The organism is Micromonospora sp. ATCC 39149 (assembly GCF_000158815.1).
Classification (GTDB): Bacteria; Actinomycetota; Actinomycetes; order Mycobacteriales; family Micromonosporaceae; genus Micromonospora.
On record NZ_GG657738.1, the window covers coordinates 2,749,866 to 2,835,662 of the forward strand.

81 protein-coding genes and 2 pseudogenes are annotated in these 85,797 nt (G+C 72.5%); 31 read left to right on the forward strand and 52 right to left on the reverse strand.

The annotated features are described in order from the left end of the window. Positions 1-283, forward strand: a 283-nt coding sequence (locus tag MCAG_RS11590) for a response regulator transcription factor (protein WP_036373140.1), incomplete at its 5' end; no start/stop codon positions are given. 57 nt (positions 284-340) lie between these two features. Here the strand turns inward: MCAG_RS11590 and MCAG_RS11595 are convergent. Further along, positions 341-991, reverse strand: a complete 651-nt coding sequence (locus MCAG_RS11595; RefSeq protein ID WP_007073159.1) for an HAD family hydrolase — start codon at positions 989-991, stop codon at positions 341-343. 85 nt (positions 992-1,076) lie between these two features. Continuing rightward, the gene (locus tag MCAG_RS11600; RefSeq protein WP_007073160.1) at positions 1,077-1,331 is read right to left on the reverse strand and encodes a glutaredoxin family protein; all 255 of its coding nucleotides are present in this window, start codon (positions 1,329-1,331) and stop codon (positions 1,077-1,079) included. A gap of 16 nt (positions 1,332-1,347) precedes the next feature. On the opposite strand from MCAG_RS11600, the gene MCAG_RS33630 reads away from it, so the two are divergent. The 4 genes from MCAG_RS33630 (at position 1,348) to MCAG_RS11620 (ending at position 5,265) form a co-directional block, all read left to right on the forward strand. Further along, entirely contained in the window at positions 1,348-1,587 is a 240-nt protein-coding gene (locus tag MCAG_RS33630) for a hypothetical protein (protein ID WP_036373142.1), read from the forward strand. 552 nt (positions 1,588-2,139) lie between these two features. Further along, positions 2,140-2,994 (forward strand): ECF subfamily RNA polymerase sigma factor, BldN family, encoded by an 855-nt coding sequence (locus MCAG_RS11610; protein WP_007073161.1) that lies wholly within the window; start codon positions 2,140-2,142, stop codon positions 2,992-2,994. A 348-nt stretch (positions 2,995-3,342) separates the two neighbouring features. Beyond that, positions 3,343-4,236: a DUF5667 domain-containing protein gene (locus MCAG_RS11615; RefSeq protein WP_007073162.1), complete on the forward strand. Its 894-nt coding sequence runs from the start codon at positions 3,343-3,345 to the stop codon at positions 4,234-4,236. A 171-nt stretch (positions 4,237-4,407) separates the two neighbouring features. Then, the gene (locus MCAG_RS11620; RefSeq protein ID WP_083802424.1) at positions 4,408-5,265 is read left to right on the forward strand and encodes an HAD family phosphatase; all 858 of its coding nucleotides are present in this window, start codon (positions 4,408-4,410) and stop codon (positions 5,263-5,265) included. Between the two features lie 46 nt (positions 5,266-5,311). Here the strand turns inward: MCAG_RS11620 and MCAG_RS11625 are convergent, their stop codons facing one another. From MCAG_RS11625 to MCAG_RS11640, 6 genes are all read right to left on the reverse strand, one after another. Next, entirely contained in the window at positions 5,312-6,403 is a 1,092-nt protein-coding gene (locus MCAG_RS11625; protein ID WP_369751315.1) for a lysophospholipid acyltransferase family protein, read from the reverse strand. Then, positions 6,400-7,473 carry an NAD-dependent epimerase/dehydratase family protein gene (locus tag MCAG_RS11630; RefSeq protein ID WP_036376904.1) on the reverse strand — a complete coding sequence of 358 codons (1,074 nt, stop codon included), beginning with the start codon at positions 7,471-7,473 and terminating at the stop codon, positions 6,400-6,402. The genes MCAG_RS11625 and MCAG_RS11630 overlap by 4 nt, the downstream gene beginning before the upstream one ends. 123 nt (positions 7,474-7,596) lie before the next feature. Further along, positions 7,597-7,698, reverse strand: a complete 102-nt coding sequence (locus tag MCAG_RS30625) for a 30S ribosomal protein bS22 (protein WP_007465623.1) — start codon at positions 7,696-7,698, stop codon at positions 7,597-7,599. A 300-nt stretch (positions 7,699-7,998) separates the two neighbouring features. After that, a complete protein-coding gene (locus MCAG_RS11635; RefSeq protein WP_007073166.1) occupies positions 7,999-8,208 on the reverse strand; it encodes a helix-turn-helix domain-containing protein in 210 nt (69 codons plus the stop codon). 844 nt (positions 8,209-9,052) lie between these two features. Next, positions 9,053-9,568, reverse strand: coding sequence for a hypothetical protein (locus MCAG_RS32435; protein WP_157548000.1), 516 nt, complete (start codon positions 9,566-9,568; stop codon positions 9,053-9,055). A gap of 29 nt (positions 9,569-9,597) precedes the next feature. After that, complete coding sequence (locus tag MCAG_RS11640) at positions 9,598-16,332, reverse strand: polymorphic toxin-type HINT domain-containing protein (RefSeq protein ID WP_198141538.1); 6,735 nt, start codon at positions 16,330-16,332, stop codon at positions 9,598-9,600. 455 nt (positions 16,333-16,787) lie between these two features. Here MCAG_RS11640 and MCAG_RS35910 point away from each other — a divergent pair, with 455 nt between their 5' ends. Then, entirely contained in the window at positions 16,788-21,380 is a 4,593-nt protein-coding gene (locus MCAG_RS35910; protein ID WP_157548004.1) for an FG-GAP-like repeat-containing protein, read from the forward strand. A gap of 75 nt (positions 21,381-21,455) precedes the next feature. On the opposite strand, the gene MCAG_RS11650 is transcribed toward MCAG_RS35910, so the two are convergent. From MCAG_RS11650 to MCAG_RS11665, 4 genes are all read right to left on the reverse strand, one after another. Next, complete coding sequence (locus MCAG_RS11650) at positions 21,456-22,769, reverse strand: hypothetical protein (RefSeq protein WP_050777935.1); 1,314 nt, start codon at positions 22,767-22,769, stop codon at positions 21,456-21,458. Positions 22,770-22,852: 83 nt separating this feature from the next. Beyond that, positions 22,853-23,425, reverse strand: coding sequence for a TetR/AcrR family transcriptional regulator (locus tag MCAG_RS11655; RefSeq protein ID WP_007073171.1), 573 nt, complete (start codon positions 23,423-23,425; stop codon positions 22,853-22,855). After that, positions 23,418-24,218 (reverse strand): alpha/beta fold hydrolase, encoded by an 801-nt coding sequence (locus MCAG_RS11660; protein ID WP_007073172.1) that lies wholly within the window; start codon positions 24,216-24,218, stop codon positions 23,418-23,420. Before MCAG_RS11660 ends, MCAG_RS11655 begins: the two co-directional genes overlap by 8 nt. Before the next feature lie 66 nt (positions 24,219-24,284). Further along, positions 24,285-25,205 (reverse strand): proline dehydrogenase family protein, encoded by a 921-nt coding sequence (locus tag MCAG_RS11665; RefSeq protein ID WP_007073173.1) that lies wholly within the window; start codon positions 25,203-25,205, stop codon positions 24,285-24,287. Between the two features lie 97 nt (positions 25,206-25,302). Between MCAG_RS11665 and MCAG_RS11670 the strand changes: the two genes are divergently transcribed. Genes MCAG_RS11670 through MCAG_RS11680 form a run of 3 tightly spaced genes read left to right on the forward strand, consistent with a single transcriptional unit; the run spans position 25,303 to position 27,349 of the window. Further along, the gene (locus tag MCAG_RS11670; protein WP_232290137.1) at positions 25,303-25,590 is read left to right on the forward strand and encodes a hypothetical protein; all 288 of its coding nucleotides are present in this window, start codon (positions 25,303-25,305) and stop codon (positions 25,588-25,590) included. 1 nt (position 25,591) lies between these two features. Beyond that, positions 25,592-26,758, forward strand: coding sequence for a glutathionylspermidine synthase family protein (locus MCAG_RS11675; RefSeq protein ID WP_007073175.1), 1,167 nt, complete (start codon positions 25,592-25,594; stop codon positions 26,756-26,758). 18 nt (positions 26,759-26,776) lie between these two features. Beyond that, positions 26,777-27,349: a CGNR zinc finger domain-containing protein gene (locus tag MCAG_RS11680; RefSeq protein WP_007073176.1), complete on the forward strand. Its 573-nt coding sequence runs from the start codon at positions 26,777-26,779 to the stop codon at positions 27,347-27,349. A 57-nt stretch (positions 27,350-27,406) separates the two neighbouring features. Here the strand turns inward: MCAG_RS11680 and MCAG_RS11685 are convergent, their stop codons facing one another. Together MCAG_RS11685 and MCAG_RS11690 are read right to left on the reverse strand one after the other, a co-directional pair. After that, the gene (locus tag MCAG_RS11685) at positions 27,407-28,213 is read right to left on the reverse strand and encodes a sugar phosphate isomerase/epimerase (protein ID WP_198141539.1); all 807 of its coding nucleotides are present in this window, start codon (positions 28,211-28,213) and stop codon (positions 27,407-27,409) included. A gap of 107 nt (positions 28,214-28,320) precedes the next feature. Further along, positions 28,321-29,265, reverse strand: a complete 945-nt coding sequence (locus MCAG_RS11690) for a Ppx/GppA phosphatase family protein (protein ID WP_007073178.1) — start codon at positions 29,263-29,265, stop codon at positions 28,321-28,323. Between the two features lie 75 nt (positions 29,266-29,340). Between MCAG_RS11690 and MCAG_RS11695 the strand changes: the two genes are divergently transcribed. Beyond that, a complete protein-coding gene (locus tag MCAG_RS11695; RefSeq protein WP_007073179.1) occupies positions 29,341-30,147 on the forward strand; it encodes a hypothetical protein in 807 nt (268 codons plus the stop codon). 18 nt (positions 30,148-30,165) lie between these two features. Here the strand turns inward: MCAG_RS11695 and MCAG_RS11700 are convergent, their stop codons facing one another. The 4 genes from MCAG_RS11700 to MCAG_RS11715 are packed head-to-tail and all read right to left on the reverse strand — an operon-like array spanning position 30,166 to position 33,679. Beyond that, positions 30,166-30,558, reverse strand: coding sequence for a universal stress protein (locus MCAG_RS11700; RefSeq protein ID WP_007073180.1), 393 nt, complete (start codon positions 30,556-30,558; stop codon positions 30,166-30,168). Then, a complete protein-coding gene (locus MCAG_RS11705) occupies positions 30,555-32,057 on the reverse strand; it encodes a tripartite tricarboxylate transporter permease (RefSeq protein WP_007073181.1) in 1,503 nt (500 codons plus the stop codon). Before MCAG_RS11705 ends, MCAG_RS11700 begins: the two co-directional genes overlap by 4 nt. Continuing rightward, positions 32,058-32,675: a tripartite tricarboxylate transporter TctB family protein gene (locus MCAG_RS11710; protein WP_007073182.1), complete on the reverse strand. Its 618-nt coding sequence runs from the start codon at positions 32,673-32,675 to the stop codon at positions 32,058-32,060. Then, positions 32,672-33,679 carry a tripartite tricarboxylate transporter substrate binding protein gene (locus MCAG_RS11715; RefSeq protein WP_036373150.1) on the reverse strand — a complete coding sequence of 336 codons (1,008 nt, stop codon included), beginning with the start codon at positions 33,677-33,679 and terminating at the stop codon, positions 32,672-32,674. The genes MCAG_RS11710 and MCAG_RS11715 overlap by 4 nt, the downstream gene beginning before the upstream one ends. Positions 33,680-33,784: 105 nt before the next feature. On the opposite strand from MCAG_RS11715, the gene MCAG_RS11720 reads away from it, so the two are divergent. Together MCAG_RS11720 and MCAG_RS11725 are read left to right on the forward strand one after the other, a co-directional pair. Further along, complete coding sequence (locus MCAG_RS11720; RefSeq protein ID WP_036376915.1) at positions 33,785-35,416, forward strand: ATP-binding protein; 1,632 nt, start codon at positions 33,785-33,787, stop codon at positions 35,414-35,416. Next, entirely contained in the window at positions 35,413-36,087 is a 675-nt protein-coding gene (locus tag MCAG_RS11725; RefSeq protein WP_036373152.1) for a response regulator, read from the forward strand. Before MCAG_RS11720 ends, MCAG_RS11725 begins: the two co-directional genes overlap by 4 nt. 57 nt (positions 36,088-36,144) lie before the next feature. On the opposite strand, the gene MCAG_RS11730 is transcribed toward MCAG_RS11725, so the two are convergent. Together MCAG_RS11730 and MCAG_RS11735 are read right to left on the reverse strand one after the other, a co-directional pair. After that, positions 36,145-36,828 carry a response regulator transcription factor gene (locus MCAG_RS11730; protein ID WP_007073186.1) on the reverse strand — a complete coding sequence of 228 codons (684 nt, stop codon included), beginning with the start codon at positions 36,826-36,828 and terminating at the stop codon, positions 36,145-36,147. Between the two features lie 13 nt (positions 36,829-36,841). Continuing rightward, complete coding sequence (locus MCAG_RS11735) at positions 36,842-38,152, reverse strand: cell wall metabolism sensor histidine kinase WalK (protein WP_036373155.1); 1,311 nt, start codon at positions 38,150-38,152, stop codon at positions 36,842-36,844. 214 nt (positions 38,153-38,366) lie between these two features. Between MCAG_RS11735 and phoU the strand changes: the two genes are divergently transcribed. Continuing rightward, positions 38,367-39,020, forward strand: a complete 654-nt coding sequence (phoU, locus tag MCAG_RS11740; RefSeq protein WP_036376918.1) for a phosphate signaling complex protein PhoU — start codon at positions 38,367-38,369, stop codon at positions 39,018-39,020. Between the two features lie 106 nt (positions 39,021-39,126). Here phoU and MCAG_RS11745 read toward each other — a convergent pair whose 3' ends face one another. After that, a complete protein-coding gene (locus MCAG_RS11745; protein WP_007073189.1) occupies positions 39,127-39,894 on the reverse strand; it encodes a phosphoglyceromutase in 768 nt (255 codons plus the stop codon). Between the two features lie 160 nt (positions 39,895-40,054). Between MCAG_RS11745 and MCAG_RS11750 the strand changes: the two genes are divergently transcribed. After that, the gene (locus MCAG_RS11750) at positions 40,055-41,398 is read left to right on the forward strand and encodes an MFS transporter (RefSeq protein ID WP_304412190.1); all 1,344 of its coding nucleotides are present in this window, start codon (positions 40,055-40,057) and stop codon (positions 41,396-41,398) included. A gap of 531 nt (positions 41,399-41,929) precedes the next feature. Here MCAG_RS11750 and MCAG_RS11755 read toward each other — a convergent pair. The 3 genes from MCAG_RS11755 to mshA all read right to left on the reverse strand — a co-directional run bounded on the left by MCAG_RS11755 (position 41,930) and on the right by mshA (position 44,969). Then, positions 41,930-42,859, reverse strand: coding sequence for a hypothetical protein (locus MCAG_RS11755; protein WP_007073191.1), 930 nt, complete (start codon positions 42,857-42,859; stop codon positions 41,930-41,932). Positions 42,860-42,975: 116 nt separating this feature from the next. Continuing rightward, complete coding sequence (locus MCAG_RS11760) at positions 42,976-43,509, reverse strand: YbjN domain-containing protein (protein ID WP_036373157.1); 534 nt, start codon at positions 43,507-43,509, stop codon at positions 42,976-42,978. Positions 43,510-43,604: 95 nt separating this feature from the next. Continuing rightward, entirely contained in the window at positions 43,605-44,969 is a 1,365-nt protein-coding gene (gene mshA / locus MCAG_RS11765) for a D-inositol-3-phosphate glycosyltransferase (protein WP_036373158.1), read from the reverse strand. Between the two features lie 226 nt (positions 44,970-45,195). Between mshA and MCAG_RS11770 the strand changes: the two genes are divergently transcribed. After that, positions 45,196-45,960: an SDR family NAD(P)-dependent oxidoreductase gene (locus MCAG_RS11770; RefSeq protein WP_007073194.1), complete on the forward strand. Its 765-nt coding sequence runs from the start codon at positions 45,196-45,198 to the stop codon at positions 45,958-45,960. A gap of 82 nt (positions 45,961-46,042) precedes the next feature. Next, positions 46,043-46,822: a hypothetical protein gene (locus MCAG_RS11775; protein WP_036373160.1), complete on the forward strand. Its 780-nt coding sequence runs from the start codon at positions 46,043-46,045 to the stop codon at positions 46,820-46,822. A gap of 39 nt (positions 46,823-46,861) precedes the next feature. Here MCAG_RS11775 and hpxZ read toward each other — a convergent pair whose 3' ends face one another. The 7 genes from hpxZ to MCAG_RS11810 all read right to left on the reverse strand — a co-directional run bounded on the left by hpxZ (position 46,862) and on the right by MCAG_RS11810 (position 54,300). Further along, entirely contained in the window at positions 46,862-47,272 is a 411-nt protein-coding gene (gene hpxZ, locus MCAG_RS11780) for an oxalurate catabolism protein HpxZ (protein WP_007073196.1), read from the reverse strand. An 85-nt stretch (positions 47,273-47,357) separates the two neighbouring features. Then, positions 47,358-49,073 (reverse strand): hypothetical protein, encoded by a 1,716-nt coding sequence (locus tag MCAG_RS11785; protein ID WP_007073197.1) that lies wholly within the window; start codon positions 49,071-49,073, stop codon positions 47,358-47,360. Positions 49,074-49,086: 13 nt separating this feature from the next. Next, complete coding sequence (locus tag MCAG_RS11790; RefSeq protein WP_036373162.1) at positions 49,087-49,779, reverse strand: cysteine hydrolase family protein; 693 nt, start codon at positions 49,777-49,779, stop codon at positions 49,087-49,089. A gap of 8 nt (positions 49,780-49,787) precedes the next feature. Next, on the reverse strand, positions 49,788-50,477 hold the full coding sequence (locus tag MCAG_RS11795) for a cysteine hydrolase family protein (protein ID WP_036373164.1): 690 nt from the start codon (positions 50,475-50,477) through the stop codon (positions 49,788-49,790). Between the two features lie 49 nt (positions 50,478-50,526). Next, positions 50,527-52,335 carry an allophanate hydrolase gene (atzF, locus tag MCAG_RS11800; protein WP_007073200.1) on the reverse strand — a complete coding sequence of 603 codons (1,809 nt, stop codon included), beginning with the start codon at positions 52,333-52,335 and terminating at the stop codon, positions 50,527-50,529. A 147-nt stretch (positions 52,336-52,482) separates the two neighbouring features. Then, on the reverse strand, positions 52,483-53,148 hold the full coding sequence (locus tag MCAG_RS11805; RefSeq protein WP_007073201.1) for a GntR family transcriptional regulator: 666 nt from the start codon (positions 53,146-53,148) through the stop codon (positions 52,483-52,485). 60 nt (positions 53,149-53,208) lie between these two features. Beyond that, positions 53,209-54,300 carry a UDP-N-acetylmuramate dehydrogenase gene (locus MCAG_RS11810; RefSeq protein WP_036373168.1) on the reverse strand — a complete coding sequence of 364 codons (1,092 nt, stop codon included), beginning with the start codon at positions 54,298-54,300 and terminating at the stop codon, positions 53,209-53,211. A gap of 68 nt (positions 54,301-54,368) precedes the next feature. Between MCAG_RS11810 and MCAG_RS11815 the strand changes: the two genes are divergently transcribed. From MCAG_RS11815 to MCAG_RS11840, 6 genes are all read left to right on the forward strand, one after another. Next, positions 54,369-55,127 (forward strand): maleylpyruvate isomerase family mycothiol-dependent enzyme, encoded by a 759-nt coding sequence (locus MCAG_RS11815; protein WP_036373170.1) that lies wholly within the window; start codon positions 54,369-54,371, stop codon positions 55,125-55,127. A 294-nt stretch (positions 55,128-55,421) separates the two neighbouring features. Next, positions 55,422-56,726, forward strand: coding sequence for an extracellular solute-binding protein (locus MCAG_RS11820; RefSeq protein ID WP_007073204.1), 1,305 nt, complete (start codon positions 55,422-55,424; stop codon positions 56,724-56,726). 83 nt (positions 56,727-56,809) lie between these two features. Continuing rightward, positions 56,810-57,826 (forward strand): carbohydrate ABC transporter permease, encoded by a 1,017-nt coding sequence (locus MCAG_RS11825; RefSeq protein ID WP_036373172.1) that lies wholly within the window; start codon positions 56,810-56,812, stop codon positions 57,824-57,826. Beyond that, a complete protein-coding gene (locus MCAG_RS11830; RefSeq protein WP_007073206.1) occupies positions 57,823-58,656 on the forward strand; it encodes a carbohydrate ABC transporter permease in 834 nt (277 codons plus the stop codon). Before MCAG_RS11825 ends, MCAG_RS11830 begins: the two co-directional genes overlap by 4 nt. A gap of 58 nt (positions 58,657-58,714) precedes the next feature. Beyond that, the gene (locus MCAG_RS11835; RefSeq protein WP_007073207.1) at positions 58,715-60,094 is read left to right on the forward strand and encodes a GH1 family beta-glucosidase; all 1,380 of its coding nucleotides are present in this window, start codon (positions 58,715-58,717) and stop codon (positions 60,092-60,094) included. Between the two features lie 19 nt (positions 60,095-60,113). Beyond that, positions 60,114-61,121, forward strand: a complete 1,008-nt coding sequence (locus MCAG_RS11840) for a LacI family DNA-binding transcriptional regulator (RefSeq protein ID WP_007073208.1) — start codon at positions 60,114-60,116, stop codon at positions 61,119-61,121. Positions 61,122-61,226: 105 nt separating this feature from the next. On the opposite strand, the gene MCAG_RS11845 is transcribed toward MCAG_RS11840, so the two are convergent. Then, on the reverse strand, positions 61,227-61,757 hold the full coding sequence (locus MCAG_RS11845) for a hypothetical protein (RefSeq protein WP_036373174.1): 531 nt from the start codon (positions 61,755-61,757) through the stop codon (positions 61,227-61,229). Positions 61,758-61,855: 98 nt separating this feature from the next. Next, the gene (locus MCAG_RS11850) at positions 61,856-62,725 is read right to left on the reverse strand and encodes an EI24 domain-containing protein (protein WP_007073210.1); all 870 of its coding nucleotides are present in this window, start codon (positions 62,723-62,725) and stop codon (positions 61,856-61,858) included. Between the two features lie 119 nt (positions 62,726-62,844). Between MCAG_RS11850 and MCAG_RS11855 the strand changes: the two genes are divergently transcribed. Further along, positions 62,845-63,867, forward strand: a complete 1,023-nt coding sequence (locus tag MCAG_RS11855; protein WP_050777936.1) for a YafY family protein — start codon at positions 62,845-62,847, stop codon at positions 63,865-63,867. Here the strand turns inward: MCAG_RS11855 and MCAG_RS11860 are convergent. After that, a complete protein-coding gene (locus MCAG_RS11860; RefSeq protein WP_007073212.1) occupies positions 63,858-64,778 on the reverse strand; it encodes an SDR family oxidoreductase in 921 nt (306 codons plus the stop codon). The two genes, MCAG_RS11855 and MCAG_RS11860, sit on opposite strands and share 10 nt — an antisense overlap. 75 nt (positions 64,779-64,853) lie before the next feature. Between MCAG_RS11860 and MCAG_RS11865 the strand changes: the two genes are divergently transcribed. Continuing rightward, on the forward strand, positions 64,854-65,564 hold the full coding sequence (locus tag MCAG_RS11865) for a DNA polymerase beta superfamily protein (protein ID WP_007073213.1): 711 nt from the start codon (positions 64,854-64,856) through the stop codon (positions 65,562-65,564). An 18-nt stretch (positions 65,565-65,582) separates the two neighbouring features. On the opposite strand, the gene MCAG_RS11870 is transcribed toward MCAG_RS11865, so the two are convergent. The 4 genes and pseudogenes from MCAG_RS11870 to MCAG_RS36205 all read right to left on the reverse strand — a co-directional run bounded on the left by MCAG_RS11870 (position 65,583) and on the right by MCAG_RS36205 (position 68,312). Then, positions 65,583-66,470 carry an alpha/beta fold hydrolase gene (locus MCAG_RS11870; protein WP_036373176.1) on the reverse strand — a complete coding sequence of 296 codons (888 nt, stop codon included), beginning with the start codon at positions 66,468-66,470 and terminating at the stop codon, positions 65,583-65,585. Next, entirely contained in the window at positions 66,467-66,784 is a 318-nt protein-coding gene (locus MCAG_RS11875) for a DUF2516 family protein (protein WP_007073215.1), read from the reverse strand. The genes MCAG_RS11870 and MCAG_RS11875 overlap by 4 nt, the downstream gene beginning before the upstream one ends. Positions 66,785-66,866: 82 nt before the next feature. Then, positions 66,867-67,676 carry a hypothetical protein gene (locus MCAG_RS11880; protein ID WP_036373179.1) on the reverse strand — a complete coding sequence of 270 codons (810 nt, stop codon included), beginning with the start codon at positions 67,674-67,676 and terminating at the stop codon, positions 66,867-66,869. After that, positions 67,673-68,312, reverse strand: a pseudogene (locus MCAG_RS36205) (helix-turn-helix domain-containing protein). Before MCAG_RS36205 ends, MCAG_RS11880 begins: the two are co-directional and overlap by 4 nt. 133 nt (positions 68,313-68,445) lie before the next feature. On the opposite strand from MCAG_RS36205, the gene MCAG_RS11890 reads away from it, so the two are divergent. Then, positions 68,446-69,243: an alpha/beta fold hydrolase gene (locus tag MCAG_RS11890; protein WP_198141540.1), complete on the forward strand. Its 798-nt coding sequence runs from the start codon at positions 68,446-68,448 to the stop codon at positions 69,241-69,243. Positions 69,244-69,305: 62 nt separating this feature from the next. Here MCAG_RS11890 and MCAG_RS11895 read toward each other — a convergent pair whose 3' ends face one another. From MCAG_RS11895 to MCAG_RS11910, 4 genes are all read right to left on the reverse strand, one after another. Then, positions 69,306-70,265, reverse strand: coding sequence for an asparaginase (locus tag MCAG_RS11895; RefSeq protein WP_007073218.1), 960 nt, complete (start codon positions 70,263-70,265; stop codon positions 69,306-69,308). A 167-nt stretch (positions 70,266-70,432) separates the two neighbouring features. After that, the gene (locus tag MCAG_RS11900; RefSeq protein WP_007073219.1) at positions 70,433-71,278 is read right to left on the reverse strand and encodes a 3-keto-5-aminohexanoate cleavage protein; all 846 of its coding nucleotides are present in this window, start codon (positions 71,276-71,278) and stop codon (positions 70,433-70,435) included. Between the two features lie 240 nt (positions 71,279-71,518). Then, positions 71,519-72,631, reverse strand: a complete 1,113-nt coding sequence (locus tag MCAG_RS11905) for a folate-binding protein YgfZ (protein WP_007073220.1) — start codon at positions 72,629-72,631, stop codon at positions 71,519-71,521. Between the two features lie 15 nt (positions 72,632-72,646). Next, entirely contained in the window at positions 72,647-73,111 is a 465-nt protein-coding gene (locus MCAG_RS11910) for a Fur family transcriptional regulator (protein ID WP_007073221.1), read from the reverse strand. A gap of 69 nt (positions 73,112-73,180) precedes the next feature. Between MCAG_RS11910 and MCAG_RS11915 the strand changes: the two genes are divergently transcribed. Next, a complete protein-coding gene (locus MCAG_RS11915) occupies positions 73,181-74,023 on the forward strand; it encodes an aminotransferase class IV (RefSeq protein WP_007073222.1) in 843 nt (280 codons plus the stop codon). Positions 74,024-74,045: 22 nt separating this feature from the next. Here the strand turns inward: MCAG_RS11915 and MCAG_RS11920 are convergent, their stop codons facing one another. Next, positions 74,046-74,636, reverse strand: coding sequence for an FABP family protein (locus tag MCAG_RS11920; protein WP_007073223.1), 591 nt, complete (start codon positions 74,634-74,636; stop codon positions 74,046-74,048). A 114-nt stretch (positions 74,637-74,750) separates the two neighbouring features. Further along, positions 74,751-74,855, reverse strand: coding sequence for a small membrane protein MtfM (gene mtfM / locus MCAG_RS35915; protein ID WP_036376929.1), 105 nt, complete (start codon positions 74,853-74,855; stop codon positions 74,751-74,753). Positions 74,856-74,867: 12 nt separating this feature from the next. Here mtfM and MCAG_RS11930 point away from each other — a divergent pair, with 12 nt between their 5' ends. The 3 genes from MCAG_RS11930 to MCAG_RS11940 are packed head-to-tail and all read left to right on the forward strand — an operon-like array spanning position 74,868 to position 77,723. Then, positions 74,868-75,242, forward strand: coding sequence for a DsrE family protein (locus tag MCAG_RS11930; RefSeq protein ID WP_007073224.1), 375 nt, complete (start codon positions 74,868-74,870; stop codon positions 75,240-75,242). A 49-nt stretch (positions 75,243-75,291) separates the two neighbouring features. Beyond that, a complete protein-coding gene (locus MCAG_RS11935; protein WP_007073225.1) occupies positions 75,292-75,672 on the forward strand; it encodes a hypothetical protein in 381 nt (126 codons plus the stop codon). Further along, positions 75,669-77,723, forward strand: coding sequence for a glycogen debranching N-terminal domain-containing protein (locus tag MCAG_RS11940; protein WP_007073226.1), 2,055 nt, complete (start codon positions 75,669-75,671; stop codon positions 77,721-77,723). The genes MCAG_RS11935 and MCAG_RS11940 overlap by 4 nt, the downstream gene beginning before the upstream one ends. 57 nt (positions 77,724-77,780) lie before the next feature. On the opposite strand, the gene MCAG_RS11945 is transcribed toward MCAG_RS11940, so the two are convergent. Together MCAG_RS11945 and MCAG_RS11950 are read right to left on the reverse strand one after the other, a co-directional pair. Further along, the gene (locus MCAG_RS11945; protein ID WP_007073227.1) at positions 77,781-78,626 is read right to left on the reverse strand and encodes a hypothetical protein; all 846 of its coding nucleotides are present in this window, start codon (positions 78,624-78,626) and stop codon (positions 77,781-77,783) included. A gap of 299 nt (positions 78,627-78,925) precedes the next feature. Next, complete coding sequence (locus MCAG_RS11950) at positions 78,926-80,116, reverse strand: RCC1 domain-containing protein (RefSeq protein WP_036373184.1); 1,191 nt, start codon at positions 80,114-80,116, stop codon at positions 78,926-78,928. Positions 80,117-80,907: 791 nt separating this feature from the next. Between MCAG_RS11950 and MCAG_RS30630 the strand changes: the two genes are divergently transcribed. After that, positions 80,908-81,015 (forward strand): DivIVA domain-containing protein, encoded by a 108-nt coding sequence (locus MCAG_RS30630; RefSeq protein ID WP_083802249.1) that lies wholly within the window; start codon positions 80,908-80,910, stop codon positions 81,013-81,015. Positions 81,016-81,128: 113 nt separating this feature from the next. On the opposite strand, the gene MCAG_RS11960 is transcribed toward MCAG_RS30630, so the two are convergent. Further along, positions 81,129-81,425 (reverse strand): hypothetical protein, encoded by a 297-nt coding sequence (locus MCAG_RS11960; protein WP_007073230.1) that lies wholly within the window; start codon positions 81,423-81,425, stop codon positions 81,129-81,131. A 397-nt stretch (positions 81,426-81,822) separates the two neighbouring features. On the opposite strand from MCAG_RS11960, the gene MCAG_RS11965 reads away from it, so the two are divergent. Next, entirely contained in the window at positions 81,823-82,809 is a 987-nt protein-coding gene (locus MCAG_RS11965; protein ID WP_007073232.1) for a hypothetical protein, read from the forward strand. A gap of 148 nt (positions 82,810-82,957) precedes the next feature. Here MCAG_RS11965 and MCAG_RS11970 read toward each other — a convergent pair whose 3' ends face one another. The 5 genes and pseudogenes from MCAG_RS11970 to MCAG_RS11985 form a co-directional block, all read right to left on the reverse strand. Beyond that, on the reverse strand, positions 82,958-83,281 hold the full coding sequence (locus MCAG_RS11970; protein ID WP_007073233.1) for a DUF1416 domain-containing protein: 324 nt from the start codon (positions 83,279-83,281) through the stop codon (positions 82,958-82,960). A gap of 3 nt (positions 83,282-83,284) precedes the next feature. Next, the gene (locus MCAG_RS11975; RefSeq protein WP_007073234.1) at positions 83,285-84,133 is read right to left on the reverse strand and encodes a sulfurtransferase; all 849 of its coding nucleotides are present in this window, start codon (positions 84,131-84,133) and stop codon (positions 83,285-83,287) included. 207 nt (positions 84,134-84,340) lie between these two features. Next, the gene (locus tag MCAG_RS36210; protein ID WP_311202345.1) at positions 84,341-84,418 is read right to left on the reverse strand and encodes an Ms5788A family Cys-rich leader peptide; all 78 of its coding nucleotides are present in this window, start codon (positions 84,416-84,418) and stop codon (positions 84,341-84,343) included. Positions 84,419-84,546: 128 nt separating this feature from the next. Continuing rightward, complete coding sequence (locus MCAG_RS11980; RefSeq protein WP_007073235.1) at positions 84,547-85,335, reverse strand: DUF2993 domain-containing protein; 789 nt, start codon at positions 85,333-85,335, stop codon at positions 84,547-84,549. A 154-nt stretch (positions 85,336-85,489) separates the two neighbouring features. Next, positions 85,490-85,797: pseudogene (locus MCAG_RS11985) on the reverse strand (hypothetical protein); the annotation flags it as partial.

Below are 85,797 nucleotides of genomic sequence, written 5' to 3' on the forward strand. Positions count from 1 at the left end.
CCGGGTGGCCGCCGGGGGCACCGTGCTCGACCCGGAGGTGGTCGGCCAGTTGCTGGTCCGCCGACGGCGCGACGACCCGCTGCGGGAGCTGACCCCGCGCGAGCGCGAGGTGCTGGCCCTGATGGCCGAGGGGCACTCCAACACAGCCATCGCCCGCGCCCTGGTGGTCACCGACGGCGCGGTGGAGAAGCACGTGCGCAACATCTTCACCAAGCTCGGCCTTCCCCCGGACACCGCCCAGCACCGGCGGGTCCTGGCCGTCCTCGCCTACCTGCGCACCTGACCGACGCTCCCGCCGGGCCGCGCCGGATGGGGGCGGGGCCGGGCGAGGGCGGGGCGGTCAGGGCAGGGTGGCGGCGAGGGCGACAGCCTCGGTGAGGGTGTCGGCCACCGGGTGGCCGGAGGCCCGCAGCCGGGACCGGTCGGTGAAGCCGCCCGTGTAGAGCACGGCCCGGCCGCCCACCGACTCGGCGGCGTCGGCGTCGTCGATCGAGTCCCCGATCAGCACCACCGCGCGGCCGTCCAGCCCCAGCTCGGACAGGTGCTTGCCCAGCGACTCGGCCTTGCGGCCACCGCCGATCGTGGCGCGCAACCCGTCCACCCGGGCGAAGCGCCCGGTCAGCCCGTAGGAGTGCACGGCGGGCACCAGCTCGTCGTGGAACCACATGGACAGCAGGGACTGGCTACCCGGCCAGGCCGCCATCGCCGCCGCCGCGTCGTCCGCGAGCGCGCAGGTGGTCAACCCCCTGCGGTACGCGTCGTGGAAGATCCGGTCCAGCTCGCCGAACGCCTCGTCGTCGATGGCCCGGCCGAGCACCCCGGCGTAGTAGTCGGCGATCGGACGGCGGAACCGCACCCGGTGTTCGTCCGCGGTGACCGCCGGCCCGCCCACGCTGGCGAACGCGGCGTTGGTGGCGGCCACCACCAGGTCGAGGTCGTTGAGCAGGGTGCCGTTCCAGTCCCAGACGAGGTGGGGGCGCGCAGAGGTCATCCGAGCACGATAGGCGGCGGGCGGCCGACGTGGGGATTTGGCCGCGACGGCGGGCGGTGAAAAGCCGGGCACGGCGGGCGGCCGGTCAGAGCTGCGGGGTGGTCAGGTCCCGCAGCAGGCGCTCCTCCTCCACCCGCCAGTACCCGTGCTCCTTGCCGTCGAGCAGCACCACCGGCAGCCGGTCGCCGTACTCGCGCTCCAGCTCGACGTCGCCGGTCACGTCCTTCTCGATCCAACGGTCGCCGGTGACCGCGACCACCCGGCCGAGCGCCGCCTTGGCGTCCTCGCAGAGGTGGCAGCCGGGGCGGGTGATCAGGGCGAGCCGGGCGTCACTGGACATCGGAACCTCCGTGCGGATGTCGGGCGGGGCCGCCTGCGACGGCACCGGCCTGAGCTGGGTCTTGCGCACCTTGCCGACCGCAGACCTCGCGGTCGAGCCGTACCCGACGCGCACCGCGCGCCCGGTGACCTCGGTGGACCGCCACCCGGCCCGCCGCTGTCAGCGCATCCCGGCCGCCGTGGTCGACCGCCACCCGGCGGAGCCGGCCAGCGAGGTTCGGCGCGAGGCTGTCGGCTGCGTCCTGCACGGTCGCTGAGTCTGACACAGCGTCCGGCCGTCGGTCATGCCCGAACCGCGCTCGTCGCTCCCGCGCGACACGGCGCCGACGGCGGCGCAGTGCGGTCGATCCCGGCGCTGAGCTGGGGTTATCCCTAACCAGCCCGCCGCCCGAAAGTCAACCGCCCCCGACGGACAACCGGTCCGCCGCTGGTGCGACGGGCGAGCAAATACTTCTGCTCTGTGTAACGGACTTGCCACGCGCGGGTGACGTTGGCCCTATTATCACTCGGGTCGACTCACCCCATTTGCCGTGAGTCGACACCCCTCAGCCCGAGGAGGCCCCCGTGCCTGTGAGCGCATTGGACCCGCACCTCAAGGGGATCTGCCGCCCGTCGGCACCTCCCCGACGAACACTGCCCGACGGCCGTGGCCACGCCCGTACCGGGGTGCCCCGGCAGCCGGCGGCGGCCCTGATCGGGGAGGCACGGTGACCAGCTTTGGCTACGAGCAGCGACCGTTCGGGCTGGCCGCCGCGGCCCGGGCGGTCCTGAACGAACGGCTGGGCGCCGACCAGGAACCCGTGGACGACCTGGCCAGCCTCGCGGTACGCGGCGACGGGGCGTCCAGACGGTTGCGCAACCGGCCCCATCACAACGAGGCGCCGCCCCGTCCCGCCACGCCCGGCGGCAACGGCGGCCGGATCGCGTCACCGGCCCGGCCGACCATGCCGGCGCAGAGCCGGCGCGGTGGCGACACCCCGCCGGTGGCCGATCCGTCGACCACCGAGACGGCGGTGCTGCCGGCGGTGCCGGCCGACCCGCCGACCGGCGCCACGGGCGACGCGCCGACGGGATTCCCGAGCCGGCCCGATCCGTCCGACCCGGCCACCGAGGTCTGGACGCTGGTCGAGCGCGCCCAGGCCGGCGAGGCCGAGGCGTTCGGGCTGATCTACGACCGGTACGTAGACACCGTCTTCCGCTTCGTCTACTTCCGGGTCGGCAACCGGCAGCTCGCCGAGGACCTCACCTCCGACACGTTCCTGCGTGCCCTCAAGCGGATCGGCAGCTTCACCTGGCAGGGCCGGGACCTCGGCGCGTGGTTGGTCACCATCGCCCGGAACCTGGTCGCCGACCACTTCAAGTCCGGCCGGTACCGGTTGGAGGTCACCACCGGCGACGTGCTGGACGCCGACCGGGAAGACCGCGGCCCGGAGGGCAGCCCGGAGGCGGCGGTCGTCGAGCACATCACCAACGTCGCACTGCTCACCGCCGTCAAGCAGCTCAATCCGGAGCAGCAGGAGTGCATCGTGCTGCGGTTCCTCCAGGGCTTCTCGGTGGCGGAGACAGCCCGGGCGATGGGCAAGAACGAGGGTGCGATCAAGGCGTTGCAGTACCGCGCGGTCCGCGCCCTGGCCCGACTGCTGCCGGACGGCTTCCAACCCTGACGGCCACCGTCGCCGCACCGCCCGTCCGGCGGCGTCCGCGCGCCGGACGCCCCGATCCCGGCAGCGTTCCGCGCCGGCACGCCGGCCCGGGACACGGCCCAGACGTGACCGACGACCACCGGCACGTGACGACCATCACTCTTCGTGATTTCGCTCCCGCCGGCCCCGTAACCCGTGCACGGCGCCGAGCGTTTCTTCCGGTGCGACCGGTGGTTTCTCCGGCATCCCCGGGCCCCACGGTCCGGACAGCGCAGCCCGTCACGAGCTTCGTCCCGGGTGGACTCTGCCGCCGGTCGCTCGTGTCGACAGCGGCCAACTGGCCGTGACCAGCGAGAGGAGGTGCCTGCGGTGACCAGCGACCTCTTCTCCCGCCGGCGCGCCGAGCGCTTCGCGCAGCTTCTCGACGAAGCCAACGGCGGCCGACGTCACCACGTCCGGTCCCGGGCCGACGACCATCTCGCCGCGCTCGTCGCGGTCGGTCGACAGCTCAGCGCCGGCTCTCCGCCCGCCGCGGTGGATCCCGACTTCCGCTCCGGACTGCGGGCGATGCTCGTCGCCACCGCCGAACGGGAGGGCATCGGGGCCGCAGCCACCGCGCCGGCCGAGGCCGGGCAGACCGGCCCGCGCGGCACAGTCGCCACCGGTCAACGCGGCTCGTTCCTGCCGTCTGCGACCGCCCGCCGGGCCCGAGCCCGGGGTGCCATCCTCATCGGGGTGGCCGCGGGCGCGATCGCCGTCTCCGGCATCTCCGCCGCCAGTGAGAACGCCGTCCCCGGCGACGCCCTTTACGGGATGAAGCGCTCCACGGAGCGGGCCCAGCTCGCCCTGGCCAGCTCGGACCTCAGCCGTGGCCAGCTCTTCCTCGACTTCGCCCGCACCCGGCTCGGCGAGGCCGCCGCGCTGCGCGGGGACCAGCTCGGCTTCGAAGCGGTCCTCGACGACATGGACGCGGACACCCGCCAGGGCGTACGCCTGCTCACCACCACGGCCGCACAGCGCTCCGACCCGGCCGGTCTGGACGCGGTGAACACCTTCGTCGTCGGGCAACGGCGTGCGGTCGGCGACCTGCTCACCGGGGCCAGCCGGGCGGAGCGGGACCGGGTCCGCCAGTCGATCGCCCTGCTCGACGCGACCCGCAAGCGCTCCGACGCGCTGCGCGCGGCCATCGAGTGCGAGCTGCCCGCCCCAGCCGGCAGCGACACGCTCGGCCCGATCCCGACGGCCTGCCCCGGCGGGCGCTGACCCCCTGCGCTTCCCGCACGGTTCTTAGCACCACACCTGCAGCCGCCGACGAGCAGTGCGCGCCACAGTTCTCGCGGCAGTGGGCAGGGCGGCCCTCGCCCCCGGCTAGGCTCACGGAGGCACTGGTCGGGGTAATTGAGCGAGGGAGGTCGCGTGGCCCGCAACGGCAGGATGACGGTCAGCACCGACCGGCGCGGTCACACGGCCGGCTGGGCGGAGACCGAGGCGGCCCCCGCCACCCCGATCGCCCCCGATCCACGTGCCGCAGCCTTCTTCGACGTGGACAACACGATGATGCAGGGTGCCTCGATCTACTGGTTCGCCCGCGGCCTCGCCGCCCGCAACTACTTCACCACCACGGACCTGGCCCGGTTCGCCTGGCAGCAGCTTCGCTTCAGGGTGCTCGCCACCGAGCACGCCGGGGACATGTCGCAGGCCAAGGAGGCGGCGCTCGCGTTCATCGAGGGCTGGCAGGTGGACGACGTGGAGCGGCTCGCCGAGGAGATCTTCGACGAGCTGATGGCGCCCCGGATCTGGGCCGGCACCCGCCGGCTGGCACAGCGCCACCTCGACGCCGGGGAGCGGGTCTGGCTGGTCAGCGCCGCGCCGGTCGAGATCGGCCGGGTGATCGCCGCCCGGCTGGGGCTGACCGGGGCGATTGGCACCGTCGCCGAGGTGATCGACAGGGCGTACACCGGGCGGTTGGTGGGCGACCTGATGCACGGGCCGGCCAAGGCCGAGGCGGTGACCCAGCTCGCCGCCGTCGAAGGGCTGGACCTGGTCCGTTGCTCCGCCTACAGCGACTCCGCCAACGACCTGCCGATGCTGTCGGCCGTGGGGCGGGCGGTGGCGATCAACCCGGACGGCACCCTGCTGCGGCAGGCACGGCAGCGCGGCTGGGAGGTACGGGACTTCCGCACCGGCCGACGGGCCGTCAAGATCGCCGTCCCGTCGACGGCGGCGGCCGGGCTCCTCGCCGGTGCGGTCGGTGCCGGGCTGGCGTTGCAGAAGCGCCGCCGCGACCGCTGACGGAACCCCGCACCGACTCGACCGGCCGACGGCACGGATCGGCGACTCAGGGGCCGAACGGGTCGGGGCGGCGTTCCAACAGGCTGTGCAGGGTCTGCTGGATGGTCTCCCGCACCTGGTCGGCAAGGTTGAACACGACCAGCGGGTCGTCGGCCGAGTCGGTCAGGTGCGCGGTCGGGATCGGCGGGCAGAACTCGATCAGCCACTTGCTGGGCAGTGGCACCATCCCGAGCGGCCCCAGCCACGGGAACGTCGGCGTGACCGGGAAGTACGGCAGCTTGAGCAGCCGGGCCAGGGGCTTGATGTCGGCGAGCATCGGGTAGATCTCCTCGCCGCCGACGATCGCCACCGGCACGATCGGGGTGCCGGTGCGCAGCGCCGCCGAGACGAACCCGCCCCGGCCGAAGCGTTGCAGCTTGTACCGGTCGGAGTAGAGCTTGCCGACCCCCTTGAACCCCTCCGGGAAGACGCCGACCACCTCGCCGGAGCGGAGCAGCCGCTCGGCGTCCGGGTTGCAGGCGACGGTGCCGCCGGTCTTGCGGGCGATCTCGGACACCACCGGCATCCGGAACACCAGGTCGGCACCGAGCAGCCGCAGGTAGCGGTGGGCCGGGTGCTGGTCGTGCAGGGCGGCGGAGAGGATCAGTGCGTCCAGCGCCACCGTGCCGGAGTGGTTGCCGACCACCAGGCCGGCCCCGTCCGCCGGCACGTGCTCCAGCCCGGAGACCTCGGTGCGGAACCAGTCCCGGTAGAGCAGCCGCAGCATCGGGTGGAAGACGGACTCGGTCAGCTCCGGGTCGAACCCGAACTCGTCCACCTGGTAGTCGCCGGAGAGCCGCCGACGCAGGAACGCCAGCCCGGACGCGACCCGCCGGTCCCACACGTCGCCGGGGCCGTCCGGCACCGCCGCCGCACGTGGCGCGTGCGCGGCCGCCTCCGGCAGCTCCCGCTCCGCCGGCAGCTCCCGCTGCCCCGGCTGCGGGACCGCCGGGCCGCCGTTCAGCTCCGCGACGGGCTCCGGGGCGGGGTGATGGCCGTTGTGCCGGGCCGGCTCCGCTCCCGGGCCGGCCACCATCAGCGGTACGTCGTACCGGCCGTTGGCCCCGGCGCGCCCGCGCTCCTCGCCCGGGCGGCTCACGACCGCTCCCGTACGGCCGCGCGCACCTGGCGGATGCCGTCGAGGACGGCCCGCTCGGCGGCGGCGAGCTGCTCCCGGGTGACCACCACGCCGCCCTGGTGGGCGCGGACGAAGTCGTCGAACGCGGCGGCGGTCGAGCGGGGGGTGAAGCCGTACTCGCGTTCCAGCGCGGAGGTGTCCACGACCCGGCCGTGCACGAAGAGGTCGACCTGGTCCAGGCCGTACCGGCCGAAGCCGAGGCTGCGGGCCAGCGCGACGGCCCCGGACAGGCCCGGTTCGAGCACCGGGACGCCGACCCGCCCGGCCCGCCTGATCGCCTGGGAAAGGGAGAGCACGCCCGGCCCGGCGACGTTGAACGTGCCCGGGTGCTCCTCGGCGACCGACCGGTGCAGCACCTCCAGCGCGTCGTCGAAGTGCACGAACTGCAACCGGGGGTCGCGCCCGAAGACGGTGGGGACGAAGGGCTGGGAGAAGTACCGGGTCAGCGTGGTGTCGGCGGTCGAGCCGATGAACGGCGCGAAGCGCAGCACCGTGGCGGTGACGTCGGGTCGGCGCCGGCGGAAGCCGCGCACGTACCCCTCGATGTCGAGGATGTCGCGGCCGAAACCGCCGCGCGGCACCTCGCGCGGCTCGGTCTCCTCGGTGAACACGGCCGGGTCCCGGAACGACGCCCCGTACGCGGCGGTCGACGAGCGGACCACGAGCTGACGCAGCCGGGGCGCCCGCTGGCAGGCGGCGAGTAGCTGCATGGTGCCGATGACGTTCTGTTCCTTCATCGCCGACCGACCGCCCTGCTGGGAGTCGGGGGCGGTGACCAGGGCGAGGTGCACCACCACGTCGACGTCGAGGTCGGCGAAAAGACCCCCGAGCGAGCCCAGGTCGAGCCGGATGCGCTCGACCCGGTCGAGCAGCCGGGCCACCTCCGGGTTGGGGGTGCTCGGATCGACGCCGATCACCCGCTCGATCCGGGGGTCGGCGGCGAGGCGGGCGGCGACGTGGGCACCGAGGTAACGGCTGACCCCGGTGACGACGACCACCCCCGGGGCACCTGGGGTGCCACCGGGGGTCACGTCGTGCACCTACCCCGGCAGGTGCGATCGAGCCGGGGTATCCGCGGCCTGATCACCTGAGCCTCCGGGGGTCGACTTTGGCAAGCGACACGGGACGCCGGGCCGGTGTGGGCCCGGCTCCGGTCACTTGCCGAGACGGCGACGCTGGACGCGGGTCTTGCGCAGCAGCTTGCGGTGCTTCTTCTTAGCCATGCGCTTGCGGCGCTTCTTGACCACCGAGCCCATACGACGACAGCCTTTCGATGCAACGTGCGGGGCGGACCGGATGACACCACACGGTGGCGTCGACGACCGCTTGCGGACAACGGACCGGACCAGCTGGCGGGCGGCGGGCGCACCGATGTGCGGTCACGATCCGGTCCAGGGTAACTGGAGAGCGTCAGCAGGACCAACGCGCCCCCGTCGATGCCCGTTACGTCGCACTCGGTGCCCTTACGGGGCACTCGACGCACGCCAAAGTGGCGTACGCAGCTGAGGAAGGCGCTCGGCGGAGTCGCCGGGCCCGGATGCGCCACAAGTGGTTGGTCAGGCGGTTTCCTGGAACGCGCCCCGGAGATACTCGTGCACCGCGTGCTCGGGCACCCGGAACGACCGGCCGACCCGCACGGCGGTCAGCTCGCCGCTGTGCACCAGCCGGTACACCGTCATCTTCGACACCCGCATCACCGTCGCCACCTCGGCGACCGTGAGGAACCTGACCTCCGACAGCCTGCCGTCGGACTGCGAACCGGTCATGGCCCACCGCCCATCCCATGCCCCGGCGCGTGCCGCCGGACGGGATCCTCCCGCCAGGACGGGCTACGCGCGTGTTACCAGTACGGTAGCGGGACGGCTGTGACCGGCGCGATCCCTTCGTGCATGTTGATCACGCACAACGCCGGGTTTCCTCCGCCCGTGGCCAGCCGTTTCGCCCCGTCCGGGCACGCCTGCACCCGGTGTCCTGTTGGGGCCTGGGCCTGTCCGGTTGGGGCCTGGGCCCGGCGTCCGGTTGGGCTGCTGGCGCTGGGCGGAGTGGACGGGCGGGGTGGGCGGGGTGGACGGGGTGGGGTGGGCTGCGGCCATGTCGGCGACATTGCGGTATCCGGGCACCTCTGACCCCGCTATGTCGGCGACATGGTGTCGATCAAGGCACCCGGTGGCTCCGGCGGCGCCACCGGAGCCACCGGGCGGGCGCCCCGGGCCGCTTCCGGACGCGGACCGGGACTCCGCACTGGGAGCGCCCCAGTGTCGCAGGTGCCCGTCGAGCCCGAACAGCCAGTCGCACGGGACAGTCCCACCGCAACGAGTGACGCATCCTCGAACTCCAGATCAATTCCGAGCGACAGCCGCCAAGAATACGGGCTCCACGCTTCTTCTTGCCCTCCGCAGCCCTTCTCGCTCCGCTTCACGGAAACCACGGCGGCAACGCCAGCACATCGCAGCGTCCGGAGCACCCAGACGCCTGCCGGGTGGTCAACTGACATCAACCCCGGTAAACAACCACGCCCATGAGCGCACAGCGGCATGGCGCAGCGACAGGCGCCAGAATGGATCTATACCGATTCGAAGCACGCGAACCGTCAGGGAAGCCATGACCTGACTAGTCAAGATCGAATACGCAGTCCTTGGTAAAAATCGCAGCCACGATCTCGTCATTGACGAGCTCTTGAGCAATGTACGGCCTTTCACCATAACGCATGGCACAGAACGTCACATTTCCGGTGAAATAGTCGGGATCAAAGAGCGTTGGAGAAATCGAGACATAGGCAGAAACTTCAATATCAGGAAATTGACTATGTTGCATGCGAAGAGCGCTCCAGGCGAAAGCCATGCCCCGCCGCAACAGTCTGGGTACGCGTACGTAACGGTCCTCAGTCAGGTCGAGGTCAGGAATTCCACGGCCATTGACCGCGACCTCGTAGTCCATAGCCTCAGAGAACGTCAACCTGTCGCCGTGATAGCTTTCATACCAGGACGCCAACAACACGGCTCCATCGATAATGCGCCAACCATGTCTCACCACCGTATCCAACTCCGGCGTCAGGTCATGGCGACGGAGCGTTTCTAAGATGTGCGCTCCGCCGACCATTTCCGCTTCGGCACTAAGCCATGGCACGAAGTTTCCAACTCCTTCGGTTTGTCACGTTATCCACACGTTCCAATTACCCGACCAAAGACGTCCGCCGCCCGGGTGACGGCCTTCTGATAACCCGGAGTCTTCGCCAACTCTCGCTGCAGGGAGCGCGGCATCCCCTCGAACTCGCCTGTGGATGGGTTGAACTGATACTTTGGAGCATTCGCGGAACTGACGCCCCTGATCTGTTCTTGAAAATGCATCTGCTTCATCCCATTGCGAGACTCGATGTCAATCCGGTATTGCCCTCGCTGCCAAACCGTATAGCTCTTGCCATTGAGATCAATAGAATCGCCGCCATCGTTGTGCACCAGCACCGGGATGTTGCCGGCGAGCACATAGTACGTGTGGATACCGTCGACGGTGAGGTTGTAGGCAAGCGCCACGTACGCCGAGTGCTGCTGCAACCCGCCCACCACGCGGGCCCTGCCGTCACGGCTCAGCGTCAGGTCGCCCCGATCAAGTTCGTCGGCGCGCTGCCACTCGCGGTCGGTGTGGTTCCAAAACGGGTGGTCCTCCGTGGTGGTGACGAAGGCGTCCCCGATCTGGAGGTCGACGAGGTCGTCCTCGTGCACCCAGACACGGGTGACGGTGCGCGGCCCCTGCTCGCCGGTTTCCGGGTCGGCTGCAATGACCTCGTCGCCGGCCTGGATCTCTTCGAGCTTCCTGGTGCTCCCGTCGGCCATCAGGACCTCGGTGTCACCGCTGAAGCTGCACGCACCGCCCGACCTGACGCCCCGGCCGCCGTTGCCCTTGCCGCCACCCACGCCGATCGTTCCGGGCAGGATCCGTTCGTCGCCGGGCAGGTTCTCGGTGCCCCACCGGAAGTGCTCGTCCCAGAAGAGGTCCTCGATCCACTGCTGGCATCCGCCCGGTCTGCCCATCTCGTGGCAGATGTTCATGGCGAGCCGAGCCGTGTCCGCCACCATCCAGTCCCTGTTGTTGCCCTGGCTCACGGTGGAGAAGTACTCGGCGCGCTGTTCGCGCCAGCGGCGCATGAACTCCTCGAACGGCACGCTTTCCGGCACCTGGATGCCGAAGCCGAGGTCCCGTGGGTGGTTCTCCTTCTGGGGCTTGGAGCTTCCCTTCCCGTTGGCCTCGCCCCACGTCACGTTGTCCGTCGAGCCACAGCCGTGCGGGCAGCCCTCCTTCGGGTCGTACCCGTAGCAGTCGAAGTGCCGGCAGTCGTCGGGGATCATCCCCGACGGGTCACTGGAGGTGACCGGGGTGTTGTTGGCGTACGAGTAGCCGTTCCACTGCTGCGGATCGGCCAGGTCCTGTAGCGGGTCGAGCGAGACGAACCGGCCGACGGTCGGGTCGTAGTTGCGGGCACCGACCTGCGTCAGGCCCGTGTTCGGGTTCAGCGGCTGGTTGAGGAACCCCCGGTTGTCGGGGGCCGTCACGGTGGCACCGCGCGGTGCGCCGTACGGGGTGTACTGCCGCCAGGTCGGCACCTGGGCGGTGTTGTTGAGGTACAGGCTGGGCGTGCCCTGGTGGTCGGGCAGGATGAAGCCGTACGCCGTGCCGCTGCCCGTCCGGTAGGCCACCGCCCCGCTGGGCAGGGCGTGGTACCGGATGCCGCTCAGCGTCTGGGTGGTGGTGTTCAGGGTGATCTGCTCGCCTGCCAGGTAGAGCGTGGTGGACCCCGGGTCGCGCTGGATGAGCAGGTTGCCGTCGGCGTCGTACAGGAAGGAGCTGTTTCCGCCGGTGCCGCCGGTCACCGAGGTCAGCTCGCCGGTGTCGTCCCAGGCGAGGGTCTGGGTGCCCTGCCCGGCCTGGCGGGTGGTCATGTTCCCGGCACTGTCGTACGCGTACGAGGTGCTGCCAGTGAGCCCACCGGTGGTGGTCGTGCCGGTCAGCGTGTGCGGCTGCCCGCCGCCGTTGCCGTCGTACGCGTAGGTGGTGACGGTGTCGGCGCCGCCGGTCGGCGAGTACTGGGTCTGCCTGGTGCGGTTGCCGAGCGCGTCGATCTCCCACTCGGTCCAGTAGGCGCTGGTGGCGCCGATGCCGCTGCCGACCATCGTGCGGTTCCCGGTCGTCGGGGTGGCGGCGCAGTCGTCGGTCGCGGTCCACGCCTTCGTGAGCCGCCGCAGCGCGTCGTACCGGTAGCACTCCGTCTCGGCGGCGGTGCCCGGCACGTGGCGGGTGTCGACGGTCTTGAGGATGTTGCCGTACAGGTCGTACGCGTAGTCCTGCCTGCCGACGTTGGTGGTCGTGTTCGTCGTCCTGGTCACGGTCTGCTGGAGCAGCCGGCCGTTGTGGTCGTCGTAGGTGTTGACGAGCGACGCCGCGCTCGTGGCGGGCCCCTGGACGCCCCGGGTCACCCGGCCCCACGCGTCGTACTCGGTGGAGCTGGCGTAGCTGGCCAGGCCACCGAGGGTGCTGGGCAGGTCGAGGACGCCGCTGTAGCCGTGGATGACCGTCTCGGCGGGCAGGCCGCCCCGGGCCGGGTAGGTGTCGCCGAGCGGCTTGCCCGTGGAGCTGTGGTAGCTGTGGGTGTAGCCGTAGGTGTTGCCGAGCAGCCCCTCCACGGCCGGAATGACGATCTTCTCGCCGGTGGCGGAGCCGAACGCGTTGAAGCCGGTCCACTGGGTCCGGTACTCCGCGCCGTCGCGGTAGGCGATCTTCGTGGTCAGCCTGCCGACCGGGTTGGCCATCGTCGGCTCGGCGGCGTTGTCGTTGTCGTACACCCAGGCCGCGAGCCGGTTGCCGGGTGCCTGCGCGGAGAGGGCGGCGGCGTAGCTGCCCGTCCTGCGATTGATCTTGTCGTACGTGAAGGAGGTCGTCTTGCCCCGGGAGTCGGTCGTCTCGACGATGTTCCCGACCCCGTCGTAGCGCGTCGTGCTGCTGCCCGCGTCCGGGTCGTCCCTGCCCACCGCCTGCCCCAGCAGGTTGAACTGGCTGGTCCAGACGTTGCCCGCCGGGTCGGTCAGGGTGGACTGGTTGCCGCTCGCGTCGTAGCCGTAGCCGGTGGCGACGGTCGTGCCGCCGGTCAGGTGGTAGATCCCGGTGAACGGGTCGGCCGGGCTGGTCAGCGTCGGCGCCGAGGTGTACTGGAGCCGCTGCTGCGTCCGCCCCATCGGGTCGGTCACCACAGTGGTGGTGGTGCCCCCCGTCGGCGGGATGACCGTCGTCCGGTCGCCGTTGTAGACGGTCCTGGTCGCCGACTTCACCACGCCGTCGCGGGCCGCCTCGGCGAGGATCACCCGGCCGAGTCCGTCGTACGTGTTGAAGGTCTGGTTCAGCGCCTTCTTCAGCAGGTTGTCGGCGTACACGGGGGTGGTGTTCGGCGTGGCGGCGGCGTCCCACCAGCCGTTGTAGGTGGCCCGCGTCAAGCCGCGGCTGTCGTAGAACGTGTCGGTGACCATGCGCCCGCCCTGCGGGGTGTCCGCCTGGGTCTGGCGCACCCGGTGCAGGGCGTCGTAGATGGTGATCGTCTTCTGGTAGCCGCCGCTGTTGTTCAGCGTCTGGGTGGTCGTCGCCGACGGGCCGGTCTTCGACACCGTGTAGGTGTGCTTGACGTGGGCAGGGTTGCTGGTGGCCCGGGAGGCGAGCCAGACCGCCGTGCGGCGACCGAGCGCGTCGTACTGGGTGCGGGTCACCACGTTGTTCGCGTCGGTGCTGCTGGTGGTCAGGTTCCGCAGCGGCGTGACGACGTTGACGGTGGCGTGGCCCTCCGCGTTCGTCACGGTCACGCCCGTGGTGAGGCCGACGGGGTTGTCCGTGTAGCTGACCGTGCTCGCGTTGCCGTTGCCGTCCCAGCTACCGGTGGCCCGGCCGTACGCGTCGAACTCCGCCCGGTCGGTCGTCTGGTAGGTGTACGCCCCGGAGGCCCAGCCGGAGGCCTTGCGGACCATCGTGACCGTGCCCCTGGTGGGCGCGACGGCCTGCGGGAAGGCCGTGGCGAAGGTCGGGTCGTCGTAGTACGTCCGGACGTGCGAGACGACCTGCGCCGGCCGGTTGACCGTGGCCGGGGCGGTCAGCGTGTTCACGCTGCCCGGCGCCGACGCCGACGGGCCCTGGGCGTAGCCGCCGCAGGCCACCGCCACCGTCTCGGTCTCGCTGGTCAGGCCGACGAGGTTGCGGCCGGCGTTCGGCGCCGCGTACGAGGTGGTGGTGCACCGGTCGTAGGCGGCGTTCGCCGGCACCGTGTGCTCGTAGGAGTGCCTCAGCAGCCCGAAGGTGGCCGAGCTGGTCGAGGCGTCGTACGAGTTGTCGGTCGCGATGTACCGCCAGGCCGTGGTGCCGCCGGTGGTGACCGCCTGCCGCCGCCAGATCCGCACGGGCGCGGCGAACGTCGCGGTCAGCGGGGACAGGCCGGTGCGGGTACGGGTCGCGGTCGCGTCCGACACCCAGTAGGAGGTGACCGTCGAGCTGTCGACGGGACCGCCGTCGCCGAGGTGGCTGGTGGATTCCAACTCCCGGCCGGCGAGCTGGTCGACGTCCTCGTGGACGCCGCCGGCGGAGTCGGTGAGGTTGACGACCGTGGTGTTGTTGTTCCGGCTCATGCCGCGGTAGTACGTCGTCTCGGACAGCGTGCGCCGGTCGTTGACCCCGTCGCCGCTGCGCACCCTGACCTTGCCGTAGCCGCGGAACTGGCCGTACGTGCGGTACTTGGCCTTGACCACCTCGTTGTCGTCGTAGTGCCACGCGGCACCGCCGAGGTACTCGTAGCTGGTGGAGGTGGCGGGGGCGCCGCCGGTGGGGTCCGTGGCGGTGACCCGGGTGACGGCGTACCGGTGGAACCAGTCCCGGATCTGGTCGGTGTACCCCTCGGGCGTCCAGTGGATCGGGTAGCAGGACCTGGTGTTCGAGGCCGGGCTGGTCGTGACCGGGGCGGTGCACGGCTGCGGCAGCTCGTAGCTGGGCGAGACGACCGAGCCGGTCTCGGTGGTGATGGCCGAGATCCGCTGCCGATAGAAGTTCGGCAGGCCACCGGTGACGTCCACGCGGTTGGCCAACTTGACCCCGCTGAACGACACCGACGGCAGCTCGACGGGGGCGGTGGAACCGCCGGAGGTGATGTCGTGTCCGGTACGGGTGACCGAGGACAGCCACAGCGTCGGGGACGTGCCGTCACCGGTCGCCGGCATGGTGTGCGCCAGCGCGTACGAGTCCACCTTCCGGTACGTCGAGGTGGCGGTGTCGTACTGCCGGGTCTCGATCGCGGTCAACCGGACGGTGGAGAAGAACGACGGGCTCCACGCCTGGCAGTCGGTGCCGGCGTTGCAGACCAGGTCGAAGGGTACGTCCGGCCAGTTCGCCTTGTTCGCCGAGTTCAGCGGCTGGCAGGTGCCGGAGAGGCACCGGTCGCCGGTGACGAACACGACCTGGTTCGGCACCGTGCCGTACGCCCCGTCGTCGCGGAAGCCGTAGTCGATCCGGGCGAGGTGGCTGTCCCGGACGTAGCTGACGTCGGTGGCCCCCATGTTGCGGCCGTAGTGGTTGGTGGCCTGGCCGTAGTAGTAGGCCATCGCGTTGCCGTGGACGTCGGAGACGAAGTCGAGGTTCCACCGGTACGCCATGGTGCAGACCGAGGAGGTGAACCCGGCCGGGTCGTAGCAGGGGTCGCCCGAGTGCGGGGAGTAGACTGGGACGGTGTCGACCGACTTCGTTTCCGGCTTCCCGGAGGTCCAGCCCGGCAGGCGGTTGCGGCCGAACTCGTAGACCGTGCCGTCGCGCTCGGTGACCCGCCAGTAGTCGGTGTCGTGGGTACCGCTCCCGTTGCCGGAGTTGGTCACCCGGGCGACCTTCGCGCCGGTGTCGTTCTGGAGCTTCCACACCTGCTTGGTGGCGTCCCAGATCAAGGCGCTCGACGAGCCGTTCAGCGCGATGGTCAGGATGGGGCCGGCGTAGCAGCGGTCGTGGGTCTCGACCGGTGAGGGGCTGCCGCCCGGGTCGTCCTTGCAGGAGACGAACGTCTGCTCGACGTACGACCGCGGCGTCGTCCAGCCGTCGCCGACCCACGACGCCTGGGCGTTTGTCGAGGAGGTCTGCCCGTCGACGGCACCCGAGTCGTACGACAGCGCCACCTTCGGCACCAGCTTGGAGCGGGTCGGCGGCACCGTCACGGGGTAGGTGTAGCTGAACGAACCCGTGCTGCCGCCCGCGCTCCAGGACTGGGACGGCGACAGGTCGGTCGCGGCGTAGGTGCCGCCCGCACCGCCCTCGTCGCCGGCGGTCGCGACCGCCGCCAGCACCGTCGTCGGCCTAGCCGCCCCGGTGCCGCCTGCGGCGCCCGCCAGCGGGACCTCGGCCGACACCGTGTCGGCCCCGACATCGTTGGTCGAGGGCAGCGCCGTCGCCGTGCGGCATTCGGCCACCGCCGGGGTGGTGAGGGCACACTCGGGTAGGCGCACCAGCCTCAGCCGCGAACCGTAGTTCCCGCCGTACGCCTCGGCGAAGCCGGTGTAGTCCACGCCGATCCGCACGGTGCCGGGGGCCTCGCCGGGCGAGGGGGCCACTGACAGCAGCATCCCCTCGACCCCGGCGGCCTCCGCCGCGGCCCGGCCCGCGACGCGCACGTCGAGCCGACGGGGCCCGGCGTACCGGCCGCCCTCGGCTACCGGCTGCGCCCACACCGGGGTTCCCGCCGCCCGCGCCTTCGCGGGTGTCGTCGCCTTCGCCCCGGCCGTCGCCGGCACGCTCAGCTCCAGCCGCGCCGACGCGGCCTTCGGCCACGCCGTCCTCGACGGGCGGTGGGTGGAATTCGCGTCGTTCCTCGGCGTCGCGAACCGCGTCGGCAACGGCTTGACTCCCGTGACCGACCGGCCGGGCGACACCGTCGGCAGCTTCGCCGGCCCGTCGTCCAACGGCCTCGCCGACGCCGGCGTACCCGACAACAGCCCCGCCACCAGAGACGCCGAGGCGACCACCGTGACCAGCCGTCTTGGACGCGTCAACAGGCGTGTGCCCCCGTGCCCGACCATGCCAACCCCACTCTGCCAGAGACAAGAAAGCCACGGAGGGTGGTCGAACCACCCGCCCCGTGGCGGGGACAATGTTTCACGTGCGGCCGAGCCGAAGGTCACGGCGAGGTAACGATGGGCGAAGATCACATGGGCCAAACCCATCGCAGAGAGTTCCAAAGGGACAACCAATGGTGAGTTTGGACGTTCCCTGGAGGCATGGGCGGCTGGTTCACTGTGGCCGCCCACCGGACGCCGCCCGGCGCCCACCGGACACGGGGAGGAAGCACTTCATGCTCGCAGCCCAGCTACCACGAGCGACGCTCGGGGCGAAAGCCATGGCGGCCGGCGTCAGCCTCGGTCTCCTGGCCGCCAGCTTCGCCTCGCTGCCCGTCCGCCCGGCCGGGGCGACGCCGTCGCGACCTGCGGCGAAGCCAGCCGCCGGCGCGCTCGGCGTCGATCGGGCCGTGGCCGAGGCGCGGCGCACCGGCAAGCCGGTCGAGGCGACCGCCGCGGCCACGTCCACCTCCACCGTCACTGCCCGCCCGGACGGCACCGTCGAGCTGACCCAGACCGCGGTGCCGACCCGCACCCGCGTCGACGGGCAGTGGAAGACCCTCGACCCGACCCTGGTCCGCCACCCCGACAGCAGCATCACGCCAGCGGTGACGACGAACCAGGTCCGGCTCTCCCCCGGCGGCACCGGCCCCCTCGCCGAACTGGTCAGCGGCGACCGCGCCCTGTCCGTCGCCGCCCCGTTCACCCTGCCGAAACCCACCCTCGCCGGGCCGGCGGCCACCTATTCGGAGGTCCTTCCCGGGGTCGACCTCACCGTCCGGGTCACCGCCGAAGGCGGCTTCTCCCACGTCTTCGTCGTGAAGAACCGCCGGGCCGCCGCCAACCCGAGGCTGGCCACCCTGGATCTGACCACGTCGACCAGAGGCGTCGCCCTGACCACCGACGCGGCGGGGAACATCACTGGGCGCGACCGCGCGGGTCACGCCGTGCTCACCGCCCCCGCCCCCACCATGTGGGACTCCACCGCCGGGCCGGCGCAGCGTGGTGCCGCCGCCTCAAACGCCACCGCGCCCGGACGGAACGCGAGGAGCGCCCCGATCGGGGTGAGGGTCATCCCCGGCACGCTACGCCTGATCCCCAACCAACGCCTGCTCACCGACGCGTCGACGACCTACCCCGTCTACATCGATCCCACATTCACCTGGACGCCGGTGGGGCCCAAAATGTCCGGCTGGGCCACGATCTCCTACCAGCACCAATCCACCAACTACTGGAAGAGCACCCCGGACCTCATCGGACGCATGCAGGTCGGCAACTCCGGCAGTCAGCGCTCCCAGACCCTGATCAACTTCCCGATCCCGTACAGCACCCTCGCCGGGGCCGAGATCTACGACGCCATCTTCAAAATCACCAACACCCGGTCCTGGAACTGCACCGCCAAGACCGTCAACGTCTACGCACCCGCGACCACCCTCAGCTCTTCCAACGCCACCTGGAACCATTGGGAGGGCATCAGCAACGGCCCGCTCGCCGCGTCGAAGAGCTTCGCCTACGGCTACAGCGGCTGCGACGCCGCCGCCGTCTCCTTCGACATCACCAGCCAGGTCGAAGCCGACGTCACCGCGCAGAAGGCCACCCGCACCCTGCGGATGATCGCCGCGAACGAGGCCAGCGACACCCAGAGCTGGAAAGAGTTCCTCGAAACCAGCCCCACCCTCACCATCCGCTACAACCACAAGCCCAACACCCCGACGGGTATGACCACATCCCCCAAGACCTCCTGCACCGCGAGCACCCCGACGGTCGTCGGCGACGGCTCGGTGTCTCTCTACGCCCCGGTCTCCGACCGCAACGGCGGCACCCTCGGCGTCAGCTTCACAATCTGGAAGACCTCCGACACTTCGCAGACCGCGGTCGCGTCCTCCAACCCGAACCTGCTGACCTACCCCTCCGGCAGCACGGCGGTGCTGGTCGTTCCGGTGGCGACCCTGCGCACCGCAGCCGCCGGCGCGGCCACCGGCTTTTCCTGGAAGGTCCAGGCCACTGACTTCCGCACCCCGAGCAACTGGTCGGCCACCTGCCGGTTCACCTTCGATCCCACCCGCGCAGGCCCGCCGGAGGTGACGGCGCCCGCCGCGAGCACCGTCGGCCAGCCCGCCACTTTCACCATCGCCCCGCCCGCGACAGGCACAGTCCCGAGCGGATACGTCTACCAACTCAACGCCAGCGCACCGGTCGACGTCCTGGCCGACGCCAGTGGCAACGCCAGTGTCTCGATCTCTCCCAGCCGGTTCACCAACACCCTGACCGTGACGAGCGTGTCCGCCGGCGGCAACGTCGGCGAGTCGGCCAGCGTCACATTCAACGCCAACCCCGCCGCGACCGCCGTCGACGCCGACCTCACCGGTGACGGCACCGCCGACCTGCTCACCGTCGGTGCCGCCAACGGCCTGCCCTCCGGGCTTTGGCTCGGCGTCGGCAACACCGAGGGCACCTCCGTCACCGGCACCGACATCGGTGCCCGGGGCAACGGTGTCACCGGCGACAATTCCCCCGCCGACTTCGACGGCGCCCAGGCCCTCACCGGCCGATTCACCGGCACCGGCCTCCAGGACGTGCTCGTCTACCACCCCGCCGGCAGCGACCCCGGCAGTGCCGGCGTCCTGCGCGCCAACGGCGACGGCTCCGTCATCCAGGCCCAGCTCAGCGGCAACCAGTACAGCATCGGCCCCGACCAGCTACTGGACCCCGACGGCAACCTTCCCCTCCAACTCGCCAACGCCGGTGACAGCCGCCGGCTCGACTCCCCGTATCCCGATCTCGTCGGCACCAGCGGGGACGCCACCGGCGGTTACCACCTCACGTATTACCCGAACCTGGGCACGCCCAACGGCTACCTCGGCGCCTTCCACACCACCGCCCTGACCCCGGCCGGCGGCACCGACTGGAACAACTGGACTCTCGCCACCGCCCAGCTCACCACAGGCACCGCCATGTTCCTGTGGAACCGCACCACCGGTGCCCTGCACCTGTGGACCGATCTCACTGTCGACCCGGGCACCGGACAGCTGACCTACCACCCGTACGCCCTGTCCGCTGCCTGGAACGCGGGTGCGAACGTGACCCTCCGCGCCGCCGACGCCGACAACAGCGGCACCCCCGACCTGTGGACCACCGGCACCGGCGGCAGCCTCACCCTCTGGAAGGTCGCCGGCCTCGCCGCCGGCACCGGCACCATCGCAGCCCAACCCACTCAAACCCTGATCACCTCCGACCACAGCTGGCAGCTCAACGACGCCGACAGCGGCACCGTGAGCACGGCCCGTGACACCGTCGGCACCCTCCACGCCAGCGGCGCCACCGGCGTCAGCTGGAGCACCGGAGACATGTTCGACCCCGACGCGGTGTTCAACGGCACCAGCGGGAGCCTCACCACCCCCACCCCAGCCGTCAACACGAACAACGACTTCTCCCTTTCCGCCTGGGTCAAGCCCTCCTCGCTCGGCGGCACGATTCTGTCCCAGGACGGCGTCAACACCGCCGGGTTCAAGCTCTACACGGACGCCACCGACAAGTCCTGGCGCTTCGCCATGCCGCGCACCGACGTCGCGGCACCGGTATGGGACATCGCCATCTCGGCGCCCAACACCGCTCGACTCGGCGTGTGGACACACGTCACGGTCACCTTCCAGAAGTCCTTGGGCGCAATATGGATAATGCTCAATGGAATCCGAAGCGCCCACGGCGCCCACTCGTCGACCTGGAGCGCGGGCGGCGGGTACCGGATGGGCAGCCACAAGACGGGTGGCAGCAGCTACGGGGGCTGGTTCGCCGGTGAGCTGGCGAACGCGCAGACCTGGTCACGGACACTGACCTTCCCCCGGGCCAGCAACCTTCCGGTGGAGGACTTCGACGGCGACGGCCGGTCGGACATCCTCGGCTTCTCGACCTCCCACGCCGAGCTCTGGTGGACGCCGAACACGACGGTGCCGGGTCAGTCCCCGTCGCGGGGCGGCAGCAAGCGCATCTCCGCCGGGTGGTCGAACATCACCGACCCGTTCGTCACCGACTACGACGGCGACGGGAAGTCGGACGTCGTCGGGCGGGTCAACGACGAGCTGTGGACGTGGTCGAACGCCAGCAGCGTCGGCACCCCGCTCGTCGTGGCCGCCGACAAGCTCGGCGTGAACTGGGACAGTCTTCCCCGGATCGCGCCGGCCGATTTCGATGGCGACGGTAGGACCGACATCGTCGGCTACTCCAGCAATAGCGACGAGCTGTGGTGGGTCCCGAACACGACCCCCGCTGGGGGGATGCCGCAGCGCGGGACCAGCAAGAAGGTGTCGTCGGGATGGGGTGGCATCACCAAGCAGATGATCGCCGACTACAACTCGGACGGTAAGCCGGACATCCTGGGCCGGGGCAGCAACAACGTCATGTACGTCTGGCTCAACACCAGCACGGTCGGCAACCCGTCCGTCGGTTCCCTCGTGCCCCTCGGTACCGCGTGGGACACGCTGCCCACCACCACTACCGCCGACTTCGACAGCGACGGGCGGGCGGACATCGTCGGCTTCTCGATCAGTGGTGACAAGTTCTGGTGGGTGCCGAACACCACTCCCGCCGGCGGCACGCCGAGCCGGGGAACCAGCCAGGAGGTGGCCGCCGGCTTCGCCACCGCGACCGACAAGCGGGTCGTCGACTACAACGGGGACGGCCGACCGGACGTGCTCGCCCAGATCGGCGACGAGCTGTGGGTCTGGCCCAACACCAGCACGCCCGGCAACCCGTCCGTCGGGCCCAAGGTGTCACTGGGTCTGGCCTGGAACACGATCGGCGACTTCCTGACCGAGCGCCGGGCGTTCTGACGTCTCCCCGCGTCACGGTAGGGGCGGAGGTCTTCTCCGCCCCTACCGTCGTCAGGTACGAGGCGGACGACGGGTTCAGCGGGCCGCCGCGCGGGTGTACGCGACGCACTCGTCGTGCAGGGCCGCCCACGGCTCGCCGAACGCCTCCCCGGACGCCTCCTCCGGGGTGCGGCGGTCGTGCACCACCGCCTTGAAGAAGGCGAGCACCCGCTGCTCGCCGAACCGGTCGACGAGGTGCCGGACGGCCAGGTAGCCGACGCCGTAGCTGCCCCCGACGCGTCGGGCGGAGGCGTCCTCGGCCGGGGTGAGGTCGCTGAGCCGGCCGGTCCAGCCACCGCCCGGAGCCAGCAGCTCGCGTACCTCGGCCAGCCCCTCGTACCGGCCCACCGGCGCTCCGCCGGCCCCCGCGTACTCGGCCAGCCCCTCCACCAGCCACCAGGTCTCCCGGCCCGGGTAACCCCGCTCGGGCAGGGACGCGGCGTGCGTCAGCTCGTGCCGGAGCAGGTCGTCGGCGCCGGTGGCGGAGAGCTCGTCGGCGTTGAGCACCACCTCGTGGTGGCCGCCGCCGACGGTGACGGCGTACCCGCCGGTCCACTCCGGACGACCGCCGCCGTACCAGCTCAGCCACTCCGCCTTCCCGGCGTAGAAGACCCGGTACCGGTCGGGCGGGGGCCCGGCGACCGCGTACCCGTCGGCGATCCGCGCCGCCGCCTCGGCCTGCCGGAGCAAACCGGGAAGCTTCCCGCGCAGCGCCGGGGTGGTGGCCACGACGGTACGCGGGCCCACCGCGACGGTCAGGTCGCTCACCTCCCACGGCCGGGTGCCGGTCTCGGCGGACCGGGACTCCTCCATGGCGACCAGCCGGACCTGCCCGCCGGAGTCCCGCCACCGGGTGCCGATGAGCACGGGGCTCGGCCGGCAGCCGGGCACCACGAAGCAGTACTGGAAGCGGACCAGGATCCGCCACTCGTCGGGCCGCCCGGCGACGGTGGTCGGCAGGCCGGTCTGCTCGGGCCGCCAGACGGTGACCCGCAGCGCCCGGAGGGCTGCGTACCGGCGGGTGAGGGCGGGGTGGGCGGCCGGCTCGGCGACGGCGAGGAACCCGGCCCGGTCGCCGCCGAGCAGGGCGGCGGCCTGGCGGTCGAGCTGGCCGGAGATCCGCTCGCCGAGCTGCCGGGCGGCCTGGACCGCCGGGTCGTCGGAGGCGGCGGGCCCGAGACGACCGATCGTCGGCCGGTCTGCGGCCTCGCGCAGCACCCCGGCCAGCAGCACCGTCGGCAGGCCGCAGGTGAGCAACAGCAGCACCACGCCGAGTGCGGCCCGCAGTGGCCAGGGCTGACGCCGTCGCGGTTGGTCCCACCGGTGCATGCCGTCCAAGCCGTCGGTCACCCGGCGAAGGGTACGACCTCCGGGCGGGTCGGGCGAACGCGCCACGGCCCGGCGGGCCACCGCCGGGGCGGGCCGGGCACCGGTCAGCCCCGCCCCGGCCAGGCACGGAACGCCACGTCGAGGCCGGCGACGAGTTGGTCGTACGAGCGGTCGACGTCGCGCGGCAGCCCGAAGCCGCCGGCCGCCTCCAGGGTGAGGAAGCCGTGCAGGGCGCTGCGGAGCATCCGGGTGGCGTCGACGGCGGCGTCGCCGTCCAGGCCGTACCCCCGCAGGATGGCGTAGATCGCGCCGACGGCCCGCTCGCTGGCGGCGACGTGGTCGGGGTCGCCCGCGTCGGGCGCGCGCTGCGCGGCGGAGTAGCGGCCGGGGTACCGGCGGGCGTAGTCGCGGAAGGCGGCGGCGACGGCGCGCAGCGCGTCGCCACCCGCGCGGCCGACGGCGGCTGCGGTGAACGCGTCGGCCAACTCGGCGGTGGCCAGCGCGGCGAGCTTCTGGGTCAGCGCGTCCGCGCCCTTCACGTGCTTGTAGAGGCTGGGCAGGGCGACGCCGAGCCGGCCGGCCAGCGCGGCGAGGGTGAGCCGGTCGAGGCCGACCTCGTCGGCGAGCCGGGCCGCCTCCCGCACCACGGCCTGCTGGTTGAGCCCGGCCCTAGGCACCGGCGGTGGCCTTCAGGAAGGCGACGAGCTGGGCGGCGGTTTCGGCCGGCCGGTCGGCGTGCGGGTAGTGGCCGGAGTCGTCGATCATCCGCGCCTCGGCGGTGGCGAAGAGCCGCCGGGCGGCGCGGGCCTCGGCACCGGGGTCGGGGAAGTCGGGATCCTTCGCGCCCATCAGCACGAGGACCGGCTGGCGCACCTCGCGGGCCCGCGTGGTCCAGCGCGGCTCGACCGGGGCCGCCACCCCGCGCATCGCCGTCATCCGGCCGGGTTCGCGCAGGTTGGCCACCATCGCCTTCCGGTACGCGGCGTAGTCCGCCGGTCGGCCGCAGGGAAAGAGGCTGCGGTGGAACATGCCGAACAGTCGAGGGCTGCGCAGCACCGCCGCCACGGCCAGCCGCACGACCGGGTTCAGCTTCGGCTCGGCGACGAACGCGCCCACCTGGACGATCGCGCGGACCAGTTCGGGGGCGTCGGCGGCGGCGAAGACCACGGCGGCACCGCTGGAGGAGCTACCGAGCAGCGTGGCGGGGCCGCCGCCGAGGGCGCGGACGACGGCCAGCAGGTCGGCGCCGACCTCGGCCGGGGCGTACGTCGGCCAGCCGGAGCTGGACGCGCCGTGCCCGCGCACGTCCACCGCCGCCACCCGGTAGCCGGCGTCGACCAGCAGCGGGACCAGGTGGCGGAAGGCCGCCCGGTTCTCCCCCATGCCGTGCGAGAGGATCACCAGCGGGCCGTCCCCGTGCACCTCGTAGGCGATCCGCCCGCCGTCCCGCTCCACCTGGCTAATGTTCATAGCTTAAAAGCTAGCCTGGTTAGCCAAACTTGACAAGCTTGACCTCAAGCCGACGTGGGGTCGCGGTCACTTCTTCGACATCAGGGCCCGGCCGAAGAAGGCCAGGTTCGCGGGGCGCTCGGCGAGCCGGCGCATGAGGTAGCCGTACCAGTCGGTTCCGTACGGCAGGTAGGTGCGCACGGTGTAGCCGTCACCGACCAGTCGGGCCTGCTCCTCCGGCCGGATGCCGTAGAGCATCTGGAACTCGAACCGGTCCGGCCCCCGGTCGAACCAGCGCGCCCGGTCCTCGCCGATGGCGATCAGGCGCGGGTCGTGGGTGGCCAGCATCGGGTACCCGTCGCCGGACATCAGGATGTTCAGACAGCGCACGTACGACTTGTCCACCTCGCGGGCGGCCTGGTATGCCACCGACTCCGGCTCCCGGTACGCGCCCTTGCACAGCCGCACCCGGGACCCGGCGTACGCCAGCTCGCGGCAGTCGGACTCGGTCCGCCGCAGGTACGCCTGGAGCACCGCCCCCGTCGACGGGAAGTCCTTACGGAGCCGGGCCAGGGTGTCCAGCGTCGAGTCGGTGGTGGTGTGGTCCTCCATGTCAAGGGTGACCGTGGTGCCCGCCGCCTCCGCCGCCACGCAGATCGCCCGCGCGTTGTCGTACGCGAGCTGCTCGTCGAACCGCTGGCCGAGCGCGGAGAGCTTCACGCTGACCTCGGCGGCCGGGGTGAGCCCGGCATCGGACAGCAGCGTCAGAAGTTTCAGGTACTCGTCCCGGGTGGCGATGGCCTGCTCACCGGTGACGGTGTCCTCCCCGAGGTTGTCGAGGGTGACCGCGAGGCCGTCGGCGACGAGTTCACGGGTCGCCCGCAACGCGTCGTCGGTGCCGGCGCCGGCGACGAACCGGCGGACGACGTCCCGGGTGAACGGGGCCGTCGCGACGAGCCGCTCAACCTGGGATGACCGGGACGCGGCAAGGATGACGGAACGGAGCATAAGCTGAGCGTAACGCCCGAGGGCGCCATCCCGCCGGGCGGCAGCACCGCCAAGCCCCGGCGCGGGTGACGTGGCGCGGATCGGCTACAACGATGCCGTGGAACAACGCCCCCGACGCCGGCTCCGGTCGGCCACCGTGCAGCTCGGCGCGCTGACCGCCCTCGCGCTCGCCCTCTCCGGCTGCAACACGTCCTCCGCCGACGACGATGACGACGACGACTGCGCGCTCGGGCCGGTCGGCGGCGGGACGACCGTGGCGTTGGCGATGCACGTGCCGGCCACCGCCGCCACCACCGACGCCGCGCGCGCCGGCTCCCGACCGGTCGCCGCGGCCGTGCCGGAGCGCGGCGGCTTCGGCACCCACCTCGCCTCCTGCGGCGGCTGACGTGCGGCGCGAGGCGGCCACCCCGCGCCCGGGCTGGGACGCCACCGTCCGCTCGCAGGGCCTGGTCTACGTCGACACGGAGCTGCCCGACGGCGGAATCATGTCGTACTGGGACGAAACCGCCGCGTACGTCCTCGGCCTGGAGGAGGTGCTTCGGCTGGAGGAGGCGACCGCCGAGCTGCACCGAATGTGCGTCGCCGCCGCCGAGCACGTGGTGGCCCGGGGCCGGTACGCGGAGTTCGGCATCCCCGATTGGGCGGCCGAGGCGGTGGCCCGCTCGCTGCGCGAGGCCCCGCCGAGCCTCTACGGCCGGTTCGACCTCTGCTACGACGGCAGTTGGCCGCCGAAGCTGCTGGAGTACAACGCCGACACCCCCACCTCGCTGGTCGAGGCGAGCATCGTGCAGTGGTTCTGGCTGGAGGAGACCCACCCGGAGGCGGACCAGTGGAACAGCCTGCACGAGCGCCTCGTCGCGGCCTGGGCGCGGATCGGCGCGGGCCTGCACGACGGGCAGGTGCACGTGGCCTGGTCGGGCGAGGAGGAGTCGGGCGAGGACCAGATCACGGCCGGGTACCTGGCCGAGACCGCCCGGCAGGCGGGGCTGAAGGCGGAACTGCTGCCGATCCAGGACATCGGGTGGGACGGCCGGCGCTTCGTCGACGCCGCCGACCGGCCGGTCACCACCTGCTTCAAGCTCTACCCGTGGGAGTGGATGCTCGCCGAACCGTACGGGCCACTGGCGCTGGAGCCGGGCACCCCGACCACCTGGATCGAGCCGGCGTGGAAGCTGCTGCTGTCCAACAAGGCGCTGCTCGCCGTGCTCTGGGAGCTGTACCCCGGGCACGAGTACCTGCTGCCCGCGTACCTCGACTCGCCGCGCGGGATGACCGAGTACGTGGCGAAGCCGCTGCTCGGCCGGGAGGGCGGGTCGGTACGGATCGTCACGGCCGGCGGTGAGGTCAGCAACCCGGGTGACTACGGCGACGAGGGATTCTGCTACCAGGAGTTCCGGGCCCTGCCGCGCTTCGACGGCAGCCACGTGGTGTTGGGCAGTTGGATCGTCGACGGCGGGCCGGCCGGCGCCGGCCTGCGGGAGAGCGCGAGCCTCATCACCGACAACTACGCCCGGTTCTTGCCACACTACATCGACACGCCGCGACTCCCGTGAGTCGTCTACCGTTGTGGGGTGAACTTCGACGCGTACGCCCGGACCGGGGTTGACCTCGTCAACGCCCGGCTGGACGACCTCGACGACCTGCGGGCCCTCTTCCCCGACGAGAACGCGTGGATGCGCGACGAGGTCGCGGACCGGGACCTGGCGATCTTCCGGCGGGCGCAGAAGCGCCTGCGGGACATCTTCGACTATGGCACCTCGGGGCGTGACGCCCAGGCGGTGGCCGAGTTGAACGCGCTGCTGGAGGCGTATCCGGTGCAGCCGCGCATCTCCGGCCACGACTCCAGCGACTGGCACATGCACGTCACCAGCCGGGGCGCGTCGGTGAGCGCGGAGTACCTGGCCGGCGCGGTGTGGGGCCTGTCGGTGTGGCTCTGCCAGTACGGCAGCGCCCGGTTCGGGGTCTGCGCCGACGAGCGCTGCGGCAACGTCTACCTGGACACCTCGTCGAACTGCTGCCGGCGGTTCTGCTCGGAGCGCTGCGCCACCCGCTCGCACGTGGCCGCGCACCGGGCCCGCAAGCGCGCGGCGATCGGCGAGCAGCAGGCCACCGCCCCGGCCCCTGCGCTGACCCCGGTGAGCTGAGACGCGCCAGCCCGGCTGCTCCACCGGGCCCGGTGGAGCAGCCGGGCCCGAGGCGGTTCAGGCGTCGACCGGGGACGGGGCGGTCAGGTGCGCGCGGGCGAACTCCAGGGCCTCGCGCAGGTCCGCCTCGCGGTCGGCACGGCTCTTCGCGCCCCGCGTGGTGACCTCCACGGCCACCGAGCCGGTGAAACCGCGCCCGGCCAGCGAGCGGAGCAGCTCGCCGCAGGGCTGGCCGCCGCGCCCCGGCACCAGGTGCTCGTCGCGCCCCTCGCCGGTGCCGTCGCCGAGGTGCACGTGGGCGAGGCCCGTGCCCATCCGGTCGGCCATGGCCAGCGCGTCGGTGTGCGACGCGGCGCAGTGCGACAGGTCGAGCGTGTACGACGGGTAGCCGGTCTCGGTGGGGTCCCACCCGGGGACGTACGGGACGAACTGCCGGCCGGCCATCCGCACCGGATACATGTTCTCCACCGCGAAGCGCAGCCCGCCGAACCTCCCGGCGACCTGGTCCAGCCCGTCGGCGAAGTTGCGGGCGTAGTCGCGCTGCCAGGTGAACGGCGGGTGCACCACGACGGTGGGCGCCTCCAGGGTCTCCGCCAGCTCGGCGGCCCGGCGCAGTCGCTCCCACGGGTCGGTGCTCCACACCCGTTGGGTGACCAGCAGGCAGGGCGCGTGGACGGAGAGCACCGGCACGCCGTAGTGCTCGGCGAGGCCGCGCAGCGCGCCGGCGTCCTGGCTGACGGCGTCCGTCCAGACCATCACCTCGATGCCGTCGTACCCGAGCGCCGCGGCGAGTTGGAACGCCGCCGCGGTCCGCTCAGGGAACACCGAGGACGTGGACAGGAGCACCGGGACGCGGGAAGTCACAGCTGCCAGGGTAGCCCGGCGGACGTTGCGACATCGTGACGAGCAATCGCAAATCGCCCGTATCGCAGCATGGGGTCGCCGGGTCGTTACATTCCATCACCTCGCGCTCAGCCCTCGGTGAGTCGGTCGAGCTGACGCAGGATGACCCCCTCCCGCAGCGCCCACGGGCAGATGTCCAGCGCGGGCACGTCGAGCCGGCGCATCACCGCCTCGGCCACCACCGCACCGGCCAGTAGCTGATGTGCGCGGTCGACGCTCACCCCCTCCAGCGCGCACAGGTGGCGCGGCGGGATGTGCCGGACGAACCCGAGCACCTGCCGCAGGCCGTCCCGGGTCAGGCTGCGCCGGACCCACAGCCCGGCCCCGGAGGGGGCCGCCCCGGCCAGCCGGGCCAGGGTGCGGAACGTCTTCGAGGTGGCCACCGGGCGTTCCCAGGCCACCTCGGCCATCTTCTCCACCACCGGATCGAGCAGCCCGTCGACGTACTCCCGGAGCTCCTCCACGGCCCTCGCCGGCGGCGGTTCCGTGCTGCCAGGGTCGACCCGCAGCCGGTCCCGGGTCAGCCGGCCCGCGCCGAGCGGCAGGGAGACCGCGACGTCCGGGTCCTCGTCGATACCGGCGGCGATCTCCAACGACCCGCCGCCGATGTCCAACGCGAGTAGCCGGCCCGCCGACCAGCCGAACCAGCGCCGGACCGCGAGGAACGTCATCCGCGCCTCGTCCGCGCCGGAGAGCACCTCCAGCCGTACGCCGGTGGCCTCGCGCACCCGGGCCAACACCTCGGCCACGTTGGTGGCGTCACGCACGGCGGAGGTGGCGAAGGCGAGCAGGTGGTCGCTGCCCAGCCGGGTCGCCGAGGCGCGGGCCGCGCTGACCGCCTTGACCAGCCCGTCCGCCCCGGCCTCGGCGAGCGCCCCGTCCGGGCCGATCTGCTCGGCGAGCCGGAGCACCACCTTCTCCGAGTGCGCCGGCCAGGGGTGCGCGCCGTGGTGGGCGTCGACCACCAGCAGGTGCACGGTATTGGAACCGACGTCGAGGACTCCCAGTCGCATGGTGAAGACAGTAGGGCCTGGCCGATTCGGCGGCTCGCCGGTGCGACCGGGGACACCGGGCGTACGCTGGTCCGAGTGACGAGCCAGATCGAGATTCAGGTCCTGGTGAACGACCCCGACGACCCGCGCAGCAGCGAGGTGGGGCTGGACTTTCCCCGGGAGTGGATCGAGTTCGTCGACCCGGCCGACGCCACGCACGTGATCCGGGCGGACCTGACCTGGCTGCTGTCCCGCTGGACCTGCGTGTTCGGCCGGGGCTGCCACGGCATCGTCGCCGGCCGGGCGGCCGACGGCTGCTGCTCGCACGGCGCTTTCTTCACCGACGCAGACGACGAGAAGCGGGTCCGCGCGGCGGTCAAGCGGCTCACCCCGCAGCACTGGCAGCACTTTCGGCGTGGGATCAAGAACTGGACCGAAAGCGACACGGTCGACGGCAAGACCCCAGCGCGGCGCACCGCCACCCGCGCCGCCGACGCCCCGTGCGTGTTCCTCAACGACGCCGACTTTCCCGGCGGGGGCGGCTGCGCGCTGCACGCCCAGGCCCTGCGCGACGGGGTGCACCCGCTGGAGTACAAGCCGGACGTCTGCTGGCAGCTGCCGATCCGCCGGGACCAGGAGTGGCACCGGCGGCCGGACGACACGAAGGTGCTGGTTTCCACGCTGGCCGAGTTCGACCGGCGGGGCTGGGGCGCGGGCGGGCACGACCTCGACTGGTGGTGCACCTCGTCGACGGACGCGCACGTCGGCACCGAGCCGATGTACGTCTCGTACGGCCCGGAGCTGACCGCGCTGGTCGGCGCGGAGGCGTACGCGAAGCTCGCGGAGCTGTGCGCGGCCCGGCTGCGGCAGGGCCAGGTCGCCCCCCACCCGGCCAGCGCGTAGGGAAAGCGGCTCAGCAGCTCAGCCGGCCTTGACGGCCAGCACCGGGCAGGGGACCCGGAGCAGGATCTCCTGCGCCGTCGACCCCATGATCAGCTTGCCGACGGGGGTACGGTGCCGGACGCCGATCACCACCAGCGACACGTTCTCCGTCTCGACGATGTCGACGATCTCCTCGGCTGCGTCGCGGCCCCGCACGAGCTGCCGCATCGTGTGCGGCACCCCGGCGGCGGTCAGCTCGCGGGCCACCCGGTCCAGGTCGGGTTCCTGGGCGAAACGCGGGTCCACGTACGCGTCGCCGCGCGAGGTGTTCACCACCAGCACCGGCTCGTCGCGGAACCGGGCCTGCTCCACGGCGGCCCGCAGCGCCGCCTCGCCCAGCGCCGAGGGCACGTACCCCACCAACACCGTCATCCGATCAACCTTTCCCGCAGGGGGCGTACGACATGGCGGCCGATCAGCGGCCAGAGCAGCACCACGGCGATCGTGGCGTAGATCGACCAGGACACCCAGCCGCCGAGCAGGCCGTGCAGCTCGCCGCCGGACAGTTGCAGCGCCCGCCGGCCCTGGAGTTCGGCGCGCGGGCCGAGGATCACGCCGACGATCAGCGGCAGGATCGGCAGCCCGAACCGCCGCATGCCGAACCCGAGCAGGCCCAGCGCGAGGAGCAGGAACAGGTCGAACGGCGCGGCGTTGACCGCGTACGCGCCCATCGAGGCGAAGAACAAGATGCCGGCGTACAGGTACGGGCGGGGAATCCGCAGCAGGCGCGCCCAGACCGGCGCGAGCGGCAGGTTGAGCACGAGCAGCAGCAGGTTGCCCACGAACAGGCTGGCGATCAGCGTCCAGACCAGGCCGGACTCCCGCTCGAACAGCAGCGGGCCTGGCTGGATGCCGTACTGCTGGAAGGCGGCCAGCATCACCGCGGCGGTGGCGTTGGTGGGCAGGCCGATGGCCAGCATCGGCACGAGCGTGCCGGCGGCGGAGGCGTTGTTCGCGGCCTCCGGCCCGGCGACGCCCTCGATCGCGCCCCGGCCGAACTCCTCCGGGTGCTTCGTGAGCTTCTTCTCGGTGGCGTACGACAGGAAGGTGGGGATCTCCGCCCCGCCCGCCGGCAGCGCACCGAACGGGAACCCGTACGCGGTGCCGCGCAGCCACGGCTTCCACGACCGCTGCCAGTCCTGGCGACCCATCCACGGCCGGCCCACTTCGATCACCTCGGCGGCCCGGCGGCGCAGGTGCGCGGCGATCCAGAGCGCCTCGCCGACGGCGAAGATGCCAACGGCCACCACGACCACGTCGATGCCGTCGGCGAGTTGCGGGACGCCCAGAGTGAGCCGCTGTTGGCCGCTGACCATGTCGATGCCGACCATGCCGATGACGAGGCCGAGCAACAGCGACGCGAAGCCGCGCACCCGGGACGCGCCGAGCACGGCGGTGACCGCCACGAACGACAGCAGCATCAGCGCGAAGTAGTCCGGCGCGCCGAGGCCGATCGCGAACGCGACGACCGGCGGGGTGACCACGACCAGCAGCAGGGTGGCGATGGTGCCGGCGACGAACGAGCCGATCGCGGCGGTGGCGAGGGCCTGCGCGGCCCGGCCCGCCTTCGCCATCTTGTTGCCCTCGATCGCGGTCACCACCGACGACGACTCGCCGGGGGTGTTGAGCAGGATCGAGGTGGTGGAGCCGCCGTACATGCCGCCGTAGAAGATGCCGGCGAACATGATGAACGCCTGGGTGGGCTCCATCCCGTACGTCACCGGCAGCAGCAGCGCCACGGTCATGGCCGGGCCGATGCCGGGCAGCACGCCGACGGCGGTGCCGATCGTCACGCCGAGCAGCGCGATCAGCAGGTTCATCGGGGTCACCACGTTGGCGAACCCGTCGAGCAGGTTGCTCAGGTTGTCCATCTACAGGATCCCTTGCAGCACGCCGGCGGGCAGGCTGACGCCGAGCCCGATGGCGAACGTGTAGAAGGTGACCAGCGACAGCACGACGGCGATCAGCAGGTTCCGCACGTGGTGCCGGTTGCCCAGCGCGAACGCCGAGCCCCAGAACAGCAGCGCCCCGCTGATGACCCAGCCGAGCCGGTCGATCAGCACGGCGTTGACCAGGAAAGCACCGATCAGCAGCAGGACGGTCCGCCAGTCGATCGGGGTGGTCAGGTCGACGTCCTCGCCGGCCTCCGGCTCGCCCCGGCCGCCCCGTACCACGTCAACGGCGTAGACGACGGCCACGACCAGCAGCAGCGCGCCGAGCAGGATCGGCACGGGCTTCGGGCCGATCGGGTCGGCGGGGCTGATCGCGTGCCCGATGCGCAGGGCGTCCGCGATGACCAGGCCGCCGACCAGCGCGAGGAAGGCGCAGACCCCGTACTGGGCCCGGTCGCCGCCCGGGGCCGCGGCCTGCGCGGCCTGCGTGACACCGCCCGGCGGCGGGGCGTCGTCCGCCCCGGGCCGGTCCGGCTCCCGTTCGGGGTACGCCGGCGGCGCGCCGCCGGCGTCCGGTCGGGTCGCCTGGCCGATCATGCCAGCCCGAGCTGCTTGAGCAGGTCGGCCACCGACCTGTCCTGCTCGGTGAGGAAGGTGGCGAAGGCGTCGCCGGTGACGAAGGCGTCGGTCCAGCCGCGCTTGGTCAGCTCGGCCTTCCACTGCGCGGACTCGTGCATTCTGGTCAGCGCGTCGATCCACACCTGCTTGTCGGCGTCGGAGATGCCGGGCGGCGCCACGATGCCCCGCCAGTTCGTGAAGACCAGGTCGATGCCGGACGCCTTGAGCGTCGGCACGTCCTTCAGCGCCTCGACCGGCGCTTCGCTGGTGACCGCGAGGACCCGGAGTTGGCCGGCCTCGACCTGGTCGAGGAACTCGCCGAAGCCGCTGGCACCGAAGGCCACCTTGCCGCCGAGCAGGGCCGGCAGCAGCTCACCGCCGCCGTCGTACGAGACGTAGTTGACCTGGCGGGGGTCGATGCCGACGGTCTTCGCGAGTTGCATGGGCAGCAGGTGGTCGGGGCCGCCGGGCGACGAGCCGCCGCCGACGGCGAGGCCCTTCGGGTTGGCCTTCCAGGCCGTGACCAGGTCGCCGATCGTCCGGTACGGCGAGTCCTTCGGCACCACGATCGCGCCGGCCTCCTCGATGAGCTTGGCCAGCGGGGTGGTCTGGGTGAGCGTCGCCTGCGACTTGGAGGTGTACGAGGCACCGACCACGCCCAGCCCCATCAGCATGGCGAGCTTGCCGTTGTCCTTCTCGTTGACGGTGCGCTGGAGGCCGACGGTGCCGCCGGCGCCGGGCAGGTTGAACACCTGCAGCCCGGTGGCGATCTTCGCGTCTTCCATGACCTTCGCGGCGGTGCGGGCGGTGGTGTCGTACCCGCCGCCGGGGGTGTTCGGCACCATGATCCGCAGGCCGGTCGCCGGCCCGCCGCCGCCACCGGAGCCGCCCTTGGCGCTGTCGGCGGTGGCACCGCAGGCGCCCAGCGCCAGCGCCGTGACGGCGGCGACGCCCATGACCAGCACGTTTCTCCGAGTTGCCATCATGTTTCTCTTCCGTTTCGAAGGGGTCCGGCGGCAAGATGATGGCTTCCGGACGGGCGTGCCGTCTGCCTTCTGTCACCAGCGGAGATTGAGGTCTTTGTGGTCGTGGTCACTCCCCGCCGCACCCTGGCCGGGCAGTTGCTGGTCCTCCAGCTCGCGATCATCGTCGTCGTGCTGGTGGCGGTGGCCGCCGTGTCGCTGGCCCAGTCGGCGGCCACCTTCAACCGGGTCGAGGGGCGGCGCGTGGCGGCCCTCGGCGAGCAACTCGCCGGCAGCCCGCTGCTGCGCGACCGGCTGAACACGCCAGCGCCGGCGGAACTGGTCGCCCCGCTGGTGCAGAACGCGCGTACCCAGTCGGGGGTGACCTCGGTGACCGTGGCGGACGCCCGGGGCCGGGTGATCAGCTCCACCGACCCGACCCTGGTGGGCACCCCGCTGGTGCTCGGCGACCCCCGGGTGGTGCGAGGGCGAAGCTGGTCGGGCGAGTTGGCGATCGGCGGGTCACGGGAACTGGTGGCCCAGGTGCCGGTGCTCGGCGCCGGGGCGGAGAACCTCGGCGACCAGCTCGGCGTGGTGGTGATCGGGGAGGCGGCGCCGAGCTGGTCGGCGCGGCTGGTCGGCGCGTCGTCGTACCTGTTCACCTACCTCGGCATCGCCAGCCTGCTCGGGGTCGTCGGGTCGTGGCTGCTGGCCCGGCGGATCAAGCGGCAGACGCTGGGACTGGAGCCCCGGGAGATCGCCGGGCTGGCTGAGCACCGGGAGGCGCTGCTGCACGGCATCGCCGAGGGGGTGATCGCCCTGGACCCGCAGCAGCGGGTCACCCTGGTCAACGCGGTCGGCAGCAGGCTGCTCGACCTGCCCGAGCAGTGCCTCGGCCGCAGCCTCGCCGACCTGCGGATCTCCGGCCGGCTGCGGGACGTGCTGGCCGGCACCGGCGACCCGGAGGCGCGCGACGAGGTGGTCGTCCGGGGCGGTCGGGTGCTGGTGATGAACCGGATGACGGTGGTCAAGGACGGCCGTCGGCTCGGCTCGGTCACCACCCTGCGGGACCGCACCGAGCTGGCCCGGCTGGAACGGGAGATCGGGTCGTTCCGCAGCACCACCGAGCTGCTCCGGGCGCAGACCCACGAGTTCGCCAACCAGCTGCACACCATCTCCGGGCTGATCCAGATCGGCGAGCACGACGAGGTGGTCCGGTACGTCGACGCGCTGAGCCAGCACCGGGCCTCGCTGGACCTCACGGTGACCAGCCGGATCCACGACACGGCGGTGGCCGCGCTGCTGATGGCGAAGTCGGCGCTGGCCGCCGAGCGACGGGTGGAGCTGCGGATCTCCGAACGGACCGGCCTGGACCGGCTGGAGCCGGGGCTGGCCGTGGACGTCGCCACGGTGCTCGGCAACCTGGTCGACAACGCGGTGGAAGCGGTCGCGGACGGGACGGCGCGGGACGGCGACCGGCCAGCCTGGGTGGAGGTCGAGCTGCGCCGGGACGCCGCGTCGGTCGAGATCGTCGTGCGGGACTCCGGGCCGGGGGTAGCGCCGGAACTCGCCCAGGAGGTCTTCACGCACGGCTTCACCACGAAGGCGGCGCAGGGCGGGGAGCGCGGCATCGGGCTGGCGCTCACCCGGCTGGTGTGCAAGCGTCGCGGCGGCGAGGTCGCGGTCACGAACACCACGGAGGGTGCCATGTTCACCGCCCGGATGTCGGTGACCGCCGTCGCGGAGGCGGTCTCATGATCGACGTGCTGATCGTCGACGACGACTTCATGGTCGCCCGGATCCACCGGGGGTTCGTCGAGCGCGTCGACGGTTTCCGGGTCGTCGGCACCGCGAGCACCGGGGAGCAGGCCGTTGCCGCCGTCGACGAGCTCCGCCCCGACCTGGTGCTGCTCGATCTCTACCTGCCGGACATGTTCGGCCTGGACGTGGTGACCCGGCTGCGCGCCGCCAGGCACGACTGCGACGTCCTGGTCATCAGCGCCGCCCGGGAGGCCGAGGCCGTCCGTCGCGCGGTCCGCTACGGCGCGGTCAACTACCTGCTCAAACCGTTCCACTTCGACGAGTTGCGGGCCCGGCTGGAGCAGTACGCCGCCCGGCGCAACTCGCCCCGGGCTGCCGTGGTCAGCGACCAGGCCGACGTCGACCGCGTGCTGTCCCGGGTCGGCGCGCACATTCCCACCTCGGCGCTGCCCCGGGGCCTGAGCCCCGAGACCGCCGAGCTGGTCGAGCGCGCCCTGCGCGAGCACACCGGCACGCTCTCGGCCGCCGAGTGCGCCGACCGGGTGGGGATCTCCCGGGTCAGCGCCCGCCGTTACCTGGAGCACTTCTCGGACACCGGTCGGGCGGAGGTGAGCCTGCGGTATGGCGTAGCCGGCCGGCCGGAGCGCCGCTACCGCTGGACGGGATGACCCCGTCCGCCCGGCAGGCGGCCGGGCCCGGCCGGTGGGGGCCCGCCGGGCGGCCGATCAGGGCTCGAACTTGTAGCCCAGGCCCCGGACGGTGACGATGAAACGCGGCGCGGACGGCTCCGGCTCGATCTTCGAGCGCAGCCGCTTGACGTGCACGTCGAGGGTCTTCGTGTCGCCCACGTAGTCGGCGCCCCAGACCCGGTCGATGAGCTGGCCCCGGGTCAACACCCGGCCGGCGTTGCGCAGCAACAGCTCCAGCAGCTCGAACTCCTTGAGCGGGAGCTGGACGGTGCCCCCGTCCACGGTGACCACGTGCCGCTCGATGTCCATCCGCACCGGGCCGGCCGCCAGGGTAGGCGCTCCCGACTCGGCCACGTCGGGGCTCTGCCGGCGCAGCACCGCCCGGATCCGGGCCACCAGCTCCCGGGGCGAGTACGGCTTGGTCACGTAGTCGTCGGCCCCGATCTCCAGGCCGACCACCTTGTCGATTTCGCTGTCCCGCGCGGTGACCATGATGATCGGCACGTGCGAGCGCTGGCGGAGCTGCCGGCACACCTCGGTCCCGGACATCTCGGGCAGCATCAGGTCGAGCAACACGATGTCCGCGCCCGTCCGGTCGAACTCGGTGAGGGCGGACGGGCCGGTGGCCGCGACCGAGACCTCGAAGCCCTCCTTGCGGAGCATGTACGACAGGGCGTCGGAGAACGACTCCTCGTCCTCGACCACCAGAACGCGGCTCAACGGGGTATTCCTTTCATAGCGGTCGGACCTGCCGAGGCTCGGCCGGGCCGGCCTCGATCCCACCGGGTGACGGTGTCGGCAGCAGGTCGTCCGGTGGACGGGCGGGCAGCCGAAGGGTGAACGTCGACCCACCACCAAGAGTGCTCGACACCTCGACCCGGCCGCCATGGTTGCTGGCGATGTGTTTGACGATGGCCAGGCCGAGGCCGGTGCCGCCGGTGGCCCGGGAGCGGGCCTGGTCGGCCCGGTAGAACCGTTCGAAGATCCGCTCGACGTCCGTCGGCGCGATCCCGATCCCCTGGTCGGCGACGGAGATCGTGACGTGCTCGTCGTCGGCCTGGGTGGCGACCCGGACCGTGGTGTCCTCGCCGGAGTAGGTGATGGCGTTCTCGACCAGGTTCGCCACGGCGGTGGCGAGCTGGGAGTCGCTGCCGTACATGGTAAGGCCGCGCTCACCCTCGGTGATTACCTCGACCCGTCGGGCGGCGGCGGTGGTGCGGGTGCGGTCGACCACCTCGGCGATGACCCAGTCGACGGCGACCGGCTCCGGGGCAGGCTGCGGCTCGGCCCCCTGGAGCCGGGTCAGTTCCAGCAGTTCCTGCACCAGCCGTCCCAGCCGGGTCGACTCGTGCTGGATGCGCTCGGCGAACCGGCGCGCGGCGACCAGGTCCTCGGAGAGGTCGGGGGCCGCCGCGCCGGCCGGCTCGGTGGCGTCCAGCAGCGCCTCGGCGAGCAGTTGCAGGGCACCGATAGGCGTCTTCAGCTCGTGGCTGACGTTGGCCACGAAGTCCCGGCGGACCCGCGCCAGCCGGTGCGACTCGGTGACGTCGGCCGCCTCGACGGCCACGTGCCCGCCGCCGATGGCCATCGCCCGCAGGTGCACGCCGAGCGGGTCGGGGCCGGAGGCGTCGCGGCCGCGCGGCAGGTCCAGCTCGATCTCGCGCCGCACGCCGGTGCGCCGGACCTGACCCGCGAGGGTACGGATCAACGGGTGCGCGGCGATCGAGCCGGGCGTGGCCCCGGTGCGGAGCAGCCCCATCGCGCGGGCCGCCGGATTGACCAGGACCGGCACGTCGTCGGGGCCGAGCACCACGACGCCGGCCCGCAGCGAGTCCACGGTTCGGCGGCCCAGGCTGGAGAGGCCCGCCTGCTGATCGTCGACCATCACGGGCCTCCCCCTGGTCTGGGACAGGCGGCCGGCGCCGCCGCGTCCGGCGGCCGGGCCGCGGCGGTGCCACGCCCGTACGAGCCGGGGCAGCAGCGAACCGATGGCCAGTCCGGCCACCAGCGCCACGACCACCGCCGTCGTCACCGCCCATTCCACCGGGCGATCGTAGGGTCATTGTTCACCCGAAGATCGCCACAAACAGGATGAAACGCTCTCGCTTCCGGCAATGTTCACTCCTCGGTCCCGCGTCGTTCACCGGCGTTCACCTCCGATCATCTCCCCCGGCCTACGGTGGTCGCGCACCCTGCCAGAGCCTGCGCCGGCGCCCGTACCCCATCGGGCCGGCGACCACCGACCACAGGACGTGATGATGCGCGACGAGTTCCGGGCCGACCTCCAGATTGTCAGCCAGCTGCTGGTGGACATGGCCGAGGCCATCCGCGCGGCCATGCGCCAGGCCACCCACGCCCTGCTCACCGCCGACCGCCGGGCCGCCGAGAACGTGATCGAGCGGGACGCCGAGATCGACGAGCTGTACCGGCACGTCGAGGAGCGGGTCTGCGACCTGCTGGCCCGGCAGGCCCCCGTCGCCTCCGACCTGCGCGCCATGATCACCGCCCTGCACGTGGCCGCCGACCTGGAGCGGATGGGCGACCTGGCCGACCACGTCGCGAAGACCGCGCTGCGCCGGCACCCCTCGCCGGCCGTACCGGCGGAGCTGCGGCCGATCTTCGTCGACATGGCGTCGGTCGCGGACCGGATGGCCGAGAAGATCGGCTCGGTGCTGGCCAAGCCCGACGCGGACCTCGCCGCCGAGCTGGACCGCGACGACGACGCGATGGACGACCTGCACAAGAGCCTGTTCGGGGTGCTGCTCAGCGACGACTGGCCGTACGGGGTGGAGACGGCGATCGACGGCACCCTGCTGGGCCGCTTCTACGAGCGGTTCGCCGACCACGCCGTCAACGCCGGCGAGCACGTCGTCTACCTGATCACCGGGGAGCCCGCCGCCGCGACCGAGTGAGCACACGCACCGCCCGACGGGCGCCACGCGCCACGCCGACGGCGGCACGCGTCAGGCAGGGCCCCTTGTCATCGCCGAAGCGATGACAAGGGGCCCTGCCTGACGGTCAGCGGCCCTGGTTGGCGACCGCCGCTGCGGCCTCCTTGGCAGCGGCCGGGTCGAGGTACGTCCCGCCGAGGACCTGCGGGCGCAACTGCGGGTCCAGGTCGTAGCGCAGCGGGATGCCGGTCGGGATGTTCAGCTTGGCGATCGCCTCGTCGGAGATCTGGTCGAGGTGCTTGACCAGGGCGCGCAGCGAGTTGCCGTGCGCGGCCACCAGCACCGTCCGGCCCGCCAGGATGTCCGGCACGATCGAGTCGTACCAGTACGGCAGCATCCGCTCGACGACGTCCTTGAGGCACTCGGTGCGCGGCATCAGCTCGGTGGGCAGCAGCGCGTACCGGGGGTCGCCGACCTGCGACCACTCGTCGTCGTCGGCGATCGGCGGCGGCGGGGTGTCGTACGACCGGCGCCAGAGCATGAACTGCTCCTCGCCGTACTCGTCCAGCGTCTGCTTCTTGTTCTTGCCCTGCAATGCGCCGTAGTGGCGCTCGTTGAGCCGCCACGACCGGCGCACCGCGATCCAGTGCCGGTCGGCGGCGTTCAGCGCCAGCTCGGCGGTGCGGATCGCCCGGCGCATCACACTGGTGTGCACCACGTCCGGCAGCAGGCCGTGCTCGTGCATCAGCTCACCGCCGCGGCGCGCCTCCGCCTCGCCCTTGGCGGTCAGGTCGACGTCCACCCAGCCGGTGAAGAGGTTCTTCGCGTTCCAGTCGCTCTCGCCGTGCCGCAGCAGGACCAGCGTCCCGACGGTGGGCCCTTCGCTCGCAGTCATGCCGATCATCCTGCCGCACGCCGCCAACGGACACGCGGGGACCTGCGGTGACGACCACCACGTGGAAAAGCCGATGACCGACCTGCGACGCCGCGACTAGGGTGTAAGGCGTTATAGATATATCGGTCATTACCGAAGCGGGGGCGCGAGCGTGCGGACGATGCGGGGCTGGTTGCGGGACACCACTGGCGGGCTGCCGAGGACCTTCTGGTACCTGTGGGCCGGCACCCTGATCAACCGCCTCGGCTCGTTCATCCTGGTCTTCCTGGCCATCTACCTCACCCAGGAGCGCGGCTTCAACGAACTGGCGGCCGGCCTGGTGCTCAGCCTCTGGGGCGTCGGCGGCGCGGTCGGGACTACGCTGGGCGGGATGCTCGCCGACCGGTGGGGCCGGCGGCCGACGCTGCTCACCTCCCACCTCGGCGCGGCGGTCATGATGCTCACCCTCGGCTTCGCTCAGGAACTCTGGGCAGTGGCCGGCGGCGCGCTGCTGCTCGGCTTGTTCGCCGAGGCGGCCCGGCCGGCGTTCGGCGCCATGATGATCGACGTGGTGCCGGAGCAGGACCGGCTGCGCGCGTTCTCGCTCAACTACTGGGCGATCAACCTCGGCTTCGCCTGCGCTGCCGTCCTCGCCGGCCTGGCCGCCGAGGCCAGCTACCTCCTGCTGTTCGTGATCGACGCCGCGACCACCCTGGCCACCGCCGCAATCATCTTCGTGAAGGTGGCCGAATCCCGCGTTCCGGTCCGCGCCAGCAGAATCTCCGCCGGCGCCGCCCGCCCCCGGGGGGCGCTGCGCGTCATCCTCGGCGACCGGGTCTACCTGGGCTTCGTGGCGCTCAACCTGCTCGGCGCGGTGGTCTTCCTCCAGCACATCTCGATGCTGCCGATCGCCATGGCCGACGACGGCCTGAGCCCGTCCACGTACGGCATGGTGATCGCGCTCAACGGGGTGCTCATCGTGGCCGGGCAGCTCTTCGTCCCCCGGCTGATCCGTGGGCGCAGCCGCTCGCACGTGCTCGCCCTGGCCGCCGTGGTGATGGGGGTCGGCTTCGGGCTGACCGCGTTCGCCGACGCCGCCTGGCTCTACGGCCTGACCGTGCTCATCTGGACCATCGGCGAGATGCTCAACTCGCCGTCGAACTCCACCCTGGTCGCCGAACTCTCCCCCGCCGACCTGCGCGGCCGGTACCAGGGCGTGCTCTCGCTGTCCTGGCAGGTCGCCGGGGCCACCGCGCCGATCTTCGGCGGCCTCGTGCGGCAACAGGCCGGCAACGCGGCGCTCTGGCTGGGCTGCGCGGCGATCGGCGTCGTGATGGCGGTCGCCCATCTGGTTTCCGGGCCGGCCCGGGAGCGGCGGGCCGCCGCGCTGCGCCCACCGACCGAACCGGCCAAGCCGGCCGAGCCCCTCACCGCCGTCCAGTCAGCGGTGCCGCAGGCGGCCGAGGCCGCAGTCGCCGCACCCGCGATCGCGGGACACGCCCCGGAGCCCACCCCGGCGCGGTGACCGGACGCCCGCCAGCCTCGGCTTGCCAGGTGACCGGTCCCGGCGGGCCTGCCGCCCGCACCTTCGAATCTTGGACAGTTGACGTAAGCCAGGAACGGCAGGTGTCCACGTTCGGGGCGTACCGGCCGAATCGCCGAGCCAGCAACGCGGGGGAGACGGAACAACGCAAAGCGCCCACCTCGACCTGTTGGTCGTGATGGGCGCCCGCGTCGTGCCGGCGGCGGCGGGCGACACTCACCCCCGTAAGCGTCGCCCGCTCGCGCCGCCGGTTCCAACGGGCGGCACCGTCCCCCAACGGCGGGATCCACCCGTTCCTGCGCCTGCGCTCGTGCACGGATCTGAACGATCCACCGCTCCCCCGAACGGTTCCGAGCGTGGCGCGTGCAATAAAGCTAGTTCGCCCTGATTGCGGATTCAACTCGGATCGGCTGTCTCGCCGGTCACAGCACCACCATCCGAAGCAGCGTTTCCGCTCTCCAGACCCCTGTGTCAGCCAACCGGGACTACCCGTGGGCCCTTCCCGCAAACACCCTAGGCGTCCTCACGATCGGGTGACTCCGTACGGAAGAAGTTGCTCTGCCGGCCGTCGCGCAACTGCTCCTGATAGATCAGGTTGAGCCCGCGGCCGTCGAAGGTCCGGAACCACTCGTCCCAGGTGATCTCGCGTACCCGGCTGCTCTCCCGGTACCCCGGCAGGTTGAACGTCAGCACGCCCGCCCGGCCTTCTCGCTCGGTGCCGGCGATCGTGGCCGGCCGGGCGTTGCGCTCCCGCGCCCACCGCCGGATCACGTCGTGGTTCGTGGTGACCAGGCTGCGTCCGGGACGCTCCGGCCGATCCTGCAGCGAGGTGATCGGCTGCGAGGACCGCGCCGACCGGGACGACGACCGCCCGGTCCGGATGGCCGACCGCTGGATCGCGCCCTGGCGGGCCTGCGCCGGTGCGCCCGCCCGCTGGGCGGGACCCGCCTGCCCCGCCGGGGAGGTAGCCGCCTGGCGGGCGCGGACCCCCGTCGCCCGCCGGGTCGGGGCGGCCTTCGCCCGTGCCGGGGAGGGGGCGGCCTTGGCGCGTGCCGACGTCGCCTTCGCCGGGGAGGGGGCCGCCTTGGCGCGTGCCGACGTCGCCTTCGCCGGGGAGGGGGCCGCCTTGCGCGTACCCCCGGAGGCCCTGCTCGCGGCCGTGGCCTTAGTGCCGCTGGCCCGGCCCGCAGGCCCGGTGCCGCGCCGCGCCGCGCCACGGCCCTCGGCGCGCAGGGTGCGGGCCAGGGTTTTCACCAGCTCCGGCTTACGCAGCGCGGAGATCCCGGCGACGCCCCGACGGCGCAGTTGGCCGCGGATGTCGTCCACCCGCATCCGGGAGATCTCCGACTCGGAGATGGTCGGGGTGTTCGGGTTCTGGTTGCCCGTCTGCCGTTTCGTCCTGGTCGCAGTCCCGCCGCGACCTGAGCTGTTCCGCTGAGCCATGGGATGCTCACGCTCCTTGACAGTCCGTCCTCGGCGCGCGGTGGGCCCTATGCCGCACCCGCGCGGTGCGGCATACCCGTCCGGACGGCTCCGAACCTCCCGCCGCGGCCTTCGAGTCAGGACGGCTCCGAACCTCCCGCCGCGGCCTTCGAGGCCGGCGACGGCTCGAAGAGGTGCGCGAACGCCGCCAGGTTGGCCGTCGACTCGCCGCGCTTCACCCGCCACTCCCACTCCCGCCGGATGGCGGTACCGAAGCCGATCTCCAGCATGGTGTCGAACGACTCGTCGGCGTACGTCAGCACGCTGCCCAGCAGCCGGTCCAGCTCGTCCTCGTCGACCCCGGCCAGGTTGACCCGGCCGGTCAGGTAGACGTCGCCGGCCGCGTCGATGGAGAAGGACACCCCGTACATCCGGGCGTTGCGCTGCAGCAGCCAGGCCCACAGCTCCTCGCGCCGTTCGTCCGGCTGGCGCATCACGAACGCCTCGATCCGCAGCGCGTGCTCGCCCACGACGAGGTTGCAGATCGTCTTGAGCTTGTGGGTGCCGGGCAGGGTGACCGCGTACGATGCCTCGCCCGTGGACTCCACCGTCAGCTCCCGCTCGGCGCAGACCGACTCGATCAGGGCGGCGACTTCGCTCCTCGCGCTCATCCGCCCCACTCTACGGCCGCCGCCCGGCTGCCGTGGACGTGGTGAGAGGGGTGCCCCTCTCTACCGCAGGCGTTAACAGGGGGCCCTTCCTTGCGTCACCAGACGCAGGAAAGCGCCGGGTCCCCCGCGAGCTGGCTGGCGAGCCGCCCCCGGTGCTCGGCGATCGTCTCGCTGTAGACGGCGAGCAGGTTGCCGACCGTTCGGTCCCAGGAGAAGTTGCGGGCGTGCCGCTCGGCACCCCGCCCCAGGGCGGCCCGCCGCGCCCGGTCCGGCAGCAGCCGCGCCAGCGTACGGGCCCAGTCGACCGGGTCGTGGCCGTCGATGAGCACTCCGCTGACCTGGTCGCGCACGGCGGTCACCAGGCCCCCCACGGCGGCGGCCAGCACAGGCGTGCCACACGCCTGCGCCTCCAGGGCGACCAGCCCGAACGACTCGTTGTGCGAGGGCACGGCGACCAGGTCGGCGGCCCGGTACACGGCCGGCAGGTCGTCGCCGGTGCACGGCGGCAGGAAACGCACTCGGTCGGCGATCCCGAGCGAGGCGGCCAGCTCGATCAGGGCGGTGGGCCGGTCCAGCCCGCTGCCGCTGGGGCCGCCGACGATCACCACGGTCAGCTCGTCGGCGAGCCGGGGGTCCCGTTCCCGCAGCGCGGCGGCGGCGCGGATCAGCACGTCGGGAGCCTTCAGCGGCTGGATCCGGCCGACGAAGGCGACCACGTACCCCTCGGTGGGCAGGCCGAGCCGGCAACGGGCGGCGACCATGGCCGCGTGCCGGTTCCCGGCGGCGGGCCGGAACCGGTCCAGGTCGACGCCGGGCTCGACCACTGCGACCCGGGCCGGGTCGGCGTCGTACCGGTCGAGGAGGTCACGGGCCTCCACCTTGGTGTTCGCGACCAGCCGGTCGGCCTCGACGACCACCTGCTCCTCGCCGATGACCCGGGCCTTCGGCTCGGGCCGGTCCCCGGCGGCGAGCCGGGCGTTCTTGACCTTGGCCAGGGTGTGCGCGGTGTGCACCAGCGGCACCCCCCAGCGCTCCCTGGCCAGCCAGCCGACCTGGCCGGAGAGCCAGTAGTGCGAGTGGATGAGGTCGTAGTGGCCGGGCGGACGCGCCGCCTCGGCGCGCAGCACCCCCGCCGTGAACGCGCAGAGCTGACCGGGCAGTTCCTCCTTGGTCAGCCCCTCCAGCGGGCCGGCGGTGACGTGCCGGACGTGCACGCCCGGGGACATCTCGACCACCGACGGCAGATCGCCCGAGGTGGCCCGGGTGAAGATCTCCACCTCGACGTCGGCCTCGGCCAGCCGGCGCGCGACCTCCAGGATGTAGACGTTCATCCCACCCGCGTCACCCGTGCCGGGCTGGTGCAGGGGTGAGGTGTGCACCGACAGGGTGGCGATGCGCCGGGGGCGCGGCCGCGGCCGGTCACCTCGCTGACGACCGACGCCGGTGTGCTGTTCCGCCACGTCCGCTCCCTCTGTCACGGTTGATGCCGTCCCGCACGACCGGCGCTCCTCGGTCAACCCGCGCGCCGCGTGACATCTTCCCCATCGGGTACCGGAAATGCGTACCGGCGGCCCCCGAGGGTGACGGACCTCATCGACGCCGGGCGCAACCGGACGTGACGGACCTCATCGGGGCGACCGCCCGGCCGGCGACGCGCGCCCGTTCCGGCGGGGTGAGAATGACCCGATGAGCTCTGTCGCGATCATCACCGGGGCGTCCAGCGGGATCGGCGCGGCCACGGCCCGCCGGCTGGCCGCCGAGGGGTTCCACGTGCTCGCCGCCGCGCGGCGCACCGACCGGCTGGCCGCGCTCGTCGCGGAGATCGAGGCGGCCGGCGGGTCCGCCACCGCCGTCGAGTGCGACGTCACGTCCGCGGAGTCGGTGGCGGGCCTCGCCGGGGCCGCCGCAGCGTCCCCCGGCCCGGTCACCCTGCTGGTCAACAACGCCGGCGGCGCGCGCGGGCTCGACCCGGTGGAGTCCGGGTCGGTGGGCGACTGGCAGTGGATGTACGACGTCAACGTGCTCGGCACCCTGCGCGTCACCCAGGCGTTGCTGCCCGCGTTGGAAGCGTCCGGCGCCGGCACGATCGTCATCGTCTCCTCGACCGCCGGCCACGTCGTCTACGAGGGCGGGGGCGGCTACAGCGCCGCGAAGCACGCGCAGACGGCGATCGCCGGCACGCTGCGCCTGGAGCTGTGCGGCCGGCCGGTCCGGGTGATCGAGATCGACCCGGGGATGGTGAAGACCGACGAGTTCGCGCTGGTCCGCTTCGGCGGCGACACCGGCCGGGCCGAAACCGTCTATGCCGGGGTGACCGAGCCGCTGGTCGCCGAGGACATCGCCGACTGCATCGCCTGGTGCGCGACCCGCCCGCACCACGTCAACGTCGACCGGCTGGTGGTCCGCCCGTTGGCCCAGGCCGCGCAGCACAAGGTGCACCGGTCGAGCTGATGAGGCCCCGGTCGCGGCGGGACGGCGGGCAGCCGAGGCGGGCCCGGGGCCACCGGCGTCCGGCGCGCGGGCGCTGGCGGCGATGAGGCCGCAGGGCGTCGTCACCCGGGGGACGACGAACCCGAACCGGCTGCGCCGGGTGGACAACTGGATCGTGGAGACCTGCGGCGGCCGGCTGCGAGACGCGGCGGACCCGCTGGTGGTCGACCTCGGCTACGGTGCCACCCCGGTCACCGCCGTGGAGCTGCGCGCCCGGCTGGCCGCCGGGGTCCGCGCCGACGTGCGGGTGGTCGGGCTGGAGATCGATCCGGTACGCGTCGCCGCCGCACAGCCCGCCGCCGACCCGCCCCGACTCACCTTCGCCCGGGGCGGGTTCGAGCTGGCCGGGCTGCGGCCGGCCCTGGTTCGGGCGTGCAACGTGCTCCGTCAGTACGACGAGGCCGAGGTCGCCGCCGCCTGGCGCACGATCACCGACCGGCTGGCCCCGGGCGGGCTGCTGGTGGAGGGCACCTGCGACGAGTTGGGCCGGCTCGGCGGTTGGCTGCTGATCGACTCCGACGGCCCCAGCACGCTCACCCTGGCCGCGAAGCTCGGCACGCTGGGCAGCCCCGCCGAGCTGGCCGAGCGGCTGCCGAAGGCGCTGATCCACCGCAACGTGCCGGGCGAGCGGATCCACGACCTGCTCCGCGACCTCGACGACGCGTGGCGCTCCGCTGCCGCGTACGCGCCCTTCGGGCCCCGCCAGCGGTGGCTGCGGGCGGTGGCGGCGGTCCGCGATGCCGGCTGGCCGGTCCTGGACGGCCCCCGCCGCTGGCGGCACGGCGAACTCACGGTCGGCTGGCCCGCCATCGCCCCCGCCTGAGCCGGGGCCTGAGCAGCGGCAGCGGCAGGGGCGGCCGGCTCAGCGGGCCGTTCCGTCTGCCGGGTCGGGGCGGCCGGCGGCGGGTTCGGAGACGTGGGCGGTGACGATACGCCAGCCGGCGGGCAGGCGTACCCAGGTCTGGGTCTGCCGGCCCCTGGCGGCGGTGCCGGCGTACGTGAAGCGGGTGGTGACCACCGCGAGGTCGGCGCCGAAGGTGGTGATCACCGTGTCGACGAGGCGGCGACCGGGCGGCAGTGGCGGCTGAACAGCCCGCCACGCACGCTGCGCGCCGAGCCCGTACTGGTGGTCGTCGATGCCGAACCGCACGGTCCGGTCGGAGTCCCAGAAGTATCCGCAGATCAGGTCGGCGTCGCCGTCGACCAGCGCCTGTTCGTAGCCGGCGAAGGCCGCCGCCACCTCGGCGACCACGTCGGTCCGATCGATCTCCACGCGAGCATCCTCTCCGCACGACGGGCCGGGGCGTACGCGGGCCCGGTCGGGCGGCCGGTGCCGCCACCCGACCGGGCCGGCGGGTTCAGCCGCTCACCGCGCGCTCCCGCTGCCCGCCTTCGGCCGGGCCCACCGGGCCGACCGGCTCGGCGACCGCGGCCGGCTCCGCCGGGGAGGTCACGGTGGCTGGCTCCGCCGGGGAGGTCACGGTGGCTGGCTCCGCCAGGGTGGCCCCGCCGTGCAGGCGGTCCAGTTCGGTCTCCTCAGGCTCGGGGACCCGGGGCGCGACCCGGCCCAACGCGAAGACCCCGCAGATCGCCGCGATGAGGAGGTAGCCGAGCGAGACTGGGCCGTTCGCGTTCCACTCGATCCTCTCGCCGTGGATCAGCCCGACGAACGAGAGCACCGCGCCGGACCCGGCGAAGATCGCCGCCCGGACGAACCGCTTGTCGATGATGAAGACCACCACCGCGCCGAGCACCAGGCCGGCGAGGATCGCGCCCTGGCCGAGCACGAGCAGGCCATCGTAGACCACGCCCGCACCGGCCAGCGCCTCGTCGCCCACCTCGGCGGCCGTGGTGCCGGCCGCAGCCAGGGTGTTGTCGATCTGGCTGGTGGCCCAGGCCGCGATGTTCGGGATCAGCGCGGCGACCACGGCGGCGGCGTGCGCCCGGGGCGTCGCCTGGAACGCCTGGGCGCCGATCAGCAGCCCGATGTAGAGCAGGATCGGCACGATGGCCGCCGTCGGGAAGACGGTCGCGAGCAGCCCGAACATGCCGAGGAAGCAGAGGATCGCGATCACGATGCCGGTCGCCATCGAGTAGCCGCTCCGACCGCCCGCCGCCTTCCAGCCCGGGTGCCCGACGTAGACGGCGGGCGGGAACGGCGAGCCGAGGGCCGCGCCGATCACCGCACCCGCGCCGTCGGCGAGCAGGACGCTGCGCAGGTTGTAGTTGTCCCCAGCGGTCGCCGCGCTCTCCACGTTGGACATGCCCTCGGTGAAGTTGTAGACCCCCAGCGGGATCGCCGTCGCCAGCAACGGCGCCATGTCGGCCAGGCCGGTGAAGAGCAGGTCGAGCTTGAACGAGGGTACGGCGAACGCGATGTCCCGGGCGGCGGCCGTGACGTCCGGCACCGACATCGCGCCACCGGCCCAGCCGAGCGCCGTGCCGACCAGCAGCGCGGCGAGCCCGATCGGGAAGTTGAACGGCAGCTTGACGTCTGTGAGCAGGCCGATCAGCAGCAACGCGAAGACGGGCAGCGCGATCCAGGCCATCTGCCACATCTGCCCGGCCGGGTTCATCGAGATGAAGGTGACGGAGATCCCGGCGAGGGTGCCCAGCAGCGCGGCCCGGGGTGCGTACCGGCGGATGTACGGACCGACGAACGCGCCGATCAGCACGATCACGCCGATGATGAAGGCCCACGCCAGCCCCGCCTCCCACGCCCGCACCGGATCCTGCGTGCGCAGGTAGATCGGGAGCATGATGACGAAGATGACGATGAACATGTGCGGCACGCTCGGCCCGTACGGCAGGGCGGTCACGTCGGAGCGGTTCTCCCGCCGGGCCAGGCGGCGCGCCAGGTAGGTGTAGTAGATGTTCCCGGCGACCAGCGCGATGCCGAGCGCCGGCAGGATCGTGCCGAACACCTCCCGGTCGGAAAGCTTCACCACGGCCAGGCAGAGCCCGGTCAGGGTGAGCACGTTGACCAGGACGTTGACGCCGAAACCGAAGAACGCGTTGGTGTCGCCGCGCACCCAGAACGGGAGCGGGGCGACGGAGGGCTTGGTGGGGACCATGGCTGCTCCCGATTCAGGAGGAGGGTTGCGACACGGTGGCGCTGGGCAGCGCGGCGAGCACCTCGGTGGAGTCGACGACCCACCCGAGGATCCCGCCCTGGGCGGCGATCATGTCGAGCCCGACCCGCTGGAACTCGGGGAAGTAGGACCCGACGCAGTCGGCGAGTACGAGGCACTCGTACCCGCGGTCGTTGGCCTCCCGAACGGTGGTGTGCACGCACACCTCGGTGGTGACGCCGGTGACCAGGAGGCTGCGGATTCCCCGCTGGGCGAGCAGGGCGTCCAGCCCGGTGGCGTAGAAGGCGCCCTTGCCGGGCTTGTCGACGACCGGCTCGCCGGGCAGCGGCGCGAGTTCGTCGATGATGTCGTGGCCGTATTCGCCCCGGACGAGGATGCGGCCCTTGGGGCCGGGGTCGCCGATCCGCTTGCTCGGCGCGCCCCGGTGGAGCTTTGCCGGCGGGCAGTCCGAGAGGTCGGGCAGGTGCCCCTCGCGGGTGTGCACGACGGTCAGGCCCACGGCACGGGCGCCGGCCAGCAGCGCCGCGAGGGGCGCGATGGTGCGGCGCAGTTGGCCGACGTCGTTGCCCAGGCTCTCGCCGAACCCGCCGGGCTCCAGGAAGTCGCGCTGCATGTCGATGACGAGCAGCGCCGTGGTCGCGATGTCGAAGGAGTACGGGAAGGGCCGCGCGGCGGCAACGGTCAGCATGGCGCACCTCACCTCGCCGTGGCGGCGATGACGTCGTCGGATGTGGCGACGCAGCCGAACACGCCGCCCTGCATGGTCACCATGTGCAGCGCCGCGTCGTGGTTGCCCTTGTCGGTGGCGCCGGTGCAGTCGGAGAGGATCAGGCACTCGTACCCCCGGTCGTTCGCCTCGCGCATGGTGGTGTGCACGCAGACGTCGGTGGTGATGCCGGTGAGGATGAGGTGGGTGATGCCCCGGGTCCGCAGCACCAGGTCGAGGTTGGTGGCGTAGAAGGCGCCCTTGCCGGGCTTGTCGACGATCACCTCGCCGGGTGCCGGGGCGACCTCGGGCACGATCTCCCAGCCCGGTTCGCCCCTGACCAGGATCCGGCCGCACGGGCCGGCGCCGCCGATCTCGGCACCGATCCGCGCCGAGCGCCAGCGCTTGTTCGCCGGCAGGTCGGACAGGTCGGGGTCGTGCCCCTCGCGGGTGTGCACGACGAGCATCCCGAGCGACCGGGCGTGTGCCAGCAGCCGGGCGGTGGCCGGCAGGCCGGACCGGGTGAGGCTGAGGTCGTAGCCCATCGCGTCGACGTAGCCGCCCGGCCCGCAGAAGTCGGTCTGCCAGTCGATGCAGAGCAGCGCGGTGCGCGTGGTGTCGGCCGCGCCGTCGTACGGCCACGGGTAGGGATTTGCGGTTACCGGCCCGATCCTTGCCATCCTCTCCTCCTCCTGTGTCGTTGCCGCTCCCGCCCGGGGCGGCAGCCGCTCATCGCCGGCCGGCGCTCCGGTACGCCCGCCAGCCCCCGGCGGCGCTGATGTCCTCTGCCTCCGGGCCAGCGGCGTACGCCTCGCAGAGGAAGCCCAGGACGGCGCGCCCGTCGTCCAGCCGGACCCAGCCGAGCGAGAGCGGGGCCGGGACCCCGGCCAGCAGCCCGCCGACGGCGGACGTGGGCAGTCGCCACAGCTCGACGTCGATGCGGTGGCCCCGGGCCGGGTCGACCCTGACCAGGCCGGGCAGCCCCTCGCCGTCGGGGGTGTCCATCCGGTAGAGCCGGTAGCAGGGTGCGGTGCGGGTGGTGCCGGCGAGGGTGGCTCCCCGGTCGGTCAGCTCACCGTTACGGGACTCGCCGGTCAGGTGCCGCCCGACGACGGCCACGAGCACCTCCGCCGGTCCCGGTGCCGGCCCGGCGCCGGCTGCCGGCCGGCCGGCGTCGGCCGGTTCCGCGCCGGTCCCGGCGGCGAAGGCGGCGGCGAGCCGGGCCAGGGTGGTGTCGCTGAACGCCGGGCCGACCAGGGTCAGGCTCGCCGGCCGACCGGCGGCGGTGAACCCGTTGGGCACGGTCACCGCGGCCAGGTCGAGCAGGTTCGCGAACTGGGTGTAGCGGCCGAGCATCGCGTTGCGCCCGATCGGGTCCTCGGCGATCTCGTCGAGCGTGAACGTGGTGCCGACGGTGGGCACGACGAGCACGTCGACCTCCTGCCACACCTGGTCTACCCGCGCCCGCAGTTCCCGGAGCCGGTGCCGGCCCCGGAAGGCGTCGATCGCGTCGTAGCGCCGCCCGGTTTCCAGCACGGTCCGGGTGACGGCGAGGACCGCCTCGGGGCGCTCCCGCAGGAAGCCGTCCAGCCCGGTCAGCCGCTCGGCCACCCAGGGCCCCTGGTAGAGCAGGTCCCCCGCCTCGAAGAAGGTGCCCAGCGGCACCGGCTGCGCGTACGCGACCAGGTCGCGCAGCCGCCCGACGCCGGCGGTGAACCGGTCCCGCTGCCCGGCGTCACCGAAGAACTCCAGGTCTTCTGCCCGGGGTGCCCCGAGGCGTAGCGTCCCCGGCATGCGGGCAGGCACCCGCTCGGCCGGCAGCGGACGCCCCCACGGGTCGGCCGCCGTGACGCCACGGGCGGCGTGCAGCACGTCCATGGCGCCGGCGACGTCGGCGGCGAAGACCGAGACGCAGTCCAGCGAGCGGCAGGCCGGGACCACGCCGGCCGTGCTGAGCAGACCCCGGGTGGGCTTGACGCCGACGATGCCGTTGAGGGCCGCCGGCACCCGGCCGGAGCCGGCGGTGTCCGTGCCCAGGGCGAAAGTGACCTGGCCGGTGGCGACCGCGACCGCCGAGCCGGAGCTGGAGCCGCCGGAGATGAGCCCGCCGCCGAAGACGCTCTCGCAGCTGCCGTACGGCGAGCGGGTGCCGGTCAGGCCGGTGGCGAACTGGTCGAGGTTGGTCTTGCCGACCAGTAGCGCGCCGGCGTCGAGCAGCCGGCGCACCACGGGCGCGTCCGCGTTCGCCTCGTATCCGAAGTCGGGGCAGCCGGCCGTGGTGACCATGCCGGCGACGTCGATGTTGTCCTTCACCGCGAACGGGACGCCGTACAGCGGAAGCATCGCCGGGTCACCGTCCCTGGTCAGCGACGCGGCGCGGGCCCGCAGGCGGTCGGCCGGGACGGTGCTGATCCAGACCGGGGCGCCATCGCGGCCGGCGAGCCCGGCCAGCACGCGTTCGGCCTGGTCGGTGGGAGTCAGGGCACCCTCGCGGTACGCCGACCGCAGCTCCGCGAGCGATCCGATCCGTTGTGACATACAGTCGATTGTCGACCGTTCTGTTACAGGGAACGGCGCTGCAGGTAACGACGAGATGACGCCGGCCCCGGACCTGGCCCCGGGCGGACCCTCGCGTCGGCCCCCGGCCCGCCTGGTCGAGGTACGAACTAGCCGAGGTACGAACGCCTAGCCGAGGTACGAACGCGCGCCGTGCTCCGAGAGCACCGCGAGCACGGCCTCCGGATCCTTTCCGGCAACCGCCTCGAACAGCCGTTCGTGCCGGTGGACCCCGTCCGACGGCTGCGCCACCTCCGCCTCGCGGCGCAGGTTGATCGCCATGTATAGCTGCAACTTCATCAGGATCGAGTCGTACACGGCGGAGAGCTGCCGGTTGCCGGCCAGCGCCACCAGCGCGACGTGGAACGCCCGGTGCGACTCGGCGACCGCCAGCCGATCACCGATCCGGGTCGCGTCGCGCATCTGGTCCAGCGCCGCCCGCAGCCCGGCCAGGTCGCCCTCCCTGGGCACCGGGATCGCCCTGCGCACCGCCACCCGCTCCAGCACGTCGCGCAGCTCGTACAGCTCCCGCACGTCCCGGTCGGAAAGGGTGGCGACCCGGACCCCCCGCCGGGGCACGTGCTCCACCAGCCCCTGCTGCGCCAGCAACCGCAGCGCCTCCCGCAGCGGGGCCCGGCTGATCCCGAGCCGCCGGGTCAGCTGCTCCTCCACCAGGCGTTCGCCCGGCTCGCTCCTACCGCTGAGGATCTCCCGGGTCAGCCGGGAAACGGCGAGATCCACCAGGCTGGGGCTCTCCAACTCGCCATCCATCGGCGATGCGGCCACGTCGCTCACTTCGAAGAGTCTGCCATTGCCACCAAACGGTCGGTGTGGGCGCGCCCCGCGCCCCGGCCGTCAGACGGCGCAGTTGACCAGGACCGGTTCCGGGTGCAGGGGTACGCCGAAACGGGCGTGCACGCCGTCGCGGATGTCGCGGGCCAGGGCGATCAGGGCGGCCGTGCTGGCCGTGCCGCCCCGGTTGGTCAGGGCGAGGGTGTGCTTGCTGGAGATGGCCACCCCCTCCGGGCCGGGATGGCCCTTGGCGAAGCCGGCCTTGTCGATCAGCCAGGCGGCGCTCACCTTGACCGTGTCGCCGGCCCCGGGCCAGTGCGGCGGCTCGCCAAGGTCGGCGGCGCGCTCGCGCAGCAGCTCGTACGCCTGGCGGTCGAGCACCGGGTTGGTGAAGAACGAGCCCACCGAGCGGGTGTCGGGGTCGTCGGCGTCGAGCACCATGCCCTTGCCGGCGCGCAGCCGCAGCACGGCGGCCCGGGCGTCGGCCAGCGGCACCGCGTCGCCCGGCTCGACGCCGAGCGTCCGGGCCAGCTCGGCGTAGCGGACCGGGCCGGACAGCGGGGATCGGGCGAGCCGGAAGTCGACCGAGAGCACCACCCAGCGCTCGCTGTACTTGAAGACGCTCGACCGGTAGGCGAAGCCACAGTCGGCCGCCTCGATCCGGCCGAGGGTCCCCTCGGCGCGGTCGTACACTCCGACGCCGACTATCGTCTCGGCCACCTCCTGGCCGTACGCGCCGACGTTCTGGATCGGGGTGGCCCCGGCCGACCCGGGAATGCCGGCGAGGCACTCCAACCCGGACCAGCCGTTGGCCACGGTGGCCGCGACGAGGTCGTCCCACGGCTCGCCGGCCTCTACCCGTACCGTGACGGTGTCGGCGTCCTCCGCGACGACCCGCAGCCCCCGGGAGCGCACCAGCACGACGGTGCCGGGGAATCCGGCGTCGCCGATCACCACGTTGCTGCCCCCGGCGAGGATCAACACCTCCTCGTCCCGCAGGCGGGCCTGCTGCACCTTTTGTACGATCTCCTCGGCGCTGGCAGCGATCTCGATCCGTCCGGCCGGGCCACCGAGGCGCAGGGTGGTGTATTCCGCCAACGTCGTCGAGTCGGCGGCGCGGGTTTCGGTGGCCGGGTGGGCACTAACGTCTGACACGCCCTTCACCCTAGGCTGAGAGGGAGCCGTGGCACCCACTGGTGGCCCGGTCGCGCGGGAGGATCGTGATGAGCAGACTGCACGGCACGAAGGACTTCTGGATCGGCGCGTTGCGGGCTGAGGGGCCCGCGTTCGCCGCCGCCGTCGCGGACGCTCCCCCCGAGACACCCGTGCTCTCCTGCCCGGGCTGGACGGTCACCGACCTGACCCGGCACCTCGGCGAGGTCTACCACTGGGTGAACATCATCGTGACCGCCGGGGGCACCACCCGACCGGAGCGCCCCGAGCTGGGCGCGCTGGCCGCCGGGACGTCCGCGCTGGAGTTCTGGCAGCAGGAATACGGCCGGCTGATGGCGACCTTCGACAGCCTGGAGCCGGAGGCCCCGGCGTGGAACTGGGCGCCGCAGCCGAAGAAGGCCGGTTTCTGGCCGCGCCGAATGGCGCACGAGACGGCGGTGCACCGCTGGGACGCCCAGCTCGCCATCGCCGCCGGCGAGCCGATCGAGGCCAAGCTCGCGGCCGACGGGGTGAGCGAGGTGCTGGACACCTGGCTGCCAGCCGGCAGGCGCACGGCCACCGGCCGGTGGCACGGGGTGGTGCACCTGGCCGCGCCCGACGCGGGTCAGGACTGGTACCTGCGGCTGCGCGGCGAGGGGGTGGCGCTGCTGGACACCGACACCATCCTCGACCACGACAACCACCACGCCCGGGCCGAGGTCACCGGCACGGCGAGCGACCTGCTGCTGGCGCTGATGGGCCGGGTCAGCTTCGACACCCTCGGCGTACGGGGCGACCGGGCCCTCCTCGACGGGCTCCGCACCGGCTGACCGCCCGCGCGACTCCCGCCCTCACGTGGCCTCTCGGCGTACCCGGGGGGCCACGCGTCGTCGTGCCGGCCGACCCACGCGGGCGGGCCGTGCGCGACGGGGGCGCTGGTTAACTGGTTAAGAAGGGGCCCCTGCTCTACCGGATGCGTTAACAGGGGGCCCTTCCATAACGCATCGAGGACGTTCTCTTGACATCTCCCGGACCAACGATCACTCTCTTGTGAGAGCGCTCTCTCAACGGTTAAATCCCGTCCCCACCACCACCTGCAAGACCTGAGAGGGGTCCAAGAACAGATGGGTGTCTTTCCGCGCCGCCACCTCGCGGCCGTGGCCCTCGTCGCGGCCACCGCACTGCTCACCACCGCCGGCTGCGGCGGGGACGAGCCCGCCGAGGGCGGGCCGATCACGCTGACCGTCGACATCTTCGGCCAGATGGGCTACCAGGAACTCTACAAAGAATACATGGCGGCCCACCCCAACGTGAAGATCGTCGAGCGGGGCACCGGCGGGACCCTCGACGAGTACTCGCCGAAGCTCACCCAGTGGCTCGCCGCCGGGAAGGGCGCCGGCGACGTGGTCGCCATCGAGGAGGGCCTGCTCGTCGAGTACAAGGCCAACCCGCAGAACTTCGTCAACCTGCTCGACCACGGCGCGGCCGAACTCAAGGGCAACTTCCTGGACTGGAAGTGGGACCAGGGGCTGACCGCCGACGGCAAGCAGCTCATCGGCCTCGGCACCGACGTCGGCGGCATGGCGATGTGCTACCGCAGCGACCTCTTCGCCAAGGCCGGGCTGCCGACCCAGCGCGACGAGGTGTCCAAGCTCTGGCCCACCTGGCAGGACTACATCGCCACCGGCGAGAAGTTCAAGGCCGCCAACACCGGGGCGTCGTTCCTGGACTCGGCGACCAACACCTTCAACACCATCGTGCTACAGACCGCCGGCAACGCGCAGGGCTACCACTACTACGACACCGCCAACAACCTGGTGGTGGACAGCAACCCGGCCGTGCGGCAGGCCTGGGACACCACGATGGACATCCTCGACTCCGGCCTGTCCGGCAAGTACAGCTCCTGGTCCGAGGAGTGGGTGTCGGCGTTCAAGCAGGCCAAGTTCGCCACCATCGCCTGCCCGGCCTGGATGACCGGCGTCATCGAGGGCAACGCCGGCCCGGCCGCCAAGGGCAAGTGGGACATCGCCCAGGTGCCCGGCAACGGCGGCAACTGGGGCGGCTCCTTCCTCGCCGTGCCGAAGCAGAGCAAGCACCAGGCCGAGGCGATCGAGCTGGTGAAGTTCCTGACCAGCGCCAAGGGACAGATCGGGGCGTTCAAGGCCAAGGGGCCGCTGCCGTCCAACCCGCAGGCGCTGGACGACCCGGCGGTGGCCGATTCGACGAACGCGTACTTCTCCGACGCCCCCGTCGGCAAGATCTTCGCGGCGGGCGCGAAGAGCCTCAAGCCGGTCTACATGGGCCCGAAGAACCAGGCCGTCCGCACCGAGGTGGAGAACGCGGTCCGCACCGTCGACCTCGGCCAGCGCAGCCCCGAGCAGGCATGGGCCGACGCGGTGAACAACGCCAAGAAGGCTGCCGCCAAGTAAGCCGGCGCGGGCGCGCGGGCGGCGCTCCGGTACGCCGGGGTGCCGCCCGCGCCGCGCAGAAAGCGGAAAGGAGTGACCGGGCCATGAGCGTCCAGCTCGACGCCCGGCCGCCGGTGAGACCGGCGGTCCGGGGCAGCGCCCGCCAGTTGTGGGAGTACCGGCTCAGCCGGCTCGACGAGAAGTACTCCCCCTACCTCTACATCGCCCCGTTCTTCCTGCTCTTTGGCGTCTTCGGGGCGTACCCGCTGGCGTACACGTTCTGGGTGTCTCTGCACGACTGGGACCTGCTCGCCACGGAACACCAGTTCGTCGGCGGGGAGAACTACAGCCGGCTGCTGGCCGACCCCGACTTCTGGCACTCGCTGACCAACACCCTCGGCATCTTCGTCATCTCGACCGTGCCGCAGTTGCTGGGCGCGCTCTGGCTGGCCAGCCTGCTCAACCGGCGGCTGCGGGCCCGGACCACCTGGCGGATGGCGGTGCTGGTGCCGAACGTCACCTCGACCGCCGCCGTGGCGATCGTCTTCGGCGTGCTGTTCGGCCGGCAGTTCGGCATGATCAACTGGCTGCTCGACCTGGTCGGCGTCGGCGCGATCGACTGGAAGGCCAACCGGTTCGCCTCCTGGGTGGCCATCTCCGCCATGGTCGACTGGCGGTGGACCGGGTACAACGCGCTGATCTTCCTGGCCGCCATGCAGGCCATCCCCCGCGACCTGTACGAGTCGGCGGCGATCGACGGGGCCAGCCGGGCCCGGCAGTTCTGGTCGATCACCGTGCCCCTGCTCAAGCCGACGATCATCTTCGCGGTGATCGTCTCGACCATCGGCGGTCTCCAGCTCTTCACCGAGCCCCGGATGTTCCACTCCGGAACCAACCCGATCCGGGGCGGGTCGCTGCGCGAGTCGCAGACGATGACCATGTACATGTTCGAGAACGCCTTCGCGCCGCACTACAACTTCGGCTACGGCTCGGCGGTCGCCTGGCTGCTGTTCGCCCTGATCGCGATCGTCGCGGCGATCAACGTCGTGGTCCTGCGCCGGCTCGGCGGCGTTGACCGGCCGACACGGACCCGCCGGCCCCGCAAGGAGCGCTCCCGATGAACCGACTCTGGTCCGCCAACCGGCTCACGTACGCCGCCCTGGCCGTCACCGCCCTGCTGTCGGTCTTCCCGATCTACTGGATGTTCGTGGTGGCCAGTCGGTCCAGCGACGCGATGGGCCAGATACCGCCGCCGGTCACCCCCGGCGGCAACCTGGGCGCGAACATCTCCCGGTTGTTCGCCAACACCGACGCGTACTTCCTCACCGGCCTGATCAACTCGGCGATCGTGGCGGTCACGGTCACCGTCTCGGTGGTCTTCTTCTCCACCCTGGCCGGGTTCGCCTTCGCCAAACTGCGGTTCCAGGGCCGCAACGCGCTGCTGCTGGTGATCATCGCGACGATGATGGTCCCCACCCAGCTCGGGGTGATCCCGCTGTACCTGCTGATGACGAAGTTGAACTGGAACGACCGGCTGCCGGCCGTGATCGTCCCGGCGCTGGTCACCGGGTTCGGGGTGTTCATGATGCGCCAGTACGCCAGCCAGGCGGTCAGCACCGAACTGATCGAGGCCGCCCGGATCGACGGCTGCGGCACCGCGCGGATCTACTGGAACGTGGTACTGCCGGCGCTGCGCCCGGCCGCCGCCGTCCTCGGCCTGCTGACGTTCATGACGACCTGGAACGACTTCCTCTGGCCTTACGCTGTCCTCAACGACCCGGAGAACCCGACCGTGCAGCTGTCCCTGCGGGCGCTGTCGGATGGCTACTACCAGGACATGTCGCAGGTCTTCACCGGCACGGCCATCGCGACCCTGCCTCTTCTGCTGGTCTTCGTCCTGTTCGGCCGCCAGATCATCGGCGGAATCATGGAAGGCGCGGTCAAGGCGTGAGCGCGAGGAGTGAGCCGACCCTGCGAGCCCCGCAGTCGCGAACGAAAGAGGGTAGGGCGTGAGCGAGCTTCGATTCCCCGACAACTTCGTCTGGGGCGCGGCCACCGCCGCGTACCAGATCGAGGGCGCGGCCCGCGACGACGGTCGCGGCCCGTCGATCTGGGACACCTTCAGCCGTACGCCGGGCCGGGTCCACGCCGGCCACACCGGCGACGTCGCCTGCGACCACTACCACCGGTACGCCGACGACGTGGCCCTGATGGCGGAGCTGGGACTGAAGGCGTACCGGTTCTCGATCGCCTGGCCTCGGATCCAGCCGGACGGCACCGGGCCGGTCGAGCCGCGCGGGCTGGACTTCTACGACCGGCTCACCGACGCGCTGCTCGACCGGGGCATCGACCCGATCGTCACGCTCTACCACTGGGACCTGCCGCAAACCCTGGAGGATCGGGGCGGCTGGACGAACCGGGAGACCGCCGAGCACTTCGCCGCGTACGCGGCGGCCGTGCACGGCCGGCTCGGCGACCGGATCCGCACGTGGACCACGCTCAACGAGCCGTGGTGCTCGGCCTACCTCGGGTACGGCAACGGGTTGCACGCCCCCGGCGTACGGGACGCGGGCGCGGCCTTCGCCGCCGTACACCATCTGCTGCTCGGGCACGGCTTGGCGGCCCGGGCGCTGCGCGCGGGCGGCGCGGAGGTCGTCGGGATCACCCTGAACCCGGCGGAGGTGCAGCCGGCGGACCCGGACAGCGCGGCGGACGCGGCGGCGGTCCGGCTGGTCGACGGGTTGCAGAACCGGATCTTCCTGGACCCGCTGACCGGTGCCGGGTACCCCGCCGACGTGCTGGAGCACGTGTCCCGGATGGTCGAGCCGACGTTCGTCCGGGACGGGGACGAGAAGCTGATCGCCGCGCCGATCGACCTGCTCGGCATCAACTACTACGCCCCGACGTACGTGGCCGGGCGGCCGGACGGGGCGGGCGGCAGCGCGTACCCGGGCACCGAGGGGGCGGTGGAGTTCCTGCCGGCGACCGGGCCGCGCAGCGACATGGGCTGGGCGATCGAGCCGGCCGGGCTGGGCCGGCTGCTGGACCGGTTCGCCGCCGACTACCCGGGCCTGCCGCTGATGATCACCGAGAACGGCGGCGCGTTCCCGGACCGGGTGATCGAGGACGGGCCCGACTCGACCGGCCGGGTGGCCGACGCCGACCGGATCGACTACCTCGACGGGCACCTTCGGGCGGCGCACGCGGCCATCGGCCGAGGGGTTGACCTGCGCGGCTATCTCGTATGGTCGTTGCTGGACAACTTCGAGTGGGCCGAGGGGTACCGCAAGCGGTTCGGAATCGTTCACGTCGACTACCTGACCCAGCGGCGCACACCGAAGGCCAGTGCCCGGTGGTACCAGGAGGTGATCTCCCGGAACGGGCTGTGACGAGGTAGCGAGCGCTTCGATGACCAAAACCCAGCGACCGACCCTGGAGGCGGTGGCCCGGCAGGCCGGCGTCTCCCGGGCGACCGTGTCCCGGGTGGTGAACGGCTCCACCACCGTCGCCGAACCGATCCGGGAGGCGGTCCGCCGGGCCGTGGCCGAGCTGGGGTACGTGCCGAACCTGGCCGCCCGCAGCCTGGTCACCCAGCGGACCGACTCGGTCGCCCTGGTCCTGCCCGAGGAGGCCACCCGGGTCTTCTCCGACGACCAGGTGTTCCCGAGCATCATCCGGGGGGTCGCGCAGGAGTTGGAGGCGGCCGACAAGCAGCTCGTGCTGATGCTCGCCGGTTCGCCCGCCGGGCACGCCCGGGTGGAGCGGTACACCACCGGTCGGCACGTCGACGGGGTCGTCTTCGCCTCGCTGCACGGCGCCGACCCGCTGCCGGCGAAGCTCGCCCGGATCGGCATCCCGGTGGTGTGCAGCGGCCGGCTCCTCAGCGACGTCGGCGTGCCGTACGTCGAAGTCGACCATGTCGGCGGGGTGACCCGGGCGGTGCGGCACCTGCTCGACTCGGGGCGGCGGCGCATCGCCACCATCGCCGGTCCGCAGGACATGTTCGCCGGGGTGGAACGGCTGGTCGGGTACCGGGCCGCGATCGCCGAGGCGGGGCTGCCGGAGCGGGTGGCGTACGGGGACTTCACCCGCGAGTCGGGGGCGGCGGCCATGCGGCAGCTCCTCGATGCCCACCCCGGCCTGGACGCGGTCCTCGCCGCGTCCGACCTGATGGCGCACGGCGCCATGCGTACGCTGCGCGAGGCGGGGCGGCGGGTGCCCGCCGACGTGGCAGTGATCGGGTTCGACGACATCGAGACGGCCGCGTACACCGACCCGCCGCTGACCACCGTGCGGCAGCCGATAGTCGACCTGGGCCGGAAGGCCACCCGCCAGCTGCTGCGGATCGCGGCCGGCGAGGACGTCGAGCCGGGCCTCGTGCTGCCCACAGAGCTGGTGCTGCGCGCCTCGGCGTAAGGAGGGGCCCCTTGTTAACGCCTACGGTAGAGAGGGGTCCCCTTCTCACCACCTCCAGCGGGGCGGCACCCTGACGGCTACGAGTTCACAGGGCTAGGAGCCCGCTCAGGCCGATGGCGTCGCAGACGCCGGGCATACCCGCGCGAGCACGAAGGATCCGGCGTCCTCGGCGAGGACGGCCGACCCGCCCACCAGGGTCCAGCCTGCGGGCAGGCGCAGCCACGCCACGTCGGCACCGGCGTCGTCGACGACGAGCGCGCCGCCCTCGGTGGGCACGGTGAGGGCCACGCGCTCCCGGTTCGGGGTGACGAACTCGGGCGTCACGGTGACGAACCGGGCCCCGGTCGCGCCGGCCGGCAGCCCGAACACCCACACGTCCTCGTCGGGATAGGGCCCGCCGCCCAGCGCTGCGGCGCAGGCCGGCTCGCGCGCCGCCGCGGGAAGCGGCGCGTCGGCGGGGTCCAACCGGATCGTCGTACGCGGGCCCGCTGGCGGCGGCGCGGGCGGTCCGCCGGCCGGGGGCGGGGTGGGCCGGACCTCGCGCCGGGGCAGGTCCGGGGCGAGGCCCGCGATCCCGAGCACCGTCAGGCAGGCCGTGGTCGCCGAGACCGCGAACCTGAACCGGGCAGCTTCCACGCCACGCACTCCCGAGCTATTGCACCTTTTGCACCATTCAGGATAGGTGCTCGCGCCGTCGGTGACCGCCGGATGGTCCAGCTCAGTGCTACCCCAGCTCAGCGCTCCCCGGCGGACCGACGCGATGGCTCCTCGGTGGGCTGACCCAGCTCGGTGGGCTGACCCAGCTCGATGGACTGGCCCAGCTCGATGGACTGGCCCAGGGAGCGGCGGGTGAGCAGGGTCGCGCCGGCGACCGCCGCCGGCATGATCAGCACCGCGCCGAGCGGGATCAGGAAGCACCCGAAGACGGCCACCCCGAAGCCCAGCGTGGTGGCCCGGTCGGCCTTCAGCAGCGACCGGCGGTCGGGCAGCCGCATTCCGCGCCGGTAGAAGGGTGCCCCCGCCAGCTCCAGCGCGAGAAACCAGCCGCCCACCATCGCCCCGATCACCGGTACGACGGTCTGGCCGACCACCGGGATCAAGCCGGCCACGAGGAGCGGGACGCCGACGAGCGCGGAGATCGCCACCAGTCGCAGCGAATCGACCACGCTCCGACGCAGCGACGCCCAGAACGGCACCTCCACCGCGCCGGGCGTGCCACCGTAGCGCTCCTCGACCCGCTCGGAGATCTTCTCGTAGAACGGGTCGCCGATGGCCAGGGTCACGGCGGTGAAGGTGAGCACCCCGAGCAGCCCGCCGACCCCGAGGAAGGCCAGGCCGGCGATCGCCCGGACGAGGCTGCGGGCGGTGCCGGACCAGTCGTCGGCGAACGGGGTGACCAGCGCGGCAAGGTCGTCCACGAAGTACACGAGGGTGGCGAAGGCGGCCACGAAGAGCGTCCCCGAGATCAGCGCCGGCACGATGCCGAGCAGCATCAGGCCGGGGCTGCGGACGTACAGGCCGATGCCGCGCAGGAGCAGCCCGACCCCGGCGAGGAAGCGGCCGACGACGCCGGTCACCGGCGCGGCGATGCTGGGTACGTTCACGACCGCTGAGCCTAACGCCGGCCGACCGGCTCGGCCGGCACCCCGGCAGCAGGGCGGGTGAGAAGGTTCCCTGCTATACGCAGGCGTTAACAGGGGGCCCTTCCTTGCACAATGGGCGGGTGCGGGCCTCGCGGTTGATCTCGTTGGTGCTGCTGCTCCAGTCGCGGGAGGCGATGACGGCGGCCGAGCTGGCCCGCGAGCTGGAGATTTCCGAACGGACGGTGTACCGGGACGTGCTGGCGCTGTCGGCCGCCGGGGTCCCCGTCTACGCCGACCGGGGCCGGGCCGGCGGGTACCGGCTGCTCGGCGGGTACCGGACCCGGCTGACCGGGCTCACCCGGGACGAGGCGGAGGCGCTGTTCCTGGCCGGGCTGCCCGGGCCGGCGGGCGACATGGGGCTGGCCAACGCGGTCGCCTCGGCCGAGCTGAAGGTGCTGGCCGCGCTGCCGCCCGCCCTGCGCGACGCCCCCGCCCGCGCCGGGCAGCGGTTCCATCTGGACGTGCCGGGCTGGTTCCGCGACGCCACGCCGCCGCCCCGGCTGGCCGAGCTGGCCGGGGCGGTCTGGGCGGACCGGGTCGTCGAGCTGCGCTACCGTCGCGGCGACGGCGAGGTCGTCCGGCGGGTCGAGCCGTACGGGCTCGTGCTCAAGAGCGGCATCTGGTACCTGGTCGCCCGCGTCGGCGACGGCATGCGCACGTACCGGGTCGATCGGGTCGTCGACGTGGCGGCGGCCGGGGAGACGTTCGACCGGGACGAAGGCTTCGACCTCGGCGCGTACTGGCGGGAGCAGGCCGAGGCGTTCCTGCGGAGCATGCAGCGGGCACACGTCCGCGTACGGCTGAGCCCCGCCGGCCTGCGCGCGCTGCGCGGCGCCCCGGAGGCCCCCTTCGGGTACGCCGAGGCGACGGCCGCCGCTGGCGAGCCCGACGACGCCGGCTGGGTGGCCACCCGGCTGCCCGTCGAATCCGTCGATGTGGCGTACGAGCTGTTGTTGCGGCTCGGGCCGGAGGTGGAGGTGCTCGAACCGCCGGAGCTGCGGGGGCGGCTGGCCGCTGCCGCCGCCCGGCTCGCCGCGCTGTACGGCGGGCCGGGCGGCGAACGAAAGGGCGACGCACCGGAGGGCGACGGTGGTCAGCGGTAGTCGGCCACGTCGGCCTGCTTGCCGTCGTGCACCACCTCGGTGATGTAGCGGAAGGCGTCCGGCTGGCTGCCGTCGAGGTCGGTGAAGCCGTACACCCGGGCCAGTTCCCCGCTGGAGACGGACCTGCCGTTCCAGCGGGCCCGGTCCGGGTCGGCAGCCAGCGCGGCGACCGCTCGCCCGACGAACGCGGGGGTCTCCGAGATGAGGAAGTGCGGGTCCTTCGCCGCGCCGTCGCGCCAGTTGGCCTCGGTGACCCCAAAGTGCTCCAGCATGTACTCGGAGCGGATCCAGCCGGGGGAGAGCGCGACGGCGGTGCCGCCGTGCGGCTCCAGCTCGTGCGCCTGGGTGAAGGCGAGGCGGTTCACGCAGGTCTTGGCCAGGTCGTAGAAGACCGACAGGCGGTAGTGGACGTCGTTGTACTCCCTGGTCCCGTCGCCGATCTCCACCACCAGCCCGCCGGGGTGGCGGATCAGCAGCGGCAGCGCGAAGTGGCTGGTGATGACGTGGGTGTCGACCGCGAGCCGCAGGGTGCGGAAACCGGCGTCCAGGGGCTGCTCCCAGACCGGCTTCTCCCAGGTGATCAGGGGGTCGGCGCCCCAGACGTCGTTGACCAGCACATCGAGCCGGCCCTGCTCGGCGTCGATCCGGGCCACCAGGTCGCGGACCTGCTCGGGTACGAGATGGTCGACCCGGACCGCGATGCCGGTGCCGCCGGCCGCGCCGACCAATTCGGCGGTCTCCTCGATGGTTTCCGGCCGGTCCAGTTCGGATCGGCCGGCGGTGCGGCTGCTGCGCCCGGTGGCGTACACCGTCGCCCCGGCCGCGCCGAGCTGGATCGCGATCTGCCGGCCTGCGCCCCGTGTCGCCCCGGCGACGAGCGCGATTCTTCCGGTCAGGGGTTTCGTCGTCATGCGTCGACCCTGGCAGCAGTACCTGACAGCCGAAGTCAGGTTTTGCGAACGAGTCTCCTGCGTCATGCTCGGCGCATGCACCTGCTGCTCTCGGGAATCGTCGGTTCGGTGGCGTACGGGCTGGCCCGGCCCGGCTCCGACGTCGACCGGATCGGGGTGTTCGCCGCGCCGACGGTCGCCTTCCACGGCCTGCACCCGCCCCGCGAGTCGGTGGTCACCACCGACCCGGACGTCACCCTGCACGAGGCCGGCAAGTACGCCCGGCTGGCGCTGAGCGGCAACCCAACCGCCATCGAGCTGATGTGGCTGCCCGACGACTGCTACGAGACCCGCACCGAACTGGGCGACCGGCTCATCGGCATCCGGTCGGCGTTCCTCAGCGCGCCCCGGGTCCGCGCCGCCTACCTCGGGTACGCCGCGCAGCAGTTCCGCAAGCTGGCCACCCGTGGCGATGGGACGTTCTCGGCCGACACCCGGCGGCGGACCGCGAAGCACGCCCGGCACCTGGCCCGGCTGCTGCACCAGGGTCGACTGCTGTACGCCACCGGCGTCCTGGAGATCCGGCTGGCCGACCCGGAGCGGTTCCGGGCATTCGGGGAGCGGGTGGGCGGCGGGGATCTGGCAGAGGCGCAAGCCCTGCTCACCAAGGCGGAACGGGACTTCGACACCGCGCGAACCCCGCTGCCGGAACGGCCCGACTCGGTGACGGTCGAACGCTGGCTGCTCGACGTACGGGCCGCCCACCTGCCGTCGGTAGGGCTCAGCCCGTCCGCTCGTGGGGTGTGACCACCACCACGGCCGACCTCACTCGTTGAGGAACCCCGAAATCCGCGCCCGCAGGTCGGCACGTTCCGACCAGAGCACGCCCGGGCGGTCGTACACGTGCAGGGTGGCCTGGGGGAGGACGGCCGCGAGCTGCTCGGCGACCTCGACCGGGTGCAGGTCGTCGCCCGCACAGGCGAGCACCAGGGCCGGGGCGGTCACCGCGGCCAGCCCAGACCGGTCGCCCAGCGGGGCCTGGTCGGGCAGGGCGGCGAGGCCCGCCGCGAGGCCGTCGCGGAGTAGCTGGTCGAGCCGCTGCCGCAGGTACGCCCACCCGGCCGGCGTGTTGCGTACGGCGGGCGGCAGCTCGGCCGCGACGACATCGGCGACGGCGGAGGCGTCCCCGTCCTCCACCGCGTCGAGCAGTGCGGTGATCCGGTCCCGGGCGGCCGGGCCCCGGGGCCGGTCGAGCGCCGCCGGGAGGAAGAAGACCAGCCGGTCGAAGCGCTCCGGGCTCTCGACGAGCAGCCGGCACAGCGCACCCGCGCCGAGGCTCGCGCCGAACGCGCGGGTGGCGTTGCCGAGGTCGGCGACAGCCCGCAGGTCCCGGGCGAGGTCGAGGTAGCTCCACGGGCCGGCCGGCGCCTCGGAGCGGCCGTGCCCCCGGAACTGGAAGAAGATCTTGCGGCCGGTGAGGCCGCTGCCGAACGGACGGGTGGTGGCGATGCCGTTGCCCAGCCCGTGCGCGAACACGGTGACCGGGTCGCCGACGCCGGTGACGAGCTGTTCGAGGCGCACCCCGTGCGGGGTGGTGACCAGCTCGGTCTCCGGCTCGGGCAGGGCCGGCCGCCCGGTGCGCGGGGCACCCGGGCCGGGGCCCCAGGTCCGGGGCCCGCCGTCGGGCGGCGGTGGCCAGCGAAACCCTCTCACCAGGACGACCCCCGGCCGTCGTGCAGGTCGCGCAGCCCGACCCGGACGTCCAGCAGGTAGATCAGGGACGCGGCGATGCCGATGAGGCCGAAGATGTTCAGCACGTTGTTGGTCAGCAGGGTGAGCACCAGGCAGACCGCGAGGATGGCGATCCACCCGCCCTTGGGCAGGGTGCCGATGGCGGCGAAGGCCTCGCCGCGTTGGGTGATCGCGTGCACGAGTGCCACCCCCTCGATGACGAGGGCGAACACCAGCAGCAGCATGGTGATCCAGTACTGGACCTGGAAGGCGAAGATCGGCGCGGCGATGGCCATGCCGGCAAGCTTATGCCGACGACCCCGGATCCGTCGCCAGGACGCATCCGGGGTCGTGCGGCGCGGGGCCGGAAGGGGTCGGCTACTCGGCGGCCGGGCGGGCCCGCCGGGTGGCCTTCGGCAGCTTCGCCGACGGGGTGTCGCTGGCCTTCGGGGTCGCCCTGCCGGCGGCGGCCTTCGGGTCGGCCTTCGCGTCGGCCTTCGCGGTGGTCGCTCTGGTCGCGCGGGTGCGCGTGGCCCGGGCGGCGGCCGGCTTGGCCTCGACGACCTCGGCCACGTCGGCCGGGGTCGGGATGTGCTCGGCCTCGGTCGCCGCGATGTCGGCGTTGATCGCGTCGGCGGCCTCCAGCACACCCGCCCCGACCACGCGCTCGCCACGGGCGACCAGACCGGCGTACGCGGCGAGGGCCCGCTCCTGGGCGGCGTGCGCGCCGGCGACGACGACGGCCGCGTTCCGGGCGGCCAGCTCGCGCAGCCGGTCGAGGTCTGTCAGCTCGCGCAGCCGGTTGACGTCGGCGGCCTCGCGGAGGCGGTTGACGTCGGCGGCCTCGCGCAGCCGATTCAGGTCGGCGGCCTCGCGCAGCCGATTCAGGTCGGCGGCCTCACGCAGGCGGTTCAGGTCGGCGGCCGCCCGCAGCCGGTTCAGCTCGGCCGGAACGGACTTGCCGCGCAGCTCGGCGGCGGTCTGGTTCGCCGTACGCAGGGTCTCGGTGGCCTTCTGGCGCAGCTCGAAGCCGGTCACGACGGCCTTGCCGCCCAGGTCGGCGACGACCTTGCCACTGAGGTCGGTGACCACGGTGGGCAGCTTGCGGAGCTGCTCCAGCGCCAGGTCGCCGGCTCCGGCGGCGGCGTAGAGCGGGGCCGGGATGCGGTGGGTCTTCGGCTGGGTCATCGCTTCTCCTCTTCGACCGCCGCGGCGGCCTTGTCGGTCTCGACCGCGGCGGCGGTCTCCTCGGTCGCCTTCTCGGCGGCCTTCCTCATGGGCGTGCTGGGGGGCGGGGCGGGTGCCGGACCAGCCTCGGTGACGGCGACCGACTCCAGGACCGCCTCGGTCGGGGTGCCGTCCGGTGTGGTGGGTCCGGTCGCGGCCGGGGTGGTCGTGGCCGGGGCCTGCGGGGCGGTGCCCGGCGCGGACGGGGCGGCGGCCTGGCTGCCGGCCACCGAGCGGCGGCCGTCGCCTCGGCGAGCCGGCTGTCTCCCGGCGGAAAGTCTCGTAGATCTGGCTCAGGGACTGCTTCTGCGCCATCGTCAGGTCGGGATCGACCGCGATGGCGGCGAGCACGCCCTCCCTGTCCTTGTCGTCGAGCAGGCCGGCCCGCAGGTACATCGCCGGGGTGGAGACCCGCAGCGCGCTGGCGAGCTGCTGGAGCACCTCGGCGCTGGGCTTGCGCAGGCCGCGCTCGATCTGGCTGAGATACGGATTGCTGACGCCCGCCTGTTCGGCGAGCTGCCGCAGCGAGATCTTCGCGTTCCGCCGCAGGTCACGGATGAACCCGCCGACGTCGGGTAGGTCCTTGGGAGTGGCCATGACCCCACGCTAACCGACTCCGCTAGCTGCTGCAAGCAAAACGCTAACCAGAGTTAGCGAAGTCTCACGCCCTGGTCAGCGGCGTCCACCTCCGCTGTTGCGCGCCGTCCGTGCGGTCCGTACCTTCCCCGTGGTGACGAAGATCGAGATCAACGGCGCGAAGCTCGCGTACGACGACGCGGGGGACGGACCGCCCGTACTACTGCTGCACGCCGGAATCGCCGACCGGCGGATGTGGCGGGAACAGGTGCCCGCCCTCACCGCCCGGCACCGCGTGATCGCCGTCGACTTGCGCGGCTACGGCGACTCCGGGCTGCCCACCGACCCGTTCGCCCACCGCGACGACGTGGTCGGCCTGCTGGACGCCCTGGAGTTGCCCCGGGCCGCGCTCGTCGGATGCTCCTTCGGCGGGGCGGTGGCGATCGACACCGCCCTGGCGTACCCGGACCGGGTCAGCGCACTCGCCCTCTTCGGCACGGCCGTCAGCGGCAACGAGTGGTCCGAGGAAGCCAACGACCTGTGGGACGACCTGGTCGGCGAAACAGACCCCGAGGACCTCGCGGCCAGCGCCGCCGGCGAGGTGCGGTTCTGGGTGGTCGGCCCGCGCCGCCGCCCCGAGGACGTCGACCCGGCGCTGGTCCGGTTCGCCGAGGAGATGGACCGCCGGGCACTGGCGGCCGAGCTGGCGCTGAGCGCCGTCGACGTGGCCGAACTCGACCCGCCCGCGATCGAGCGGCTCGGCGAGCTGCGCGTACCGGTGCTGGTGACCGCCGGGGCGGCCGACGTGCCGGACATCGGCCGGATCGCCGACCGAATCGCCGCCGAGGTGCCGGGCGCGGTACGGCTGCCGGACGTACCGGACGCGGGACACCTGCTCCCCCTGGAACGCCCGGAAGCCGTCAACTCCGCCCTGCTGGCCTTCCTGCCGTGAAAGCAGGGGCCCTTTGTTAACAGACGGGTGTTAACAAGGCCCTGCTTTCTACTCCCCCGCCGTCACCAGACGGGGCGGACCGTCCCGACCGGCACCCCGCCGCCCAGCAACGGCAGTTCGGCGTACTCGTCGAGGACGGGCGCCCGGACGCCCAGCCGGCGCAGCGCGGAGACCAGGACCGGCATCCGGGCCCGGGACGCCCCGTCGTCGATCTTCAGCGCGACCGCGCCCACCCCCGGAAGCGCGGCGGCGATCACCCCCTCCGCGCCGATCTTCGCGATCGCGCCAGGCAGACCGCGCATCAGCCGGCTGTCCTCGGCCCAGGTGCCGCCGACCAGCTCCGGGTACCCCCGCATGGCGTCCGCGACGGTCCGCTCGGGCGAGCCCGGCCCGGCGGCGACCAGCCGCAGGTACGCGCGGGCCAGCCCGGTCAGCGACACGGCCAACACCGGCGCACCACAGCCGTCGACCCCGACCGCCGCCACCGGCTCCCCGGTGCACTCCTCCACGGCCGCCCGCAGCACCCGTTGCAACGGGTGCTCCGGCTGCCAGTACCCCGCACGGGGCCAGCCGGTGACCAGGCAGGTCAGCAGCATGCCGGCGTGCTTGCCGGAGCAGTTCATCCGCCCCCGGGTGGGTCCACCGCCAGCGCGCAGCACCGCCTGCCGGGCCAGCTCGCCCATCGGCAGGTCGGGCGGGCAGCCGAGGTCGGACTCGTCCAGCCCGGCACCAGCCAGCAGCGCGTGGACCCGCGCCAGGTGGAACTCCTCCCCGGCATGACTGGCCGACACGATCGCCACGTCGGCCGGATCGGTCAACGGCAGCCCGGCGCGGAGCATGCCGACGGCCTGCATCGGCTTGCTCGCCGAGCGGGGGAAGATCGGCGACGTGCCGTCCCCGGCGCCGGCCACCACCGCGCCGGCCGCGTCGAGCACCACCACCGAGCCGCGGTGCAGCCCCTCCACGAACCCGGAGCGGACCACCTCGACCAGCGGCACGCCACCCTCGTACGTCTTGCTCACGGGTGGACGGTACCGACGGGCCGCCGACGGCCGGAACGCGGGTGACCAGGCCGGTTGCGCTTACCACGACAGGGGCGACGACCAGGCCGGGACTTACCGGTGGCCGGGCCGGACGCCGGTGGGTGGTCAGCGCACCCGCCCGGCGGCCCCAGGCGTCCGTCCGGAGGTCAGGCCCCGGCCCGGGAGGCGACGCCGAGCAGCGCGCGGGCTTCGGTCGTGGTCAGCGGCGGGCGCTGCGCGAGCTGGGCGAAGCCCACCGCCCGCGCCACGAGCTGCATGTTCGACTCGACCGGCCGACCCTTCGCGTACGTCACGGTGTCCTCCATGCCGACCCGCAGGTGGCCGCCGGCCGACAGCGCGGCCAGCAGCACCGGGATCGTGCTGCGCCCGATGCCGGTGGCCGAGAACGTGGTGCCCTCCGGCAGATCGCGCAACGCCTGGTGGGCCGCGACCAGCGCCTGCGTGGTGCCTGGCATGCCGCCCGGCACCCCCATCACGAAGTCGACGTGCACGTGCCCGCCGTGCGGTAGGCCGTACCTGCCGAGCAGGCGGGCGAGGGCGGTCAGGTGGCCGAGGTCGAAGATCTCGTACTCGGGCACGATGCCGCGTTCCTGCATCCGGGTGTGCAGATCGACGATGAACTCCCAGCGGTTGAGGAAGACGTCGTCGCCGAAGTTGAGCGTCCCCATGGTGCAGGACGCCATGTCCGGTCCGGCGTCCAGCACGGCGAGCCGGTCGGCCTCCGGGTCGGTCACCGCGCCGCCGGAGGAGAGCTGCACGATCAGATCGGTACTCTCGCGCAGCGCCGCCACCGTCTCCCGCAGCCGCCCCTGGTCGAGGGTGGGTCGCGCCGCGTCGTCGCGGATGTGGACGTGGATCACGGCGGCACCGAGCGCCTCGCACTCCCTGGCGGTCAGCAGCAGCTCGTCGAGGGTCACCGGAAGCGCCGGGACCTCCGCCTTTGCCGACTCCGCGCCGGTGGGGGCAACCGTGATCAACGTCCCTGTCGTCATGCCGGCGATCCTAGACGCCCCGCTCGGGCGCGGTCGACGGCGCGCGCTTCCGCAGCGGACGCGACCGTCCGGCAGCCGGTCGGCATCGAACCACCTGACCTCGTGCCGGCCGACTGCCGGTCGCGTGCTGATCGCGTGCCGGCGGCGTGCTGATCGCGTGCCGGCGGCGTGCTGATCGCGTGCCGGCGGCGTTAGCAAGGGGCCCTTCCTATACCGAAAGCGTTAAGAGGGGGCCCTTCCTTACCCCAAGTCGATGGCGGCGGCCGTGTCGGCGATCAGGAGGCGGGCGTCGTCGGGGACGTTGCGCTTGACCACCGCCAGGGCGATCTGGCCCAGCTCGTGGTGCAGCACCGCCGTGCCGACGAAGCCGACCGCCCGGCCGTCGAGGGTCACCGGCGTGCCGGCGGCCGGCGGCTGATCGCTGGTCACCCCGTCCAGGTGCAGCAGTACGAGGCGACGCGGCGGGCGCCCCATGTTGTGCACCCGGGCCACCGTCTCCTGGCCCCGGTAGCAGCCCTTGTCCAGGTGCACCGCCGGGGCGATCAGGTCCACCTCGGCCGGGATGGTCCGGTGGTCGGTGTCCACCCCGACCCGGGCCCGCCGGGCGGCCACCCGGATCGCCTCGTATGCCCACAGCCCCACCGCCGGCACCCCGGCCCCGCGCAGCTCGGCGACGACCCGGTCCATGGCGGGGCGGGGCACCAGCAGGTCCACGCCGAGCGGGCCCCGGCGGGCCCAGCCGCCACCGGGCAGCGGCGCGACGGCGTACCGGACGGTGGGCCGGGGCGGCAGCTCGCCGGCGCGGAACTTGGGGCCGGGCACCGCGACGGCGTCGGGCGCGGCCAGCCCGGTCACGCCCAGCGTGGTAAGCGCCCCGGTCGCTTCCGGGCCGACCAGCGAGAGCAGGGCATGCTCGGCGGTGGCGTCGCGGGGCTCGACCTTGCTGAAGAACCGCATCTTCTCCAGGTACGTCAGCAGGCCCCCGGTGGCGCCGGGCTCGGTGTCCAGCCAGGTGGTGTCGCCGTCCTCGGCGACCATGGCGTGCTGCTCCACGTGCCCGTGCGGGGAGAGCACCAGCAGCTCGGTGCCCTCGCCGGCGGTCAGCGCGGCCAGATGCTGGGTGGTGAGGGTGTGCAGCCAGCCGATCCGCTCCTCGCCGGGCACGGCGACGATGCCCCGGTGCGACCGGTCGACCAGGCCGACGGCGGTGTCGAGGACGCGCTGCTCCCGCAACGGGTCACCGTAGTGGGCCGCGACGGACCGCACGCCGGCCGCCCGGTGCGCGGGCTCCGGCTGGTCCCGGGTTTCCTCGTCGATGGCCTCGGTGGCCACCGCGCCCGCGATGTCGATCATTTCCGCCCCCCGTCCTCACCCTGGCTCACTTCCCCGCCCCGCCCCGCCCCGGCCCGGTGCGCCGCCGTCCGCGCAGCCGCCGCACACGCCGAAGAGCGCCACGTGCCCGATGTCCACCCGGAACCCGCGCTCGGCGACCAGCCGGTCGTCCAGCGGCCGGAGCAGCTCCGGTTCGATCTCGTCGATCGCGCCGCACTCCCGGCAGACCAGGTGGACGTGCTGGTGCTCGCCGGCCGCGTGGTAGGTGGGCGATCCGTGCGACAGGTGGGTGTGGGTCACCAGGCCGAGGCGTTCCAGCAGCTCCAGCGTCCGGTAGATGGTGGTGATGTTGACACCGGCGGCGACCTCGCGGACAGCGGTGTGCACCTGCTCCGGCGTGGCGTGCCCGAGATCCAGCACCGCCTGAAGGACCAGCTGCCGCTGCGCCGTCAGCCGCAGCCCACGGGCGCGGAGCACTTCCGCGAGGGATGACTCGGACACCGTCCGATCATAGTTCGGCCGCCGCGACGCGCCGGCCGCGACGGGGGTACGCGGCTAGGCTCACCGGTCGTGGCGAACGCGAGGGTCGCGGTGCTGGGGCGGGGCGTCGTGCCGGCCGGCGAGCCGGTGCTGCGCGGCGACGACCTGGGCACCGTCCAGGGCGACGGGCTCTTCGAGACCATGCACGTGCGCGGCGGGCTGCCCTGGCTGCGCGACGAGCACCTGGCCCGGCTGGCCCGGGGGGCCGCCCGGATCGGCCTGCCGCTGCCGCCGGTCGGGGTGCTGGTCGATCTGCTGGCGACGGTCTGCGCGGGCTGGCCGGTCGAGACGGAGGGCGCGCTGCGGCTGGTCTGCACGCGGGGGCCGGAGGGCGGCGGCTCGCCGTCGGTGTACGCCACGCTCGCCGAGGTGCCGGCCGCCGCGCGCCGGGCCCGGCGGACCGGAATCGCAGTGGCGACCCTGCCGCTGGGCGTGGCCGCCACCGCCCGCCCCGCCCTGGGCTGGCTGCCGGTCGGGGTCAAGTCGACGTCGTACGCGGTGAGCACCGCCGCCCGCCGCTGGGCCGCCGAGCACGGCGTGGACGACGTGCTCTGGGTCTCCACCGACGGCTACGCCCTGGAGGGGCCGACCGCGAGCGTCGTCTGGTTGGCCGGGCACACCGTGTGCACGGTGCCGACCACCACCGGCATCCTGCCCGGGGTGACCGCCGCCTGGCTGCTGGACCACGCCACCGACCTGGGCCTGACCGCCGAGGAGCGCATGGTCACCCCGGTCGAGCTGCGCGCCGCGGACGGGGTCTGGTTCACCTCGTCCCTGCGGGGCCTGGCCCCCGTGCACACCCTGGACGGTGCCCGCCTCGCGCACTCGGCGCACACCGATGCGGCACAGGCCCTCCTCGCCCACCCCCGCTGACCGGGGCGGGAGCGGGGCAGGGTCAGCCGGCGACGCGCAGGAGGCGGGCCGACAGGTGGGGGGTCAGGGAGTGGCCCACGGCGGCCATGTCCTGCGCGTACAGAAGGGCGCCCTCGACGATGCCGAAGAGGCGGTGACCGGCGGTGACCTCCTTGGCCGTGGCGGTACGCACCACGGCGTCGGTGACGAACTCCACCTGGGTGCCTTTGCGCCTGCCGATGTGCAGCTCCATCACGCCCGTCGGCACGGACATCAGGGCCTCCAACTCGTCGGTGGCCCGGCCGTTGCCGTCGAGCACCGGACGCCACCAGCCCACTTCACGGCCGCCGGGACGCACCGGCCGGCTCTGCTCGTCCAGAATCCACGCCCGCGACTCGTAGTGCAGGAACGGCCGGCCGTCGTGGCTGATCCGGATCTCCTGGGCGAAGTCGAAGTCCTCGATCGTCGGGTAACCGCCCCGACCTCGGCCGCGCCAGACCCCGACGTAGGGCAGCAGGCCGTCCAGCGCCGGGTGCAGCTTCGGGCCGACGCGCAGGTCGTGGCTCTCCTCGTACGGGTAGGGGTCGACCGGGGGCGCGTTCAGCCACGGCGGCTGCAGGGGGTTCTCGCTCACCGGGCCATCCTCGTTCGCGACTGCGGGGCTCGCAGACCCGGCTCACTCCTCGCGCTCACCGGGCCATCTCCGTTCGCGACTGCGGGGCTCGCAGACCCGGCTCACTCCTCGCGCTCACCAACGTCCTCTCGACATGCGTACGGCAAGGTAGACCAGGCCACCCGCAAGCGCGCCCAGGCCGGCGACCAGCAAGCTGACGAACCCGATCTCGGTAACCATCCCGGTCATCCTATGCTGGGCCCCATGGCCCGCTCTCTCGTCGTCAAGGCGACCGCCGGGGCCGACGCTCCGGAACGGTGCGCCCAGGCCTTCACCGTCGCCGCCACGGCAGCCGCCGCCGGGGTGGACGTCTCGCTCTGGCTGACCGGGGAGTCGACCTGGTTCGCGTTGCCGGGCCGGGCGCAGGAGTTCGAGCTGCCGCACTCCGCGCCGCTGGGCGAGCTGCTGCACGTGATCCTGACCACCGGCCGGGTCACCGCCTGCACCCAGTGCGCGGCCCGGCGGGACATCGGCCCCGGCGACGTACTGCCGGGGGTACGGATCGCCGGGGCGGCGGTCTTCGTCGAGGAGGCGATGGCCGAGGGGGCGCGGGCACTCGTCTACTGAGCGCCGATAACCACCCGGTTCGTCCGTCCCCCCGCCTACGATCTCCCCTGTGACCGAGACGACGGAGCGGTTCTTCGCGACGCTGCCGGCGCGCGCCCCCGCAGTCCTGCGCTCTCCCGTGCGCGGCACGCTCCAGCTCCGGCTCACCACGGGCGACCACTGCGAGCACTGGCGGGTCGAGTTGGCGCCCGGCTCCGCCCGGGTCACCCGGGAGACGGGGCCGGCGGACGCCTACTGGTACGGCAGCATCGACCTGTTCGACCGGCTCGTCACCGGCCGGGCGCACGGCGTGGCGTCGATGCTGCGCAACGAGAGCACCCTCACCGGCGACGTGGTGCTCTTCCTCGCCTTCCGGCGGTTCTTCCCCACCCGACCGGGCACCCGGGACCCCCGGACGGTGGCCCGGGAGCAGACCGGGCGGCCGGCGTGAAGGAACAGGTCAGCATCCTCGACGGCAACACGTTCCTGGTCAGCGACCGGCGGGGGGACATCGAACGGTCGCAGGACTTCCCCACCGGGCTGTTCTCCTTCGACACTCGGTTCCTGTCCACCTGGGTGCTGACCGTCGACGGGCAGCGGCTGCATCCGCTCTCCGTCGACGACGCGTTCTCGAACCGCACCCGGTTCTTCCTGGTGCCCGGCCCGCCGACGCACTACCTGGACGCGAAGGCGTCGGTGATCCGCAGCCGGTCCATCGGCGGCAGCTTCACCGAGGAGCTGACCGTGCTCAACCACTCCGGCCGGGAGGTCGAGTTCGTCGTCCGGGTCGACATGGGTGCCGACTTCGCCGACGTGTTCGAGATCAAGCAGTCCCAGCGCAAGCAGGGCCGGGCCATCACCGCCCCCGGGGAGAACGAGCTGCGGTTCACGTACCGCCGCGAGGGTTTCCACCGGGAGACGGTGGTGAGAACCGACGCCGAGGCGACCATCGACCCGACGGGCATGACCTTCCACGTCCGGCTCGACCCGCACGGGGAGTGGATCAACCAGCTCGACGTGGACACGGTGATCTACGGGGCCCGTGGGGAGGACATCCGGGCCAACCTGCCGCTGGGCGCGAGCCGCTCGATCGCCGAGATCAACGCCGAGCACGACGAGGTCGTGGAGCGGGCGCCGAAGCTCGGCTGCGACTGCCAGCCGCTGGCCGGGGCGTACCTGCGGAGCCTGAACGACCTCGCTGCCCTGCGCTACGAGTCGATCGCCCTCGGGGTGCGGCTGATGGCCGCCGGGCTGCCCTGGTTCATGACCCTGTTCGGGCGGGACAGCATCTTCACCTCGCTCCAGGTGCTGCCGTTCCTGCCGGACCTGGTGCCGCCGACGATCACCATGCTGGCCGGCCTTCAGGGGTTCCGGGTCGACGACTTCCGCGACGAGGAGCCCGGCAAGATCCTGCACGAACTGCGGTACGGCGAGACTGCCGGATTCGAGGAGCAGCCGCACTCGCCTTACTACGGTTCCGTCGACTCAACCCCGCTGTTCGTGATCCTGCTCGACGAGTACGAGCGGTGGACCGGCGACGTCGCGCTGGTCCGGCAGTTGGAGGCACCGGCCCGGGGGGCACTGGACTGGATCGACACGTACGGCGACCTGCTGGGCACGGGGTACGTCTGGTACCAGACCCGTAACCCGGAGACGGGGTTGGGCAACCAGTGCTGGAAGGACTCCTGGGACGCGATCTCCTACTCCGACGGCCGGCTGCCGGGCTTCCCCCGGGCCACCTGCGAAACCCAGGGGTACGCGTACGACGCGAAGATGCGCGGGGCGCGGCTGGCCCGCACGGTCTGGAACGATCCCGCGTACGCCGAGCGGCTGGAGCGGGAGGCGGCGGAGCTGAAAGAGCGGTTCAATCGGGACTTCTGGCTGCCCGACCGGGAGTTCTACGCGCTGGCGCTGGACCCGGACGGGCGCCCCGTCGACGCCCTCTCCTCCAACATTGGTCACCTGCTGTGGAGCGGAATCGTCGACGAGAACAAGGCCGGCCCGGTCGCCGCGCACCTGCTCGGGCCGCGGCTGTTCTCCGGCTGGGGGGTGCGTACCCTCGCCGACGACCAGGGCCGCTACAACCCGATCGGCTACCACGTCGGCACGGTCTGGCCGTTCGACAACTCGTTCATCGCCTGGGGCTTGTGGCGGTACGGGTTCCGCGAGGAGGCCGGCCGGATCTGCGAGGGCATCCTGTCCGCGTCCCGGCACTTCGGCGGGCGGCTGCCGGAGGCGTTCGCCGGCTACGAGCGGGGCCTCACCGACTACGCGGTGGAGTACCCGACGGCGTGCAGCCCGCAGGCATGGTCGGCCGGCACTCCGCTGCTGCTGCTGCGGGTGATGCTCGGCTTGGAGCCGCAGGGCGAGCATCTGATCATCGATCCGGCGGTGCCGGAGGGCATGGGCCAGGTGGAGCTGCTCGACATCCCCGGCCGGTGGGGGCTGGTAGACGCGCTGGGCCGCAGCCGCACCGCCGGCGATCCGGTCCGCCGCCGCTGACCCGTGCCGCCGCCCGCCCGTGCCCGACGCTGACCTTCGCGGGCGGTGCGCTGGAGCTCAGAGGCAGGGCGTGGTGGCGGTGAGGTCGCCGCCGCTCAGGGCCACCGTGACGCCGCCGGAACGGTAGGCGTACCCCTCGGGGGTGTCGAACAGGACCGCGCCGCCGGCGGCCGGGGCGAGCGCGGCGGCCGGCGTCGCCGGGGCGGGGTCGAGGGTGACCCGGGCGGTGCGGGCCTGGCGGTCGCCACCCGGGCAGGGCGCGGCGAGCAGCTCGGGGGTCGACCCGGCCGGGGCGGCCAGCGCCCGCAGGGCGGCGGCGAGGGCGCCCGCCTCCGGGCCGGCCTGGGCCACCGGGGCACGGTAGCCGTCGCCGACCGGGCGGCACCCGGTGCGGACGATCAACCGGATCCGACCGTCGCCGGCCGGACGGCCCTCCACCAGCACGAACTCCCCCGCATTCGCCCGCAGCCGGGGGCCGTCGCCGGTCACCCGGACCCCGGCTCGCCAGCCCGCCGGCAGCCGGTCGGCGACCTCGGTGAGCACCGCGCGCGGGTCGGCGGCGGGGTCGAGGATCTCCACGCCGCGCTCCAGCGTCGCGCCGTCGAGCAGGGGGGTCACCCGGCAGCCCGCCCCGGTCCGGGCCGGCGTGAGCGCGACGGGCCGGTCGCCGGCCGCCGCGACCAGCTCACCCACCGCACGGTCGACCACCGGGCCGGCCTGGGCCAGGCTGCGCTGCTCGCGGACCGTCGGCCCGTCGTCGCGGACCGACACCCAGGTGAGTACGCCGAGCAGCACCGCCCAGGCCACGGTCGCCACGAGCAGCCAACGGGACCGGCGGCCCGGCGGCGGCGGCTCGTCGGGACCGGTCGGCGGGGCGTATCCCGCCTGGGCAGCACCACTCACCCGCTCATGGTGTCACGCGGGGCCGAGCATCCCACCGGCACGTCTGAACGGCTCCCGCCCAGCCCGGCACGGGGCTCCCGCAGAGCGGCACGGGCTCCCAACCAACATGGCGTGGGCTCCCGCCCAGCGGAGCGATTCGGACCCCTTGCAACTGCGGCCCAGGGCAACAGGGGTGAAGCGCCCACCTGAGGGGCCGAAAGTGCAAGATCGGCGCGCAGGGGAGGGCAGGGCGCCGGGCACCGCGTGACGGCTGGCGCCGGCCCGGGCGGGCCCGGACCGGCGCGTTGCTCAACCGGCCGTCACAGCAGGAGTGCCCGGGTCGGGACGTTCCGCTCGCTCACCCGGGGCCGCTGACCGATCGCGCCCCCGTCGTTGCTGCCCCAGCACCAGACCGTCGAGTCGGCGCGCACGGCACAGTTGTGGTCCATCCCGCCGCCCAGCTGCGCCCAGGTCTGGTCGGCGGCGACCGGTACCGGGCTGAGCTGGGACGAGTAGGTGCCGTCGCCGACCTCACCCCGAATGTTGGCGCCCCAGCACCACAGGGAGGCGTCGGTGCGCAGCCCACAGGTGTGCCAGTAACCCGGCTCCACCGTGGCCCAGGCCCCGCCGCCAGCCACCTGGACGGGGCTCAACCGCGACTCGCCCGTGCCGTCGCCCAACGCGGAGCCGGGGAAGCCCCAGCACCACAGGGTCTCGTCGGCGCGGATGGCGCAGGTGTGGTCGTACCCGGTCGTCACCTGAGTCCAGCCGAAACCCGCGCCGATCTGGACCGGGCTCAGGCGTTGCACATTGGTGCCGTCCCCGACCCGTGCCCCCACACCCCAGCACCACATGGTGGCGTCGACCCGCCGCGCGCAGGTGTGCCCCCAGCCCGCCGAGACCTCCACCCACGACTCCCCCACGCCGATCTGCACCGGGGTCAACCGGTCGGTCTGCGTGCCGTCCCCGAGCTGCCCGACGTGGTTCTGCCCCCAGCACCACAGGGTGGCGTCGTCGCGGATCGCACAGGTGTGGCTGTTGCCGGTCGCCATGACGAGCCACGAGAAACCGACCCCTACGGGAACCGGCGCGTACCGGCTGGTCTGCGTGCCGTCACCCACCTGCCCCGCCCAGTTGCTTCCCCAGCACCACAGGCTGCCGTCGGTGCGGATGCCACAGGTGTGCGTGCCCTTTCCGGGGCGTACGCTGCGCCACTGCGAACCGGGCTCCACCTGCACCGGTACGGCCTGGGGGTCGAAGGTCGGCGCATCGTTGCCGAGCTGCCCCTGCCCGTTGGCGCCCCAGCACCACAGGCTGGCATCGGCCCGGACCGCACAGTTGTAGCTGTCGCCAGCGGCGAGCTGCCGCCACTGCTCAACCGCAGGGCCCAGCCCGCTACCGGCCGCGGGCGCGGCGAACCCCGCTCCGCCCCCGACGGTCGCCACCAGGAGCGCCGCCACCAGCCACCTCGACCAGCGGCCCAGCCGCCGCCGGCCCGTCTGTGTTGCCATGCCTTCCCTTCCCTGTGCACAGATGATCATTAATCGATGTCGGTCAATTATCAACAGGATTGGTTGCTCAGGGCAACCGGTCGACCACCCATTGCTGCCAGGCACCATCGGGAAGACACAAGACCCCGCACCACGTTTCGCTACTTGCGAAATCCGTCGCACTCCACACGGATCGACACTGACTTCGCACGAACTAGCAGTTCAGCGCCGTTGCGCCCCCGGGTGTTCGGCAACCGCAGGCAGCGCCCCGACGCACCGGACCCGCCGGGGTACTGCCAGGCCGAACCGCTCGCCCCCCCCCGCCCCACCCCCCACCCCCCACCCACCCCCGGCGTCGATCATGCAGTTCCGGCCCTCACATAAGCAGCAATAGGGACAAAAGCGGGGCCCTAAGTGCAAGATCGGCGCTGGGTGGGGGTCGAAGTTAGAAGGGATGAAGGGATGCGGCCGTCCCGGCCGCCTTCCACGGCAGCACCCGTCCCCGGCTGCCCTTGCGGAGAGGCCGTCCTCATCGTGCGCAGGCTCCTCTGGCTGTTTCGCCGGAACCGTTGACGGCAACCGGCCGATCCACAACAGCCGAGCGGCCACCGGACCGCCGCCCACCGGCCCGCCACCGCGCCGCCAGCCAAACCAGGACCAGCCAACCCAGGACCAGCCAGCCCAGGACCAGCCGGCCCAGGACCAGCCAGCCTACGGCCGGCCGCGCCGCCAGCCGGTCCGGCCCACCGGGGCGGCACAACGCGGGCCACCATCACCGGTCGACGGCGTACTGGCCGCTCTGCGCCAGTCCGGTGCGGCAGCAGCGGTTCGGCCGGTGCCGGCGCGGGCTGGACCCGGCCGAGGTGGACGACTTCCTGCACCGGATCGCCGACGAACTGACGGCGCTGCACGCGAGTTGAGCCGTACGCGGATGGCCTGACTACCCACCCCCGGCGCGACGACGGGTGCCCGAGGTGGTCACCCGTCAGCCACTACGCGCGAGCTGTTCGGAGAGCTCGGCAACCGAGTCCGTTCACGGGGCACCGAACAACGCCTCGGCCACGCGAGCCAGGCTGTCATCGAACGTGGCGAGCAGGAGCAGCACAACCAGCAGGACGACGAGGCGTGCGGTCCGGCCGTCGCTGGCCAACGTCCAGGCAAGCAACTGGTAGAGGGTCTGCGGTGCCGCGACACGTGCACTGGAGCGCAACTCCGCCAAGTCGCGACGACCACGCCGCCCGGCGAACAGCGCCCATCCAAACAGCACCAGCAACGCCACGACGGCGACAAGCGCCTCCCGCCGGTCCGCGAACTCAACAAAAGTGGGCAAGGCATCCTCCTCGTCACCAGGGCCAGGACAACGGCGGTCGGCACCCCGAACCACCTGAAGCCGCACTCGGTCTTCAGATCACAGCAGAGGTGCAGAATTTCGGACATTTCGACGACTTGTCGCAGTGGACGCCGGTTTCGGTGAACCCGAAAAGGAGCAACGCCTCCAGCACAAAGGCCAGCTCCACCACCTGAGGGACTTTCGGAAACCCCCAGAGACCGCATTGGAAGTGGCATGGATCACACCAGGTGGGGCCGGTCCCCGGCCCGGCGGCACCGAATTTTCGGACCATCCGAATGTCCCCTGTGTACGGACGGCCGCGGATACTCCCTGAATCGGACGGGAGCTCACCGCTTCTTTCGGTGCACACGGGCAGCGGCTACACCAGAATTGCGACGTGGACGAAGTGCAGAACCAAGTACGGGAGCTGCTCTGGGATTGGCACCGCCACAAGCACAAGGGCAGCAAGCACGGTGCGTTCCAACGGTTCTGGGAGGCGATCAAGACTGACTGCGACATCAGCCACAAGAAGGTCCTCGACGAGCTGAGGCGCGACGGCCGGGTCTCCTGGGACCTGCTGGCGCGAGCCGTTGGGGTCTGCGGGCCAGACGATGACTACGAAGATCGGCTGGAGCACTTCGCCGGGCTGTGGCAGGAACACCGAGGAGTGGCCCCGCCGGGCTACTGCGGCCGGATCGTCATAGCCGGCCAGGTGGTTCGGGACGCGCTCGTCACTCCGGCGGACGCCAGGGACGACAAGAGCCGGATCGCCATGCTGGAGCGCGAGCACGATCGCGCCCAACTGGAACTGGTCGACCAACACCGTCGGATCAAGGAGCTGCAGGGCCAGATCGCTGGGCTGACCGCCAACCTGCAGCACCAGGCCGAAGAGGCCGAAGCGGACCGGCGCAGGCTGATCAACAGCATCGAAAACGTGTCCGAACAGATGCGGCAGGATGTCGCCCGCCAGCACCAGGAGGGTGCTGAGCTCAACGCCCGCATCGACCGGCTGGTGCGGGAGAACGCGGACCTCATCGCCCACCAGGAAGTGCTTACCCGCGCACGGGACCAGGCCGAACACCGTGCCGGCCGCTTGGTCACCGAGCGCGACAGAGCCGAGACCCGCGCCGGCCAGCTTGCGCAGGAACGCGATGACGCCGAGGCCCGCGCCAGCCAGCATCTGGTAGCTCTCGGCGAGTTGCGGCAGAGCACCGACCAGGAGCGGTTCCGCCTCTATGAAATGATCAACGACTTGAGAGAGAAGGTCTCCGCGTTGTCGGACAACCGCAACGAGCAGTCGAAACGAGCCAGACCGATACGCGTCATGGAGGAAGACGACCCGTTCGGCTGGGGACGGGGCGGGGCGCCACCCGTCCTGAAGTAGCGACCGGTCGGCATCCGCTCGGCTGGAACCGAAACGGCTCGGGCCGGCCACCCCTGGGCGGGGGGACCGGCCCGAGCCGATGCACGCGGTGCGGGTGTGTCAGGAGGGGCCCCTTCCTATACAGGAAGCGTTAACAGGGGGCCCTTCCTTACGCCTTCACGGTGACCGTTACCTCGTTGATGCCGCGGGCGGCGGTCACGGTGCTGTCGCCGTTGCCGTGCCGGGACAGCGCCCGCAGCGTCCAGGTGCCCGGCGCGGCGAAGAACCGGAACTGGCCGGCCGGGGAGGTGACCACCTCGGCGGTGAACTCACCGGTCGAGTCGAGCAGCCGAACGTACGCGCCCGGAACGGCTTCGCCCGCCTCGGACGTGACGGCGCCGGTGATGACGGTTTCCTTCTCCAGGTCCAGGCTGGCCGGCAGCGGGGCGGCCTGGTCGGGCGCGGCGCAACCGGCAGCGGTGGGAGCAGTCATGGCTCAGGCCTCCCCGGGCTCGTCGCCGAGCGCGACCGGCACGCCGACCAGCGAGCCGTACTCGGTCCAGGATCCGTCGTAGTTCTTCACGTTGGCGTGGCCGAGCAGCTCCTGAAGCACGAACCAGGTGTGCGAGGAGCGCTCGCCGATCCGGCAGTAGGCGATGGTCTCCTTGCTGTCGTCCAGCCCGGCCGCGGCGTAGATCTTGCGCAGCTCGTCGTCGGACTTGAAGGTGCCGTCCTCGTTCGCGGCCTTGGACCACGGCACGCTGATCGCGGTCGGCACGTGGCCGGCCCGCTGCGCCTGCTCCTGCGGCAGGTGGGCGGGGGCGAGCAGTCGGCCGGCGTACTCGTCGGGGCTGCGCACGTCGACCAGGTTCTTGGTGCCGATCGCGTTGACGACCTCGTCGCGGAAGGCGCGGATCGAGGTGTCCGGCTCCTGCGCGACGTACTGGGTGGCCGGGCGGGTCACCGCGTCGGTCACCAGCGGCCGGGCGTCCAGCTCCCACTTCTTGCGCCCACCGTCGAGCAGCTTCACGTCGCGGTGGCCGTAGAGCTTGAAGTACCAGTACGCGTATGCGGCGAACCAGTTGTTGTTGCCGCCGTACAGGATGACGGTGTCGTCGTTGGAGATGCCACGCTCGGAGAGCAGCGCCTCGAACTGGCTCTTGTTGACGAAGTCCCGGCGGACCGGGTCCTGAAGGTCGGTGCGCCAGTCGAGCTTGATCGCGCCGGCGATGTGACCGGTGTCGTAGGCCGAGGTGTCTTCGTCGACCTCGACGAAGACGACGCCCGGGGCGTCGATGTTCTTCTCGGCCCATTCGGCCGAGACGAGTGCGGTGTCGCGACTCATCAGATCACTCCCTGGTGAGGATGGACGGTGAGCCTGCGCGAGGACGAAGTCTGTGGCTGTCGCACCACGCGCGGGACCCAGAGGGAAGGACGGGATCACGGGTTCGTGCGACGGCGCCGCTGCCGGGCGTTCAGGGGGAAGAGACCGGAGGATACGCAGACCCTATGGCCGGTGGCCGCCGTCAGGCGGCCGAGGACAGCCCCGCCGTCAGATGACGGGGCGACACAGGCAGGTGGCCACGCGGCACAGGTCGACCGCGCGCCGTTTGGTGAGGAGCGTCCCCATGAGCAGGGAGCCTACCAGCCATCCCGGATCCCGCCATCGGCCCGACCAGCATCCGGGACGCCCGTTCCGACGCACGGTCGCCGGACGGGCGCGGACCGTACCCGACCGGCGACTGCCCCGGGGAGCGTTCAGCCGGCCGAGTTGATCGGGACGTCCTTCGCGGCGGCGGTCACCGCGAGGCCCTGCGGCAGCGGCTTGACCTCGCGCACCGCGAGCTGGAAGGGCAGCTCGGGCAGCGGCACGTCGATCGAGATGTCCTTGGCGTAGTTGCTCAGCAGGGTGCGGGCCAGCCGATTGTTCGGCAGTCCCTCGGCGTCCACGTCGTTGAAGCGCAGCGAGATCGCACCCTCCTTGCCGACGGTCACGTCGGCGGTCCCGGTGAGCGTCAGCTTCTGCCCGAGGATGTCGACGGGGGCGGTGACGGCGAGCCGGCCGTCCCGCTCGCCGAGGGTCAGGCCGGGCCGGTCGAGAAGCGCGGCCAGGCTCTCGTACGTGATGGTGCCGGTGCCGTCGACGGTCTCGGCGACCACGTCGCCCTGCTGGGTACGCAGGGTGTCCAGGGAGGCCCGCACGTTGCGGGCGTCGACGTCCAGCTCCGGCAGGGCCACCGCGTCACCCTGCACCGAGCCCTGCACGTCGCGCAGCTTGATGGAGATCCGCTCGTACTTCCCGTCGAGGACCTGGGTGAGGAAGGGGAAGCCGCCGACCTCGACCTCGGGCGGCGAGGACTGGGCGCCCTGCTTGGCGATCTCCTGGCTGACCTGGTCGGTGATCGCCCGCTCGGCCACCCCGACGGCCACCCGGTCGGCGGCCACCAGCAGTCCGCCGATGATCAGCAGCAGGACCAGCAGCGTGATGAGCACCTTGCGCCCGCGTCGCCGGGGACGTTCCTCGTACGCCGGGTAGGCCGTCGCCACGCCGCCTCCTTCTGTCCGTCCGCCGCTCGGCGGAACCGGTGCCGCCGAGCGGCGCACCGGAGAGTACCCGAAGGGTGAAAACCTCAACCGCCGCTCGCTTCGGGCCGCCCGAACGGCCGGGCGGCCCCGGCCGGGCCGCCGGAAGAGCCGAGGGTCACAGGAAGAGCACGCACATGGCGTACGCCGCCGGGGCGGCCAGGGCGAAGCCGCCGAGCGGGCCCTGCATGTGCCGGGCGGCCCACATCGTCGGCGGCTCGCCGGCCATCAGCCGGCCAGCCTCCGCGTACCCGACGGCGAGGTCGGCCAGCACGGCGGTGGCGGCGGTGACCAGCCCGATCACCGCGCCGCTGGTCGGGGTGAAGCTGACCAGGTAACTGCCGAGGACCGCGCTGGCCAGGGTGCCGGCCATCGCCCCGACACACGACGCCGGCGGCGCCCCGGGGCACCCTGCGGTGCGAGCCG

Excerpts from the sequence above, each read along its gene's own strand:
- MCAG_RS11595 (WP_007073159.1), bottom strand. The coding sequence starts at position 991 with ATGACCTCTGCGCGCCCCCACCTCGTCTGGGACTGGAACGGCACCCTG.
- MCAG_RS11600 (WP_007073160.1), bottom strand. The coding sequence starts at position 1,331 with ATGTCCAGTGACGCCCGGCTCGCCCTGATCACCCGCCCCGGCTGCCAC.
- MCAG_RS33630 (WP_036373142.1), top strand. The coding sequence starts at position 1,348 with ATGTCGGGCGGGGCCGCCTGCGACGGCACCGGCCTGAGCTGGGTCTTG.
- MCAG_RS11620 (WP_083802424.1), top strand. The coding sequence starts at position 4,408 with ATGACGGTCAGCACCGACCGGCGCGGTCACACGGCCGGCTGGGCGGAG.
- MCAG_RS30625 (WP_007465623.1), bottom strand. The coding sequence starts at position 7,698 with ATGGGCTCGGTGGTCAAGAAGCGCCGCAAGCGCATGGCTAAGAAGAAG.
- MCAG_RS11635 (WP_007073166.1), bottom strand. The coding sequence starts at position 8,208 with ATGACCGGTTCGCAGTCCGACGGCAGGCTGTCGGAGGTCAGGTTCCTC.
- MCAG_RS35910 (WP_157548004.1), top strand. The coding sequence starts at position 16,788 with ATGCTCGCAGCCCAGCTACCACGAGCGACGCTCGGGGCGAAAGCCATG.
- MCAG_RS11660 (WP_007073172.1), bottom strand. The coding sequence starts at position 24,218 with ATGAACATTAGCCAGGTGGAGCGGGACGGCGGGCGGATCGCCTACGAG.
- MCAG_RS11665 (WP_007073173.1), bottom strand. The coding sequence starts at position 25,205 with ATGCTCCGTTCCGTCATCCTTGCCGCGTCCCGGTCATCCCAGGTTGAG.
- MCAG_RS11690 (WP_007073178.1), bottom strand. The coding sequence starts at position 29,265 with ATGCGACTGGGAGTCCTCGACGTCGGTTCCAATACCGTGCACCTGCTG.
- MCAG_RS11700 (WP_007073180.1), bottom strand. The coding sequence starts at position 30,558 with ATGACGGTGTTGGTGGGGTACGTGCCCTCGGCGCTGGGCGAGGCGGCG.
- MCAG_RS11705 (WP_007073181.1), bottom strand. The coding sequence starts at position 32,057 with ATGGACAACCTGAGCAACCTGCTCGACGGGTTCGCCAACGTGGTGACC.
- MCAG_RS11710 (WP_007073182.1), bottom strand. The coding sequence starts at position 32,675 with ATGATCGGCCAGGCGACCCGACCGGACGCCGGCGGCGCGCCGCCGGCG.
- MCAG_RS11715 (WP_036373150.1), bottom strand. The coding sequence starts at position 33,679 with ATGGCAACTCGGAGAAACGTGCTGGTCATGGGCGTCGCCGCCGTCACG.
- MCAG_RS11725 (WP_036373152.1), top strand. The coding sequence starts at position 35,413 with ATGATCGACGTGCTGATCGTCGACGACGACTTCATGGTCGCCCGGATC.
- phoU (WP_036376918.1), top strand. The coding sequence starts at position 38,367 with ATGCGCGACGAGTTCCGGGCCGACCTCCAGATTGTCAGCCAGCTGCTG.
- MCAG_RS11745 (WP_007073189.1), bottom strand. The coding sequence starts at position 39,894 with ATGACTGCGAGCGAAGGGCCCACCGTCGGGACGCTGGTCCTGCTGCGG.
- MCAG_RS11750 (WP_304412190.1), top strand. The coding sequence starts at position 40,055 with ATGCGGGGCTGGTTGCGGGACACCACTGGCGGGCTGCCGAGGACCTTC.
- MCAG_RS11755 (WP_007073191.1), bottom strand. The coding sequence starts at position 42,859 with ATGGCTCAGCGGAACAGCTCAGGTCGCGGCGGGACTGCGACCAGGACG.
- MCAG_RS11760 (WP_036373157.1), bottom strand. The coding sequence starts at position 43,509 with ATGAGCGCGAGGAGCGAAGTCGCCGCCCTGATCGAGTCGGTCTGCGCC.
- MCAG_RS11770 (WP_007073194.1), top strand. The coding sequence starts at position 45,196 with ATGAGCTCTGTCGCGATCATCACCGGGGCGTCCAGCGGGATCGGCGCG.
- MCAG_RS11775 (WP_036373160.1), top strand. The coding sequence starts at position 46,043 with ATGAGGCCGCAGGGCGTCGTCACCCGGGGGACGACGAACCCGAACCGG.
- MCAG_RS11785 (WP_007073197.1), bottom strand. The coding sequence starts at position 49,073 with ATGGTCCCCACCAAGCCCTCCGTCGCCCCGCTCCCGTTCTGGGTGCGC.
- MCAG_RS11790 (WP_036373162.1), bottom strand. The coding sequence starts at position 49,779 with ATGCTGACCGTTGCCGCCGCGCGGCCCTTCCCGTACTCCTTCGACATC.
- MCAG_RS11795 (WP_036373164.1), bottom strand. The coding sequence starts at position 50,477 with ATGGCAAGGATCGGGCCGGTAACCGCAAATCCCTACCCGTGGCCGTAC.
- atzF (WP_007073200.1), bottom strand. The coding sequence starts at position 52,335 with ATGTCACAACGGATCGGATCGCTCGCGGAGCTGCGGTCGGCGTACCGC.
- MCAG_RS11815 (WP_036373170.1), top strand. The coding sequence starts at position 54,369 with ATGAGCAGACTGCACGGCACGAAGGACTTCTGGATCGGCGCGTTGCGG.
- MCAG_RS11820 (WP_007073204.1), top strand. The coding sequence starts at position 55,422 with ATGGGTGTCTTTCCGCGCCGCCACCTCGCGGCCGTGGCCCTCGTCGCG.
- MCAG_RS11825 (WP_036373172.1), top strand. The coding sequence starts at position 56,810 with ATGAGCGTCCAGCTCGACGCCCGGCCGCCGGTGAGACCGGCGGTCCGG.
- MCAG_RS11830 (WP_007073206.1), top strand. The coding sequence starts at position 57,823 with ATGAACCGACTCTGGTCCGCCAACCGGCTCACGTACGCCGCCCTGGCC.
- MCAG_RS11840 (WP_007073208.1), top strand. The coding sequence starts at position 60,114 with ATGACCAAAACCCAGCGACCGACCCTGGAGGCGGTGGCCCGGCAGGCC.
- MCAG_RS11860 (WP_007073212.1), bottom strand. The coding sequence starts at position 64,778 with ATGACGACGAAACCCCTGACCGGAAGAATCGCGCTCGTCGCCGGGGCG.
- MCAG_RS11865 (WP_007073213.1), top strand. The coding sequence starts at position 64,854 with ATGCACCTGCTGCTCTCGGGAATCGTCGGTTCGGTGGCGTACGGGCTG.
- MCAG_RS11875 (WP_007073215.1), bottom strand. The coding sequence starts at position 66,784 with ATGGCCATCGCCGCGCCGATCTTCGCCTTCCAGGTCCAGTACTGGATC.
- MCAG_RS11880 (WP_036373179.1), bottom strand. The coding sequence starts at position 67,676 with ATGACCCAGCCGAAGACCCACCGCATCCCGGCCCCGCTCTACGCCGCC.
- MCAG_RS11900 (WP_007073219.1), bottom strand. The coding sequence starts at position 71,278 with ATGACGACAGGGACGTTGATCACGGTTGCCCCCACCGGCGCGGAGTCG.
- MCAG_RS11905 (WP_007073220.1), bottom strand. The coding sequence starts at position 72,631 with ATGATCGACATCGCGGGCGCGGTGGCCACCGAGGCCATCGACGAGGAA.
- mtfM (WP_036376929.1), bottom strand. The coding sequence starts at position 74,855 with ATGGTTACCGAGATCGGGTTCGTCAGCTTGCTGGTCGCCGGCCTGGGC.
- MCAG_RS11930 (WP_007073224.1), top strand. The coding sequence starts at position 74,868 with ATGCTGGGCCCCATGGCCCGCTCTCTCGTCGTCAAGGCGACCGCCGGG.
- MCAG_RS11950 (WP_036373184.1), bottom strand. The coding sequence starts at position 80,116 with ATGGCAACACAGACGGGCCGGCGGCGGCTGGGCCGCTGGTCGAGGTGG.
- MCAG_RS11970 (WP_007073233.1), bottom strand. The coding sequence starts at position 83,281 with ATGACTGCTCCCACCGCTGCCGGTTGCGCCGCGCCCGACCAGGCCGCC.
- MCAG_RS11975 (WP_007073234.1), bottom strand. The coding sequence starts at position 84,133 with ATGAGTCGCGACACCGCACTCGTCTCGGCCGAATGGGCCGAGAAGAAC.
- MCAG_RS36210 (WP_311202345.1), bottom strand. The coding sequence starts at position 84,418 with ATGGGGACGCTCCTCACCAAACGGCGCGCGGTCGACCTGTGCCGCGTG.